Source organism: Streptomyces sp. NPDC021012 (assembly GCF_044333355.1).
In the GTDB taxonomy this organism is placed as follows: domain Bacteria; phylum Actinomycetota; class Actinomycetes; order Streptomycetales; family Streptomycetaceae; genus Streptomyces.
On record NZ_JBIRQU010000016.1, the window covers coordinates 35,903 to 148,221 of the forward strand.

Consider the following 112,319-nt stretch of genomic DNA (forward strand, 5'->3'; position numbering starts at 1 on the left):
GCCTCTGGGGGCCCCCGGGCCGGCCCCCCCCCCCCCCCCCCCCGCGGGGCCCCCCCCGCGGGGGGGGGGGGGGCCGCCCCCCCCCCCGCCCCCCCCCCCCCCACCGAAGAGATCGGCTCAGCCGAAGACGGCCAGGCTCTTCGCCTTGCCCCGCTGGTCCTCGACCAGCGCGAGCAGCGTGCCTCCCGGTCCGTAGACCGCGACGGGCCCCTTCGGGTACTCCGGCATCTCCAGGCGGACGCCGTTGAGCAGCAGCTTGGCCCGCTTCTCGTCGACGTCCCAGCGCGGGAACGCCGCCGCGGCCGCGTCGGCGACCGGCATGACCGTGAGCTCCTCCTGGAGCTGGTCCAGGGTCCTGGCCGAGTCCAGCTTGTACGGGCCGACCCGGGTGCGGCGCAGCGCGGTCAGGTGACCGCCCACGCCGAGTCCGGCGCCGAGGTCCCGGGCGAGCGCCCGGATGTACGTACCGGAGGAGCAGACCACCGAGACGACCAGGTCGACGACGGGCGTGCCGTCCTCGGCGGTCTCCTCGCGGACGTCGTACACCCGGAAGGAGGAGACGGTGACCGGGCGGGCCGGGATCTCGAACTCCTCGCCGCCGCGCACGCGCGCGTACGACCGCTTGCCGTCGATCTTGATCGCGGAGACCTTCGACGGGACCTGCATGATGGCGCCGGTCAGCTCGGCGACACCGGCGTCGATCTGCTCGCGGGTGACCTTCGAAGCGTCGACCGACGCCGTGATCTCGCCCTCGGCGTCGTCGGTGATCGTCGTCTGGCCCAGGCGGATGGTGCCCAGGTACTCCTTCTCGGTCAGCGCGAGGTGACCGAGGAGCTTGGTGGCCCGCTCCACGCCGAGGACGAGGACGCCCGTGGCCATGGGGTCGAGCGTGCCGGCGTGGCCGACGCGGCGGGTCTTGGCGATCCCGCGCATCTTGGCCACGACGTCGTGCGAAGTGAAGCCCGACGGCTTGTCGACGATGACAAGCCCGTCGGGCGTCTTTCCCGAGGTGCTCATTCGGCGGCTTCGTCCTCGCCCTGCTTCTTGTAGGGGTCGGCGTCGCCCGCGAAGGTGGCGCCCGAGGAGGCCTGGCGCACCTGGGCGTCGGAGGCGCGCGCCTTGTCGAGGAGGTCCTCGATGGTGCGCGCGTTCTCCGGGAGGGCGTCGGCCACGAAGGTCAGGGTCGGGGTGAACTTGGTCCCCGCCGCCCGGCCCACGGCCGAACGGAGGATGCCCTTGGCGCTCTCCAGGCCGGCCGCGGCGCTCGCGCGCTCCTCGTCGTCGCCGTAGACCGTGTAGAAGACCGTGGCCTCCCGCAGGTCACCGGTGACGCGGGTGTCCGTGATGGTCACGTGCGTGCCCAGGCGGGGGTCCTTGATGCCGCGCTGCAGCTTCTCGGCGACCACCTCCCGGATGAGGTCTGCCAGCTTCTTCGCCCGCGCGTTGTCGGCCACTGGTCCTTCTCCTTCTTTGCCTTGCTCAGATCAGTCTTCATCAGTGTGGAGCCTTCGGCGCACCGAAAGGAGTTCCACCTCGGGACGTGCGGCGACGAGCCGCTCGCAGCGGTCGAGCACGTCCGATACGAACCGTGAGTCCCCGGACACCAGCGCGACGCCCAGCCGGGCCCTGCGATGGAGGTCCTGGTCGCCCACTTCCGCCGCGCTCACGGAGAACTTGCGCTGGAGCTCGGCGACGATGGGCCGGACGACGGAGCGTTTCTCCTTCAACGAGTGGACGTCGCCGAGGAGCAGGTCGAAGGACAGAGTCCCCACGTACATGTGGTGCCGGATGTCCCGCCGGTTCGGGTTCGGTGGCCTGCCACGCCGTCGCTTGGCAGGGACACCAGAACCGTACACGCAACGGCCGGGGCCGATCGACGGAAATACTTCCCGCCGACCGGCCCCGGACGCAGCCCTGCGCGTTACGCGCGCGGCTTCTCGCGCATCTCGTACGTCGCGATGACGTCGTCGATCTTGATGTCGTTGTAGTTTCCGAGGTTGATACCGCCCTCGAAGCCTTCACGAATCTCGGTGACGTCGTCCTTGAAGCGGCGCAGACCGTGGATGGTGAGGTCCTCGGCGATGACCTTGCCGTCGCGGAGGAGGCGCGCCTTGGTGTTGCGCTTGACCTCGCCGGAGCGGATGAGGACACCGGCGATGTTGCCCAGCTTGGACGAGCGGAAGACCTCGCGGATCTCCGCCGTACCGAGCTCGACCTCTTCGTACTCCGGCTTGAGGAGACCCTTCAGGGCCGCCTCGATCTCCTCGATGGCCTGGTAGATCACCGAGTAGTACCGGACGTCGACGCCCTCGCGCTCCGCCATCTGCGCGGCACGGCCGGCCGCACGGACGTTGTAGCCGATGACGATGGCGTCGGAGCCCATCGCCAGGTCGATGTCGGACTCGGTGACCGCACCCACACCGCGGTGCAGGACCCGGATGTCGACCTCTTCGCCGACGTCGAGCTGGAGCAGCGAGGCTTCGAGGGCCTCGACCGCACCGGACGCGTCGCCCTTGATGATGAGGTTGAGTTCCTGGACCAGACCGGCCTTGAGCACCTTGTCGAGGTCCTCGAGGGACACCCGGCGGACGCGCTTGGCGAAGGCGGCGTTGCGCTCACGCGCGGCGCGCTTCTCGGCGATCTGACGGGCCGTGCGGTCCTCGTCGACAACGATGAGGTTGTCGCCGGCACCCGGCACGTTGGTGAGACCGAGCACCAGGACGGGAGTCGACGGGGTCGCCTCCTCGACGTTGTTGCCCTTGTCGTCGAGCATCGCCCGGACGCGGCCGTACGCGTCGCCGACCACCACGGTGTCGCCGATGCGCAGCGTTCCGCGCTGGACCAGGACGGTCGAGACGGCACCGCGACCGCGGTCGAGGTGGGACTCGATCGCAATACCCTGCGCGTCCTGGTTCGGGTTGGCCCGAAGGTCGAGCGAGGCGTCGGCGGTGAGGACGACGGCCTCCAGCAGGGAGTCGATGTGCAGACCCTGCTTGGCGGAGATGTCGACGAACATCGTGTCGCCGCCGTACTCCTCGGCCACCAGACCGAACTCGGTCAGCTGACCGCGGACCTTGACCGGGTCCGCGCCCTCGACGTCGATCTTGTTGACCGCGACGACGATCGGGACGCCGGCGGCCTTGGCGTGGTTGAGCGCCTCGATCGTCTGCGGCATGACGCCGTCGTTGGCCGCGACCACGAGGATCGCGATGTCGGTCGACTTCGCACCACGGGCACGCATGGCGGTGAACGCCTCGTGACCCGGGGTGTCGATGAAGGTGATCTTGCGGTCCTCGCCGTTGACCTCGGTGCCCACCTGGTAGGCGCCGATGCCCTGCGTGATGCCACCGGCCTCGCCCGCGACGACGTTCGTCTTGCGGATCGCGTCGAGCAGTCGGGTCTTACCGTGGTCGACGTGACCCATGACGGTGACGACCGGCGGACGGGAGACCAGGGCCTCTTCGCCGCCCTCGTCCTCGCCGAACTCGATGTCGAAGGACTCGAGGAGCTCGCGGTCCTCCTCCTCCGGCGAGACGATCTGAACGACGTAGTTCATCTCTTCGCCGAGCATGGTCAGCGTGTCGTCGGAGACCGACTGCGTGGCCGTGACCATCTCGCCGAGGTTCATCATCACCGCGACGAGCGACGCCGGGTTGGCGCCGATCTTCTCGGCGAAGTCGGTGAGGGAGGCACCGCGCGACAGGCGAATGGTGTCGCCGTTGCCGCGAGGCAGCATCACGCCGCCCACGGACGGGGCCTGCATGGCCTCGTACTCCTGGCGCCTCTGACGCTTCGACTTGCGACCACGACGCGCGGGACCGCCGGGACGACCGAAGGCGCCCTGCGTGCCACCACGGCCACCCGGGCCGCCGGGACGACCGCCGAAGCCACCGGGACGACCGCCGAAGCCGCCGCCACCGCCGCCGGGACCACCCGGACGACCGCCGCCGCCACCGGGACCACCGGGACGGCCGGCGAAGCCGCCGCCGCCACCGCCGGGACCGGCCGGACGACCGGCGAAGCCGGGACGACCGCCGCCGCCACCGGGACCACCGGGACGACCGCCGGGGCCACCGGGACCACGACCGCCGGGGCCGGGACGCGGGCCGGCAGCGGGACGCTGCGGCATCATGCCCGGGTTCGGACGGTTACCGCCGGGCGCGCCGCCCGGACGGGGAGCCTGCGGACGGGGCATGCCACCGGGGGTCGGACGCGGAGCGCCGCCCTGGGGACGCGGGGCGCCACCGGGGCCACCCTGCGGACGCGGGGCGCCCGGAACGGCACCGGGGCCGCCGGGACGGGGAGCGCCGCCACCCGGACGGGGCGCCTGCGGGCGCGCCATGCCGGTGGAGCCACCCGAGGTGAAGGGGTTGTTGCCCGGACGGGGACCGGCCGGACGGGCACCGCCCGGACGGGGGGCCTGCTGGCCGCCGGGGCGCGGAGCACCCTGGCCCTGCGGGCGGGGGGCACCCTGACCCGGGCGGGCGGGACGCTCGCCGGTGGGACGGGGACCCGGGGTGGCGCCACCGGGACGCGGACCGGCGGCGGGAGCCGACGGGGGCGCGGTGAACTCGGGGGCGGCCGGAGCCGGCGTGACCGGCTTGGGGGCGGGCTTCGGGCCCGGGCGGGGGCCCGGAGCGGCCGGAGCCGGAGAGGGGGTGCTGCTCGCGGGCGCGGCCGGAGTGACCGGCGCCGGCGCCGCGGGCGCGGCGGGGGCCGGCTTGGGGGCCGGGGCGCCGGGCTTCGGGGCAGCGGGACGTGCAGCGGCCGCCGGAGACGGCGCTGCGGGGGTGGGCGCCGCCTTGCGGGGCGCGCCGGGCTTGGCAGCGGTCTTGCCGGCGTTGCCACCGGGACCCTGCAAAGCGTCAGTCAACTTGCGCACGACCGGCGCCTCGATCGTCGAGGACGCCGAACGGACGAATTCACCGAGTTCTTGGAGCTTGGCCATGACGACCTTGCTCTCCACACCGAACTCCTTGGCGAGTTCGTATACCCGGACCTTAGCCACTTCGCTCCTTTATAGGTCCGGTTACCGCCGGACCGTCGCTACTTCATGGGCGTACTCATCGCGTACTCATCGAGTGCTCATCGCAATCTCGACCTACTTCCAACTCGCGAGGTACCTGACCGCACGGTGTTCCGTGCCGTACTTCTTGTTCACTGCGGTGCCGTCCGCTCGACGTGGTGGCGGAGCGCCTCCGTGTCGAGCGGTCCCTGGACCTTGAAGGCCCTGGGGAAGGCCCGGCGGCGGACCGCCAGGTCGAGACAGACCACGGCGGGGTGCAGGTACGCACCCCGGCCGGGCAGCGTACCGCGATGATCGGGAACGCACTCGTCCTTATTCATCACGATCCGCAGCAGATCGCTCTTGGCCGCTCGCTCCCGGCATCCCACACAGGTTCGCTCAGGGCACACGCGGGCATGCGTCCGGCCAGACACGATTAAGTCTACCTCCCCGTACCGACCTCACCTGTTTGGGGCAAGAATCGAACAGTTGTTGGCCAAAAACGGGCTCAGCCCTGCGGCTCCGCCGGCTCGGTGTCCGGACGGATGTCGATGCGCCAGCCGGTGAGACGCGCGGCGAGACGGGCGTTCTGCCCCTCCTTGCCGATCGCCAGGGACAGCTGGTAGTCCGGCACCGTCACCCGGGCGGAGCGGGCGGCGAGGTCCACGATCTCGACCTTGGAGACCCGCGCCGGCGAGAGCGCGTTCGCCACCATCTCGGCCGGGTCGTCCGACCAGTCGACGATGTCGATCTTCTCGCCGTGCAGCTCCGCCATCACGTTGCGGACGCGGCTGCCCATCGGGCCGATGCAGGCGCCCTTGGGGTTCAGGCCCGAACGGGTGGAGCGGACGGCGATCTTGGTGCGGTGACCGGCCTCGCGGGCGATGGCCGCGATCTCGACCGAGCCGTCGGCGATCTCCGGCACCTCCAGGGCGAAGAGCTTCTTCACCAGGTTGGGGTGCGTGCGCGAAAGGGTGACGGACGGACCGCGCACGCCCTTCGCCACCCGGACGACGTACGTGCGCAGCCGCAGGCCGTGCGTGTACTCCTCGCCCGGCACCTGCTCCTGCACCGGAAGGATGGCCTCCAGCTTGTCGTCCAGCTTGACCAGGACGTTCTTCGGGTCCTTGCCCTGCTGCACCACACCGGCGACGACATCGCCCTCGCGGCGCGCGTACTCGCCGAAGGTCACGTCGTTCTCGGCGTCCCGCAGCCGCTGCTGGATGACCTGACGGGCGGTGCTCGCCGCGATCCGGCCGAAGTCCGACGGGGTGTCGTCGAAGTCCTTGGGCTCCTGGCCCTCCTCCAGGTCGGAGGGGTCCTCCTTCGCCCACACCGTCACGTGGCCGGTGGCCCGGTTCAGCTCCACGCGCGCGTGGCGGCGGGCGTCGGGGGTGCGGTGGTACGCGATGAGGAGGGCCGACTCGATCGCCTCGACCAGCATCTCGAAGGAGATTTCCTTCTCCTGTGCCAAGCCCTTCAGGAGCTTCACGTCGATGTCCACGGCTACGCCTCCTCTTCCTTCTTGTCCTTGCGGTTGAACTCGATCTCGACACGCGCCTTGGCGATCTCGGCGAACTCGACCCGGCGGGCGGTGGGCTTGCGCCCCTTCACGCCCGGCACCTCCATGTCGAGGCCGTCCTCGTCCACGGCGAGGATGCGCGCGACCAGGTCCCCGCCCTCGGCCAGCTGGAGCCTGGCCAGGCGGCCGGTGGCGCGCACGTAGTGGCGGTGCTCGGTGAGGGGGCGCTCGGCGCCGGGGGAGCTGACTTCGAGGACGTACTCGCCCTCGCCCATCGCGTCGGTCTCGTCGAGCTTCTCGGAGATCTCGCGGCTCAGCTCGGCGCAGACGTCGAGCTCCACGCCCTCTTCCGAGTCGACGACGATCCGCAGCAGTCCGCGGCGGCCGGCCCGGGACACCTCGATCTCTTCCAGATCCAGGTCCTTCGCGGCGACGAGCGGCTCCACGAGTCCGCGCAGCCTGTCGCTCTGGGTGGTGCTCATCCGGGTGACTCCTCGGCCGCGTGTGCTGTTGTGGGTTCGTCGCGTGTCAGCACAAAGGGTATCCGGTCCGGGAGGGTGTTGCCGTCCATCGCCCCGGGGCCCGCGGGTACGCTCGCCTGCGGTGATCTCGACGATCTACGACCACGGACGGCGGACGGGGAGAGCAGGCGTGACGACGACGGGCAGACGCGCACTCCTCCTGGCTGGTGCGGCGGCGGGGGCGACGGCCCTCACGGCCTGCAGCTCCTCCGACGGGCAGGCCCGCCGGCCGAGCGCCGCCGAGCTGGAGGCCGAACGGGTGGCGCGGGCCGAGGCGGCCCTGCGGCTGCGGTCGGTGACCGCGGCCCACGGCCTGCTGGAACGTTACGACGCGGCGCTCGCCGCGCACCCCGCCCTGGCCCCCCGGCTGACCCCGCTGCGGCATGCGGTGGCGGCGCACGCGAAGGCGCTCGGCGAGGGCGGCCCGGCCCCGAGGCCGACGACGCCCGCCTCTTCCTCCGCCTCCCCGAAACCCACGGCCTCCCCCTCGGCCGTACGGGTGGCGGCGGACCCCCGGACCGCCCTCAAGGAGCTCGCCGCCGCCGAGCGCACGGCCTCCGACGGGCACGCGGCCGCCCTGCTCACCGCCCCGCCCGAGTACGCCCGGCTGCTCGCCTCCGTGGCGGCCTCCGGCGCCGCCCACGCCTACCTGCTGACCGAAGGAGCCCGGGCATGAGCGCCCTCGACGCGACCCAGGCCGCGCTGGCCGCCGAGCATGCCGCGGTGTACGGGTACGGGGTCGTCGGCGCCCGGATCGGCACCGGGCGGCGGGCCGAGGCCGCCGCCGCGTACGAGGCGCACCGGGCGCGGCGGGACGCGCTGCGCCGGACCGTCCGGGACCTCGGCGGGACGCCGGTGGCGGCGGAGGCCGCGTACGCACTGCCGTTCCCGGTCGCGGACCCGGCCGGGGCGGTACGGCTGGCGGCCGTCCTGGAGGACCGGGTGGCCGGGGTGTACTCCGACCTCGTACGGGCCGCCGAGGGCCGCGCACGGGGCGAGGCGGCCGCCGCGCTCCGGGAGGCGGCCGTACGCGCCGTCCGCTGGCGCGGCAGCGACGTAACCTTTCCTGGGCTCGCCGAGCGGGTGTAGTCCCGCCCCGACCGAGTCCCCGACCGAAGGAACAACGTACGCATGGGTTTCGAACCGCCGCAGCGACTGGCCAGGACGCTCGGTGAGACGTACGGGGACGCCGCGGCGGCCGAGTGGCTCGGCAAGCTGCCCGGGCTCACCGAGCAGGCGCTCGCCCACGCCTCCCTGGACGCCGAACGGGTGATGGCCCCCGGCGGACGCAGCAGCCTGGTCGTGCTCGTCCGGCGCTCCGACGGCTCCCCCGCCGCGCTCAAGATCGCACCCCCGTTCACCCGGCCCGACCTGGAACGCGACGCGCTGGCGCACTGGAACGGCTGGGGCGCGGTCCAGCTCCTCGACGGGGCCGGGGAGGGCGCGCTCGTCCTCGAACGGCTCCACCCCGAGGTCTCGCTGCGCTCCCTGCCGGAGGCGAAGTCGCTCCTGGAGGCCGCGGGCACCGTACGGAAGCTGTGGGTCGAGCCCCCGGCGACGCACGGTTTCGAGACGGCGGCGGAGCGGACGGCCCGGCAGGCCTCGGCCATGGAGTACCACCGGGCGGACGCGGCGGCCGGGGAACTGACGGCGGCGGCGCTCGCGGCCCGCGAGGAGCTCGTGGCCTCCTCCGCCGAGTCCTTCCTGCTGCACGGGAACTTCCGGCAGGGCAAGGTGCTCGCCGGCGACCGGACGCCCTGGCTGGCCGTCGGCCCCGAGCCGCTGGTCGGCGAGCGGGCCTACGACCTCGCCCGGCTCGTACGGGACCGGGTCGAGGACCTCGTGGCCGCGTCCTCCGGCGCCTCGGCTGCCCGGCGGCGGGTCAACAAACTGGCGGACTCCCTGGACCTGGACCGGGAGCGGCTGCGCGGCTGGACCCTGTTCCGCGCGGTCGAATCGGGGACGCGGGCGCTGGCGGCGGGGCGGCGGCAGGATGCCGAGCTGCTCCTGGAGTTCGCGGGCTGGCTGTAAGGGAATACCCTTTTTGTAACTTTCGGCTCGATCGCAGGGGGCCGTGATGATCCAAGAGCTGCTGACGGTGGCGGCCGGTGCGGCCGCGGCGATCGCGGTGTACGCGGGCGCGGCGGCACGGGTCGTGAAGCAGTACGAGCGGGGCGTCGTCTTCCGCTTCGGCCGGCTGCGCGGCGACGTGCGGGCGCCGGGCTTCACGATGATCGTTCCGGTCGTCGACCGCATGCACAAGGTGAACATGCAGATCGTCACGATGCCCGTGCCCGCGCAGGAGGGCATCACCCGGGACAACGTGACGGTGCGGGTGGACGCGGTCGTGTACTTCAAGGTCGTCGACCCCGCGGACGCGGTGGTGCGGGTCGAGGACTACAAGTTCGCGGTCTCGCAGATGGCGCAGACCTCGCTGCGGTCGATCATCGGCAAGAGCGACCTCGACGACCTGCTCTCCAACCGCGAGAAGCTCAACCAGGGACTGGAGCTGATGCTCGACAGTCCCGCGATGGGCTGGGGCGTCGCCATCGACCGGGTCGAGATCAAGGACGTCTCCCTGCCCGAGACGATGAAGCGCTCCATGGCCCGGCAGGCGGAGGCGGACCGCGAGCGGCGGGCCCGCGTCATCAACGCGGACGCCGAGCTCCAGGCCTCGAAGAAGCTGGCGGAGGCGGCCGGGGTGATGGCCGCGGAGCCGGCCGCCCTCCAGCTCCGTCTGCTGCAGACCGTGATGGCGGTGTCCGCCGAGAAGAACTCGACGCTGGTGCTGCCGATCCCGGTGGAACTGCTCCGCTTCCTGGAACGGGCGACCCCGACGTCCGAGCCTTCGGCCTCGGAGTCGGCGCCGCCGCCCTCACCGCCGCAGCCGTATCCGTCCGGCGAGGCGTACCTGATGGGCCGGGTGGCGGCCCAGGAGGCCATCGAGGACCTGACCGGCCCCTCGGTCGAACCGACCCCTCACGAGAAGAGGTCCTGAGGGTCCCCAGGAGACGGGGGCGGAACCCGCACGCGGGTTCCGCCCCCTCTCTCGTGCCTTACGCCGTCAGACGGGCGAGGGCCTCGTCGACGGTGAGCTCTTCGCGCTCGCCCGTGCGGCGGTCCTTGAGCTCCACAACGCCCTCACCGGCGCGGCGGCCCGCGACGAGGATCTTCGGGACGCCCATGAGCTCGGCGTCGGTGAACTTGACGCCCGGGGAGACGCCCGCGCGGTCGTCGACCAGGACGCGGAGGCCGGCGGCGGAGAGCTTCTCGGAGACCTCGAGGGCCAGCTCGATCTGGAGGGCCTTGCCGGCGGCGACGACGTGGACGTCGGCCGGGGCGACCTCGGCCGGCCAGCACAGGCCCTTCTCGTCGGCGGTCTGCTCGGCGAGGGCCGCGACCGCGCGGGAGACGCCGATGCCGTAGGAGCCCATGGTCACGCGGACCGGCTTGCCGTTCTGGCCGAGGACGTCGAGCTTGAGGGCGTCGGCGTACTTGCGGCCCAGCTGGAAGATGTGGCCGATCTCGATGGCGCGGTCCAGCTTCAGGCCGGTGCCGCACTTGGGGCACGGGTCGCCCTCCTGGACCACGACGACGTCGACGTACTCGGAGACCTCGAAGTCACGGCCCGCGACGACGTTCTTCGCGTGCATGCCGTCCTTGTTGGCGCCCGTGATCCACGCGGTGCCGGGGGCGACGCGCGGGTCGGCGATGTAGGTGACCTTCTCCAGGCCCTGGGGGCCGACGTAGCCGCGGACGAGGTCGGTGCGGACCGCGAAGTCCTCCTCCGTCACCAGCTCGACCGTGGCGGTCGGACCGAAGTGGTCCTCGACCTTGTCCATGTCGACCTCGCGGTCGCCGGGGACGCCGATGGCGACGATCTCGCCGTCGACCTTCACGAGGAGGTTCTTGAGGGTCGCGGAGGCCGGCACGCCGAGGGAGGCCGCGAGGGTCTCGATCGTCGGGGTGTCGGGGGTGGGGATCTCCTCGGCGGCGGGGACGGCCGAGCCGTCGACCGGCTTCACCGTCTGGTACACCGCCTCGGTGTTCGCGGCGAAGTCGCAGTTCGGGCAGTCGGCGAAGGTGTCCTCGCCGGCCCCGGCCGGGGCGAGGAACTCCTCGGACTTCGAGCCGCCCATGGCGCCGGCGGTGGCGGCGACGATGCGGTAGTCGAGGCCGAGGCGCTCGAAGACGCGCTGGTAGGCCTGGCGGTGCAGGGCGTAGGACTGGGCGAGGCCCTCGTCCTCCGTGTCGAAGGAGTACGAGTCCTTCATGAGGAACTCGCGGCCGCGCAGGATGCCGGCGCGGGGGCGGGCCTCGTCGCGGAACTTGTTCTGGATCTGGTAGAGGATCACCGGCAGGTCCTTGTAGGACGAGCACTGGTCCTTGACCAGGAGGGTGAAGATCTCCTCGTGGGTGGGGCCGAGGAGGTAGTCGCCGCCCTTGCGGTCCTGGAGGCGGAAGAGCTCGGCGCCGTACTCGTCCCAGCGGCCGGTGGCCTCGTAGGGCTCGCGGGGCAGCAGGGCGGGGAGGGTGACCTCCTGCGCGCCGATGGCGTCCATCTCCTCGCGGACGATCCGCTCGACGTTGGAGAGGACCTTCTTGCCCAGCGGCAGCCAGCTCCAGATGCCGGCGGCGGTGCGGCGGACGTAGCCGGCGCGGACGAGGAGCTTGTGGCTGAGGACCTCGGCGTCCGCCGGGTCGTCGCGCAGCGTCTTCGCCATCAACTGGGACATGCGCTGGACCGGTGCGTTGGCCATGGTTCTCGTACTCCTGCCGGGACTGATAGTGATGGCCCCGAGGTTAGCCGGGCCGCCCCTGGCAGGAGAAATCAGTTCCGGCGCTTGAGCGGCAGCGGGGCGCCCATCACGGCGTACGGGCGGGGGGCGCTCGGGAAGTGCACCTGGCGGGCGAGGTCGACGTAGCCGAGGGAGCGGTAGAGGCCGCGGGCGGGGCTGTCCGTGTCGATCGCGGAGAGGATGGAGCGCTTCTCGTCGGCCGTGTCGGTGATGGTGGTGATCAGCTCGCGGCCGACGCCCCGGCCCTGGAAGTCGGGGTGGACGTGGAGTTCGGTGATGACGAAGGAGTCGTCGAGCCAGTCGGCGGTGCCGGTGGCCCGCAGGTACGTCTCGACGACGGTGGACCACCAGTGGGTGCGGTCGTTGGGCATCCCGTACACGAAGCCGACGAGCCGCCCGTCGGGGGTGGTGGCCCCGTAGGCGCGGGCGCCGGGGCTGAGGAGGTGACGGAGCACGATGTGGCGGCGTACGGCGACCTCGCCCGCGTCCAGGCCGAAGGCGACCGCCTGCACGGCGAGGGCCTCGTCCACCCGGGCGGCGAGATTGACCGGACCGATCACGACCTCTGCGTCATCCATGCGGCGCACCCTACAAGCGCCCGCCCGCGCGGGACAGCACGTTCAGAACAGCACGCTCATGAAAGCGCCGGTCTCGCGGAAGCCGACGCGGCGGTACGCGGCCCTCGCCGGGGTGTTGAAGTCGTTGACGTACAGGCTGACGACGGGGGCGACGTCGGCCAGGGCGTACCGGAGGACGGCGGCCATGCCCGTCTCGGAGAGGCCCTTGCCGCGGTGCTCGGGGGCGACCCAGACGCCCTGGATCTGGCAGGCCTGGCGGGTGGCTGCGCCGATCTCGGCCTTGAAGACGACCTTGCCGTCCTCGATGCGGGCGAAGGAGCGGCCGGAGCCGACGAGCTCGGCGACGCGGGCCTGGTAGAGCAGTCCGCCGTCGTTGGCGAGCGGGGAGACGCCGACCTCCTCGGTGAACATGGCCACGCAGGCGGGCATGATCACCTCCATCTCGTCCTTGCGGACGCGGCGCACCAGCGGATCGGGCACGACGGTGGCGGAGGGCTCCTCGGCGACCATCAGCGGCTGGTGGGCGCGGACGTCCCTCGCCGGGCCCCAGCTGGGCTCCAGGAGCCTCCACAGCTCGCCGGTGGCCTCGGCGGGGCCGACGATCGAGGAGCAGCGGCGACCGATCCTGCGGGCCCGGTCGGCGAAGGCGCGGACGGCCTCGGGGGTGGCGCAGATGGGGACGAGGTTGGCTCCGGAGTAGCAGAGGGAGCGCAGTCTGCCCTCGATGTACCAGCCCCACATCTCGCCGCCGAGGCGCCAGGGATCGAGCCCGGCGATCTGGACGCGGGCGGTCACGAAGGCGTTCTCGACGGGGGCGCTCTCCAGGACGGCGAGTGCGGCGCCGAGGTCGGCGGGTTCGAGGACCCGAGTGGTGGTCTCTGTCAGCACGAGGGGGCCTCACGGTACGGATCTGCTGGTCCCCGCACTGTACCTCCGTGCCCTGCGGCGGGGCCCGTCATGCGGGAGAAGCCCCTCCGCCGGGTGGGCGGAGGGGCTCCTTCTCGTACGGGAGTGTCAGCCCGCGACGGCGACGGTCGGCTCGCCGCTGGCGATGCCGTCCTTCTCCATCTGCTCGGCGATCTTGAGCGCCTCTTCGATGAGGGTCTCGACGATCTTCGACTCGGGGACGGTCTTGATGACCTCGCCCTTGACGAAGATCTGGCCCTTGCCGTTGCCGGAGGCGACGCCGAGGTCGGCCTCGCGGGCCTCGCCGGGGCCGTTGACGACGCAGCCCATGACGGCGACGCGCAGCGGGACGGTCATGCCGTCGAGGCCGGCGGTGACCTCCTCGGCGAGCTTGTAGACGTCGACCTGGGCGCGGCCGCAGGACGGGCAGGAGACGATCTCCAGGCGGCGCTGGCGCAGGTTCAGCGACTCCAGGATCTGCATGCCGACCTTGATCTCCTCGGCCGGCGGCGCGGAGAGGGAGACGCGGATGGTGTCGCCGATGCCCTGGGAGAGCAGGGCGCCGAAGGCGACGGCCGACTTGATGGTGCCCTGGAAGGCCGGGCCCGCCTCGGTGACGCCGAGGTGCAGCGGGTAGTCGCACTGGGCGGCGAGCTGGCGGTAGGCCTCGACCATGACGACCGGGTCGTTGTGCTTGACCGAGATCTTGATGTCGCGGAAGCCGTGCTCCTCGAAGAGGGAGGCCTCCCAGAGGGCGGACTCGACGAGCGCCTCGGGGGTGGCCCTGCCGTACTTCTTGAGGAGGCGGGCGTCGAGCGAGCCGGCGTTGACGCCGATCCGGATCGGGGTGCCGGCGTCGGAGGCCGCCTTGGCGATCTCCTTGACCTTGTCGTCGAACTGCTTGATGTTGCCCGGGTTGACGCGGACGGCCGCGCAGCCGGCGTCGATCGCGGCGAAGACGTACTTCGGCTGGAAGTGGATGTCGGCGATGACCGGGATGGAGGACTTCCGGGCGATCGTGGCGAGCGCGTCTGCGTCGTCCTGGGTGGGGCAGGCCACGCGGACGATCTGGCAGCCGGAGGCGGTGAGCTCGGCGATCTGCTGGAGCGTGGCGCCGATGTCGGAGGTGCGGGTGGTCGTCATCGACTGGACGGAGACGGGCGCGTCACCGCCGACGGCCACGCTGCCGACCTGGATCTGGCGGCTCTTGCGCCGCTCGGCGAGCCGGGTCGGAACGGTCGGGATACCGAGAGAAATCGCGGTCATCTGAAGTGCAACCTCAAGGTTGTGCGTCGGCGGGCTCAGGTCTCCGAGGTTACCGCCCCGGGGGCGGGGGGCCGGACACCACCGGGTCCGTCCCCCCTGAGGGCTACGTGATCTTCACCGGGTTGACGATGTCGGCGGCGAGGACGAGCAGCGTGAAACAGACGAACACGCCGGCCACCACGTAGGCGGCGGGCATCAGCTTGGCCACGTCGAACGGGCCGGGGTCGGGGCGCTTGAAGATCCGGGCGACGTGACGGCGCACGGACTCCCACAGGGCGCCCGCGATGTGGCCGCCGTCGAGCGGCAGCAGCGGGAGCATGTTGAACAGGAACAGCGAGACGTTGAAGTACACCAGCAGGTTCATGAACATGACGAGGATCGTCGTCGGCGGGGCCTCGACGGTCATCAGTTCGCCGGTGATGCGGGCGGCGCCGACGACGCCGACCGGGGAGTCCTCGGCACGCTTGCCGTCGCCGAAGGTGGCGTCCCACAGGCCGGGGATCTTGCCAGGGAGGGCGATGACCGAGTGGACGCCGTTCTCCATGAGCTCGGTCATGCGGTCGGTGGTCTCGCCGAAGGTGAGCGGCGCGACCTCGGTCTTGGACGCGAAGCCGAGGTAGCCGGCCTTGACGTAGTCCACCGGCTGGACGACCTTGCCGTCCTTGTCCTTCTTCGGCACCTCGTTGGGGACGAGGACGGGGTGCAGGTCGAGGCGCTGCCCGGCCCGCTCGACGGTGACCGTCGCGGGGCCGATGGTGTCGCGGATGTGGTCGGAGAGGGTGTCCCAGTCGGACACCGGCGTGCCGTTGAAGGCGACGATCCTGTCGCCCTCCTTCAGGCCGGCCCTGTACGCCGGGGAGACGGGGTCGCCCGCCTTGCAGGCGTCGCGCTTCTCGCTCTGCTTGATGACGCACTTCTGGACGCCGGCGACCTGGGTCGTCTGACCCGCCGTGCCGATCGTCATCATCGAGCCGAAGAACAGGAACGCGGCCAGGACCAGGTTCATGAACGGTCCGGCGAACATCACGATCACGCGCTTCCACGGCTTGCGCGTGTAGAACAGCCGCGTCTCGTCGCCGGGCTCCAGTTCCTCGTACGAGGCCTCGCGGGCGTCCTCGATCATGGAGCGCCAGGGCGAGGTGGAGCGAGCCTCGATCTTGCCGTCCTCGCCGGGCGGGAACATGCCGATCATGCGGATGTAGCCGCCGGCGGGGATGGCCTTGATGCCGTACTCGGTGTCGCCGCGCTTCCTCGACCAGATGGTGGGGCCGAAGCCGACCATGTACTGCGGCACGCGGATGCCGAAGAGCTTGGCCGTGGAGAGGTGGCCGAGCTCGTGCCACGCGATGGAGACGAGGAGGCCGAGGGCGAACAGCACGATGCCCAGGGCGTACAGGAGCATTTCGGTCATGCGCGGGCCTCCGCTGTTGCCTTCGCTGCGAGCTCTCGGGCCCGGGCGCGCGCCCAGGTCTCCGCTTCGAGGACGTCCGACACCGTGAGCGAGGTTCCCCCGCTGGGCTTTCCGTGCTCGGTGACGACAGCGGTGACCGTATCCATGATTCCGTTGAACGGCAGCCGTCCGGCGAGGAACGCCTCGACGCACTCCTCGTTCGCCGCGTTGAAGACGGCCGGGGCGGTGCCGCCGAGGCCGCCCACGTGCCGGGCCAGGCCGACGGACGGGAAGGCCTCGGTGTCGAGCGGGAAGAACTCCCAGGTGGAGGCCTTGGTCCAGTCGAAGGCGGGGGCCGCGTCCGGGACGCGCTCGGGCCAGCCGATGCCGATGGCGATCGGGCCGCGCATGTCCGGCGGGGTGGCCTGGGCGAGCGTGGAGCCGTCCGTGAACTCGACCATCGAGTGGACGTACGACTGGGGGTGGACGACGACCTCGATGCGGTCGAAGGGGATGTCGTAGAGCAGGTGGGCCTCGATGACCTCCAGGCCCTTGTTCACCAGGGTCGCGCTGTTGACCGTGATCACCGGGCCCATCGCCCAGGTCGGGTGGGCGAGCGCGTCCTCCCGGGTGACATGGGCCAGCTCCTCGCGCGTACGGCCGCGGAAGGGGCCGCCGGAGGCCGTGACGACCAGCTTGCGGACGTCGGCGCGGGTGCCGGCGGCGAGCGCCTGGAAGAGGGCCGCGTGCTCGGAGTCGACCGGGATGATCTGGCCCGGCTTGGCGAGCGCCTTGACCAGGGGGCCGCCGACGATCAGCGACTCCTTGTTGGCCAGGGCGAGGGTGCGGCCCGCTTCGAGGGCGGCGAGGGTGGGCGCGAGGCCGATGGAGCCGGTGATGCCGTTGAGGACGGTGTGGCACGGGGAGGCGGCCAGCTGGGTCGCGGCGTCCGGCCCCGCCAGGAGCTCGGGCAGGGGCTCGGAGCCGTACAGCGCCTTCAGTGCCTCGCGCAGCTCGGGCAGCACCTCCTCCCGGGCCACGGCGACCGCGGCGACCTTCAGCCGGTGCGCCTGCTCGGCGAGCAGCCCGACCCGGCCGCCGGAGGCGGCCAGGGCGGTGACCCGGAAGCGGTCGGGGTTGCGCAGCACGAGGTCGATGGCCTGGGTGCCGATGGACCCGGTCGAGCCGAGGACGACGATGTCCCGGCGTCCTTCGGACACGTCGAAGGCGATGTGCGGATCGGCGAGAGGAGAGGGGCGGTCGCTCATGCCCCCCATTCTTGCCGCAAAGCCCGTGCGGTCTTCACGCGGTCCGGGCGTACCTGTGGAAAACCTGGTGGAAGTCGGGGAAGGTCTTCTTCACGCAGCCGGGGTCGTCGAAGGTGATCCCCGGGGTGCGCAGCGCCGTGACCGCGAAGGACATGACGATCCGGTGGTCGCCGTGGGTGGCGATCTCGACGGGGCCGACCGGGGTGCCGGGGTGGATCTCGATCCAGTCGGGTCCGGTCTCGACGGTGACGCCGAGGCGGCGGAGGTTCTCGGCGCAGGCGTCGAGCCGGTCGCACTCCTTGACCCGGGTGTTGGCGACGTCCTCGATGCGGACGGGCCCGTCGGCGAACGGCGCGATGGCGGCGAGGGTCGGCATGGTGTCGGAGATGTCCCGCATGTTGACGGTGAGTCCGCGCAGGGTGCCGGTGGAGCGGACGGTCGTGCCGGTCTCCGTGGTCTCCACCTCGGCGCCCATGCGGCGCAGCACGTCGACGAAGGCCAGGTCGCCCTGGAGGGCGCCGGTCCCGAGGCCGGGGACGGTGACGGAACGGCCCGGTTCGAGGGCCGCGGCGGCGAAGAAGTAGCTGGCGGTGGAGGCGTCGGGCTCGATGCCGTACGTCCGCGCCCGGTAGCCGGTCGGCGCGACCCGGTACGTGCGGCCCTCCTGGGTGACCTCGGCCCCGAAGGCCCGCATCATCGCGAGCGTGATCTCCACGTACGGCTCCGAGACCAGGTCCGTGACGGTGATGTCGAGGCCCTCGGTGGTGAGCGGCCCCAGCATCAGCAGGGCCGTCAGGTACTGGGAGGACTGCCCGGCGTCGAGGGTGAGCGCGCCGCCCTTCACCCCGGCGGCGTGGACGCTGAGCGGGTGGTGGCCCTCCTTCTCCCCGTGCCGCAGGTCGACCCCGAGGTCGCGCAGGGCGGTGCTGAGCGGGCCGAGGGGCCTGCGGCGCATCTGCGCGGAGGCGTCGAAGCGGTACGTCCCGCGGCCCGCGGCCGCCAGGGTCGGCAGGAAGCGGGCGGTGGTGGCGCCGTCCCTGCAGTACACCTCGGCGTCGGCCGCCCCCGGCCCGGCCGGACGGCCCTCGATGTGCCAGGCCCCGGGCTCCCGGCGCACTCCGTACCCCAGGGCGGTGAGGCCCTCGGCGAAGCCCTCGGTGTCGTCGGAGACGAGCGGGCGCAGGAGGGTGGTGGTGCCCTCCGCGGCGGCGGCGAGGAAGAGCGCGCGGGCGGTGACGGACTTGGAGCCGGGGATGTCGATGAGGGTCACGGGGCCATTGTGGCGGGCCCGGCCGCCCGTGCGGGGGGCCGTTCCGCATGGCGGAACGCGCCAGGGCCTGCCCGGACCCGGAGCGCACCGCCGGACGGGCCCTAGGGGATCTTGCGGTGGACGTTCTCCTCCGTGGAGGGGCCCGGGGTCGCGTCCGCGATCCAGGGGCCTTCGCCGCTCGGGTCCACGATGCCCGCCTCCAGCCAGGTGTAGCGGCCGGCGAGGACGCCCTCGACGATGCGGCGGTCCAGGTCGTCCGTGTTGGACCAGAGGCGGGTGAAGAGTTCCTCGACGCGCAGTCGGGCCTGGTGGCAGAAGGCGTCCGCGAGTTGTACGGCCTCACGGCCGTGGTCCGTCGTCGTGCGGAGGAGTTCGGCCCGTACGCAGGCCGCGCTCATCGCGAAGAGCTCCGCGCCGATGTCCACGATCCGCCCGAGGAAGGCCTGTTTGAGCTCCATGCGGCCCTGCCAGCGGGACATCGCATAGAAGGTCGAGCGGGCGAGCTTGCGGGACGTCCGCTCGACGTAGCGGAGATGGGTCGCGAGGGCGCCGAACTCGCCGTACGAGCCGGGGAGTTGCCCGGCGCCGGCGACCAGGCCCGGGAACCAGCGGGCGTAGAAGCCGCCCGCCCGGGCGCCGGCCTTCGCCTTGTCGGCGAGGGACTTCTCGGGGTCGATCAGGTCCCCGGCGACGGAGAGGTGGGCGTCGACGGCCTCGCGGGCGATCAGCAGGTGCATGATCTCGGTCGAGCCCTCGAAGATGCGGTTGATGCGGAGGTCGCGGAGCAACTGCTCGGCGGGGACGGCCCGTTCGCCGCGGGCGGCGAGCGAGTCGGCGGTCTCGTAGCCGCGTCCGCCGCGGATCTGGACGAGTTCGTCGGCGATCAGCCAGGCCTTCTCGGAGCCGTACAGCTTGGCGAGGGCGGCCTCGATGCGGATGTCGTTGCGGTCCTCGTCGGCCAGCTGGGAGGCGAGGTCGACGACGGCCTCCAGGGCGAAGGCGGTGGCCGCGATGAAGGAGATCTTGGTCGAGACCGCCTCGTGGCGGGCGATCGGCCTGCCCCACTGCTCGCGCTCCCCCGACCACTCGCGGGCGATCTTCAGGCACCACTTGGCGGCGCCCGCGCAGGCGGCGGGGAGGGAGAGGCGGCCGGTGTTGAGGGTGGTGAGGGCGATCTTCAGGCCGGCGCCCTCGGGGCCGATGCGGTGCGCGGCGGGGACCCGTACGCCGTGGAAGCGGGTGACGCCGTTCTCTAGGCCGCGCAGGCCCATGAAGGCGTTGCGGTGCTCGACGGTGACGCCGGGCGCGTCGGCCTCGACGACGAAGGCGGTGATGCCGCCGGGGTGCCCCTCGGAGGCGGGGACGCGGGCCATGACGACGAGCAGGTCGGCGACGACCCCGTTGGTGGTCCACAGCTTCACGCCGTCGAGGACGTACGCGTCCCCGTCCGGTACGGCGGCGGTGGCCAGGCGCGCCGGGTCCGAGCCGACGTCCGGCTCGGTGAGCAGGAAGGCGGAGAGGTCGGTGCGGGCCAGCCGGGGCAGGAAGGCGTCCTTCTGCTCCTGGGTGCCGAAGAGTTTCAGCGGCTGCGGTACGCCGATCGACTGATGCGCGGAGAGCAGGGCGCCGACGGCGGGGCTGGCGGAGCCGACGAGCGCGAGGGCGCGGTTGTAGTACAGCTGGGTGAGGCCGAGCCCGCCGTACTTCGGGTCGATCTTCATCCCGAGGGCGCCGATCTCCTTCAGTCCGGCGATCGTCTCGTCGGGGATGCGGGCCTCGCGTTCGATGCGGGCGCCGTCGATCCGGGTCTCGCAGAACCCGCGCAGGACGGCGAGGAAGGCCTCGCCGCGGCGGACGTCCTCGGCGGCGGGGAGCGGGTGCGGGTGGACGAGGTCGAGGCGGAAGCGGCCGAGGAACAGCTCCTTCGCGAAGCTGGGCTTGCGCCAGTCCCGCTCGCGGGCGGCCTCGGCGACCTGCCGTGCCTCGCGCTCGGTGACCTTGGGCCGCTGGGCGGGTGCGGACATCTCCACCTCCTGGGGCTTCCTGTCCGTCGTACCCGATTCCGCCCCGTCCGGAAAGAGGAGGCGATCCCTCCGGGTATGTCCTCCTGCTGAGACGCCCCGACCGCCCGGGAGGGGCCGCGCGTAGGGTCCGCGGCATGTCTCAGCAGCCGATCAAGCTCATCGTCCTCGTCAGCACGCTGCCCGGCCGGGGTGCGGAACAGGTCGCCGCCTTCGATGCGCTCGCGCCGCTCGTACGGGCGGAGGAGGGGTGCCTGCGGTACGACCTGCACCGGGTGGCCGACGATCCCGACCGCTTCGTCCTGATCGAGCGCTGGGCCTCGGCCGAGGCCCTCGCCGCGCACGACGCCGCCCCGCACATGGTCGCCGCCGACGCCGCGAACAAGGCCTTCCGCGCGGGGCCGGCGGAGGTCCTCCGGCTCGACGACTCCCCCGTGGCATGACGAAAAGGCGGCCCGAGCCCCCGCACAGTGGGCTCGGACCGCCTGGTCTCGTGAGGCGTACGCCTTAGAGGGCGAGGCCCGTCAGGACGAGCACGCGCTCGTAGGTGTAGTCATCCATGGCGTACTTGACGCCCTCTCGACCCACACCGGAGCGCTTGGCGCCGCCGTACGGCATCTGGTCGGCGCGGTACGAGGGGACGTCGCCGACGATCACGCCGCCGACCTCGAGCGCGCGGTGGGCGCGGAAGGCGGTCTGCAGGTCACGGGTGAAGACGCCCGCCTGGAGGCCGAAGTCCGAGTCGTTGACCGCGGCGAAGGCCTCGGCCTCGCCGTCGACCTTGGCGATCGTCAGGACCGGGCCGAAGACCTCGGCGCGGGCCAGGGTGACGTCGGCCGGGAGGTCGGTGAGGACGGTCGGGGCGTAGGTCGCGCCCTCGCGCTTGCCGCCGGCGAGGAGCTTGGCGCCGGCCGCGACGGCCTCGTCGACCCAGGACTCGACGCGCTTGGCGGCGGCCTCGTCGACGAGCGGGCCGACGTCGGTGGCGTCGTCCGCCGGGTCACCGGTGACCTGCGCCTCGACGGCGGCGACGATCTTCGGCACCAGGCGGTCGTAGACCGAGGCGTCGGCGATCACGCGCTGCACGGAGATGCAGGACTGGCCGCCCTGGTAGTTGGAGAAGGTCGCGATGCGGGTCGCGGCCCAGTCCAGGTCGGCCTCGGAGGACCAGTCGGGCAGGACGACGGCCGCGGCGTTGCCGCCGAGCTCCAGGGTGCAGTGCTTGTGCGGCACCGACTGCTGGATGGCGTAGCCGACCTTGTCGGAGCCGGTGAAGGAGATGACCGGGAGGCGCTCGTCCTGGACGAGGGCGGGCATGCGGTCGTTCGGCACGGTCAGGATCGACCAGGAGCCGGCCGGCAGGTCGGTCTCGGCCAGGATCTCGCCCAGGATCAGGGAGGAGATCGGGGTGGCCGGGGCCGGCTTGAGGATGATCGGGGCGCCGACGGCGATGGCCGGGGCGACCTTGTGGGCGCTGAGGTTCAGCGGGAAGTTGAACGGCGCGATGCCGAGGACGACGCCCTTGGGGATGCGGCGGGTGAGGGCGAGGCGGCCCGCGCCGCCGGCCTCGGTGTCCAGGCGCTGGGCCTCGCCGGCGTTCCAGCGGCGGGCCTCCTCGGCGGCGAAACGGAAGACGGAGACGGCACGGCCGACCTCGCCGCGGGCCCACTTGATGGGCTTGCCGTTCTCGGCGGAGATCAGGAGGGCGATCTCCTCGGTGCGCTCGGCGAGCCGCTTCGACACGTGGTCGAGGGCGGCGGCGCGGACGTGCGCCGGGGTCGCGGCGAACTCGTCGACGACGGCGTGCGCGGCGGCGACGGCCTCCTCGACCTGGGCCTCGGTGGGCACGCTGACCTTGCCGACCAGACGTCCGTCGTACGAGTTCGTGACGTCGAAGGTGGCGTCGCCGGTGGCCTCGCGGCCGGCGAGCCAGAAGGCGTGGGTGGTCGTCATTGCGTCCCGGCCCTTTCCGTTTCGGGGTGCGAGCGGTTGCTCTGGTGACACGTTAGGGCCGAGCGGGCGAACGCGGGTTTGTCCGGTGTGGAGTAGTGGTGAGGCCGAGGCTGTCCGCTTTGGCCGAAGCGGACGGCACGACGGACGGTCACCCGCGTCGCTCGGTCGAGACGATCAGGCAGACACCGCCGACGACGATCGCGCCGCCGATGAGGATCGGCCAGGTCAGGGCCTCGTCCAGGACGAGGGCGCCGAGGAGGACGGCGACGACCGGGTTGACGTAGGCGTAGGTGGCGGCGAGGGAGACCGGGGCGGACTGGAGGAGCCAGGCGTACGCGGTGAAGGCGACGAGCGAGCCGAAGACGACGAGGTACGCGAGGGCGGCCCAGGAGCGGCCGGAGACGGCGCCGAGGTCGAGGCCGTGGTGTTCGCCGCGCGCGAGACCGAGGGTGAGCGCGGCGACGCCGCCGGCCAGCATCTCGTAGACGCTCGCCGTGAACGGGTTGGCGGGCATGGGCAGCCGGGCGGAGGAGACGGAGCCGACGGACCACAGCAGGGCCGCGGCCAGGACGAGCAGGACGCCCCCGATCCCCACCTCGCCGCTCAGGCCCGGGACGGTGAGGACGCCGAGGCCCGCGAAGCCGAGCAGGACGCCGCCGAAGGCGCCGAGGCCGGGGCGGTCGCCGAAGGCCGTACGGAGCAGGACGACCCAGACGGGGACGGCGGCGACGAGGAGCGCGGCGAGGCCGGAGGGTACGGAGGTCTCGGCGAGGACGACGAGGCCGTTGCCGCCGAGGAGGAGGAGCAGGCCGACGAGGGCGGCGGAGCCGAACTCCCGGCGGGTGACCCTGAGGGCGGCGGGGCCCTGCCGCCAGGCGACGATCGCGGCGAGGAGCAGGCCGGCGGTGATGAAGCGGGCGCCGCCGGAGAGGAACGGCGGAAGGGTCTCGACGACGATCCGGATCCCGAGGTACGTGGACCCCCAGACGACGTACACGATGCCGAGCGCGGCCCAGACGGCGCCGGTGATCCGGCGGGCGGGGACGGCGGCGGTGGCGGTACGGGGCTCCGTACAGGCTTCGGGGGTGGCCGGGGGCGTCTCGGGGGCCGGGTCGACGGCGGGGCTTGTCATGAGCAGGAGAGTATGGAGTTTGCGTCCTGACGGCCATGAAATTGCCCGATTCCGGGCAGGGATAGCGGAATTCGGACGCCCCAGGGGCATCCGGGGGCTTGCGGAGGGGTGGGAGGATGACCGGGACCACCGCACGACCCCAGGGGGAAAGCATGATCCTTTACGTACTGGTCGGAGTCCTGGTCCTCGCCGCAGCCGGCTGCGGCTGCGTGGTGTGGGCGGCCCGCGGCGGCCCCCGCTGGGTGCGCGCGGTGGCCACCGTGACCCTGCTGGGCGGCGAGGTGGTCCGCTCCGGACGGCGGCGGGGCTCGCGCGGATCCGGCGGCGGGATCGAGCTCGGCGGCGACGGCGGCGGCTCGGACTGAGCCCGCCGGGCCGCTCGGGCGCCCCTCCGTCTCCTACTCCACCCCTTCGCCGGTCGCCTTCAGCGCCAGCCACAGCTCCATCCGCACGTCCGGATCGTCCAGGGACCGGCCGAGGATCTCCTCCACCCGGCGCATCCGGTAGCGCAGCGTGTGCCGGTGGACGCCCAGGTCCGCCGCCGCCGCGTCCCACTGGCCGTGCCGGGAGAGCCAGGCCCGCAGCGAGGCCACCAGATCGCCGCGACCGGTCGCGTCGTGCTCCCGCAACGCGCGGAGCATCCCGTCGGCGAAGGCCCGGACGGCGTCGTCGGCGAGCAGCGGAAGCACCGAGCCCGCCGCCAGGTCCTCGTGCTCGACGAGCGCCCTGCCCCGCCGCCGGGCGACCGAGAGGGCCTGCTCGGCCTGCTTGTACGCGGCTGCCGCGGCGCTCGGGCCCGCCGGGGCCGAGAGGCCCACGACGACCCCGGCCTCCTCCGCCTCCCGCTCCGCGTACCCCTCGCAGGCGGCGACGACCGCGCCCCCGTCACCGGCGAGGACGACGAGCCGCCGCCCGCTCTCGGCGACGGTGAGCACCGCCTCGCCCGCGCGGGCGGCGGCGGCCTCCAGGGCCTCGGCCAGCACCGGCAGCGGCGGCTCCCCGGCCGGCTCTCCCCCGGCGGGCTCGGCGACGAGCAGCCGGTAGGGGCCGTCGAGCAGCCCGCCGTACACGTCCCCCGCCACCGCGCGCGCGTGCTCCGCCTGCCCCGCGAGCATCATCCGCAGCACCGCCGCGCCGAGCCGCTGCTCCGCCGCCTGGAGCGAACGGGAGCGTTCCGTCGTGAGGGTGAGCAGGGCGATCGCCGAATGCACCGCGTACCGCTCGGCCGTGCCGAGGGGCGCGCCCGTACCGACCGCGAGGGCGCCGCGCACCCTGCGCCCGGTGCCGAGGGACTGGAGTTCGACGCGGTCCTCCGTACCGCCCACGACCGCGCTGGCGGGCGCGGGCCGCTCGCGCAGCCGCTCCACGTCGGGGGTCAGCCGGGCGGCCCGGCGCGCCGCCCATTCGGGCGAGACGGCCACGACGGAGCCGGAGGCGTCGTACAGCGCGGCCCAGCCGTCGACATGCGCCGCCAGCCGGGCGACGACGGCCTCGGGCCCCTCCGCGAGCGCCGCCCGCGTCAGCTCGCGCTGCGCCTCGAAACCGGCCGTGACCGCCCGGTACTGGTCGGCGGAGATCGCCGCCGACACGGCCTTGCTGATGGCCAGGAACGGCGTCCGGCGCGGCACTTCGAGCAGCGGCAGATGCTCCTCGCGCGCCGCGGCGAGCAGGGCCGGCGGGATCTCCTCGTAGTTCACCCCCACCGCGAACCCCAGCCCCACCACCCCGGCACCGAGCAGCCGCCGCACATAGCGGCGCATCGCCTCCAGGTCCTCCGCGTCCAGCGTGAGCGCGGTGGTCAGCAGCAGCTCCCCGCCCTCCATGTACGGAACGGGGTCGGCGAGCTCACTGACGTGCGCCCAGCGGACGGGGGTGTCGAGGCGGTCCTCACCCGCACGGACGATGAGCTTGAGGGCGGAGTGCTGCACGAGCGAGGCGAGGGTGGGCGGCATTGGGGACCGTCGGACCTTTGAGCGAGGACCGCGCGCGGGGAGAGCCGTGCACGGCGGCGGGGAGGCGCCGCTCAGCTGAGCGGCGCCCCCGATTGTGCCAGGGCCTCGGAAAGCCCGCTCGGGCACCGCGAGGGGTGAGACGGGGCGGCCTCGCGGGTCGGCGCGGCGGGTGGGGAGGTCAGCCTCGCAGGTCGACCAGCATGGGCGGCACGTGCTCGCCGCGCACATGGCTCAGCGAGAGGACGGCGTGGCCGGGAGGCACGGCGTGCGCGAGGTCCGAGGCGGACCAGCGCTCCCGCTCCACCTCCCGCACGGTGACGGCCTCGGTCGTCACCGCCTTGCCGGTCACCAGCTTGCGCAGGGCGTGGATGGCCCGGGTCATCGGCTGGTCGGCGAAGACCGTGTGGTGGGCGACCTCGGTCGTCTCCACGCGTTCGGTGCCCCACGCCTCGGCGAAGGCCCTGCCGTCCCAGGTGGGGAGCCCCGCGAAGGCCATCCGGCAGCCGACGATCGCGAGGAGCGGGCCGTGCAGCGCCTCGGGCACCTCGGCGAGGGTACGCAGGGCGAGCACGACGCCCGCGTTCTGCGTACGCAGCCGCTGGAGCCCCCGCACGGTCCCCGCCGTGAGCGCGCCCGCCGCGTCGTCGAGCACGAGACAGGCGAAGTTCCCCCGTCCCGCGCCGGCCCGGGTGACGTGCTGGAACTGGGCGAGCAGCAGCCGGTTGAGCAGGCGCGCGGCTTCCTCGTGTCCACCGTCCGGCAGGCTGATCCGCACCCGGATCGGATGCTGGGCGACGGCCCGCAGCGAGAAGGGGCGCACCTCCGTGCCCTCGGCGCCGAAGAACGCGGCGAACACGGGCCGGTCGAGGGCCGCGAGGCGGTCGGCGAGCACGGGGCCCACGTCCGTGGCGCTGCCGACCTGGCGGATCCGGGAGTCCAGCTCGCGGCGCATGGCCTGGGCCGCCCCGTCCTCCGGCAGCAGGTCGAGGAGCGCCCGCAGGGTCTCGGGGCGGGCTTCGAGCAGCTCCCTCAGCACCGGGACGGTCGGGAAGCGCCCGTACACCGTCCGGTACGGCCCGATGAGTTGCGCGAGCGCGGTGGCGGCGCGCCGGGGCTCCACGCTCTCCATGTCGCCGACGAGTCCCTCGGCGAGGAAGGCGGCGGCCTCGTCGGGGTCGGTGACCCCCGCGTACGGGTCCAGGTCGTAGGGGGAGGTCGGGTCGCCGAGCCGGACCACGACGTCGTACGCCTCGTCGGGGCCGAGTGGCGCCCCTGCCGCGCCGACGGCGACGACGGCGCATGCCCCGGTGAGTGCCTGGAGGGCGAGCGACTCGACGACGGGCGCGACGAGGGAGCGGGTCTTGCCGGTGCCGGACGGGCCGACGGCGAGGAGCGAGGTGCCGAGCAGTCCGGGATCGAGCGCCAGGCCGGCGCCGTGATACGCCTCCGGGGTGTGCTCGGCGGCCGCGTACCGCCCGAGCCGGACCTGGCCGACGAGCAGGTCGTGGGTGGCCGAGCGGTGCGACAGGTCGCGGTCGCCGGACGGGTGCGCCCGGGAGGCGGCGCCCTCCTTCAGGACGGTGTCGACGAGGGCGGCGCGGCGGACGGCGTCCCGGTCGGTGTCCTGCCAGGCGCGGCGGACCCGGGCGATGTCGACGTCGTTCATGCGCCCGGCGGCCAGTTCGCCGACGAGGACGTCGGCCGCGCGGTGCTCGCCCGCCTCCCTGAGCTCGGGCCACAGGGAGCGGGGGGTGCCGGTGGCGGCGGGCACGGGGGTGGGCGCGGGCGCGGAGCCGGCGCGCCACTTCCTGAAGAGGGCCGCCCACTCACCGATGCGGGCGAACGGCCAGATGACGAGGGCCGTGATCGCCGCGTAGACGGGATAGACGACGAACGGCGAGGCGAGGATGTCGTAGCCGCCCGCGATCAGGACGATCAGCTGGAAGACGGGAATGGCGACGGGAAGCTTGTCCCAGCCGAGCCCGAACGCCTCGGGCCAGACGAACGCCAGGGCGATCAGGGCTCCGGCGCCCGCGAGCGCGGCACGGGCCGGCGGCTGGAAGCGGCCGAGGTAGTGCCGGGCGATCCGGCCCCACGAGCCGAGGACACCGACCGCGCAGACGATCCCGACGAACAGCACGCCACTGAGGACGTCACGGGCCGCCCAGCCCTCCCAGCCGCTCGGCTTGGCGCTGCCGCCGGCCCACCAGTCACCGGGCGTGAAGGTCTGGAGCACCAGCCACATGTACGGGAGGGTCCCGCGCCGGTAGGCCGACCAGACGAGCAGGCCGACGGCCACCGGGATCAACATGCCGAGGACGGTGACGGGCGCGAGGCGCGCGGGTGCGGTGGCCGCCCGCGGCACGTGCCGGAACCGCCAGATGCCGAGGCCGGCCTCGGGGCGGGGGGCGTCCAGCCAGTCCGCGGCGGCCGAGCGGCCGGCGGGGGGTGCCGCGGGCGGCGGCGGGACCGCTGCGGCCGGGGGGGCCGGCGGCACGAGCGGCGCGGACGGAGGCATCTGCGGCGGCGGGCCCGCCGGACGCGGGACGGGCGCGATCGGCGGAAGCGACGGGGAGGACGGCGCCTGCGCGACCGGCCGGGTCTGCGGCGGCTGCGGAACCGACGGCGGGACCGCCTTCGCGGGAGGCGGCGGCGCACCCCCGGCCGTGTCGCGTGACTCGTACGTACCGTCGGTCTCCATGAACCCCTGCCCCCTGACCAGCCAGGTCGCCGTCTCTGTGCCATCGTCAATCTAGTGGGCCGGAAGCTCCCCGGAGGGGTTTCACCCACCCGTGCGGTCGGTCGTCCGGCGGACGGGTGGAAGCGGAGCTGCCATGTCCATCTCGGACAACGACACACCTGTCATCACTCCCGATCGGCGCATGCCCGACCCCCTCCTCCGCGCCTAGCCTGCGGAGGAAACCCGCAAGTGCGTCCAGAACCACCCCCAGGAGCCCCGCATGAACGCTGTCCCGCAGGAGCGGCGCGTCGTCACCGCCATCCCCGGTCCGAAGTCGCAGGAGCTTCAGGCCCGCCGTCTCGACACGGTCGCCGGTGGCGTCGGCTCGACGCTGCCCGTCTTCACGAAGCGGGCCGGCGGCGGCATCATCGAGGACGTCGACGGGAACCTGCTGATCGACTTCGGTTCCGGCATCGCCGTGACCTCGGTCGGCGCCTCCGCCGAGGCCGTCGTGCGCCGCGCCTCCGCGCAGCTCCAGGACTTCACCCACACCTGTTTCATGGTGACGCCGTACGAGGGTTACGTGGAGGTCTGCGAGGCGCTGGCCGAGCTGACCCCGGGCGACCACGCCAAGAAGTCCGCGCTGTTCAACTCGGGCGCCGAGGCCGTCGAGAACGCGGTGAAGATCGCCCGTTCGTACACCAAGCGCCAGGCCGTCGTCGTCTTCGACCACGGCTACCACGGCCGCACCAACCTCACCATGGGCATGACGGCGAAGAACATGCCGTACAAGCAGGGCTTCGGTCCGTTCGCCCCCGAGGTCTACCGCGTGCCGGTCGCCTACGGCTACCGCTGGCCCACCGGTGCCGAGAACTGCGGCCCCGAGGCCGCCGCCCAGGCGATCGACAACATCACCAAGCAGATCGGCGCCGAGAACGTCGCCGCGATCGTCATCGAGCCGGTCCTCGGCGAGGGCGGCTTCATCGAGCCGGCCAAGGGCTTCCTGCCGGCGATCGTGAAGTTCGCCAACGACAACGGCATCGTCTTCGTCGCGGACGAGATCCAGGCCGGCTTCTGCCGTACCGGCCAGTGGTTCGCCTGCGAGGACGAGGGCATCGTCCCGGACCTCATCACCACCGCCAAGGGCATCGCGGGCGGTCTGCCGCTCGCCGCCGTCACCGGCCGCGCCGAGATCATGGACTCCGTCCACGGCGGCGGTCTGGGCGGCACCTACGGCGGCAACCCGGTGGCCTGCGCCGGTGCGCTCGGCGCCATCGAGACGATGAAGGAGCTCGACCTCAACGGCAAGGCCAAGCGCATCGAGGAGGTCATGAAGGGCCGCCTCACCGCCATGCAGGAGAAGTTCCCGGTCATCGGTGACATCCGTGGCCGCGGCGCCATGATCGCCATCGAGCTGGTGAAGGACCCGGCGACGAAGGAGCCGTTCGCCGAGGCCGCCGCCGCGCTCGCCAAGTACTGCCACAACGAGGGCGTGCTCGTCCTGACCTGCGGCACCTACGGCAACGTGCTGCGCTTCCTGCCGCCGCTGGTCATCGGCGAGGACCTGCTGAACGAGGGCCTGGACGTCATCGAGGCCGCGCTCGCGCAGATCTGAGTGCCGGTCCGGGTACGGACCTGAGCACGGATCCGACGCTCCGTGTGAAGACTCTGTGGGGGGCCGATGGTGGGATACGTTTCCCGCTGTCGGCCCCCCTTTTCGTGACGTACGGTTTCTGCAGATGAGAGAAACACCCCGGGCGGAGCCTCCCCAGCCCCGTCCGTACCGTGCCTTCGCGCACGCCTCCGGGGCCTCGTGCTCCGGGACTCCTCACCGATCGGACGGCCGCCCGCCCCATACCCCCCGGGGCGCGCGGCAGCCCGATCCCCTCGGCCGCCCTGGAACCACCCCCCCTGTTCCAGGGCGGCCGGCTCTCTTCTCGGCGCTCGTCGCCCTCGCCGTCGTGACCTGGCAGGTGCTCGTCCACGGCCCCTTGGCCAGGCTCGACGAGCGGGTGTCCCGGGCCGTGGTGGACTCCGTCCCCCGGCGCCTGACCGAACTCGCCTCCGACCTCGGCAACATGACGGTCGCCCTCCCGGTCCTCGCCTGCGCGATGGCGTACGCGGTGTGGCGGGGCCGACGGACCGCCGCCCTCCACGCGGGCCTCGCCATGGCCGCCGTACCGCTGCTCGTGGTTCCGCTGAAGGAGTGGACGGCCCGGCCGGGGCCGCTGGAGCCCTGGGCACAGGGCTACTTCCCCTCGGGCCACACGGCCACGGCCGCCGTCGCCTACTTCGGCGCGGCCTTCCTCGTCTCGAACCACCTGGTCCCCGTCGCCGCCCTGCTGACGGCGGTGACGGGGACCGGGCTGGTCCTGCGGGGCTTCCACTGGCCGCTGGACGTGTTCGCCAGCCTGTGCCTGTCGTTGCTGGTGCTGGGGGTCAGCTCCAGTTGTACGCGTCGAAGTTACGGCTGAACTCGCCCTGGTTGTAGCGGTCCCAGTTGATCGACCAGGTCATCAGGCCGCGCAGGGCCGGCCAGCTGCCGTGGGTCTGGTAGCTGCCGCAGTTCGTCTTCCTCGTGAGGCAGTCCAGGGCCTTGTCCACCTCGGCCGGGGTGGTGTGGCCGTTGCCCGCCTGGGTGGAGGCGGGGAGGCCGATGGCGACCTGGTCGGGGCGGAGGGGCGGGAAGAAGCGGTCCGCGTTGCCCGCCACCGGGAAGCCGGTGAGGAGCATGTCGGTCATGGCGATGTGGAAGTCGGCGCCGCCCATCGAGTGGTACTGGTTGTCGAGGCCCATGATGGAGCCCGAGTTGTAGTCCTGGACGTGGAGCAGGGTCAGGTCGTCGCGCAGGGCGTGGATGACCGGCAGGTAGGCGCCGGCGCGCGGGTCCTGGCCGCCCCAGGGGCCGGAGCCGTAGTACTGGTAGCCGAGCTGGACGAAGAAGGTCTCCGGGGCCATCGTCAGGACGAACTTCGCGCCGTACTTGGCCTTGAGGGTCTTCACGGCGGAGATCAGGTTGACGATGACCGGGGTGGTGGGGTTGCGGAAGTCCGTGTCACCGGTCTGGAGCGACAGGGAGTGGCCCTCGAAGTCGATGTCCAGGCCGTCGAGTCCGTACTCGTCGATGATCTTCGAGACGGAGGAGACGAAGGTGTCGCGGGCCGCGGTGGTGGCGAGCTGGACCTGTCCGTTCTGGCCGCCGATGGAGATGAGGACCTTCTTGCCGGCGGCCTGCTTGGCCTTGATCGCCGCCTTGAAGTCGGCGGGGGATTCGACGCCGGGGCATTCGCTCACCGGGCAGAGGTTGAAGCGGATGTCTCCCGAGGTCACCGAGGTCGGTTCACCGAAGGCGAGGTCGATGACGTCCCAGGAGTCCGGGACGTCGGCCATGCGGGTGTAGCCGGAGCCGTTGGCGAAGCTCGCGTGGAGGTAGCCGACGAGGGCGTGCGCGGGCAGGCCTCCCCCGCCGCCCCCGCCGCCGGAGGTGGTGGTCGCGGTGACCGCGGCGGACTTCGGGGACTCGCCCGCGCCGTTCACGGCGCTGACCTGGAAGGTGTACGGGGTGGAGGCCGTGAGGCCGGTCGCGGTGGCCGTCGTGCCGGTGACCGTCTGGATCCTCGTGGCGCCCTGGTAGACGTTGTACGAGGTGGCGCCGGGGACCGCCGACCAGGTCAGCGGCACGGTGGTGGCGGTCGGGGAGCCCGCCGTGAGGCCGGTGGGGGCGGTCGGGAGCTGGACGGGGTCGCCGCCGGGGCCGTACAGGGAGAGGTCGTCGGCCTGGTAGGCGGGGGTGCCGTACCAGCCGTGGGTGTAGATCGTGACCGCGGTGGTCGAGGCGCCCGTGGTGAAGGTGGTGCCGAGCTTCTGCCAGTCGGGGGCGGAGGCCGTCCAGGTGGAGACGTCGGTGGTGCCGGTGCCGGAGGCGCCGAGGTAGACGTAGCTGCCGCGCACCCAACCGCTCAGGGTGTAGGTGGAGTTGGGCTTCACCGCCACGGACTGGGAGCACGTGGCGTTGTCGCTGCCGACCGGGGTCGCCTGGAGCGCCTTCGTCCCGCCGTGCACGGGCGACGGGACGACGGTCCCGCTGCCCGCCGTGCAGGTCCAGCCGTCGAGGCCGGCCTCGAATCCGCCGTTGCGGGCGAGTTCGGTGTCGGCGGCCTGGGCCGCGGGGGTGAGCGCGAGGAGACCGCCGGCGGCCAGGGAGGCCGCCAGCAGCAGGGGGAGGGGTCTGGTGCGGTCCACAACTGCCTCCGGGAGTGGGGGGAATCGAGGTGGAGCGCGCCACAGCATGGTCCAGACCAATCGAGTGGTCAAGACCTCTGCACGGGCACCCGGGACCTCCGCACGGCCGACCGGGACCTCCGCACGGCCCGGGGCTCTAGTCGGATCCCCCTTCCCCCCTGGCCAGTTGGCCCGCCGCCTCGTGCATCGCCAGTTCCAGGAGCGAGGCGTCGGTGAGGGTGCCCAGGCCGTCCGGGGCCACCAGCCAGCGGGCCGCGCCGCTCACCCGGCCCGGGTACGGGACGACGATCCAGGTGCCGGAGCCCGCGCCGCGCACCCCGGTGCCGAGCCAGCGGGTGGCGGTCCCCGGCGGGACGAAGAAGCCGATCCGGGCCTCGCCGAAGTCGGCCAGGACCGGGCCGGGCCGGTCCACGAGCCGGGTCAGCACGTCGAGCGTGGGATAGCCGAGCTCACCCGGCAGGATCAGCACGTCCCAGCGTTTGCCGGCGGGCAGCAGCGCGACCCCGTGGGGGTTGCGCTCCCACTCCCACCGGCAGGCCTCGGGATCCGGCGCGACCGAGACCAGCCATTCCACCGCGGCCTTGGCGCCAGAAGCCCCCGTACCAGTCATCGCGACGTTCTCCTCTCTGCAGGGACTCGGTGTCCATGCAGAGAGAGCGGGTACGGGGGCTTCTCTTACGCGGCTTCAGCCGTCAGGCGATTGTGACCTGCGCCACATCGAGTGGGTCAGCTGTCGAAGCCCAGGCCCAGTCGGTCCATGGTCTTCAGCCACAGGTTGCGCCGGCCGCCGTTCTCGTCGGCGCGGGCGAGCGACCACTTGGTGATGCCGATGCCGGCCCAGGCGACCGGCTCGGGCGGGAAGGGCAGCGGCTTGGAGCGGACCATCTCCAGGTCGGTGCGCTCGGTGCGCTCCCCCGCGAGCAGGTCGAGCATGACGTCCCCGCCGAAGCGGGTGGCGCCGACGCCGAGGCCGGTGAACCCGGCCGCGTACGCCACCTTCCCCTGGTACGCCGTGCCGAAGAAGGCCGAGAAGCGCGAGCAGGTGTCGATCGCGCCGCCCCAGGCGTGGCTGAAGCGGAGCCCCTCCAGCTGCGGGAAGCAGCGGAAGAAGTGCTCGGCGAGCTTGAGGTAGGTCTCCGGGCGGTGGTCCATCTCCGCCTGCACCTTGCCGCCGTAGCGGTAGATCGCGTCGTAGCCGCCCCACAGGATGCGGTGGTCGGCGGTGATCCGGAAGTAGTGGAACTGGTTGGCGGAGTCGCCGAGTCCCTGCCGGTTCTTCCAGCCGATCGAGGCGAGCTGCTCCGGGCTGAGCGGCTCGGTCACGAGGGCGTAGTCGTAGACCGGGACGGTGTACGGGCGGACGCGCTTGACCAGCGACGGGAAGACGTTGGTGCCGAGCGCGACCCGGCCGGCGAGCACCTTGCCGTACGGGGTGTGGACGCCCATCCCGGCGCCCACCGAGACCATCCGGAGGCCGGGGGTGTTCTCGTAGATCCGTACGCCCAGGCCGAGGCAGGCCTGCTTGAGGCCCCAGGCCAGCTTGGCCGGGTGGAGCATGGCGACGCCGCGCTTGTCCCACATGCCGCCGAGGAAGGTCGGCGAGTCGACCTCGGCCCGTACGGCGTCCCGGTCGAGGAGTTCGACGCCGTCCGCGAGTCCGAGCCGGTCGAGCTCCTCGTATACCTCGGTCAGCTCCTCGACCTGGTACGGCTCGGTGGCGACGTCGATCTCGCCGGTGCGCTCGAACTCGCAGTCGAAGCCGTAGCGGGCGACGGTCTCCTCGATGCCGTCGAGGTTGCGCTCGCCCAGCTCCTCCAGCTTCGGCAGCTCGCCCGGCCAGCGGGCGAGCCCGTTGCCGAAGCCGTGGGTGAGGGAGGCCGCGCAGAAGCCTCCGTTGCGGCCCGAGGCGGCCCAGCCCACCTCGCGGCCTTCGATCAGTACGACATCCCGGGAGGGGTCGCGCTCCTTGGCGAGGAGCGCGGTCCACAGTCCGCTGTATCCGCCGCCGACCACGAGGAGATCGCACTTCTCGGTGCCGGTGAGGGCGGGCAGGGCTCCGGGCTTGCCGGGGTCTTCCAGCCAGAAGGGGACGGGCTGGGCGTCGGAGAGAGATTGTGCAGCGAGACGCATGGCGACTGGGGCCATGGTTTCCAACTCCTTCGGTGCCTGAGACGTCTTTCGCTCAGGCCGTTGCTGTTTTCTTGCGCCGGTTCGTGATGATCTGCCCGGCTGCGACCATCAGTACCGCGAGGACGAACATCGCGGTGCCGATGACGTTGATCTGAACGGGGGTTCCGCGCTGCGCCGAGCCCCAGACGAACATGGGGAAGGTGACGGTGGAGCCCGCGTTGAAGTTGGTGATGATGAAGTCGTCGAACGAGAGCGCGAAGGCGAGCAGCGCGCCGGCGGCGATGCCGGGCGCGGCGATCGGCAGGGTCACGCGCAGGAAGGTCTGCGCCGGTCCCGCGTAGAGGTCGCGCGCGGCCTCCTCCAGGCGCGGGTCCATGGACATGACCCGGGCCTTGACCGCCGTCACGACGAACGACAGACAGAACATGATGTGGGCGATCAGGACCGTCCAGAAGCCCAGCTCGATCCCCATGTTGAGGAAGAGCGTGAGCAGCGAGGCGGCCATGACGACCTCGGGCATCGCCATCGGCAGGAAGATCAGCGAGTTGATCGCGCCGCGCGCCCGGAAGCGGTAGCGGACCAGCGCGAAGGCGATCATCGTGCCGAGCAGGACGGCGCCGAGCGTCGCCCAGGCGGCGAGCTGGAGCGAGAGCGAGAGCGACTCGCACATGTCGGCGACGCCGCAGGGGTCCTTCCAGGCGTCGAGCGAGAACTCCTGCCAGGAGTAGTTGAAGCGTCCCTTCGGCTTGTTGAAGGAGAACGCCATCACCACGAGGTTCGGCAGGATCATGTACGCGAGCGTCAGCAGGCCCGCGATGACGACCAGGTTCTTGCGGATCCAGCGCATCAGACCAGGTCCTCCGTTCCGGCACGGCGGATGTACACGGTGACCATGCCGAGCACGATCGCCATGAGGATGAAGGAGAGCGCGGCCGCCGTCGGGTAGTCGAGCACCCGGAGGAACTGCGACTGGATGACGTTGCCGACCATCTTGGTGTCGGTCGAGCCGAGCAGTTCGGCGTTGACGTAGTCGCCGCTCGCCGGGATGAAGGTGAGCAGGGTGCCGGAGACGACGCCGGGCATCGACAGCGGGAAGGTCACCTTGCGGAAGGTGGTCGCCGGGGAGGCGTACAGGTCCTGCGCGGCCTCGTGCAGCCGGCCGTCGATCCGCTCCAGGGAGGTGTAGAGGGGCAGGATCATGAAGGGCAGGAAGTTGTACGTGAGGCCGCAGACCACGGCCATCGGGGTGGCGAGGACGCGGTTGCCCTCGGTCCAGCCGAGCCAGTTGGTGACGTCCAGGAAGTGCAGGGCGTTGAGGGCCTCCACCACGACGCTGTCGTCGGCCAGGATCGTCTTCCACGCGAGCGTGCGGATGAGGAAGCTGGTGAAGAAGGGCGCGATGACGAGGACGAGGAGCAGATTGCGCCAGCGGCCGGCCTTGAAGGCGATCAGGTACGCCAGCGGGTAGCCGAGCAGCAGGCAGAGCAGGGTCGCGGTCCCGGCGTACAGCAGGGAGCGGACGAACTGCGGCCAGTACTCCTGGAAGGCGTCCCAGTAGGTCTGGAAGTGCCAGGTGACCTCGAAGCCCTTCTCCAGGGAGCCGGTCTGCACCGAGGTCGAGGCCTGGTAGACCATCGGCAGCGCGAAGAAGACGAGCAGCCAGATGATGCCGGGCAGCAGCAGCCAGTACGGGACGAGCCGCTTGCGGGTGGAGGGCTTGCGCAGAACCGGTTCCTCCGTCGGAGGAGCGGCTTTCTCCAGGGTCGTCGTCACGAGGCGTCCTCCACCGTCTCCACGCCCGCGTCGATGTCCTGGGCCGCGTCGAGACCGAAGGTGTGGGCCGGGTTCCAGTGCAGGACGACCTCGGCGCCGGGGCGCAGCCGCGCGTCCCGCTCGATGTTCTGCTCGTACACCTGGAGCTCGGCGCCCGCCGGCGAGTTCACCACGTACTGGGTGGAGACGCCGATGAAGGAGGAGTCGACGATCCGGCCGGTCACCCGGTTGCGGCCGTCGGCGATCGAGCCCGCGTCGTCGGCGTGCGCGAGCGAGATCTTCTCGGGGCGGACGCCGACGAGCACCTTGCCGCCCACGCGGACGGCGTCCGTACAGCGGTCGCCGGGCACACGGAGCTTGCTGCCGCCGGCCGTGGCCAGAACGTCGCCGCCGGTCTCCAGGACCTCGGCCTCGATCAGGTTGGAGGTGCCGAGGAAGTTGGCGACGAAGGTGGTCTGCGGGTTCTCGTACAGGTCGGCGGGGGCGCCGAGCTGCTCGACCCGGCCGCCGTTCATCACCGCGACCTGGTCGGCCATCGTCATGGCCTCCTCCTGGTCGTGGGTGACGTGCACGAAGGTGATGCCGACCTCGGTCTGGATCCGCTTGAGCTCCAGCTGCATCTGGCGGCGCAGCTTGAGGTCGAGGGCGCCGAGCGGCTCGTCGAGGAGGAGCACCTGCGGGTGGTTGATGAGCGCGCGGGCCACGGCGACGCGCTGCTGCTGGCCGCCGGAGAGCTGGTGCGGCTTCTTGTGGGCGTGCTCGCCGAGCTGGACCAGGTCGATCATCTCGTCGACCTGCTTCTTCACCGACTTGATGCCGCGGCGGCGCAGGCCGAAGGCGATGTTCTCGGAGATGTCCATGTGCGGGAAGAGCGCGTAGGACTGGAAGACGGTGTTCACCGGCCGCTTGTACGGCGGGAGGTCGGTGACGTCCCGGTCGCCGAGGAAGACGGTGCCGGTGGTCGGGTCCTCCAGGCCGGCGATCATGCGCAGCGTGGTGGTCTTGCCGCAGCCGGAGGCGCCGAGCAGGGCGAAGAAGGAGCCCTGCGGGACGGTGAGGTCGAGCGGGTGGACGGCGTGGAACGAGCCGTACGACTTGCTGATCCCGGTGAGACGGACGTCGCCGCCGGTGGTGTTGTCAGTCATGGGTTGTGGTCCCAGGGAGTGAGAGAGGTGGACGAGGCCGGACTCAGGCGCCGATGAGCTTGGCGAACTTCTCCTCGTACGCCGTCTCCTCCGCGCTGGTGAGCGAGCGGAAGGCGTGCGACTTCTTGGCCATGGCCTTGTCCGGGAGGATCAGCACGTTGTTCGCGAGCTCGGGGTCGATCTTGGTGAGCTCGTCCTTGACCCCGTCGACGGGGCAGACGTAGTTGATGTAGGCGGCGAGCTGGGCGGCGACGGGGAGCTCGTAGTAGTAGTCGATGAGCTTCTCGGCGTTGGTCTTGTGCCGGGCCTGCGCGGGGACGAGCAGGTTGTCGCTGGAGGTGAGGTAACCGGCGGACGGGATGGCGTACTTGATGTCGGGGTTGTCCGCCTGGAGCTGGATGATGTCGCCGGCCCAGGCGAGGCAGGCCGCGATGTCGCCCTTGTCCAGGTCGGAGGTGTAGTCGTTGCCGGTGAAGCGGCGTATCTGCTTCTTGTCGACGCCCTTCTGGAGGCGCCCGATCGCCGCGTCGTAGTCGGCGTCCGTGAACTTCCCCGGGTCCTTGCCCAGGTCGAGCAGGGTCATGCCTATGGAGTCGCGCATCTCCGTGAGGAAGCCGACGCGGCCCTTGAGCGACGGGTCGTCGAGGAGCTGGCTGACCGAGTCGACCTTCTTGCCGCCGGTCGCCTTGGAGTTGTACGCGATGACGGTGGAGATGCCCGTCCAGGGGTACGAGTACGAGCGGCCCGGGTCCCAGTCGGGGCGGCGGAACTGGGCGGACAGGTTCGCGTACGCGTTGGGCAGGTTCGACGGGTCGAGCTTCTGCGCCCAGCCGAGCCGGATGATGCGGGCGGCGAGCCAGTCGGTGACGCAGATCAGGTCGCGGCCGGTGTCCTGGCCGGCCGCGAGCTGCGGCTTGATCTTGCCGAAGAACTCGACGTTGTCGTTGATGTCCTCGGTGTACTTGACCTTGATCCCGGTGCGTTTGGCGAACGCCTCCAGGGTCGGGCGGTGCTTCTCGTCCTCGCTGACGTCCATGTACTCGGTCCAGTTGGAGAAGGCGACGCTCTTCTCCTTGGCCGAGAAGTCGGTGGAGGCGGGGCCGTTGCCCTCCCGCTTGGCCGGCGGGATGCCACAGGCGCTCAGGCCGGCGAGACCGCCGACCGTGAGCGCGCCGACGCCGCCCGCGCGCAGCATCGAACGGCGGCTGAGAGCGCCCCGGCCACTCGTCATGCTGCGTCGTATCGCCGCCAGCTGCGCGGCGGACAGGCTGTCGGGCTCGTACTGCTCCATGCGCTGTGCCCTTTCGGGATGGGTGGCCGCTGGTCGGGCGGCGAGCTGCTATCGGTCCCCGAAGATCGTGCGGTGCCAGTCCTTCGCCGCAACCGCAGTGTTGTCGAACATTACGTGCTTGACCTGCGTGTACTCCTCGAAGGAGTAAGCCGACATGTCCTTTCCGTAACCGGAGGCCTTGGTACCGCCGTGGGGCATCTCGCTGATGATCGGGATGTGGTCGTTGACCCACACACATCCCGCCTTGATCTCCCGCGTGGCACGGTTGGCCCGGTAGACGTCACGGCTCCACGCGGAGGCCGCGAGGCCGTAGGGGGTGTCGTTGGCGAGCCGGATGCCCTCGTCGTCGCCGTCGAAGGGCAGGGCCACCAGGACCGGACCGAAGATCTCCGACTGCACGACCTCGCTGTCCTGTGCGGCGCCGGTGATCAGGGTGGGACGGTAGTATGCGCCGTTCTTGAGCTCTCCACCAGGGGCTTCGCCTCCGGTGACGACGGTCGCGTAGGAGCGGGCGCGCTCGACGAAGCCCGCGACGCTGTCGCGGTGGCGGTGGCTGACGAGCGGACCGAGGTCGGTGTCCGGCGCGAAGGGGTCGCCGACGCGGACGGTCTCCATCAGCTCGGCGACCCGGGCGACGAAGGCGTCGAAGAGCGGGCGCTGGACGTACGCGCGCGTGGCGGCGGTGCAGTCCTGGCCGCTGTTGATGAGGGAGGCGGCGACGGCGCCGTGGGCGGCGGCCTCCAGGTCGGCGTCGTCGAAGACGAGGAACGGGGCCTTGCCGCCGAGCTCCAGGTGGAGCCGCTTCACGGTGGCGGTGGCGACCTCGGCGACCCGCTTGCCGACCGGGGTGGAGCCGGTGAAGGAGGTCATGACGACGTCGGGGTGGCCGACGAGGTGCTCGCCGACGACCCGCCCGGAGCCGCTGACGATGTTGATCACACCGTCGGGGATCCCGGCCTCCTTCGCCGCCATCGCGAACATCAGCGAGGTCAGCGGGGTGATCTCGGCGGGCTTGAGGACGATGGTGTTGCCGGCGGCGATCGCCGGGAGGATCTTCCAGGCGGCCATCTGGAGCGGGTAGTTCCAGGGGGCGATGGAGCCGACGACGCCGATCGCCTCGCGCCGGATGTACGAGGTGTGGTCGCCGGTGTACTCGGCGGCCGACTGGCCCTGGAGGTGGCGGGCGGCCCCCGCGAAGAAGGCCGTGTTGTCGATCGTGCCGGGCACGTCGAACTCGGTGGTGAGCTTGAGCGGCTTGCCGCACTGGAGCGACTCCACCTTGGCGATGTCCTCGGCCCAGTCGGAGAGGACGCCGGCGAGGCGGTGCAGCGCGTCGGAGCGCTCGCCCGGGGTGGCTCCCGCCCAGCCCGGGAAGGCGGCCTTGGCGGCGGCGACGGCCTCGTCCACGTCGGCGGTGGAGGCGAGCGCGTACGTGTAGACGCTCTCGCCGGTCGCCGGGTCGATCACGCTGTGTTCCCGATCCGAGGTTCCGGCGCGGAGCCTTCCGCCGATGTACTGCGCGCCGTCCGCGAAGCGGTCCGTCACCTGGAAGCGGTTGGTCATGACGCTCTCCGTTGTCCCAGCTCGATTTGAGTGCCGATCCTGACATGGGGGCAGTAGTGCAACAAGTGATTCCGTTGTTGCCTTTTGGTTACGCGACGGAATCGGTCGACCATGTGTCGAGGCGGCCGGAAAATCTCCGTACGGAGTGTCCGTGGCGGATGCCAGACTCGCGTGTATGACCAAGATCGAAGAGCTGACGCAGCAGGTCACACGTGGTGACCGAGTGAAATGGCTGCACTTCTGGGGGCACCGTCCGCACCCCGACGGACGGCTCTCGGCGAGCTGCCTCAGCCAGTGGTGGCCGTCGCCCTTCACCGTCGACGGCGTGGCCTACGCGACCGCCGAGCACTGGATGATGGCCGCCAAGGCCCGCCTCTTCGAGGACGCGGAGGCGGAGCGGGCCGCGCTGGGCGCCCGTACCCCCGCGGAGGCCAAGAACGCAGGCCGGCTGGTGCGGGGCTTCGACGAGGCGGTCTGGGAGCGCGAGCGCTTCGGGATCGTCGTCGAGGGCAGCGTCCACAAGTTCTCCTCGGACGAGGCCCTGCGGGCGTACCTGGTGGGCACGGGCCAGCGCGTCCTCGTGGAGGCCAGCCCGCTGGACCGCGTCTGGGGCATCGGGCTCGCCGCCGACGACCCCCGCGCGAGCGACCCCGCCCGCTGGCGCGGCCTCAACCTCCTGGGCTTCGCCCTGATGGAGGCCCGGGAGCGGCTGCGGGCCGCGTGACACGCGAAGGGCCCCGCACCTCCTCGGGGAGGTGCGGGGCCCTTCGCATGCGTACCGGCGTCAGCTGGCGCCCCGCTCGATCTGGAGGACCGAGGCGAACGGGTCGCCGGAGCCCTCCTCGAAGGACGACGCGTCCTGGGTGGCGGCCCAGATGATGAGCCCCAGGACGACGCTGCCGACGACGATGCCGACCGCGCCGAGGATCACGCCCGCGAGCGCCATGCCCCGGTTGGTCGCCTCGCCCCGGCCGGCCTTCTTCATGCCGATGACGCCGAAGACCAGCGCCAGGATGCCGAGGATGATGTTGAGGCCGTACAGGCAGAAGCCGACCGCCGCGATGATGCCGAGCACCAACGAGGCGATGCCCATGCCGTTGGACGGCTGCTGCGGCGGCTGCCAGCCGGGCGGCTGGCCGTATCCCGGGCCGTACGACGAGGGGTACGCCCCGTACCCCGGCGCGCCCGGTGGTGTCGGCGACGCCGGCGGGTAGCCGTACCCGGGCGCGGCCGTCGGATAGCCGTATCCGGCGGTGGCCGCCGGTCCGCCGGGCACCACCGGCGGCGGCGGGACGGCCTCGGGCGCACCCGGTGCGCTCGGGAAGGACGTCATCGTCGGCTGGTCGTGCACCGGCGAGGGCGACGGCGTCGCCGGCTTGCTCAGTTCCACCCCGTCGCGGTTCGGCGGAGCCCACGGGTCCGTCGGGTCGTACCCGCCCGGCTGCTGGTCTCGATTGTCAGACATGGGCCTCCCCCATCATGGTCACGCCATGCTAAGGCCTCGCCCCGCGGGAGAACCGCCCGGCCTACGATGATTCGATGACCGACCTTCATGCCTTCATCGCGGGACTCCCCAAGGCGGAGCTGCACGTCCACCACGTGGGCTCCGCCTCGCCCCGGATCGTCGCCGAGCTCGCGGCCCGGCACCCGGACTCCAAGGTCCCCACGGATCCGGAGGCGTTGACCGACTACTTCACCTTCACGGACTTCGCGCACTTCATCGACGTCTACCTGTCGGTGGTCGACCTGGTCCGCACCCCCGAGGACGTCCGTCTCCTCACCTTCGAGGTCGCCCGGGACATGGCCCGGCAGAACATCCGTTACGCCGAGCTGACCATCACCCCGTACTCCTCCACCCGCCGCGGCATCGACGAGCGGGCCTTCATGGCGGCGATCGAGGACGCCCGCAAGGCGGCCGAGGCCGAGTTCGGCACGATCCTGCGCTGGTGCTTCGACATCCCCGGCGAGGCCGGCCTCGTCTCCGCCGAGGAGACCGCGCGGCTCGCCACCACGGACGGGCTGCGCCCGGAGGGCCTGGTCTCCTTCGGCCTCGGCGGTCCGGAGATCGGGGTGCCGCGCCCGCAGTTCAAGCCGTACTTCGACCTGGCCCGCGCCGCCGGTCTGCACTCGGTCCCGCACGCGGGCGAGACGACCGGCCCGCAGACGGTCTGGGACGCGATCCGCGAGCTGGGCGCCGAGCGCATCGGCCACGGCACCAGCTCCGCCCAGGACCCCGAGCTCCTGGCGTACCTCGCCGAGCACCGGATCGCCCTGGAGGTCTGCCCGACCTCGAACATCGCGACCCGGGCCGTCGCCACCCTGGAGGAGCACCCGATCCGGCAGTTCGTCGACGCCGGGGTCCTCGTCACGATCAACAGCGACGACCCGCCGATGTTCGGCTCGGACCTCAACAACGAGTACGCCGTCGCCGCCCGTCTCCTCGGCCTCGACGAGCGCGGTGTCGCCGCCCTCGCCAAGAACGCGGTGGAGGCCTCCTTCCTCGACGCGGCCGGCAAGGCCGGGATCGCCGCCGAGATCGACACGTACACGAACGACTGGCTGGCGCGCTGACCCCGCCGGAAAGCCGGCGCCGACGAGAATGGGGCCATGCGCCCTGTGACTGTCGTAGCCCATCGCGGCGACCCGTACCGCGTCCGTGAGAACACGCTCCCCTCGATCGCCTCGGCGATCGAGCGGGGGGCGGACGTGGTCGAGGTCGACGTCCGGCTGACGAAGGACGGGGTGCCCGTCCTCCTCCACGACGACACCCTCAAGCGCCTGTGGGGCCACGACCTGGCGCTCTCCGGCCTCCCGCACGAGCTGCTGCGCGAGCTCACCGACGGCGGGGTGCCGACCCTCCGGGACGCGCTGCTCGCCGCCGGGGACCACCGGCTGATGCTGGACCTGCCGGGCGGGAACGAGGACTCGGTCCGCTCGATCGTGCGCACGGTCCGCGAGTGCGGGGCCGGGGAGCGCGTCTCCTACTGCGCGGGCGCCGTCGCCATGCTCCAGGTGCGGGCCGCCGACCCGGCCGCCGAGATCGCCCTGACGTGGACCTCGCTCGCCCCGCCCCGCCGCGTCCTCCTCGACGCCGTGCGGCCGCGGTGGCTCAACTACCGTTTCGGGCTGGTGAGCCGGGAGCTGTCCGAGCGGGTCCACCGGGAGGGGCTGCTCGTCTCGGCCTGGACGGCGGACACGAAGCACACCATGCGTAAGCTGATCAAGAACGGGGTCGACTCGGTCACCACGAACCGTGTCGACGCACTCGCCGCCGTGCTGCGAAAGGCTCGCGAATGAACGACCGGATCCGGACCGACATCGCCCACAACGCCCGGGTGTGGAACTACTGGCTGGGCGGCAAGGACAACTACCCGGTGGACCGCGCGGTCGGCGACCAGGTCACCGGCTTCTATCCGAGCATCGGCGAAGTGGCGCGCGCGGACCGGGCGTTCCTCGGGCGGGCGGTGACACACCTGGCCGCCGAGGCGGGCGTCCGCCAGTTCCTGGACATCGGTACGGGCCTGCCGACGGCCGACAACACCCACGAGGTGGCGCAGCGGATCGCCCCCGATGCCCGGATCGTCTACGTCGACAACGATCCGATCGTCCTCACGCACGCCCGGGCACTCCTGACGAGCGCCCCGGAGGGCGTCACGGAGTACGTCGACGCCGACGCCCACGACCCGGAGCGGATCGTCGCGGCCGCCGTCGGCACGCTCGACCTGTCCCGCCCGGTCGCGGTGCTGATGCTCGGCATCCTCAACTTCGTCCTGGACACCGACGAGGCCGGGGCGATCGTGCGGACCCTGATGGCCGCCATGCCCTCGGGCAGCCACCTGGTGCTGACCCACCCGACCCTGGAGCCGGAGCTCGGCGGCGAGGGCAACAAGGCCGCGATGGACTTCTGGAACGAGAACGCGACCCCGCCGATCACCGCACGCACCCGGGAGGAGTTCGCCTCCTTCCTGGACGGCCTCGACCTCCTGGAGCCGGGCATCGTGTCCTGCTCGCGGTGGCGCTCCGAGGAGGGGCCCGTGGTGGCGCAGTTCGGCGCGGTGGGCCGCAAGCCGTAATGGGCATACGGGGGATGCGGGAACTGCGGGAGCTGCGGACCTGGGGGGCCGCCCATCCGTGGGCGGTGGACATCGGCCTCGCGCTGGTCGTGCAGGCGGCGATGACGATGCCGTTCGTGGTGCCGCGCGGGCCCGAGCTCGAACCGGCGACCTGGTCCGCGTACGGCCTGACGACGCTCACCGTGGTGCCGCTGGTGTGGCGGCGGCGGGCGCCGATGGCGGTGCTGCTCGCGATCCTGGCGACGAGCGCGCTGTACAAGCTGGCCGTCGAGGGGCCGGGGCAGCCGCTGCCGTACACGGGTCTGGTGAGCGTCTACACGATCGCGGTGCTCGCGCCTCCGTGGCAGCGGCTCGTGACGGCGGGGCTCATGGTGGTCGCGGTGCCGGTCTCGGTGTGGCTCAACACCCAGTCGGTGCGCGAACTCACCTTCTCCCTCTTCGTGTTCGGCGCGGCCTATGTCTTCGGGCGGCTCACCGACGCCCGGCAGCGGGCCCAGCGGGTGGAGGCCGAGCGGGCCGCCGCGCGCGAACGGGCCCGGATCGCCCGGGAGATGCACGACGTCCTGTCGCATGCGGTGAGCCTGATGGTCGTGCAGGCGGAGGCGGGCCCGGTCGCGGTGCGGGCGGCCCCGGAGCGCGCGGAGGCCGCGTTCGAGGCGATCTCGGAGACGGGCCGGGAGGCGATGGTCCAGCTGCGGCAGATGCTGGGGCTCCTGCGCGAGGGCGGCGAGACGGCGGCCCCCCGGGAGCCGCAGCCGGACCTCGCGGACCTCCCCGCGCTCCTGGAGCGGGTGCGGGCCGGCGGTCTGGCCGTCGGGTACGCGACGGAGGGCGGGGTGCGGGCGCTGCCCCCGGCGACCGGCGCGAGCGTCTACCGGATCGTGCAGGAGGCGCTGACGAACGTGGTGAAGCATGCGCGGGCCCGTACGGTCGACGTGCGGCTCGCCCACGCGGGCGGGGTCCTGCGGGTCACGGTGACCGACGACGGGCGCGGTCCGCAGGGCGGTCCGGGCGGGCACGGCCTGGTGGGCATCCGGGAGCGGGCCGCCGCGCACGGCGGGACGGCGGAGACGGGACCGGGCCCGGACGGCCGGGGGTTCGAGGTGCGGGTCCTGCTGCCCGTGGGGGAGGGGAAGGGATGACGATCCGGGTGGTGGTCGCGGACGACCAGGAGCTGGTCCGGAGCGGCTTCGCGATGATCCTGGACGCGCAGCCGGACATCGAGGTGGTGGCGGAGGCCGGGGACGGCACGGAGGCCGTCGAGGCGGTGCGCCGGCTCGCGCCGGACGTGGCGCTGCTCGACATCCGGATGCCCCGGACGGACGGCATCGAGGCCTGCCGGACGATCAGCGCGGAGTCCGGCTGCCGGACGGTGATGCTGACGACCTTCGACACCGACGCGTACGTGTACGAGGCGCTGCACGCGGGCGCGAGCGGTTTCCTCCTCAAGGACGTGCGGCGGGACGACCTGGTGCACGCGGTACGGGTGGTGGCGGCGGGCGACTCGCTCCTCGCGCCGTCCGTGGCGCGGCGCCTCGTGGAGCAGTACACGGCGGGCGGCCCGCGCAGGACGGCCGACTCCCGTCTCGACGTCCTGACCGGCCGGGAGCGCGAGACCCTTCTCCTCCTCGCCCGGGGCCTGTCGAACGCGGAGATCGCGGCGGAGCTGGTGGTCAGCGACCACACGGTGAAGACGCACGTGGGGAACGTCCTCGCCAAGCTGGGGCTGCGGGACCGGATCCAGGCGGTGATCTGCGCGTACGAGACGGGCCTGGTCGCGGCGGGCTCTCCCCCGCCCGGGGGAGGCGCGGGACCGGGCCCCTCCCCCGCACCGGGGAGGAACTGACCCGCGGAAGACCGCCGGTGCGGGCGATCCGTGGACCGTCGCAGGTCAGCAGGATGGAGTCATCGAGAACGACGGCTCACACCACCGGAGTTGACCATGAGGAAGACCACCGCCCGCACCCTGATCGCCGCCGCCCTGGTCCTGGGCGTGGCCGCCGGCCCGGCGCTCACCCCCGCCTTCGCCGACGCTCCCCCGGCGGCGGCCCAGCCGGTGCCCCAGGCGTCGGGCCCCGACCTGAGCGCGGTGATCGCGGGGCTCCCCCGGGCGGACGCGACGGCCGCGCTCGTCCGGGTCGGCGGCAGCGGGGGTTCCTGGCAGGGCAGCGCGGGCGTGCACGACCTGGAGACGAACGCCCCGGCGGACCCGGCCGCCCGCTTCCGGGCCGGTTCGGTGACGAAGGTGTTCACGGCGGCGACCGTCCTCCAGCTCGCCGCCGAGGGCCGGATCGACCTGGACCGGACGGTCCGCTCGTACCTCCCTGAGCTGATCCCCGGCCGGTACGCCGCGGTGACCGTGCGCCAGCTCCTGAACCACACCCACGGCATCCCGGCCGCGAACCTCCCCGGCGAGACGGTCGAGGAGTGGTACGCCCGCCGCTTCGACGTCCACACCCCGGAGGAGCTGGTCCGCGCGGCGACGGCGCAGCCGCGCGAGTTCGCGCCGGGCACGAGGCAGCACTACCTGAACATCGGGTACACGATCGCCGGCCTGATCGTGGAGCGGGTCACGGGCGACTCGTACGAGCACCAGGTGGAGCGGCGGATCCTGAAGCCGCTCCACCTGCGGAACACGTACTTCCCGCGCGGGGCCGCCGGGATCACCGGACCGTACAACCACGGCTACCAGACGATGAGGCTCGACGACGGCACGACGGGCCTGCGTGACGTCTCGGAGTGGGGGACCTCGGACACCTGGGCCGCCGGGGACCTCGTCTCCACCACCGCCGACCTGGAGCACTTCACGCGGGCCCTGTTCAAGGGCCGCGTGGTGCGCGGTCCGCTCCTGGAGGAGATGTTCACCCTCCCGAAGGTCCCCGACCTCGGCTCCGGCGACCCGGCCGCGTACTCCGTCGGCCTGTCGATGAAGAAGCTCGGCGGCCGCGAGGTCTGGGGCAAGACCGGCGGCCGCTGGGGCTACAACACCGCCATCGCCTCGACCCGCGACGGCTCCCGCACCCTCGTCTACAGCGTCAACGCCACCGACGCGAAGGGCCAGGACATGAACAGGACGGCCCTGCGCCTGATGGTGGCGGCCTACGGCCTGCCGGAGTGAGCGGCTTCCAGTCGCTTGATCAGACGGCGTACGTGGAGCAGCGGCAGGATGCCGATGACGCCGAAGGACATGTCGATGACGGACCACCAGAAGGGGATGTCCCGGATCGGTCCGCAGATCAGGGCCAGTGGGATGATGCCGACGCAGGCGATCATGCCGAACTCGACGACCCAGACGTTGCGGACGGGGTCGCGGTAGGGGCCGTAGAAGGCGACCGCGATGACGAGGTGGGCGAAGGCCAGCCAGTCGGTGCCGTAGAGCAGGTACGGGGCCTGCTCGTCGGCGGCGCGGACGCCGCCCTCCACGCGGTCGATCCACTCCGCGAGGCCGGGGAGGAGGTCGGCGACGGGGGACGCCCAGCCGTCCAAGGAGGCGTCGAGGAGCCGGAGTTCGGTCACGAGCGGGAACGCGGTGGCCCCGCTCAGGACCAGGCAGACGACGAAGGCGATCAGCCAGACGCGGATGCGCTTGAGAAGGGCTCTCGGCCCGTTCGAGTCGCTCATGGGAACAACGTACACCCCACTTGAACGTGTTCAGAAAAGTGGGGTGGTTGTTTTTGAGCGCGTTCAGAAACGGGCGGCGAACCTCCGCCCCACCGCATGCGAGACCACCGTCGCCCCCGCCGCCACCGCGAGCCCCGCCACCACTCCCCCGGGGGTGGTCGGCCGCAGCACCCCGGCCCGCCGCAGCCGGCCCCGGGCCCACAGGGAGAAGGGGATGACGACGAGCGGCGAGGTGGGCGCGCCGGGGGTCGCGTCCCGCACGACGGCGGCCTGGGCGAGGTGGACGAGGCCGTGCAGCCCGAAACCGGTCACCGCGCCCTGGTAGAAGGCGGACCGGCCGCCGGAGCGGGCCCCCGCCACGGCCGCCGTGCCGACGATCACCGCCATCACGCCGACGGCGGCGGCGAATTCGCGCTCGTCGACGGACTCCATCGCCTTCCACACCCGCTCCGGAACTCCGGGGAAGCGTTCGCGGAGGCCCGGCAGGTTCTCCCGGATCCAGCGCGGCCCGCGCGCGAGCTCCTCGGCGTCGTGCACGGCCCAGGCGAGGAACAGGCCATAGGTGACAAGGGGGTTGAGGCGTGTGTCAGTCATGATCATGCAACTCACAGGCCGACGATCGAGTTCCACCTCTTCGTGAATCCCTGGCGCTCCTCGGAGGTGATGTCCCGGGCGATGGCCAGTCGGCCGCGCATGTCGGCGTCCGGGAAGATCAGCGGGTCCTCGGCGAGCGCGACGAGTTCCTCGTCGCCGGAGTCCGCCAGGACGTTCTGGGCGGCGGGGACCGGGCAGACGTAGTTGACCCAGGCGGCGAGTTCGGCGGCGACCTCGGGCTCGTAGTAGTAGTCCACGAGCTTCTCGGCGTTGGACTTGTGCTGGGCGAGGTTGGGGATCATGAGGGACTCGGCCCAGAGCTCGGCGCCCTCCTCGGGGACGACGAACTCGATGTCCGGGTTGTCGGCCTGGAGCTGGATGACGTCGCCGGAGTACGCCTGGCAGGCGAGGACGTCGCCGGTGGACAGGTCCTTGATGTAGTCGTTGCCGGTGAAGCGCCGGATGTGCTTCGTCCGGACGAGTCCCTCGATCTGCTCGCACAGCTCGTGGAAGTCGTCGGCGGTCCACTTGGCCACGTCGACGCCGTTGCCGAGGAGGAGGAGCGCCATGGACTCGTCGAGGCCGGAGAGCAGGGTGACCTTGCCGCGCAGGTCGTCGGCCCAGAGTTGCTTGGTGGAGCGCAGTTCCCGGCCGAGCTTCTTGCGGTTGTACGCGATGCCGGTGATCCCGGACTGCCAGGGCACGCTGTGCAGCCGGCCGGGGTCGAAGGCGGGCTCGCGCAGCTGGGGGCTGAGGTTCTTCGCGACGTGCGGCTGGGCGGCGCGGTCCATCTCCTGGACCCAGCCGAGGCGGACGAAGCGGGCGGCCATCCAGTCGCTGACGACGATCAGGTCACGGCCGGTCTCCTGGCGGTTCATCAGGGACGGGCTGATCTTGCCGAAGAACTCGTCGTTGTCGTTGATCTCCTCGGTGTACCGGACGGAGATCCCGGTCCGCTTCCGGAAGGCGTCCAGGGTGGGCCGCTTCGACTTGTCGGCGTCGTCGGTGTCGATGTACAGCGGCCAGTTGGCGAATTCGAGCCTCCGGTCGCGCGCCGAGAGGTCGCGGCCGGCCCGGGCGCCCTCCTCGACGTAGGCGGCGGGGACTCCGCACCCGGCGAGCAGGGTCGCGGCCCCCGCACCGCCGATGCCGCGCAGCAGGGACCGGCGGGACATGTGTTTCCTGGCTGTCGCTCTCACCCGAGCAGCATCCCGGCCCGCCGCGACCTGCGGCAATGGACGGTCCGTCGAGCGACGGGGCGCGGCCCCGACACCCTGTCGATCAGGGTGTCGGGGCCGCTGTCACGTCCGGGGCGGGGATCAGCCCAGGGAGGTCATGACGTGCTTGATGCGCGTGTAGTCCTCGAAGCCGTAGGCGGAGAGGTCCTTGCCGTAGCCGGACTTCTTGTAGCCGCCGTGGGGCATCTCGGCGACGAGCGGGATGTGGGTGTTGATCCACACGCAGCCGAAGTCGAGGGCCTTGGACATGCGCATCGCGCGCGCGTGGTCCTTGGTCCAGACGGAGGAGGCGAGGGCGTACTCGACGCCGTTCGCGAACTCCAGGGCCTGGGCCTCGTCCGTGAAGGACTGGACGGTGATGACCGGGCCGAAGACCTCGTTCTGGACGATCTCGTCGTCCTGCTTGAGGCCGGAGACGACGGTCGGGGCGTAGAAGTAGCCCTTGTCGCCGACGCGGTGACCGCCGGCCTCGACCTTGGCGTGGGCCGGGAGGCGCTCGATGAAGCCCGCGACCTGCTTCAGCTGGTTGGCGTTGTTGAGCGGGCCGTACAGCACGTCCTCGTCGTCCGGCTGGCCGGTCTTCGTCTCGGCGGCGGCCTTGGCGAGGGCGGCGACGAACTCGTCGTGGATGGACTCGTGCACGAGGACGCGGGTCGCGGCCGTGCAGTCCTGGCCGGCGTTGAAGAAGCCCGCGACCGAGATGTCGCCGACGGCGGCCTCGATGTCGGTGTCCTCGAAGACGACGACCGGGGCCTTGCCGCCCAGCTCCAGGTGGACGCGCTTGACGTCCTTGGCCGCCGACTCGGCGACCTGCATGCCGGCGCGGACCGAGCCGGTGATGGAGGCCATCGCCGGGGTCGGGTGCTCGACCATGGCCTTGCCGGTCTCACGGTCGCCGCAGACGACGTTGAAGACGCCCTTGGGGACGATCTGACCGATGATCTCGGCCATCAGGACGGTCGACGCGGGGGTCGTGTCCGAGGGCTTGAGGACGACGGTGTTGCCCGCGGCGAGCGCCGGGGCGAACTTCCACACGGCCATCATCATCGGGTAGTTCCACGGCGCGACCTGCGCGCAGACGCCGACCGGCTCGCGGCGGATGATGGAGGTCATGCCCTCCATGTACTCGCCGGCGGACTTGCCCTCGAGCATCCGGGCGGCACCCGCGAAGAAGCGGATCTGGTCCACCATCGGCGGGATCTCCTCGCTCGCGGTGAGGGCGACCGGCTTGCCGGTGTTCTCGACCTCGGCGGCGACGAGCTCCTCGGCGCGCTCCTCGAACGCGTCGGCGATCTTGAGGAGCACCTTCTGGCGCTCGGACGGCGTGCTGTCACGCCAGGCGGGGAAGGCGGCCGCGGCGGCCTCCATGGCGGCGTCGACGTCGGCCTGCCCGGAGAGCGGGGAGGTGGCGTACACCTCGCCGGTGGCCGGGTTGACCACCTCGATGGTGCGGCCGTCGGCCGCGTCGCGGAACTCCCCGTTGATGTAGTTACGCAGCCGGCGCAGCTCGGTGGTCACTTGGCCACCCCTCCTGTCACGTTCTGTCGTCGCACGTCCCTGTGCGGTGTCCCGATGGGCGAGACACCTTCAGCCTAATCGCTCGACAGACGCTTTCCATAGCCCCGACCCCCCGCAACTTCGGATTCAGTGAGATCCAGAGCCTTACGCAACGAATTTCATCGCTCCCGGCTTGCGCGACTGACAATCTCGGTGCACAGTGAAGTCGTGGCCAGTCGAAGCACAGACTCCAGAACCGGAACCGGTTCGTCCCCGACGATCGACGCCGTCTCCCTGGCGATCATCGAACAGCTCCAGCAGGACGGACGCCGTCCCTACGCGGCGATCGGAAAGGCCGTCGGCCTCTCCGAAGCCGCCGTGAGGCAGCGCGTCCAGAAGCTGCTCGACCAGGGCGTCATGCAGATCGTCGCCGTCACCGACCCGCTCACCGTGGGATTCCGGCGGCAGGCGATGGTCGGCATCAACGTCGAGGGTGACCTGGATCCGGTCGCGGAAGCGCTGACGGCCATGGCCGAATGCGAGTACGTGGTGATGACCGCGGGCTCCTTCGACCTGATGGTGGAGATCGTCTGTGAGGACGACGATCACCTGCTGGATGTGATCAACAAGCGCATCCGCACCCTTCCCGGCGTGCGCTCCACCGAGAGCTTCGTCTACCTCAAGCTCAAGAAGCAGACCTACATGTGGGGAACTCGATAGCCGTGACCCAGGACCTCTCCAAGACCGCGTACGACCACCTGTGGATGCACTTCACCCGCATGTCGTCCTACGAGAACAACCCCGTCCCCACCATCGTGCGTGGTGAGGGCACCTACATCTTCGACGACAAGGGCAAGCGCTACCTCGACGGTCTCGCGGGTCTCTTCGTGGTCAACGCCGGACACGGCCGCAAGGAGCTGGCCGAGGTCGCGTACAAGCAGGCCCAGGAGCTCGCGTTCTTCCCCGTGTGGTCGTACGCGCACCCCAAGGCCGTGGAGCTCGCCGAGCGCCTCGCCGACTACGCCCCGGGCGACCTCAACAAGGTCTTCTTCACCACCGGTGGCGGCGAGGCCGTCGAGACCGCCTGGAAGCTCGCCAAGCAGTACTTCAAGCTCCAGGGCAAGCACACCAAGTACAAGGTCATCTCGCGTGCGGTCGCCTACCACGGCACCCCGCAGGGCGCCCTGTCCATCACCGGCCTGCCGGCCCTGAAGGCCCCCTTCGAGCCGCTGGTCCCCGGCGCGCACAAGGTGCCGAACACCAACATCTACCGCGCCCCGATCCACGGCGACGACCCCGAGGCCTTCGGCCGCTGGGCCGCCGACCAGATCGAGCAGCAGATCCTCTTCGAGGGCCCCGACACCGTCGCGGCCGTCTTCCTGGAGCCGGTGCAGAACGCCGGTGGCTGCTTCCCGCCGCCGCCCGGCTACTTCCAGCGCGTCCGCGAGATCTGCGACCAGTACGACGTGCTGCTCGTCTCCGACGAGACGATCTGCGCCTTCGGCCGCCTCGGCACGATGTTCGCCTGTGACAAGTTCGGCTACGTGCCCGACATGATCACCTGCGCCAAGGGCATGACCTCGGGCTACTCCCCGATCGGTGCCTGCATCGTCTCGGACCGCATCGCCGAGCCGTTCTACAAGGGCGACAACACCTTCCTGCACGGCTACACCTTCGGTGGCCACCCGGTCTCCTCGGCGGTCGCGCTCGCCAACCTCGACATCTTCGACAAGGAAGGCCTCAACCAGCACGTGCTGGACAACGAGGGCGCCTTCTTCTCGACGCTGTCGAAGCTGCACGACCTCCCGATCGTCGGCGACGTCCGCGGCAACGGCTTCTTCTACGGCATCGAGCTCGTCAAGGACAAGGCCACCAAGGAGTCCTTCAACGACGAGGAGGTGGAGCGCGTCCTGTACGGCTTCCTCTCCAAGGCGCTGTACGACGCCGGCCTGTACTGCCGCGCCGACGACCGTGGCGACCCGGTCATCCAGCTGGCCCCGCCGCTGATCGCCGACCAGGGCACCTTCGACGAGATCGAGGGAATCCTGCGCAACGTGCTCACCGAGGCGTGGACCAAGCTGTAAGCACGAGGTTGTGAGGACCGAACCACGGCGGTCCCCCCAGCATCACGCCGCCCTCACGGCGTGACCCCCGGCCCGGGCATGCCGCCATCCGAGTGGATGGCGACTGCCCGGGCCGTGTGCTGTCCGTACAAGCGGATCTGAATCCTTACGGTGCCGAGTGACCGACAGGCCCGTCCCTTCGTTCCCCCGGACGGGGGAAGGCGAGTATCGGATCCGACATCGAGGTGTACGCGATGGCCCCACCGGACAACGACGTGCTCTGGGCGCGTTCCCTGCACTGCGCCCTGGGCGGTACGGACGCCCTCAGCGGCGTCTCCCTCGGCGTCCGCGAAGGCGAGATCCTCGCCGTCGTCGGCCCGCGCGGCAGCGGCAAGACCACCCTCATGCGCTGCCTCTCCGGCCAGCTCGTCGCCCAGGAGGGCGAGGTCTGGTTCAACAGCGGCCCCGTCCACACCCTGGGCCCCGCCCAGCGCGAACGGCTCCGCCGCGAGCGCTTCGGCTGGATCGACCCCGAACCCGGCCTCGTCCCCGAACTCACCGGCTGGGAGAACACCGCGCTGCCGCTGCTGCTCCACGGCGCCTCCCACCGGGCCGCCAAGACCGCCGCCCTGGAGTGGCTGGAGCGGCTCGACATCGGCGGCTGCGCCCGCAAGCGGCCGCACGCCCTCACCCAGTCCCAGCGCCAGCGGATCGCGATCGCCCGCGCCCTGATCACCACCCCCTCGGTCCTCTTCGCCGACGAACCCACCGCCACCCTGCACCGGGCCGACGGCGCACAGGTCCTGCGCACCCTGACGGCCGCGGCCCGCTCGCACGGCATCACCGTGCTCCTCGCCACCCACGACGCCGAGGTCGCGGCGCTCGCCGACCGCACGGTCACCCTGCTCGACGGACGCCGGGTCGGCGCCGTACCCCCGGCGTCAGGGGCGGAGGGCGTCGCCGCGTGCTCGCTCTCCGTCTAGCCCGCGGGACCCACCCGCTCGTCCTGACGCGCCGGCTCCTCGTCGCCGCCGCGGCCGCGGGGGTGGGTTTCCTGCTGCTCTGCACCCTCGGATACGCCGTCGGGCACCCGGACAGGTCCTCGGCCTCGGTCCTGCGGCTGCTCTGGTGCGTCCTGCCGCTCGCCGCGACCGTCCAGTTCGCCGTCGCGGTGGCCCGCACCGACCCCAGCACCCGGCCGCGCCCCGGGCTCTCCGCCGTCGGCCTCGGCCCCGCCCGGCTCACCGCGATCGCCGCCGCCTCGACGGCCGTCGCCTGCACGCTCGGCTCCACGGTCGCGCTCCTGTTCTACCTGCACCTGCGCGGCGACATCACGGGCCTGCCCTTCGACGGGGCGGCCGCCGGACTCCTCGCCGCCGACCGGCCGGTCCCGCTCGCGGCCGCCCTCACCCTGCTCGCCGTCCCGCCGGTCGTCGCCGCCACGGCGGCCGGCCTGGCCCTGCGCCCCCGCACCGCGCCCGCACCGCCGGAGGGCGCCGAGCGGACGATGCCGTCCGGGCTGCCCTGGGGCGTCGCCCTCGTCGCGGTCGGCCTCGCGATCGAGACGTACGCGGGCCGGAGCGGCACCGGAGACGGCCTCCCCCTCCCCGGCCGCTTCGACGGCAGCCCCACGGGCGTCCTCGTCGGCTGGATCCTCACCGCCGCGGGCCTCGCCCTGGCCGGCCCGGGCCTCGCCCACGGCTGCGGCCGGCTCCTCCAGTCCGTCCGGCCGGGCGCCACCCGGCTCCTCGCGGGCCGCGTCCTGATGGACGAGTCCCGCCGCATCGGCCGCCCGCTCGGCGTCGTCAGCGCGGTGGTCTCCGGCACCCTCGCGGCGGCCGCCCTGTACGACGCCGACACGGGCACCGGCGCCTTCGGCCCCCTCACCGGCCTCGGCGCGGCCCTCGTCCTCGCCTGCACCACCGCCACCCTCCTGACCGCCGCCCTGGAATCCCGCCAGGGCCGCACCCACACCACAGAAGCCCTCCTCCGCATCGGCGCCCCACCCACCGTCCTCCGCACGGCAGCCCTCCTCCGCGCGGGCGCGCTCTTCGCCGTCTTCGCCCCACTGACCTGGGCGGTGGCGGAACTGGCGGCCCTGCCGCTGACGGGCTGAGCGACCCGCACGAAGGGGCGGACCGCCGAACAGGCCGGATCATGAAGCGGTGCCGGACACCGCGAAACCGGCCCGATCGGCCGGACTTCCCGAGGGGCCGCCCGTCACGGCGGCCCCTATCGTGGGCCCATGGCGACGCTTCCCCCGGCACAGCGCCCGCCCGGACCACGCGGGCACGGACGCGAGGTCCACACCCTCGCCGAGTTCGACGCGGTGCTCGCCCGTCCGGGATCGCTCGCCGGACACCGGGTCCAGTCGATCGACCTCACCGGCCGGACCTTCGCCCTGCTCGCCGCCGTCACCAAGGACGCCGTCTTCCTCGGCTGCCCCATGGAGCCGGAGGCCGCCGCCAAGGTCCGCGCCGACGGGGCGCTCGTCTTCCCGCCCGTCCCCGAGCTGCCTTTCGACCCCTACCGGGCGCGGCTCTACACCCCCGGGGAGCTGTACGAGGGGATCGCCGAGACCGGGTACGAGTCGACGCCCGACTTCCTCGCGTACGCGTGGTTCGGCCGGACCAGGGCCGACGGCGACATCCTCTCCTCGATGCTCCGCTCCCTCCACGACGACGCCGTCTCCGACGCCCTCGACGAACACCTCGACGGGGCCCCGGTCGTCGGCGTCATGGGCGGGCACGCGATGGGCCGGGGCACCGAGGCGTACGCGGGCGCCGCCCGGCTCGGCAGGTCCCTGGCCCGCGCCGGGCTCACCGTGGCGACCGGCGGCGGACCGGGCGCGATGGAGGCCGCGAACCTCGGCGCGTACCTGGCGCGTTTCGACGACGCCGCCCTGGCGGGGGCGCTCGACCTCCTCTCCAAGGCCCCGTCGTTCACCCCCTCGGTGACGGACTGGGCCCGGGCGGCCTTCGCGGTACGGGCGATGTGGCCGGACGGCGGGGACTCGGTCGGCATCCCCACCTGGTTCTACGGCCACGAGCCGCCGAACCCCTTCGCCGAGCACATCGCCAAGTACTTCGCCAACGCCACCCGCGAGGACGGCCTCCTCGCCCGCTCGACGGCGGGCACCGTCTTCCTGCCGGGCGCGGCGGGCACGGTCCAGGAGATCTTCGACAACGCGACCCCGAACTACTACGGCTCCCGGGGCGTCCCGACCCCGATGGTCCTGGTGAACCGCGCCCACTGGACCGCCCACCTCCCGGCCTGGCCCCTCCTTGAGACCCTCGCCGCCGACCGCCCGATGGCGGCCCGGATCGCCCTGGTGGACTCGATCGACGAGGCCCCCGAGGCGCTGGAGCGACTCGGGGGGTAGGCCGCCTCCGCCGCGTGACGGAGGCGACCCCACCCACGGGCCGACGCCCGCCGAGACGCTCCGGCGGGAGGCTCGGTCCATGACACCGAAGACCCTCCTGGCCACGTGGCCGTCCTGGGCCGGGCGCACCGCGTTCGTCTGGTCGCTGCTGTACGCCACGGGCGCGGCCCTCGCCGCCCTCACCAGCCCCTCCTTCGGGTACGCACTCCTGGCCAAGGGCACCGGCACGGGAGCGGAGGCGGGCGCGGCGGTGCTGTACGGGGCCGCCGCCGTCCTCGCGTACGCACTGCTCCGCCGTCCCGGCGTCCGGTGGCTGTCGTCGGCGGCCTGGGCGGTCGTCGCGCTCTGCCTGACCTCGGGCTTTCCGGCCCTCCTCAGCCCCGTCCACTTGCTGTTCTTCCTGTCCCGCAACCAGGAGCCGGTCGACTGGACGGCCCTGGCCAACCAGTTCCTCGCCGTGCTCGGCGCGGTGCTGTGGGGCTGCGCGGCCCTCGCCCACCGGCGCCGGAGGCTGGGCACCTGCCCGTACTGCGGCGGGCGCGGCCACCGCGCCGGAGACACGGACGCCCGGCCCGCCACCCGCGCCGGCCTCCTCGCCGTCGCCGCCCTCGTCCCGTACACCGTCCTGAAGACGCTGTGGGTGCTGGGCGTCACCCCCGGCTACACGGGCACCGGCCGCCCCGGCGCCGACCCGGAGTACACCAGCGACCTCGGCATCCGGCTGTACGACCACGGGGTCGACGTCACCGCCGTCCTTGCCCTGCTCGGCATGGCCCTCGCGCTCGCGCTGACCCGCCCCTGGGGACGACGGCTGCCCCGCCTGCCGCTGCTCGCGCTCGGCTGGACCGGGGCGGGCGCGCTCGCTCCGTTCGGTGCCTTCCTCGCCGTGTTCGGGGTGCTGACCTGGTGGGGCGTGATCAGCGTCGGCCTGACGGACCACGCCCCCTGGGTGGTCGCTGTCGCCTACGGAGGCTTCTGCGGCTACGGTCTCGCCCTGGCCCGGGCCACCCGCGTCTATCAGCGGGCGACCCGGAGGACGTGCGGTCACTGCTAGCCGGACGTCACTTCCGCCAGAACAGGTGGTGCGTCACCTTGCCGCCCGGGCTCGGCACGACGTCGCAGTGGAAGCGGTCGAAGAGCTCCTCCGGCGACTCCCACAGCCGTGACCCGGAGCCGAGCTTCACCGGCGACACCGCGACGTGCAGGGTGTCGACGAGGTCGGCGTCCAGGAACTCCCGGATCGTGGCGGCGCCGCCGCCCAGGCGGACGTCCTTGTCCCCCGCCGCCTCCTTCGCCATCGCGAGGACCGTGGCGGGGTCCGCGTCGACGAAGTGGAAGGTCGTGTCGGAGAGCGTGAACGAGGGGCGCGGGTGGTGGGTCAGGACGAACACCGGCGTGCGGAACGGCGGCTCGTCGCCCCACCAGCCGCGCCAGTCCTCGTTCTCCCAGGGCCCGCGCAGGGGGGAGAACTTGTTGCGGCCCATGATCTCGGCGCCGATGTTCCGCGCGTAGTCCCGCGTCAGGTAGTCGTCGAGGCCGCGGCTGCCGCCGGGATCGGTCCGCATCGGCCAGCTCGCGGTGGCCCCGGCCCAGGAGAACATCTCCCCGGGCTCGGCGTGGCCGAACGGCCGCTCCAGGCTCTGGCCCTCACCGGCGCCGAATCCGTCGGACGAGACGTTGAAGTTCTGGACTCTCAACAGCTGCTGGCCCATGGGGGCTTCCTCCTGGTGGTCGGCAGGGAAAACGACGAACAACCAGGAGACTCCCGCGACCGGGAAAACTCATCGCACCCGCCACCCCGCTACGAGATGTCGTCCCCCAGCACCACCACGTCCTCCGCCCGGAACTCCACTCCCACCCCGGCCCCCTCCTCCGGCGCCTCCCGCAGCGGGAGCTCCGCCTCCAGCGCCGGGCCCTCGGCGGGACGGAGCCGTACGAGGACCTGGCTGCCGCGGAAGGTCCGGGACTCCACCGTCCAGACGGGCCGCGACTCCACGAGCCGCACCCCGCCCGGGCGGACGAGGAGCCGCCGCTCGCCCTCGGGCGAGCCGTCCGGGACCGGGACCTTGCCCCAGACGGTCTGCGCGACCGCGCCGGTCACCCGCGCCGTCACCACGTTGTCGAAGCCCAGGAACCGCGCCACGAACTCCGAGGCGGGCCGCCGCCACACGTCGACGGGCGCACCCGACTGGGCGATCCGCCCGTCCCGCATGACCACGAGCCGGTCGGCGAGCGCGAAGGCCTCGCCCTGGTCGTGGGTGACCGCGAGGACCGTCGTGCCGAGCCGCCCGAAGAGCTGCCGCAGCTCCACGACGAGCCGCTCCCGCAGCCCCCGGTCGAGCTGGCCGAGCGGCTCGTCGAGCATCAGGAGCCGGGGCCGGGGGGCCAGGGCGCGGGCGAGCGCCACGCGCTGCTGCTCGCCGCCGGAGAGCGCGGCGACGGACCGCCGCTCGGCGCCCGGGAGGCCGACGAGGTCGAGCAGCTCCCGTACGCGCTCGGCCTGCTCGGCCTTCCCGGCGCCCCGCATCCGCAGCCCGAAGGCGACGTTCCCGCCGACGTCCCGCTGCGGGAACAGCTGGTGGTCCTGGAACATCAGGCCGACGCCCCGCTTGTGCACTGGCACCCCGGCCTGGTCGGCGCCGCCGAGCAGGACCCGGCCGCCGTCGAGGGCCTGGAGCCCGGCGACGGCCCGCAGCATCGTGGACTTGCCGCTGCCGCTGGGGCCGAGCACGCACACGATCTCGTGCTCGGCGACCTCCAGGTCCACGGCGTCGAGCGCGGCCCGCTCCCCGAACCGTACGGTCGCGCCCTTGATCGAAAGCATCAGAACTCCCCGGAGGTCCGGTCGGTGCGGAGCCGTTCGAGCAGCAGCAGGGACACCGCGCACACCACCATCAGAATCGTCGAGAGGGCCATCGCCTGGCCGTAGTTGAGCGCGCCGGGCCGGCCGAGCAGCCGGGCCACCGCCACCGGGAGCGTCGGGCTCTCGGGCCGGGCGATGAAGACGGTCGCCCCGAACTCGCCGAGCGACACGGCGAACGCGAACCCGGCCGCGATGAGCAGCGCCCGCCGCACCATCGGCAGGTCCACCTCCCGCCAGGCCCGCCACGGCGAGGCGCCGAGCACGGCCGCCGCCTCCCGCAGCCGCTCGTCCACCGCCCGCAGGACCGGCAGCATCGTCCGTACGACGAAGGGGACGCCGACCAGGGCCTGTGCGAGCGGTACGAGGATCCAGCTGGCCCGCAGGTCGAGCGGCGGCTCGTCGAGGGTGATGAGGAAGCCGAAGCCGACGGTGACGGCGGAGACCCCGAGCGGCAGCATGAGGAGCGCGTCGAAGCCCCGTACGAGCCGGCCGGCCCGCCTCGTGAGCGCCGCCGCCGCGAGCCCGCCGATCACCACGGCGATGGCGGTGGCGGCCACCGCGTACCGCAGCGAGTTCCCGATCGCCTCCAGGGGCGGGACGAGGAAGGTCCCGGCCTCGTCGAGCGAGCCGAGCGCCCGGTAGTAGCCGAGCCCGTACCCGCCCGGCTCCGCGAAGGAGCGCTCCACGAGCACGCCGAGCGGCAGCAGGATCAGCAGCGCCACCGAGACGAGGACGCCCGCGAGCAGCGCCAGCTGTCCGGCGCCGCGCGGCCGGCGCGCGGTCGTCTCCGGCGGTACGAGCCGCAGCGAGGTCTCCCGCCGCCGTACCGTCCAGGCGTGCACGCCGAGGATCGCGCCGACGGCCGCGAACTGGACGAGGGTCAGGACCGCCGCCGTCGGCAGGTCGAGCAGCCGGGCGGTCTGCCGGTAGATCTCGGCCTCCAGCGTCGTGTACGCGTTCCCGCCGAGGATCTGCACGACGCCGAAGGAGGTGAAGGTGAAGAGGAAGACCATCAGGGCGGCCGCCGCCACCGCCGGCACGAGCGCGGGCAGCGTCACCGTCCGCCAGGCCGTCCAGCGGGAGGCGCCGAGGACCCGGGCGGCCTCCTCCTGGCGCGGGTCGAGCTGCGACCAGAGGCCGCCGACGGTCCGGACGACGACCGCGTAGTTGAAGAACACGTGGGCGAGGAGGATCGCCCAGACGCTGGTGTCGAGCCGCAGCCCCCACAGTTCGTCGGTGAGCCCGCCCCGGCCGACGAGCGCCAGGAACGCCGTGCCCACGAGGACCGTCGGCAGCACGAACGGCACCGTGACGACGGCCCGCAGCACGCTCTTGCCGGGGAAGTCGAAGCGGGCGAAGACGTACGCCCCGGGCAGCGCGAGCAGCAGGGTGAGACCGGTGGAGGCGAGCGCCTGCCACAGGGTGAAGCCGAGCACGTCGAGGATGTCCGGCCGGGTCAGCGTCCCGCCGATCCGGCCGAGGTCCCACGTGCCCGCGGGCCTGAGCCCCCGGTCCACGATGGACACGACGGGCCAGGCGAAGAAGACCCCGAAGAACGCGACGGGCAGGGCCATCAGGCCCAGCCGCGTCGCGCTCCCCTTGAGGTCGCGGGTCACTTCAGGACGAGCGACGACCACTGCTGGATCCACGCGTCACGCTTCTCGGCGATCTTCCCGGGCGCCATGGTCTCCGGCTTCTCGATCACCACGCCGTGCTTGGTGAACAGCTCCGGCAGGGCCGCGTCCTTCGCCACCGGGTTGACGAACATCTGGAGCGGCATGTCCTCCTGGAACTTCCTGGAGATCAGGAAGTCGACGAGCGCCTTGCCGCCCTCGGGGTTCTTCGCGCCGTTCAGCAGGCCCGCGAACTCGATCTGGCGGAAGCAGGTGCCGGTGGAGACCCCGGTGGGCGCCACCTTCGGCTGCGGCTCGCCGTACAGCACCTCGGCCGGCGGGCTGGAGGCGTACGACACGACCAGCGGGCGGTCGCCCTTGGCCTGCTTGCCGCCGGCCGAGCCGGAGAACTCCTGGTTGTAGGCGAGCTCCCAGCTGTCGACGGTCTTCACGCCGTTGGCCTTGAGCTTCTTCCAGTAGTCCTGCCAGCCCTCGTCGCCGTACTTGGCGGCCGTGCCGAGGAGGAAGCCGAGGCCCGGGGAGGACCGCTCGGGGTTCTCCACCACGAGGAGGTCCTTGTACGCGGGCTTCGCCAGGTCGTCGAAGGTCACCGGCGGCGCCAGCTTCTTGTCCGCGAAGTACTTCTTGTCGTAGTTGACGCAGATGTCGCCGGAGTCGATCGGGGTGACCCGGTGCTCCTTGTCGAGCTGGAACGCGGCGGGGACCCGGTCCAGGCCCTTCGCCTCGTACGGGACGAAGATCCCGTTGTCGAGGGCGCGGGACAGCAGCGTGTTGTCGACGCCGAAGAAGACGTCGCCCTGCGGGGAGCCCTTGGTCAGGATCTCCTTGTTGACGGCCTCGCCGGCGTCGCCGCTCTTCAGCACCTTGACCGTGAACCCGGTCTGCTTGGTGAAGTCGGCGAGCACCTCCTTGGAGGCGTTGAAGGAGTCGTGGCTCACCAGCGTGACGGTCTTCGGCGCGGGCTGGTCGGTCTTGCCGGCCTCGCTCCCGCCCTTGTCGGTGCCGCATGCGGCGAGGCCGGTGACGCCGAGCGCCGCGACGAGCGCGACGGCGGCGGCCTTCTTGATGCTCACTGGATTTCCTCCTGGGTATGACCAGGAAGAGACGCGGCCCTGCCCACGGCCGGCGGACCGGACGCGGGCAGGGCGCAACAGCTTGAGTTACGACCGAACTTCCTACCCAGAATGACCTGGGCGAGGTTCAGAGGGTCTGCGGTCTACGGTTACCGCACTCTCAGCGCTGTGGCGCTCCCCTGTCGGAATATGGAGATGTGTTCGAGCTCAGACTACAAGGTCAGCGCTCGGAGGCCGCGAGCTGTCCACAGGCACCGTCGATCTCCTGGCCGCGGGTGTCCCGGACGGTCACCGGCACGCCGTGGCGGGCGATCGCCTCGACGAAGGCCTTCTCGTCCTCGGGACGGGACGCCGTCCACTTCGACCCGGGCGTCGGGTTCAGCGGGATCAGGTTGACGTGCACCCGCTTGCCCTTGAGGAGGCGGCCGAGGAGGTCGCCGCGCCAGGCCTGGTCGTTGATGTCCCGGATGAGGGCGTACTCGATGGAGATCCGGCGCCCGGACTTCTCCGCGTACTCCCAGGCCGCGTCGAGGACCTCGCGGACCTTCCAGCGCGTGTTGACGGGCACCAGGGTGTCGCGGAGCTCGTCGTCGGGCGCGTGCAGCGAGACGGCGAGGCGGCACTTGAAGCCCTCGTCGGCGAAGCGCAGCATCGCGGGGACGAGGCCGACGGTGGAGACGGTGATGCCGCGCTGCGAGAGCCCGAGGCCGTCCGGCTCGGGGTCCGTCAGCCGGCGGATCGCGCCGACGACGCGCTTGTAGTTGGCGAGCGGCTCGCCCATGCCCATGAACACGATGTTGGAGAGCCGCGCCGGTCCCCCGGGCACCTCCCCGTCGCGCAGCGCCCGCATGCCGTCCACGATCTGGTGCACGATCTCGGCGGTCGACAGGTTCCGGTCGAGGCCCGCCTGCCCGGTCGCGCAGAACGGACAGTTCATGCCGCAGCCGGCCTGCGAGGAGATGCACATGGTCACCCGGTCGGGGTAGCGCATGAGCACCGACTCCACGAGCGTGCCGTCGTGCAGCTTCCACAGGGTCTTGCGGGTGGTGTCGTCGTCGCACGAGATGTGCCGCACCACGGACATCAGGTCGGGCAGCAGCTCCCCGGCCAGCTTCTCCCGCGAGGCGGCCGGGATGTCGGTCCACTCGGCGGGGTCGTGCGCGTACCGCGCGAAGTAGTGCGTGGACAGCTGCTTGGCGCGGAACGGCTTCTCGCCGATCGCGGCGACGGCCTCCTTCCGCTCCGCGGGCGTGAGGTCGGCCAGGTGCCGCGGCGGCTTCTTGGCTCCGCGGGGGGCGACGAAAGTGAGTTCTCCGGGCACTGGACGGGCCACGATCGGGTGTCTCCTCAGACGGCACGAGGTCTGGTACCCCCGCGACGGCGGGGAGGGCGGCATCACGATGCCGAAGCCAGGAGACCTCACTGGACCGTCCCCGCTGCGGCGAGGACGACGGAAGGGCCCGCGGCGCACGCGCCACGAGCCCTTCCAGAGTACCCGCTGTCCGTCAAGCCGTTCCGACGAAGAGCGCCATCAGCAGCCACACCACCGGCGCCGTCGGCAGCAGGGAGTCCAGGCGGTCCATGATGCCGCCGTGGCCGGGCAGCAGCGTGCCCATGTCCTTGATGCCGAGGTCGCGCTTGATCATGGACTCGCCGAGGTCGCCGAGCGTCGCGCTCGCGGCCACCGCGAGGCCGAGGATCAGGCCCTGCCACCAGGCGCCGTCGTCGATCATGAACTGCATGCACAGCGCGCCCGCCGCCATCGCGAACGTCACCGCGCCGACCAGGCCCTCCCGGGTCTTGCCGGGGCTGATCCGCGGGGCCAGCTTGTGCTTGCCGAAGCGCCAGCCGATCGCGTACGCCCCGGTGTCGCTGACCACGGTCAGGATCAGGAAGGTCAGCACCCGCTGCGGCCCGTCGTCCGCGGTCAGCAGCAGCGCCACGAACGTCGCCAGGAACGGCACGTAGAACGCGGCGAAGACCCCCGCCGTGACGTCCTTGAGGTAGCCCTCGGGAGGCTCCGTCATCCGCCAGACGAGCACCGCGAGCGCCGTGAGGGCCATCGCCACCCAGGCGCCCTCGGCGCCCCGGACGTAGCCGGCGACGACCATCGCCGCGCCGCCGACCGCGAGCGGGACCAGCGGAGCCTTGATCTCCTTGCGCTCCTGGAGGCGGGAGGTGAGCTCCCACAGGCCGACGACCACGGCGACCGCTATCACCCCGACGAACGCCGGCTTCCAGATGAACAGCGACGCGATGATGACGGCGCCGAGACCGACCCCGACGCCTATGGCCGCGCCCAGGTCGCGGCCCGCGCTCTTCTTCTGCCGTGGCGCCGGGGGCGCGGGCGGCGGAGGCGGGGTGGGGCTGGACATGGGCTCCTGCGGGTGCTCGTGCGGCGGCTCGTCACGGAACAGGGGACCGCTCGGGTGAGCGGCCCCCCGGTCGTGACCGTCCTGGAATCCGCCGGCGGGAACGTCGGGCACGATGGGCATGGGCCGAGTCTGCGCCGCCTGCTGCCGATCGTATGCGGGACCCGCCGGGGCAGGCCCCTGGTCGGGTCCCCCGCGGCCGGAACCGGCCGGGGCCCCCCAGGAAGAGTCGTTCATCAGACCTCGAGCAGCTCGGCTTCCTTGTGCTTGAGCAGCTCGTCCACCTGCGCGACGTACTTCGCGGTGGTGTCGTCGAGCTCCTTCTCGGCGCGGCGGCCCTCGTCCTCGCCGACCTCGCCGTCCTTGACGAGCTTGTCGATGGTCTCCTTGGCCTTGCGGCGGACCGAGCGGATCGAGATCTTCGAGTCCTCGGCCTTGCCCTTGGCGACCTTGATGTACTCCCGGCGGCGCTCCTCGGTCAGCTCGGGGAACACCACGCGGATGATGTTGCCGTCGTTGCTCGGGTTGACGCCGAGGTCCGAGTCCCGGATCGCCTGCTCGATGTTGCGCAGCGCGCTCTTGTCGAACGGCGTCACCACGGCCATGCGCGGCTCCGGGACGGAGAAGGACGCCAGCTGGTTGATGGGGGTGATGGCACCGTAGTAGTCGGCCACGATCTTGTTGAACATCGCCGGGTGCGCACGGCCGGTGCGGATCGCGGCGAAGTCCTCCTTGGCGACCACGACGGCCTTCTCCATCTTCTCCTCGGCCTCGAGGAGGGTCTCTTCGATCACCACTTGCTCCTGCGTGTCGTCGCGTTGTGTCCTGCACGGTGTACGACCGGCAGGGCTCTGTCCATCCCCTTGCGGGGCGGTTCCCCGGTTCGGGTCAGGCCCGGGTGCCCTGGTCGCTCACGAGCGTGCCGATCTTCTCACCCTTCACCGCGCGAGCGATATTGCCCTCGGCGAGCAGTTCGAAGACGAGGATCGGGAGGTTGTTGTCCCGGCACAGGGTGATGGCGGTGGCGTCGGCGACCTTGAGGTCGCGGGAGAGCACCTCGCCGTACTCGAGGGCGTCGAACTTGACCGCGTCGGGGTTCTTCTTCGGGTCGGAGTCGTAGACGCCGTCCACGCCGTTCTTGCCCATGAGCAGGGCCTCGGCGTCGATCTCCAGGGCGCGCTGGGCGGCGGTGGTGTCCGTGGAGAAGTACGGCATGCCCATGCCCGCACCGAAGATGACCACGCGGCCCTTCTCCAGGTGGCGCACGGCGCGCAGCGGGATGTAGGGCTCGGCGACCTGGCCCATGGTGATGGCGGTCTGGACGCGGGAGTCGATGCCCTCCTTCTCCAGGAAGTCCTGGAGGGCGAGGCAGTTCATCACGGTGCCGAGCATGCCCATGTAGTCGGAGCGGGCCCGGTCCATGCCGCGCTGCTGGAGCTCGGCGCCGCGGAAGAAGTTGCCGCCGCCGATCACGATCGCGATCTCCGCGCCGTCCCGGACGACGGCGGCGATCTCACGCGCGATGGCGTGCACGACGTCCGGGTCGACCCCGAGACCGGTGCCGCCGGAGAAGGCCTCTCCGGACAGCTTCAGCATGTAGCGGCCGGCCTTTTTGCCGTTGGTGTCGTCGCCCTGTACGGCGCCCTGATTCATGGAGATCTCCTCGTGCACATACGAAGGAGGCCATTGCCCTGGGTCCTCGCGGTATCCCGTACGGCAATGGCCTCCTCGTCAGATCTGCGGTCGTCCTGCGCGGGCGCGGACGACTGCCTCAGACCCTACCGGGGTCCGGTGTCCGTCGCGTTCGCGTACGGACTCAGATGCCGACCTTGATGCGCGTGAAGCGCTTCAGGGTGACACCGGCCTCGTCCAGGACCTTCTGGACGGACTTCTTGTTGTCAAGGGCGTACGGCTGGCCGAGCAGCGTGGCGTCCTTGAAGAAGCCGTTGACGCGACCCTCGACGATCTTGGCGATCGCGGCCTCGGGCTTGCCCTCGGCGCGGGTGGTCTCCTCGGCGATGCGACGCTCGGACTCGACGACCTCGGCCGGAACGTCTTCCTTGGTGAGGTACTTCGGCGCGAAGGCGGCGATGTGCTGGGCGATGCCCTTGGCGACGTCGGCGTCGGCCTTGTCGAACTCGACGAGGACACCGATCTGCGGCGGCAGGTCGGGCATCGTGCGGTGCATGTACGCGTAGACGAAGCCGTCGGCGTACTGCGCGAAGCGGTCGAGGACGATCTTCTCGCCGAGGTTGGCGTTGGCCTCGTCGACGAACGCCTGGACCGTCTTGCCGGGCTCGATCTCGGAGGCGAGCAGGGCCTCGATGTCGGCCGGGGAGGTGGCGGCGACGTGCTCGGCCAGCTGGGCGGCGACGGCCTGGAACTTGTCACCCTTGGCGACGAAGTCCGTCTCGCACTTCAGCTCGACGAGGACGCCGGAGGTGTTGTCGTCGGCGATGAGGGAGACAACGGCGCCGTTCTCGGCAGAGCGGCCCTCGCGCTTGGCGACGCCCTTCTGGCCCTTGATGCGGAGCGCCTCGACGGCCTTGTCGACGTTGCCGTCGGCCTCGTCCAGGGCCTTCTTGCAGTCCATCATGCCGGCGCCGGTGAGCTCGCGGAGCTTCTTGACGTCAGCGGCGGTGTAGTTCGCCATGAGTCTGTTTCTCTCTCGAAGTCTGAAAGATCGGGCGGGTCCACGGGTGGACGGCGGGGGCTTCGTGGGCCCCCGCCGTCGTCACCCGAAGGTCCTGGAGGGTCAGGCCTGCTCGGCGTCCGCGGCCGGAGCCTCGGCGGCGGCCTCGGCCGGGGCGGCCTCGGCGGCGGGGGCCTCGACGGCCTCGTCAGCCTTCTTCTCACCCTCGAGCAGGTCGCGCTCCCACTCGGCGAGCGGCTCGCCGGCGGCCTTCTCGCCCGGCTTCGAGTCGCCGGTCGCGGCGCCGGAGCGGGCGATGAGGCCCTCGGCGACGGCGTCGGCGATCACGCGGGTGAGCAGGGTGACGGAGCGGATCGCGTCGTCGTTGCCCGGGATCTTGTAGTCGACCTCGTCGGGGTCGCAGTTGGTGTCGAGGATCGCGACGACCGGGATGTGGAGCTTGCGCGCCTCACCGACGGCGATGTGCTCCTTCTTGGTGTCGACGATCCAGACGGCGCTCGGCACCTTCTGCATCTCGCGGATACCACCGAGGGTCTTCTCCAGCTTGGCCTTCTCGCGGGAGAGGACCAGGAGCTCCTTCTTGGTGAGACCCGAGGAGGCGACGTCCTCGAAGTCGATCTGCTCGAGCTCCTTGAGGCGCTGCAGCCGCTTGTAGACGGTGGAGAAGTTGGTGAGCATGCCACCGAGCCAACGCTGGTTGACGTACGGCATGCCGACACGCGTCGCCTGCTCGGCGATGGCCTCCTGGGCCTGCTTCTTCGTACCGACGAACATGATGGAGCCGCCGTGCGCGACGGTCTCCTTGACGAACTCGTAGGCGCGGTCGATGTACGACAGCGACTGGAGCAGGTCGATGATGTAGATGCCGTTGCGCTCGGTGAAGATGAAGCGCTTCATCTTCGGGTTCCAGCGACGGGTCTGGTGACCGAAGTGGACGCCGCTCTCCAGCAGCTCCCGCATCGTGACGACGGCCATGGCCGTATCTCCTTGAGTTTCTCGGTTGTTTTCCTGACGCCCCGGCGCGCCGTGCCGCGAAGGACCGAAAGGCGCTGCCACCCGCCTCAGAGACAAGTGGCGGGGCGTGCGAAGTCGACCCGGTGACCCGAGTCGCCATAGGAAGTGTACGGGACCCCGGGAGCGCCGGGTGACGGCGCTGTCCACAACCGGCCAGTAGTCCACAGATACCGTCCGTGACCGTCATGAACCGGACGCCCGGGAAAGCCTTCTCCCATGCACCTGGCGACGATCCTGTTCACGGCCCTGACCCTCCTCTGGCCGGTGGGCCCGCCCCCGCCGGAGATCCTCCGCGGCTGGCAGCCCCCGCCCGGCCCGTACGCCGCGGGTCACCGCGGCGTGGACCTCGCCGCGCCTCCGGGCACCCCGGTCCTCGCCCCGGTGGCGGGCACGGTCACCTTCGCGGGGCCGGTGGGCGGCCGCGGCGCGCTCACCCTCACCCTCCCGGGTACGGGCGTTCCCCCGCTCCGCACGACCTTCACCCCGGTGACCCCCCTGGTCCCCCGGGGCGCCCAGGTCTCACCGGGCACCCCGATCGCCGAGGTCACGGAGAACTCCCACTGCCCGAGGTCCTGCCTGCACTGGGGCCTCCTCAGGGGCGAGGAGTACCTGAACCCCCTCCTCCTGACGAGAAGGGCCCCCTCGCGCCTGCTTCCGCTCGCCGGCGGCCAGGGCCTCAGGCCTGGGGGCCGGCCACGCCGTGGAGGGCCATGGTGACGGCGGCTTCGGCGATGGTGGCGGGGTCTTCGGCCGCGCCGAGTTCGATGCGGCGGACGGCGGCGTCGACGACGCCCTGGAGGAGCATGGCGCCCAGGCGGGGCTGGGGCTGGCCCAGGGCGGCGAGGGCTTCGACGATCATGGCGACGAGGCCGCCGTGGGCGGCGCGGATCCTCTCGCGGGCGCCGTCCTCCAGCTCGCTCGCCGAGATGGCGACGACCGCCCGGTGGCGCCGGTCCCCGACGAGGTCCAGCTGTGTGCGGACGTACGCCTCGACCTTGCCGCGCGGCGTCCCGGCGCCGGCCATGGCGGCCTCGACCTCGGCGGCCCAGACGGGGAAGTCGACGGCGCACAGCTCCTCGACGACGGCGGCGCGCGACCGGAAGTACTCGTAGACCGACGAGCGGGCCAGGCCCGTGCGCTCGGCGAGGGCGGGGAAGGTCAGCGCCTCCGTACCCCCCTCGGACAGCAGGGAACGCGCGGCGTCCAGGAGGGCGGCGCGCTGCATGGTCCGGTGCTCGGCCACCGAGGCCGCTCGAATCCTGGGCACGGCTCCACTGTACGACCGGCCCGCAAGGGTCAGCGTCCGACGTCGGCCAGCTTGGCGCGGAGCTGGAGGACGGATTTGGTGTGGATCTGGCTGACCCGGCTCTCGGTGACGCCGAGGACGTGGCCGATCTCCGCGAGGGTCAGGCCCTCGTAGTAGTAGAGCGTGACGACGGTCTTCTCGCGCTCGGGGAGCGTGTTGATGGCGCGGGCGAGCAGCCGGCGCAGCTCGCGGTCCTCGGCGACCTCGACGGGGTTGTCGGCGGCGGTGTCCTCGAGGGTGTCCATGAGGGAGAGCCGGTCGCCGCCCTCGCCGCCGACGTGCAGCAGCTCCTCCAGGGCCACCACGTTCGCCAGGGACAACTGGCTGAAAACCGCGTGCAGTTCCTCCAGCGTGATCTCCATCTCCGCGGCGACCTCGCTCTCGGAGGGGGTCCTGCGGAGCTGGGCTTCGAGGGTGGCGTAGGCCCGCTCGACGTTGCGGGCCTTCTGACGGACGGAGCGCGGGATCCAGTCGAGGGCGCGGAGTTCGTCGATCATGGCGCCGCGGATGCGGGTGATCGCGTACGTCTCGAACTTGATCGCCCGTTCGACGTCGAACTTCTCGATGGCGTCGATGAGGCCGAAGACCCCGGAGGAGACGAAGTCGGCCTGTTCCACATTGGACGGCAGCCCCACGCTGACCCGTCCGGCGACGTACTTGACGAGCGGCGAGTAGTGCAGGATCAGCTGCTCCCGCAGCCGCTCGTCGCCGGTGTCCTTGTACGAGCGCCACAGCTCGTCGAGTGAGGTCGGTGCGGGTGGTCGCACGGTGCCCCGGGCTGCTGGGGGCACCGCAGCGCGGTCAGACCCGGAGGTGTGCTGGGGCATGCGTTGCCTTGAGCCGTTCTGCTGTCGGGTGTGTCGGTGTGGGTGTCCTGTGGGGAATCCTGGTGAGCGTAGCGTGAGTGCGCTGTCGCGGTGAGCGAACATCGGCGGATCGCGCCGCTCCGGGTGGACGCCGTCGGTCGCATCTTCGAACCCGGGCCGTGGCGCGTGTCGACCCCTCGGGTGCGGCCGAGAGAACTCGCTTGTTCATCGCCATCACCTTTTCACCCGAATGACCCAGGTCAAGTACCGCCTCGCCGCATGTTCGACGCTTCTGTCGCGGTGTTCGTCAACCGCCAGCCCGTCCCGTGCCGTTCGACGAAGCCGAGCGAGTGGAGTTCGTACAGCTTGGCGAGGGTGTCGTCGGGGGTGGTTCCGGCCCGGTGGGCGATGGCGGTGGTGGGCGTGGGGCCGCGGGCGGGGACGGCTTCGAGGACGTGCGCGGTGGCGGGGGCGAGGAGGTCGCGGGGCAGGACGGGTCCCCTGCGTGCGGGGGCGAGCTGTCCGATGTCCCCGACGAGTTCGACGATCTCGTCGGCGTCGGTGACGAGGGTGGCGTCGCCGCGCAGCAGTTCGTGGACGCCGGCCGAGAGCCCGCTGGTCACGGGCCCGGGGACGCCCATGACATGGCGCCCGAGCCGCCCCGCGGCGCGGGCGGTGACGAGGGAGCCGCTGCGGTGCTGGGCCTCGATGACGACGGTTCCCCGGGTCAGGGCGGCGATGACGCGGTTGCGGAGGATGAAGCGGCTGGGGGTGGGATGGCTGTCGGGCGGCAGCTCCCCGACGACGAGCCCTTGTTCCGCGACGCGCCGGATCAGCCGGTCGTGGCCGCGGGGGTACGGGGTGTCGACGCCGCACGCGAGGACGGCGACGGTCGCGCCCCCTGCCGCGAGCGCTCCCCGATGGGCGGCTCCGTCGATCCCGTAGGCGGCTCCGGAGACGACGACCCAGCCCTGTCGGCTGAGGCCTGCGGCGAGGTCGGCGGCGGTGTGCGCGCCGTACGGCGTGCAGGCGCGCGCCCCGACGAGCGCGACGGAGCGCAGGGCCCAGACCCGCAGGTCCGCGGGCCCCCGGACCCACAGCCCGAGGGGGCGGGCGTCGCCCAGGTCGTCGAGTTGGCTCGGCCATTCCGCGTCCCCGGGGACGAGAAAGCGACCACCGAGGGCCTGGACGGCGTCGAGGTCCTGCCCCGGGCGGGCCGCTGCGGCCCGCCGCCGCCATGAGGCGACCCGTTTCGCTCCCGTGCCGGGGAAGACCGAAGTGTCCTCCCCCGCCTGAAGCAGCCGGTCGAGGAACCCTCCGGCCCCGTACCGGCGGATCCACCGACCGGCGTGTTCGTCACCGGGCTCGACGGCACGACTGAGAACCGCACGGGCCAGGTGCTCACCACTGGGCGCGGACCCGGCGGTGGGCTCAGGCGCGGGCGGGACGCCGGGCTCGGGCTCGGCGTTGGGCTCGGGCGCGGTGCCCGGCATGGGTGGGGTGGTCATGCGGGCTCCCCCGCTCCGACAGGGACGCCGCGGGCGACGCCGGTGCGTAGTTCGAGGGCGAGGGCGATGTCCTCGCCGCCGGGACGGTCGTGGCCGGTGAGGTCGGCGATGGTCCAGGCGACGCGGAGGACGCGGTCGAGGCCGCGGGCGGTGAGCAGGCCGCGTTCGATGTCGCGTTCGGCGGTGGCGAGGGCGCCGGGGGCGGCGAGGTAGCGGGTGCGGAGCTCGTGTCCGGGGATCTCGCTGTTCACCTTCCAGGGGGTGTCGGAGAGCCGTGCGGCGGCGCGGGCCCGGGCTTCGCGGACGCGGGCGGCGACGGTGGCGGTGGTCTCGCCCCGGCCGCCCTGTCCGAGGAGGTCGGAGCGGGTGACGGGTTCGACCTCGACGCGGAGGTCGACGCGGTCGAGCAGGGGTCCGGAGAGTCGTGCCTGGTAGCGGCGGATGACGGAGGCGGGGCATTCGCAGCCGGCGCCGTAGAGGGTGTGCCGGCCGCAGGGGCAGGGGTTGGCGGCGAGGGCGAGGAGGAAGCGGGCGGGGAGGCGGACGACCCCGGCGGCGCGGGCGATGACGACGTGCCCGGATTCGAGGGGCTGGCGGAGGGCGTCGAGGGCCTTGCCGGAGAACTCGGGGGCCTCGTCCAGAAAGAGGACCCCTCGGTGGGCGAGGGAGACGGCGCCGGGCCTGGGGAGGCCGTTCCCGCCGCCGACGAGGGACTGCATGGTGGCGGAGTGGTGGGGCGCGCAGTAGGGGGCGCGGCGGACGAGGGGTTCGCCGGGCGGGAGGATGCCGCCGACGGAGTGGACGGCGGTGACTTCGAGGGATTCCTGCCGGGTGAGGGGCGGGAGGATGCCGGGGAGGCGCTCGGCGAGCATGGTCTTGCCGGCGCCGGGCGGGCCGGAGAGCAGCAGGTGGTGGCTGCCGGCGGCGGCGACCTCCAGGGCGAGGCGGGCCCGGTGCTGGCCGGCGACGTCGGCGAGGTCGGGGCCTTCGGCGGGGTCGGCGGCGAGTCCGGTGCCGATGCCGGCGCCGGGGACGAGGAGTCCGGCGAGCATGGCGTCGGGCCGGCCTTCTTCGATGGCCTCCTCGTCGGGGACGGGTTCGTCGCCGAGGACGGCGATCAGCTGGCGGAGGCTGCGGACGCCGAGGACGGAGACCCCGGGGACGAGGGAGGCCTCGCCTGCGGTCTGTTCGGGGACGACGACCTGGTCGTATCCGGCTTCGGCGGCGGCGAGGACGGCGGGCAGGACGCCGCGGACGGGCCGGACGCGGCCGTCGAGGCCGAGTTCGCCGATGAGGACGAGGTCGGCGATGGCGCGCGGGTCGATCCGCTCGGCGGCGCCGAGCACGGCCGCGGCGACGGCGAGGTCGAAGCCGGAGCCGCCCTTCGGGACGGATGCCGGGCTGAGGCCGACGGTCAGTTTCTTCTGGGGCCATTCGGCGCCGGAGTTGACGACGGCGGCGCGGACCCGGTCGCGGCTCTCGCTGAGGCTCTTGTCGGGGAGGCCGACGAGGGTGAAGGCGGCGACGCCGGGTTCGAGGTCGGCCTGGACCTCGACGACGACGCCTTCGACGCCGACGAGGGCGACGGAGCAGGTGCGGGCGAATCCCATCAGGCCACCCCCTGGGCGTGGGTGAGGACGGGGGCGCCCCTGCGCGGCAGGACGACGCCGACGAGGTCGACGCGGACGCCTCCGGCGGGCGCCGGGGTGTCGCTGCGGTCGAGCCAGCAGGCGGCGAGGCGCCGGAGCCGCTCGGCCTTGCGGGGTGTGACGGCGGCCATCGGGTGTTCGTAGCCGCCGTCGCGCCGGGTCTTGACCTCGCAGATGACGAGGGTGTCGCCGTCGAGGGCGACGATGTCGATCTCGCCGGTCCGGCCGCAGCGCCAGTTGCGGGCGAGGATGTGCATGCCGGTCGCGGTGAGCCGGCGGGTCGCCAGCTGCTCCCCGTACCGTCCGAGGGCTTGGGTCCTGTTCATGTGGTACCACCTCCGTCACCGACTGTGACGGAGTGCGGCGGACCGCGTGCGGCGCTGTGGACGCCTACGGGGCTGTGGAGAACCTCATCACCCCTGGGGGTGGTTTCAGCTGCCGGGCAGTTCGAGGTCGCTCTTGTTGAGCTCCTCGATGTTCACGTCCTTGAAGGTCAGCACCCGGACCTGCTTGACGAACCTGGCGGGCCTGTACATGTCCCAGACCCAGGCGTCGGCCATGCTGACCTCGAAGAAGACCTCACCCTGCACCGAGTGCACCTGCATCTCGTAGTCGTTGGTGAGGTAGAAGCGCCGCTCGGTCTCGATCACGTATTTGAACAGCCCGACGACGTCGCGGTACTCCCGGTAGAGCTTCAGCTCCATCTCGGTCTCGTACTTCTCGAGGTCCTCGGCGCTCATGGCATGTTCCCCTTCAGCCGTGCGTCCCCCTATTGTGCGCCAGCCGTACGCGCCCCTAAACGATTTCCGGGGCGAGAACCACCGGTGCACTCGGAGGTCCCTCGTCGAGCAGAGCCTGGAGCAGCTCGGCGAGCCTGGTCGGGTACACCGTCTCATGGGCCGCCGACAGTTCGGCGGAGGTCCACCATCTCAGGCCCGCGAGGCTGCGGGTCTCCAGTTCCGTGAGGGCCCGCGGCCGGGGCGCGGCCTCGGTCTTGCGGGTGCGGGCCAGGTAGTACCACTCGTCCTGGTCCCAGCGGCGCCCGTCGAAGGGGAAGGAGCAGTACCGCTTCCAGAGCACGGGGCCGAGGTCGACCTCGGTGATGCCGGTCTCCTCCGCGAGTTCGCGCAGCGCCGCCTCCGCCCGGGTCTCGTCGCCCTCCAGGCCGCCGCCCGGGGTGAACCACCAGCTCTCGGCCGGGTCGTCGGGCTCGTAGCCGTGCAGGAGCAGGATGCGGTCGTCGGGGTCGAGCAGGACGACCCGCGCCACCTGCCGCGCGACGGGCCCCGCTCCCGCAGCCGTGTCCGTCATGCCCCCACCTTCTCCCGTACGCCCGGCCGGGGCCCCTCGGGCCGGCGGCGGGTCAGGCGGCGCGCCACCGGGCCGTACGCGGAGCCCACGAGGATCAGCGCGGTGCCGGCCGCGATCGCCGTGAGGAGCGCCTTGAACGGTCCCGGTCGCGAGGTGCCGCCCGGGAGGCCGGCGAAGCCCTCGGCGGGCTCCAGGAGGCCCTTGGCGGGCCAGACGACGGCGTCGACCCTGCCGACGACCGTGGAGCGGGGCACGGAGCCCTGTCCGGCGTCCTCCAGGTGCGTACGGGAGTCGAGCGAGACGGTCCGGTCGTCGCCGAGGAGGAAGAGGTTGCCCGCGGGGACGGTCACCGAGAAGTCCTGGCCCGAGGCGACCGTCCGGCCGCCGGTCCCGGGCCGCAGGTAGGACTCGTCGACGGGCTTGCCGTCGACGGTGAGCTTCCCGTCCCGGTCGCAGCAGGCGACGGTGTCGCCGCCGACGGCCACGACCCGCTTGACCATGGGCGAGGCGCCCCAGAGCGGGTCGCTGAAGACGACGACGTCACCGCGCCGCACCTCGTCGCCGTCGATCCGCTCGGCGAGGATCTTGGACCCGACGTCGATGGTCGGGGTCATGGAGTCGGTGGGGACGGTGAACGGCTGGTAGAGCACCGCTCCCCAGGCGAATCCGCCGAGGAAGAGCACACAGCCGACGGCCACGGCCAGCCCCGACAGCACGCTGCCGAGGCGGCCGTGGCCGTCCTTGGTCCGTATGGTTCCGCTCATGTGCGCACCCCGTAGGTCTGTCGGCGGACCGCAGGCCTGTCGACGGTCCGGGACGGCACCCTACCCGCGGGTCGCTACTCGGCGGTATGCCCTGCGGCCCGCCTCTTCCGGCGCCACAGCACCAGCGGGAGCGCTCCGGCGAGACCGGCCGCGCCGAGGGGCGCGGCGCCCAGGGCCTTGTTGAGGGCCGGCTGGTCGAAGACGTCGGGCACGGGGAGCGTGGCCCAGCGGGTGACCGGCCAGGCGATCACGACGGCGCGGCCCACGACCTCGTCGTTGGAGACGGTGCCGCCGCCGGGGAGCTGCTGGTGGAAGCGGGAGTCCAGGGAGTTCTGGCGGTTGTCGCCCATGACCCAGATCCGGTCCTTGGGGACCTTGATCGGACCGAAGGAGTCCTGGCAGGGCACCGCGCCGGGGGCGAGGTACGCGCTCTCGTCGAGCGCCACGCCGTTGAGGACGACCTTGCCGCCCTCCTTGCAGGAGACGGTGTCGCCGCCGACCGCGATGACGCGCTTGATGAGGTCCTTCTCCTCGGCGGAGGGCATGAGGCCGATGAAGCTGAGGAACTTCTGCACGACGTTCGGCTTGGGCGTCTCCTGGCCCTCCAGCCAGCCGCCCGGGTCGTGGAAGACGACGACCTCGCCGCGCTCGGGCTCGGAGCCGAACCAGGGGGTCAGCTTGTCGACGAGGACCCGGTCGCCCTTCTGGAGGGTGTTCATCATCGATTCCGAGGGGATCGAGAACGCCTGCACCAGGAAGGTCTTGATCAGCAGCGCGAGCACCAGCGCGATGCCGACGAGGAGGGGCAGTTCCTTCCAGAAGGAACGCTGCTTCTTCGGGCCCCTGTCGGACCCGCCCGCCGCTTCGTCGCCGTCGTCGCCCGGCACACCGCCGCCCGGCGGCCGCGCCTGCTCGTCACCCGTCACGTCGCCACCCGTCGTGTCATCGCCGAAGGCCCCGTCGGCCCTCTTCTCCGGCTCATCGTGTCCGGATCGTGCGCCGACGGCCAAATCCCCCACATCCACTCCTCAGTCCGTGCGAACGCCTGCCCCGGGTCAGGGACAGGCCCACCACTCCCATAACGAGCAGAAGTTCCGCAGGGGTCGGGAGCCCGGGCAATCCGTTCAGATTCCGCTGGGACACACTATGCGACAGATCGGATGCGGTCCCGGAACTCGCACGTGCGTCCGGTACGGAGGAGAAGGTCTCCCGCTGCTCCAGGGTGCGCCAGTGTCCGAAAGGCCAGGCGATCACCACGGCACGCCCGACGACCTGCTCCTCGGAGACGGTGCCGTGGCCCTCCTCGTCGAGGTGGAACCGGGAGTCGGCCGAGTCGGAGCGGTGGTCGCCCATGACGAAGATGCGGCCCTCGGGGACCTTCACCTCGAAGGGGATCTTGGACGGCGGGTTCCCGGGGTGCAGGTACGGCTCGTCCAGCGGCACGCCGTTGACGGTGATCCGCCCGTCCTCGCCGCAGCAGCGGACGGTGTCCCCGCCGACGGCGATCACCCGCTTGATGAGGTCCCGGTCGTCGGCCGAGGGCAGCAGCCCGATGAAGGTCAGGGCCTGCTTGGCCTGCTTGATCCCGATCGGGTCCTCGGCGGGCGGGGTGGCCTCCTGCTGGAGCCAGCCGCCGGGGTCCTTGAAGACGACGACGTCGCCGCGCTGCGGGCGGGAGCCGAACCAGGGCGTGAGCTTGTCGACGAGGACCCGGTCGGAGATCCGGATCGTCTGCTCCATCGAGCCGGAGGGGATGACGAACGCCTGGACCAGGAAGGTCTTCAGGACGAGCGCGATGAACACGGCCACGATGACCAGGATCGGGATCTCCCGGACCGCGGAGCGCTGCCGGCGCCGCTTGACCTTGCGGGCCAGCCTGCGGCGCTCCGCGCGCCCCGGGAGGGCGGCGGAGCCGTCGGCGGCCCCGGCGGAGGATCTGCCGCGGCCCCTGCTACCCATGGGCTCCCGCCCCGTGCCCGCCGGCCGGCGGGGCCGGCACGGCGTCGAAGGCCTCGGTGTCGGGCACGGTGGACCAGCGGCCGAAGGGCCAGGCGATCCAGTCGGCGCGGCCGACGACCCTGTCGACGGGGACCATGCCGCCGCCGGGCTCGCCGAGGTGGTCGCGGGAGTCGCTGGACTGGCTGCGGTGGTCTCCCATGACCCAGAGCCTGTCCTGCGGGACGACGATGTCGAAGGGCACGCTGGAGGGCCGGTCGCCGAGCATCACGTACCGCTCCTCGACGGGAACGCCGTTGACGGTGAGCCGGCCGTTCCTGTCGCAGCAGACGACCCGGTCGCCGCCGACGCCGACGACCCGCTTCACGAAGTCGGTCTCGTCGGGCTCGGCGAGCCCGAGGGCGGCCGCCCCGTCGTGCAGGAGCCCGGTGACCGGATTGCCCCGGGGCTGCTCCCGTACGAAGGAGCCGGTGCCGTCGAAGACGACGACGTCGCCCCGGGCCGGCTCGCCGCCGAAACGGTACGCCAGCTTGTTCACGAGGATCCGGTCGCCGACCTGGAGCGTGGGCTCCATGGAACGGCTGGGGATCAGGAACGGCTGGATCACGAAGTGGCTCAGGAGCAGCAGGAAGACCACGCAGGCGCCGCCCACGAGGGCGGTGCGCCGCCAGGACGGGCCGCGGCCGGAATCGTCCGCCACGCGCGCGGAGTCGTCGGAAACGCGCGCGGAGCGCGACCCTTCCTCCGTACCGGACGAATCCGTGTCGGAAGAGGGGTCGCGCTCCGTGGGCTGTGCTTCGGTGTCCATCGCCGGGAAAGCCTATCCGGCCTTCCTGTGCGGGGAATCCGAAGCGGTGAGCGTGCCGGGAGCCGAGGCTCAGCGGTCGCGCTTCTCCTTGATCTTGGCAGCCTTGCCGCGCAGCTCACGCAGGTAGTAGAGCTTGGCGCGACGGACGTCACCGCGGGTCACGAGCTCGATCTTCTCGAAGATCGGGGAGTTCACCGGGAAGGTGCGCTCGACGCCGACGGAGAACGAGACCTTGCGGACCGTGAAGGTCTCGGAGACGCCCGAGCCCTGACGGCGGATGACGACACCCTTGAACTGCTGGATGCGGGAGCGGTTGCCCTCGATGACGCGGACGTGCACGTTGACGGTGTCGCCCGGACGGAAGGCGGGGAGGTCGGAGCGGAGCGAACCCGCGTTGACCTGGTCGAGCAGGGAGGCCATGGAGGTCTCTTTCCTCGCTGATGCCACAGGTCATCAGCGGTACGTTCGAATGATGGGGACGTCGTCCGTTTCCGGTGGCGTCGTTCCCCCTGTGGCAGGGGCGCGCGCCGGACGGACGACAGCGGCCTATTCTTCCACGCCCTCGACCCTGCGCCAAAATCGGCCGCCGGGCTCGGGCGCCCACCCCAGCATGGAGAGGATCTCGCGGTCCTTCTTGTCGAAGGCGGCCGGGTCGCAGCGCTCGATGAGGTCGGGCCGGTTGGCGACCGTACGGCGGAAGGCCTCGTCGCGCCGCCAGCGGGCGATCTTGCCGTGGTGCCCGCTGAGGAGCACCTCGGGGATGCCCCGGCCGCGCCACTCGGGGGGCTTGGTGTAGACGGGGCCCTCCAGGAGGTTGGCCATGGCGCCGGGGGCGAAGGAGTCGTCCCGGTGCGACTCGGCGTTGCCGAGGACGCCGGGCAGCAGCCGGGCGACGGCCTCGGTGATCACCAGGACGGCGGCCTCGCCGCCGGCCAGGACGTAGTCGCCGATGGAGACCTCGTAGACCGGCATCCGGGTGGCGTACTCGTCCATGACGCGGCGGTCGATGCCCTCGTAGCGGGCCGGCGTGAAGATCAGCCAGGGCCGCTCGGAGAGCTCGACGGCGAGCTCCTGGGTGAAGGGGCGGCCGCTGGGGGTCGGGACGACGAGGACCGGTCCGTGCGCGCCCGCCTCGTAGCCGTCGGCGAGCGCCTGGTCGAGCGCGTCGCCCCAGGGCTCGGTCTTCATGACCATGCCGGGGCCGCCGCCGTAGGGGGTGTCGTCGACCGTGTTGTGCCGGTCGTACGTCCAGTCGCGCAGGTGGTGCACGTGGACGTCCAGCTGTCCGCGCGCACGTGCCTTGCCGACCAGGGAGACGTTCAGCGGTTCGAGGTACTCGGGGAAGATCGTGACGACGTCGAGCCTCATGCCGTCGTCTCCTCGCCGGACTCCGCGGGGCCGTCGTCCCGGGCGGAGACGATCTCGGCGCGGTCGTCGATCAGGCCGGGCGGCGGGTCGATCACGGCCCGCTGCTCCTCCAGGTCGATCTCGGTGACGATCTCCCCGACGAAGGGGATCATCAGCTCGGTGCCGTCGGGGCGCTCGACGATGAAGAGGTCCTGCGAGGGCAGGTGGGAGATCTCGGTGATCACGCCGATCTCGGTGCCGTCGGCGAGGACGACGTCGAGGTCGATCAGCTGGTGGTCGTAGTACTCGTCCTCCTCCTCGGGCATCTCCGTGGGGTCGACCTCGGCGATGAGGAGGACGTTGCGCAGGGCCTCGGCGGCGGTGCGGTCGCGGACGCCCTCGAAGCGCAGCAACAGCCTGCCGCTGTGGACGCGGCCGGTCTCGATGGTCAGCGGCCCGGCGGAGGCCGGGTCGGTGAGCAGTACGGCACCGGGGCCGAGCCTGAGCTCGGGCTCGTCCGTCCGCACCTCGACGGTGACCTCGCCCTTGATGCCGTGGGCGCGGCCGACCCGCGCGACTACCAACTGCACTGCTCCACACTCTCCTGTCACACAGCTCGTACGTACGACAACGGGCCGGGGTGGACTTTTCAGCCCTCCCCGGCCCGTGCCGGCACAACTAAGGTGATGCTGCCGACCTGCTCAGCGGACCTGGTCCACGTCGACGAGGTCGACGCGGATCCCCCGGCCGCCGATGGCACCCACGACGGTGCGCAAGGCACGCGCGGTGCGGCCGTTGCGGCCGATCACCTTGCCGAGGTCGTCGGGGTGGACCCGGACCTCCAGCACGCGGCCCCGGCGCAGGTTGCGCGAGGCGACCTGCACCTCGTCGGGGTTGTCGACGATGCCCTTCACGAGGTGCTCGAGAGCCTCCTCGAGCATGATCAGGCCTCGGTCGACTCGGTGGACGCGGCCTCGGCCTCGTCCGCCTTCTTGTCGGCCTTCTTGGCCTTCGGGGTGATGGCCTCACCCTTGTCGTCGCCGCCCTCGAGGGCCTTCGCGAACTCGTCGAACGAGGCGCGCTTGGCTTCCTTGGTGGCGGGGACGAGCAGAGCCTTCTCGGGGGCCGGCAGACCCTTGTGCTTCTGCCAGTCACCGGTGAGCTTCAGGATGGCGAGAACCGGCTCGGTCGGCTGGGCGCCGACGGACAGCCAGTACTGCGCACGCTCGGAGTCGACCTCGATACGCGACGGGTTGTACGTCGGGTGGTAGAGGCCGATCTCCTCGATCGCGCGACCGTCACGACGGGTGCGCGAGTCGGCGACGACGATGCGGTAGTGCGGCTGGCGGATCTTGCCGAGGCGCTTGAGCTTGATCTTGACTGCCACTGGAGTGGTGTCTCCTGGTCTTGACGTGGTTGGGCACTTGAGATGCCACGTGGGGTTGCGGTACTCGGATGCCCGATGGACGCGTCAGCCGGAGGAGAGAGGGGTCCTATGCGACTGTCGAGTACAGCTAGCCATTGTGCCACACGCCGCCGGGTCAGTTGGCGGCGCCCACCGTCTCGGGGATGCGGAAGGGCTTGCCGCAGCCGCCGCAGACGATCGGGGCCTGGGCGAGCACCGAGGGCACCACGCGCACGTTCCGCCCGCAGTCGCAGACGGCCTTGACGCGGACGCCGCCGCCCGAGGAGCCGTGCCGGGCGGCCGGTCCGCGGAAGGAGCGCTTGGTGTCGGCGGCCGTGGCGACCGTGTGCGCCTTGAGGGCGCGCTGGAGCCGCTCGATGGTGGGCCGGTAGCGGCGCCTGGCCTCGGGGTTGAGCGTGACCAGGGAGAAGCCGCTGCTGGCGTGCGGCTCCTCGGGATGGTCGAGGCCCATCTCCTCGGCGATCGCGAGGAATCTGCGGTTGTGGTAGCGGCCGGCGCGGGAGGTGTCGCGGACACCTCGGGCGGCGGCGATGCCGTGGACTGCCTCGTGGAGCAGTCGCTCGAAGGAGAGCTCGGCGCCGCAGGCGGACGAGGACTCTCCGATCAGGGACTCGGGCGCGGCAAGATCGGGCAGCTCGGGGTGGTGCCGCTGAATGTCGGCCCACGCCTGTGCCAGCTCTGCGGCGAGAACAGGGGGTGTCGTGCTCACGTCGCGTACAACGAGCCGAAGTGCCCCCGGGTTCCATTCCGGGGCATCCCAAATAATTTGCACGTACCCGTCAGTTGCCCTTGATGTGTCCCGACGCGGGCCAGAGCCCGCGATCTGCGGAGAAGTCACGCAGGGGACGTCAAGCCGGTGTGTAGTGGCGCATACGCCCCGGCGCGTGGCCGCGGTGCGCGCGCCCCCGAGGGGGCCGAGCGGCCCGGGGGACTGTTGCGAGGACATTACCGGGTCCGCGCGCAAGGCGGCGCACCGACCCTCCCCCGGGTGAACCCGGGTGAACCAGTCCGGCGCGAGCACTGGACGCGGCCCGGGATGCGCAGTTCCCTGACTACGGGGGGCCGTCGTCCGAGCAAGGATTGGGGCGCTTTTCCATGACACCTACGCTCGTCCCGCACCACCCCGCGCGTGACTGGGCCGAGATCCAGGAACGCATGCTGGTCCCGCTGTACGAGGCGGTGTACGACCGCCTGGGCGTGGGCGCGGGTTCCCGGCTGCTGGGCCTGGGCTGCGGCTCGGGCCTGGCCCTCCTGATGGCGGCGGCACGGGGCGCGCGGGTGGCCGGCGCGGACCGGGACCACGCGCGCGTGGAGCTGGCCAGGGAGCGGCTGCCGGAGGGCGTCACGGTCACCGAGGAGCCGCCGGAGTCCGTCAGGTACGACGTGATCACGGCCTTCCACGCGACGGACGGGATCCTCCCCGAGCTCCGGGCGCTCACCCGTACGGCCCAGCCGGGCGCGGCGGTCGTGCTCGCCGGGTGGGGGCCGCCGGAGCGGTGCGCCACGGAGCCGGTGCTGCGGGTCGCGGCCCGGCTCGCGGACCGCGGCCCGGCGCCGGGGCCCGACCTGGACGCGCTCGTGGCCGGGGCGGGGCTGCGGCCGGCCGGTTCGGGCCGGGTGGCCTGCCCCTTCGGGTACGCGGACGAGGCCAGCGCGGTGCGCGGGCTGCTGTCGACGGGCGTCTTCGACGAGGCCGTCCGGGCGACGGACCCCTCCCAGGTGGAGAAGGAGATCGAGGAGGCCCTCGCCCCGTACGTCCGCCCGGACGGGACGGTGTGGATGCCGAACGTCTTCCGCTACGTCGTCGCCCGGGTGAGGTGACGCTCCCTCAGTCCTCGGGCTCCTTCTTCAGGCGCGGGATGCCGGCCGCGCGGTAGGCCGCGTCCTCCTCCAGGGTCTCGTTGGCGAGGAGGGCCTCGGCCAGGGCGTCCAGCTTGTCGCGGTGCTCGCGGAGCTGCCGTACCGCGCTCTCGTAGCACTCGTCGACGATGCGGCGCATCTCCTCGTCGACGGTGTCGAGGGTCGCGGGGGCGGCCGAGAGCCCGTACGCCTGCTGGGCGTCGCTCGGGATGGCGGTGAGGCGGCCGACGCGCTCGCTCATGCCCCAGCGGCCCGCCATGCCCCGGGCGATGTTGGTGACCTGCTCCAGGTCGCTCTCGGCGCCGGTGGTGATGACGCCGAAGACGACCTGTTCGGCCGCCATCCCGCCGAGGGCGCCGATGATCCGGCCGCGCAGGTAGTCCTCGGTGTAGGCGTACTTGTCGGCGTCGGGGGTCGAGAGGGTGACGCCGAGGGCCCGGCCGCGCGGCACGATGGTGATCTTGCGGACCGGGTCGGCGCCGGGCTGGAGCATCCCGAGCAGGGCGTGCCCGCTCTCGTGGTACGCGGTGCGGCGCCGCTCCTCGAAGGGCATGACCAGGGGCCGTTCGGCGCCGAGCTGGACCTTCTCCAGGGCGTCGGACAGATCGGACTGGGTGACGGCCTTCTGGTCGCGCTTGACCGCGAGGAGGGCGGCCTCGTTGGCGAGGTTGGCGAGTTCGGCGCCGGTCATGCCGGGGGTCGTCCGGGCCACGTGCTCCAGGTCGACGTCCTGGGCGAGCGGGATCTCCCGGGTGTGGATCTTGAGGATGGCCTCGCGGCCGCCCCGGTCGGGCGGGTTGACGTGGACGATCCGGTCGAAGCGGCCCGGCCGGGTGAGGGCCGGGTCGAGGACGTCGGCGCGGTTGGTGGCGGCGAGGACGATGACGCCCTCGGAGCCGGTGAAGCCGTCCATCTCGGTGAGGATCTGGTTGAGGGTCTGCTCGCGCTCGTCGTGCCCGCCCATCCCGGAGCCGCCGCCCCGGGCCCGGCCGATGGTGTCGATCTCGTCGATGAAGATGATCGCGGGGGCGACCTTGCGGGCCTCGGCGAACAGCTCGCGGACCCGGGAGGCGCCGACGCCCACGATCATCTCGATGAACTCGGAGGCGGAGGCCGAGAAGAACGGCACCCCCGCCTCCCCCGCGACGGCCCGGGCCAGCAGGGTCTTGCCGGTGCCGGGAGGGCCCGCGAGGAGCACGCCGCGGGGCATCTTGGCACCCATCTCCCGGTAGGCCTGCGGGTTCTTCAGGAAGTCGACGACGTCGTTCAGCTCGCCCTCGACCTCGTCGATGCCGGCGACGTCCTCGAAGGTGGTGCGCTTGCCGCCCTCCAGCTCGACCGGTTTCGGCGGCTGCTTGCGGCCGAGCATCCCGCCCGCGCCGCCCAGGCCCGCGCTCATCCGGCGGGCGATGAACAGCCACAGCACGACGAGCAGCAGCATCGGCGCCAGCGAGATCAGGAGGTTGGCGAGGAAGCTGCGCTCCTGGACGACGGGCTGGGCGGTGACGGTGACGTTCTGCTTGGTCAGCTGCGCCCACAGCTCGTCGTCGGCGAAGGCGGGCCGCTGGGTCCGGAACTTGGTGTAGTCGCCCTTGCCGTCGGGGACGGGCTGCTTGTTCTTCAGCTGCCCCTGGATCGCGTCGCCCTTTGAGTAGATCTTGGTGACGTTCCCTGCGGCGACCTGCTTGTCGAACTCGGTGTACGAGATCGTCGGCCCCTCGCCCTCGTTGAAGAACGACAGCACGATGTTGGCGATCAGGTACACGACGAGCGCGGTGAGGATGAGGCTGCCCCAGCCTCCCGGCATCCTCCTCTTGGGCGACGGGGGCGGCGGTGCCCCTTCCGAGCGCCAGGGCTGGTCGGTCCGCTCGCGCGGGGGTACGGGGTTGGCCACGTGGCTCTCCTCGGGGCGGCAATGGCCCCAGTATCGAAGAGCGGGATCGGTCCGGCATTACGGGCGGCCCGGAGGTGTGAAAAGGGGCCCGGGGCGGTTCCGCACCGCCCCGGGCCCCTCCTCGTACGCGTACGGGCTACGCGTGTCAGCCCATGAACTTCTTGAACTCGTCCGGGAGCTCGAAGTCCTTCGGGGTCTGCCCCGCCGCCGGCAGACCGAAGGCGCCGCCCGCCTGCGCCTGCTCGCGGCGCTCGGCCGCGGCCTGCTCCTCGGCCTTCCGCTTCATCGGGTTGCCGCTCTTGCGCTTGCCCTTGGCCTGCTTGATCTGCTTCTTCTGCCGGCCGGGGCCGCCGCCCATGCCCGGCATGCCCGGCATCCCCGGCAGGCCGCCGCCCTGGGCCATGCGGGACATCATCTTGCGGGCCTCGAAGAACCGCTCGACCAGGCCCTTGACCGCGCTGACCTCGACGCCGGAACCCTTGGCGATACGGGCGCGGCGGGAGCCGTTGATGATGGTCGGGTCCTGGCGCTCGGCCGGGGTCATCGACTTGATGATCGCGGCCGTGCGGTCGACGTCCCGCTCGTCGATGTTGGCGATCTGCTCCTTCATCTGGCCCATGCCGGGGAGCATCCCGAGCAGCTTGGAGATGGAGCCCATCTTGCGGACCTGCTCCATCTGGGCCAGGAAGTCGTCGAGCGTGAAGCCCTCGCCCTTCTTCGAGGCGAGCTTCGAGGCCATCTTGGCGGCCTCTTCCTCGTCGAAGGTCTGCTGCGCCTTCTCGATGAGGGAGAGCATGTCGCCCATGCCGAGGATGCGGGACGCCATGCGGTCCGGGTGGAACGCGTCGAAGTCGTCCAGCTTCTCGCCGTTGGAGGCGAACATGATCTGCTTGCCGGTGACGTGCGCGATGGAGAGCGCGGCACCACCGCGGGCGTCGCCGTCGAGCTTGGAGAGCACGACGCCGTCGAAGCCGACGCCGTCGCGGAAGGCCTCGGCGGTGTTGACCGCGTCCTGACCGATCATGGCGTCGACGACGAAGAGGACCTCGTCGGGGCTGACGGCGTCGCGGATGTCCGCGGCCTGCTGCATCAGCTCCTGGTCGATGCCGAGGCGGCCGGCGGTGTCGACGATGACGACGTCGTACAGCTTGGTCCGCGCGTACTCGATCGAGTCCTTGGCGACCTGGACCGGGTCGCCGACGCCGTTGCCCGGCTGCGGGCCGTAGAAGGCGACGCCCGCGCGGTCGGCGACGACGGAGAGCTGGTTGACGGCGTTGGGGCGCTGGAGGTCGCAGGCGACGAGCAGCGGGGAGTGGCCCTGGGCCTTCAGCCAGACGCCCAGCTTTCCGGCGAGGGTGGTCTTACCGGCACCCTGGAGACCGGCGAGCATGATCACGGTCGGCACAGTCTTGGCGAACCGCAGCCGGCGGGTCTCGCCGCCGAGGATGGCGATCAGCTCGTCATTGACGATCTTGATGACCTGCTGCGAGGGGTTCAGGGCCTTGGAGACCTCGGCGCCGAGCGCCCTCTCCTTGACGTTCTTGATGAACGCGCGGACGACCGGCAGGGCGACATCGGCCTCGAGGAGGGCGATACGGATTTCCCGGGCCGCACTGTCGATGTCCTGCTCGGAGAGGCGGCCTTTGCCCCGGAGGGACTTGAAAGTCGCGCTGAGGCGGTCGGAAAGCGTATCGAACACGGTGGTCGCGATCCTCGGGTCGGGGCGGATGGTCGCCACCCAGGGTATCCGGCTCCGGGACACGCCCGCCCTTGCCGGTCGAATTGGACCGGCGGGGCTCACCTCAGCGCCTCCTCCAGCGCCCGGGCCAGGTCGATCGCCTCCTCGTCGGGGAGGAGGGAGCCGTCCGGACGGGTCACGTACAGGGTGTCGACCGCGTTGGCGCCCAGCGTGGAGACGTGGGCGCTGCGGACCCGTACCGCCGCGCCCTCCAGGGCGCGGCCGATCCGGTGCAGCAGGCCCGGGGCGTCCTGGGCGCGGACCTCGATGACGGTGGCGAGGCGGGAGTCGGCGGCGGCGACGGTGACGCGGGGCGGCGGGGCGGCCAGACCCCGGCGGCGCGGGTAGGCCGCCTCGCGCTCGGCGAGGCGGGCGGGGATGTCGAGGGAGCCGTCCAGGGCGCGGACGAGGTCGGCGCGGAGCCGGGCGGCCTCGGGCAGGGAGCCGTACTCGGCGGCGACGCGCCAGTCGAGGACGAGCACGGAGTCGGAGCCCAGGCCGCTGGGGAGTGCGACGGCGCGGAGGTCGGCGGCGCGGACGGTGAGCCGGTGGAGGGCGAGGACGCCGGCGACGGCGGGGAGGACGCCGGGCTGCTCGGGCAGGGCGATGAGGAGCTCGACGCCGACGGGCTCGGGTTCCTCGGGCTCGGCGGCGACCGGTTCGGTGCGCAGGGCCAGGACGGGTTCGCCGGTGCGCAGGGCCTCGATCGCGAGCCGTTCCTGTTCGGCGCTGGGCGCGGCGGCCTCGGGATCGGGCAGGGGGGCGCCCGCGAGGACGCCGGCGACCCGTTTGACCAGGTCGGCGACGAGTGAGGCGCGCCAGGAGGACCAGGCGGCGGGGCCGGTGGCGAGGGCGTCGGCCTCGGTGAGGGCGTGCAGGAGCTCCAGGGTGCCGAGGGTGCCGACGGCGGTGGCGACGGACTGGACGGTGGCGGGGTCGTCGAGGTCGCGCCGGGTGGCGGTCTCGACGAGGAGCAGGTGGTGGCGGACGACGGTGGCGATGACGGCGGTGTCGGTGCGGTCGAAGCCGATGCGGGCGGCGAGGTCGCGGGCGATGGTCTCGCCGACGACGGAGTGGTCGCCGGGCCAGCCCTTGCCGATGTCGTGGAGGAGGGCGGCGACGAGGAGGAGGTCGGGGCGGCCGACGCGGCGGGTGAGCGAGGAGGCCCGTACGGCGGTCTCGACGAGGTGCCGGTCGACGGTCCAGGTGTGGACGGGGTTGCGCTGGGGCCGGCAGCGGACGCGCTCCCAGTCGGGGAGGAGGAGCGTGATGAGCCCTTCGGCCTCCAGGGCCTCCCAGACGGGGACGGTTGCCTCGCCCGCGCCGAGGAGGGTGACGAGTTCCTCGCGGGCCTCGGCGGGCCAGGGCGCCGGCAGGGGCTTGGCGGCGGCCGCGAGGCGGCGTACGGCGTGCGGGGAGATCGGCAGGGCGGACTGGGCGGCCGCGGCGGCGGCCCGCAGGGGCAGGACGGGGTCGCGTTCGGGCCGGGCGCTGAGGGCGAGGACGGCCTCGCCGTCCATCTCGACGACGCCCTCGGCGAGCGGGGTCCGTTCGACGGGGGGTTTCGCGCCGCCGTTGCGGCTCAGGAGACCGCGGAGCCGGGCCGGGCGGGCGGAGCGGGCCTTGAGGACGCGGTTGACCTCGCGCCAGGTGACGTCGGTGGCGTACGAGATGGTCCGGGCGGCCTCGTACACCTCGCGGAGCAGGGTGTCGGCGTCGAGGAGGCCGAGTTCGGCGGCGACGGCGTCCTGTTCCTGGAGGGCGAGCCGGTCGGTGGCGCGGCCGGTGGCGAGGTGGAGGGCGTCGCGGGCGTCGAGGAGGCGGCGGCGGGCGGTGTCGAGGCCCTCGCGGGGGGCGTCGGCGAGCCAGGAGGCGGCGACGGCGCGCAGCACCTGGGCGTCGCGGAGGCCGCCCCTGGCCTCCTTGAGGTCGGGTTCGAGGAGGTACTGCAGCTCCCCCGCGCGTTCGGCGCGTTCCCGGCAGAGCGCGTCGAGTTCGGGGAGCCGCCGGGGGGCCTGGTTGCGCCAGTCGGCGAGGACGGTGGTGCGCAGGGCGGCGACGAGTCCGGCGTCTCCGGCGAGCGGCCGTGCGTCGAGGAGGCCGAGGTGGGCCTTGAGGTCGTCGGCGGCGGTGGCGCGGGCCTCGGCGGGGGTGCGGACGGAGTGGTCGAGGGCGAGGCCGAGGTCCCAGACGGGGTACCAGATCCGGTCGGCGAGGGCGGCGACGGCGGCCTTGTCGGCGGTGCCGTCGTGCAGCAGGAGGAGGTCGAGGTCGCTGCGCGGGGAGAGTTCGGCGCGCCCGTAGCCGCCGACGGCGACGAGGGCGGTCCCGCGGGGCGGTGCGGCGGCGGCGAAGAGGCCGGCCAGCCAGTCGTCGGTGAGCCGGGCGAGGGCGGCACGGCGCGGCGGCCCGGGCCGCTCCTTCCCCTGGAGGAGGAGCAGCCGGGCCGCCGCGTAACCGCCGGGTCCCGGTCCTTCGGTCTCTTCGCTGACTTCGATGCTCGTCACCCGGCGGCTCCCATCCGTGCTTACAGTGCGTCCGGTCCGCGCTCGCCGGTGCGGACCCGTACGGCGGTCTCGACCGGCACGCTCCACACCTTGCCGTCTCCGATCTTGCCGGTCCGGGCGGCCTTCACGACGACGTCGATGAGCTGTTCGGCGTCCTCGTCCTCGACGAGGACCTCGATGCGGATCTTGGGGACCAGGTCGACGGTGTACTCGGCGCCCCGGTAGACCTCGGTGTGGCCGCGCTGGCGTCCGTACCCGCTGGCCTCGGTGACGGTGAGGCCGTGGACCCCGAAGGCCTGCAGGGCCTCCTTGATCTCGTCGAGCCGGTGCGGCTTCACGACCGCGGTGATGAGCTTCATGCGTCCACCTTCTTGTTCTCGCTCGGGACGGGCGTGGCGACGGAGGTGCTGCGCCCCGTGACGCCGCCGCCGGCTCCGCTGAAGTCGTACGCGGTCTCGGCGTGCTCGACCTGGTCGATGCCGGAGATCTCGTCGTCCTCGCCGACCCGCATCCCCATCGTCTTGTCGATGATCAGGGCGAGGAGGGCGGAGACGAGCAGGGAGTAGGCGAGGACGGAGAAGACGCCGACGGCCTGCTTGCCGAGCTGCTCCAGGCCGCCGCCGTAGAAGAGGCCCTTGGCCTCGGACTGGACGCCGCCGGTGGCGAAGAGGCCGACGAGGAGGGAGCCGACGACACCGCCGACGAGGTGGACGCCGACGACGTCGAGGGAGTCGTCGTAGCCGAACTTGTACTTGAGGCCGACGGCCATGGCGCACAGCAGACCGGCGATGGCGCCGATGGCGATCGCGCCGAGCGGGGAGCAGGAGCCGCCGGAGGGGGTGATGGCGACGAGGCCGGCGACCGCGCCGGAGGCGGCGCCGAGGGTGGTGAAGGAGCCGTGGCGGAGCTTCTCGTACGCGAGCCAGGCGAGCATGGCGGCGGCGGTGGCGACCTGGGTGTTGACGAACATCACGGCGCCGACGCCGTCGTCGTTGCCGAGCCAGGAGCCGGCGTTGAAGCCGAACCAGCCGAACCAGAGGAGACCGGCGCCGAGCATGACCAGCGGGAGGCTGTGCGGGCGCATCGGGTCCTTCTTGAAGCCGACGCGCTTGCCGATGACGAGGATGACGCCGAGGGCCGCCGCACCGGCGTTGATGTGGACGGCGGTGCCGCCCGCGAAGTCGATGACGCCCATGTCGAAGAGCCAGCCGCCGGTGCCCCAGACCCAGTGGGCGACGGGGAAGTAGACGATCGTGACCCAGAGGGTGATGAAGAGGGCCCAGGCGGTGAACTTGACGCGGTCGGCGAGGGCGCCGCTGATGAGCGCGGGCGTGATGATCGCGAACATCAGCTGGAAGACGGCGAAGACGTACACCGGGATGGTGTAGCCGTCCCAGAGTTCGGTGATGCCGATGCCGCTGAGGCCGAGGTAGTCGGAGGACCAGCCGACGATCGAGCCGATGTCGGTGCCGAAGGCCATGCTGAACCCGAAGAGCACCCACAGGACCGTGACGATGCCCAGGCTGATGAAGCTCATCATCAGCATGTTGAGGGTGGACTTGACGCGGACCATGCCTCCGTAGAAGAAGGCGAGCGCCGGGGTCATCAGCATGACCAGGGCGGAGCAGATGAGCATGAACCCGGTGTTGGCGGCGGACAGCGCGGGGGCGTCTGCGGCCAGGGTCGTGATGGCTGGTGCCATCGGCGTCTCCTCGTCGTCGAATGCGGCCTGTGCGGGGCGGGGCCGGGGAGCGTCCGGCCGCGAGAGGGAGTGGCCGGTTATGGGCCAGAGATTCGCGCAGCGCGGTTTCCGCCGATGCCGCTCGATGTTTCGCAGCGGTGACGAAGGGGTGGGGCGTGTTACGCGACCGTGAACGGCCGTGTCGGTACGGGGAGACGCCCGGGGTCTCCGGGGAGACGTGAACCGGCCGCGCAGGGCGTCCGTGTGACCTTGCGGCGGGGGAGCCGAGTCGGGCTTTACGGGACGTCCGGCGCGGCCGGGGTCGGTGCGGGCCCCGCGGCGGGGCCCGGAGGGGTCAGACGGCTTCGGCCGACTCGGGCAGGAGCTGGGTGAGCCGGTCGGTGAGCTGGACGACCTCGGCGACGTCGCTGTAGTTGCGGGCGGCGTGGTCGACGGTCTTGCGGAGCCGGGTGTTGACCCGTTCGGAGCGGATGCTGCGGGCGACCCCGAGGGCCTTCTCGGCGAGGACGACGGACTGCTCGGGCTCGCGCTTGAGGAGGTGGACGGTGGCCATGCCGATGAGGTTGAGCGCGTACGACCGCTGGTGGTCGGGGTCCTTCTCGAAGAGCTGGACGGCCCGCTCCATGACGGGCTCGGCGAGCGAGGCGTAGGTCGGGGAGCGGCCGGCGACGTAGGCGAGGTCGCGGTAGGAGTGGGAGTTCTCGCCGTTGAGCTCGGCCTCGGAGAAGAAGCCGATCCAGTCGGGCTCGGGCTCGCCGTCGAGGCCGGCGTCGGCGAAGGTGTCCTCGGCCATCCGGACGGCCCGCTTGCACTTGGAGGGCTGCCCCATGTTGGCGTAGGCGCGGGCCTCCATCGCATACAGCATGGCCTGGGTGCGGGCGGTGGCGCAGTCCCGACTGCCGTACTGGGCGAGGTGGATGAGTTCGAGGGCGTCGTCGGGCCGGCCGAGGTGGATCATCTGGCGGCTCATCGAGGAGAGGATGTACGAGCCGAGGGGCTTGTCCCCGGCCTCCTTCGCGGCGTGCAGGGCGAGCACGAAGTACTTCTGGGCGGTGGGCTGGAGGCCCACGTCGTAGCTCATCCAGCCGGCGAGTTCGGCGAGTTCGGCGGCGCAGGTGAAGAGGCGCTTGGCGGTGGCGGCGGGCTGGGACTCCTGGAGGAGGTCGGTGACCTCGTGGAGCTGGCCGACGACGGCCTTGCGGCGCAGTCCGCCGCCGCACTGGGCGTCCCACTTGCGGAACATGGCGGTGGTGGACTCCAGGAGGTCGAGCTCGATCTCGGAGAGCCGGTTGGGGCGGCGGGACTCGACGAGGGACTCGGGGCGCTCGATGTCGGCGGCCGGGGTGGGGACGAGCCAGCGCTGCATCGGTTCGATGAGCGCGGGCCCCGCGGCGAGCTGGAGGGAGGAGCCGAGGAAGCCCCGGCGGGCCAGCATGAGGTCGCTGCGGGAGAACTCGCTGAGCAGGGCGACGGTCTGCGGTCCGGCCCAGGGCAGGTCCACGCCGGAGACGGAGGGCGACTGGTGGGCGGTGCGCAGTCCGAGGTCCTCGATGGCGACGACCGAGCCGAAGCGCTCGGAGAACAGCTCGGAGAGGATCCGCGGGATGGGCTCGCGGGGCTGCTCGCCGTCGAGCCAGCGGCGCACCCGCGAGGTGTCGGTGGAGATGTGGTGCGCGCCCATCTGGCGTGCCCGGCGGTTCACCTGCCGTGCCAGTTCGCCCTTCGACCAGCCGCTGCGCACGAACCACGAGCCCAGCTGCTCGTTCGGGCGCTTGCCGGCAGTCGTACCGTCTGCGCCGTTGCCGCTCACTGGAACGCCCCCATCCACCTGATTACCTGTCGTCCGAACCCCTATCAGAATGCCGCCTCTCGCGGCACCCGTCCGACGTTCGTACTCCTTCGAACTGGAAACCGGGTTGCCTCCGGCATACCCACGCGCGCAAGAGGCCCTCGGGGTTCGAGTACCGAAAGTAATCCTACGATCACCCCTCCACGAGGGGGATTCAAGAAACGCCACCATTCGCCACCCCTTCGAATGAACTCGCCACGCACGGAACGCGATTCACTTGACATGCGACGAACCGGAGTCGGCGGACGGAAGCACGGAGAGGCGCGTGTCGAGGTCCGCACCACCCCTGGCGCGACGGTGCGCCACCATCGACGGCCAGGGCGTCACGAACGGTGACGACGGTGTTCCGGGTCGTAACCACCGGCGCGCTCGACCCGTTGGAGGGGGCATGGGTTTCACGATCGGCGGCATTCGTGAGATGCGGGTCGGCGCACGCCGCCGCGTACGCACCACGGAGTGCACAGCGGTGGCCGAGTACACGGGACTTTGGGGCTGGGACGTCGTCCCCGGCGCGCGGGCCGTCTCCGGCCAGTGCTCCTGCGGGGATCCGGCCTGCGCGGCCCCCGGCGCGCATCCCCTCTCCTTCGCGGAACCGGTCCCGGCGGGCGCCGGACTCGACGAGGCCGTGAAGGCCTGGTCCGAGTACCCGGGCGCGGCCCTGCTGCTGCCGGTCGGCCGGGCCTTCGACGTGATCGAGGTCGCCGAGGCGGCGGGCCGGCGGGCGCTCGTGCGCCTGGAGCGCATGGGGCTGCCGCTCGGCCCGGTGTGCGCGACGCCGACCGGCCGGGCGCGGTTCTTCGTGGCTCCGGGCGCGGCGGCCGAGCTGCCGCAGCTGCTGTACCGGATGGGCTGGGACGACGCCGATCTGGACCTGCACTGTCTGGGCCCCGGTTCCCATGTCACCGCTCCCCCGTCGGACCTGGGCGGGCTCGGGCCGGTGCGCTGGCTGCGGCCCCCGACCCTGGACACGGCGGGCGCGCCGCCGCAGGCCCGGCTGCTGCTCGGCACGCTGGCGTACATCTGCCACCGGACGCACTTCTAGCCCGGCATGCGGAAGGGCCCTCGCCGCAGGTGGCGAGGGCCCTTCCGTGTGCCGTACGAGGCGTCAGTCGCCGATCAGGGCGTCGACGAAGGCGCCCGGCTCGAAGGGCGCCAGGTCGTCCGGGCCCTCGCCGAGGCCGACCAGCTTGACCGGGACGCCCAGCTCGCGCTGGACGGCGACGACGATGCCGCCCTTGGCGGTGCCGTCGAGCTTGGTCAGCACGATGCCGGTGATGTCGACCACCTCGGCGAAGACGCGGGCCTGGATGAGGCCGTTCTGTCCGGTGGTGGCGTCGAGGACGAGGAGGATCTCGTCGAGCGGGCCGTGCTTCTCGACGACGCGCTTGACCTTGCCGAGCTCGTCCATGAGGCCGGTCTTGGTGTGGAGCCGGCCGGCGGTGTCGATGAGGACGACGTCGGCCTTCTCGGCGATGCCCTCCTTGACCGCGTCGAAGGCGATCGAGGCCGGGTCGCCGCCCTCGGGGCCGCGCACGGTGCGGGCGCCGACGCGCTCGCCCCAGGTCTGGAGCTGGTCGGCGGCGGCGGCACGGAAGGTGTCGGCGGCGCCGAGGACGACGGACTTGCCGTCGGCGACGAGGACGCGGGCCAGCTTGCCGGTGGTGGTGGTCTTGCCGGTGCCGTTGACGCCCACGACCATGACCACGCCCGGGGTGTCCTCGGGGCTCTCGGTCTTCACCGAGCGGTCGAAGTCGCCGAGGAGGGCGACGAGCTCCTCGCGGAGCAGCCCGCGCAGCTCGTCGGGGGTGCGGGTGCCGAGCACCTTGACGCGCTCGCGCAGCCGGTCGACGAGCTCCTGGGTGGGGGCGACGCCGACGTCGGCCGTGAGGAGGGTCTCCTCGATCTCCTCCCAGGTGTCCTCGTCGAGGTGCTCGCGGGACAGGAGCGTGAGCAGCCCCTTGCCCAGCGAGTTCTGGGAGCGGGCGAGCCGGGCCCGGAGCCGTACGAGACGGCCGGCGGTGGGCTCGGGGACCTCGATCTCGGGAGCGGCGGGAGCCTCGGGCTCCTCGACGACGGGCTCCTCGGCCGTGACCGGGGCCCCGGGGGCCGCCTCGGTGGGGAGCTCGACCTCCTCGACCGTGCGGCGCGGTTCTTCCCGCAGCGTCTCCGCCTCGTCGCCGACGTGCGGCTCGGCGGGCGGAGCGGTGATGGTCGGCGTGGTGGACGGCGGCTCGGCCGGCGGCAGCTGCTTCTTCTTGCGACCGCTGATCACGAGCCCGCTCGTCACGGCGACCGCGACGACCAGAGCGATGACTACAGCAAGGATGAGTTCCATAACCCCACCAGTATGGCGCGACCGCCCGCCCGTCCCGGTAGGGAGACGGCGTGTGCGAGACCGTTTTCATCTGATGGCACGTCAGATAATCTCCCCCTTCCGTGCACCCGCGAAGGGGGACCTTCCCATGCCGTTCAGCGTCGTACGGTTCAACCTCGTCGATCCCCGCGCGACCCCGGAGTCCCTCTCGGAGCGCTACCGGGCCGCGCTCGCCATGGCCGCGTACGCCGACGGGCACGGGGTCGACACCGTGCAGACCGAGGAGCACCACGGCGTCGGGAACAACTGGCTGCCCTCCCCCTTCACCTTCGCGGGCGCGGTCTTCGGGGCGACGAAGCGGATCGCCGTGACCGTCTCGGCGATCATCGGGCCGCTGCACGATCCGCTGCGGCTCGCGGAGGACATCGCGGTCCTGGACCTGCTGAGCGGGGGCCGGCTCGTGACGGTGGCCGGGATCGGCTACCGGCCGGAGGAGTACGAGGAGCGCGGTGTCGACTGGGGGCGGCGCGGCAAGCTCCAGGACCTGCTCCTGGAGACCCTGCTCACGGCCTGGACCGGGGAGCCGTTCACGTATCGGGGCCGTACGGTACGGGTCACCCCGCGGCCGTTCACCCGGCCGCATCCGCTGCTCCTGGTCGGGGGTTCCTCGCGGGCGGCGGCGCGGCGGGCGGCCCGGCTCGGGCTGCCGTTCTTCCCGAGCGCGCACCTGCCGGAGCTCGACGCGTACTACCGGGAGAAGTGCGCCGAGTACGGCACGGAGGGCTGGACGATGATGCCGGCCGAGGAGACCCCGCTGCTGCACCTGTCGGAGGACCCGGACCGGACCTGGGCGGAGCACGGGGAGCACTTCCTGCACGAGGCGCGGACGTACGCCTCCTGGCAGTCGAAGGACATCCGCTCGGCGGTGCGGTCGGCGGCGACGACGGTGGCGGAGCTGCGGGCGGAGGGGGTGTACCGGGTCGTGACGCCGCAGGAGTGCCTGGCGCTCGGTCTGGAGAGCCTCGTCCTGCATCCGCTGTGCGGCGGGATGCCGGTCGAGGAGGGGTGGCGGAGTCTGCGGCTGTACTGCGAGAACGTGCTGCCCCGGCTCAAGGCGTAGCGCCTCGGGCCGGGGCAGTCCGTGGGTGAGGAGAGGGGCAGCGGGGGTTTAGCCCATCTCCTCCAACGCCTTGCCCTTCGTCTCCTTGACGTACCTGAGCACGAAGGGGATCGAGAGCACGGCGAAGACCGTGTAGATGATGTAGGTGCCGGAGAGGTTCCAGTCCGCGAGGGACGGGAAGCTGGCGGTGATGGCCCAGTTGGCGATCCACTGGGCGGAGGCGGCGACGCCGAGGGCGGCGGCGCGGATCCGGTTGGGGAACATCTCGCCGAGGAAGACCCAGACCACGACGCCCCAGGAGAGGGCGAAGAAGAGCACGAAGACGTGGGCGGCGACGAGGGCCACGACGCCCTGGGTGTTGGGCAGCTTGCCGTCGACGAGGTCGGCGGAGAAGGCCCAGGCCTCGAAGGCGAGGGCGACCGCCATGCCGGCGGAGCCGACGAGGGCGAGCGGCCTGCGGCCGACGCGGTCGACCAGGACCATCGCGATGACGGTGCCGATGATGTTGATGATCGACGTGGTGAACGAGTAGAAGAACGAGCTGGACGGGTCGATGCCGACGGACTGCCAGAGCGTCGCGGAGTAGTAGAAGGCGACGTTGATGCCGACGAGCTGCTGGAAGACCGAGAGTCCGATGCCGACCCAGACGATGGGCAGGAGCTTGAACCTGCTGCCGACCACGAGCAGGTCCCTGAAGGTGGACTTGTGCTCGCTGCGCATGGCCTGGTCGATCTCGGCGACGCGGTGGTCGAGGTCGACCCCGTGGCCCTCGACCTCGGCGAGGACCTCCTTGGCCCGCTCGGTCTTCCCGACGGAGATGAGGAAGCGGGGGGACTCGGGGATCGCGAAGGACAGCATCCCGTAGAGGAGCGCGGGGACGACCATCACGCCGAGCATCCACTGCCAGGCCTCGATGCCGCCGATCTCGCCGCGCTGGTCGCCGTCGGCGAGCTGGAGGATGCCGTAGTTGACCAGCTGGGAGATGGCGATGCCGATGACGATCGCGGCCTGCTGGAAGGAGCCGAGGCGGCCGCGGTAGGCGGCGGGGGCGACCTCGGCGATGTACGCGGGGCCGATGACGGAGGCCATGCCGATGGCGAAGCCGCCGATGATCCGCCAGAGGGCGAGGTCCCAGAGGGCGAAGGGCAGCGCGGAGCCGACGGCGCTGACGGCGAAGAGCACCGCGGAGATCTGCATGCAGCGGATGCGGCCGATGCGGTCGGCGATCCGGCCCGCGGTGGCGGCGCCGATGGCGCAGCCGATCAGGGCGATGGCGATGACCTGCGCCAGGGTGCCGGAGCCGATGTCGTAGCGGTCGCGGATCGCCTCGACGGCGCCGTTGATGACGGAGCTGTCGTAGCCGAAGAGGAAACCGCCCATCGCGGCGGAGGCCGTGATGAAGATGACGTGGCCGAGGTGGTCCGGGTGGGCGGCTCGGCCTTCGGAAGGCGGCGGCGTCGGCGCCTGCGCGGTGCTGGTCACATGGGACTCCTCGGTGGGGGGCGAGCCCTTCCAGTGGCGCACAACTTCACGCCGCCCACCACGTGAAGGTTAAAGCAACGTTGCAGAGACTATGCCTTCAAGTTTCGAAGTCAATAGTCGATGTCGTGTGACTTTTCAGGCGCTTAAAGAACTCATGCGTTCAGAACTTGAACGATCGATGATCAGCGCAACCGCTGGCTGATCACCTTCGAGACGCCGTCGCCCTGCATGGACACGCCGTACAGCGCGTCCGCGACCTCCATCGTCCGCTTCTGGTGCGTGATCACGATCAGCTGCGAGGACTCCTGGAGCTCCCGCATGATCCCGATCAGCCGCTGGAGGTTGGTGTCGTCGAGGGCCGCCTCCACCTCGTCCATCACGTAGAACGGGCTGGGCCTGGCCTTGAAGATCGAGACGAGCAGCGCCACGGCGGTGAGCGAGCGCTCGCCGCCGGAGAGCAGCGAGAGGCGCTTGACCTTCTTGCCCGGCGGGCGGGCCTCCACCTCGACGCCGGTGGTGAGCATGTTGTCCGGGTCGGTGAGGACCAGCCGGCCCTCGCCGCCCGGGAAGAGCCGCGAGAAGACGCCCTCGAACTCGCGGGCGGTGTCCCGGTAGGCCTCGCTGAAGACCTGCTCGACGCGCAGGTCGACCTCCTTCACCACCTGAAGCAGATCGGTACGGGTCTTCTTCAGGTCCTCCAGCTGCTCCGAGAGGAACTTGTGCCGCTCCTCCAGGGCGGCGAACTCCTCCAGGGCCAGCGGATTGACCTTGCCGAGCTGGTGGTACGCACGTTCGGCGGACTTCAGCCGCTTCTCCTGCTCCGAACGGACGAACGGCCTGCCTTCCCCGTCCTCGGGGAGCGGCTCGCCGTCGGCGGCCGGCGACGGGGGCACGGGCTGTTCCGGGCCGTACTCGGCGACCAGGGCGGCCGTCTCCACGCCGAACTCCTCCAGCGCCTTCGCCTCCAGCTGCTCGATCCGCAGCCGCTTCTCGGCGCCGAGCACCTCGCCCCGGTGCACGGAGTCGGTCAGCTTGTCGAGCTCGGCCTTGAGGTCCCGGCCCCGGGCCCGCGCGGCCGTCAGGCCCTGCTCCCGGTCGGTCCTCGCCGCCTCGGCCACCACCCGCTCCCGCTCGGCGCGGCCGAGGGAGACCTCGACGTGGGCCAGGAGGGTACGGGCACCCGCGGCGACCGCGCCGGCGACGCGCTCCTCGTGGCGCAGCCGGGCCCGGCGCTGCTCGGCACGCGCGCGTGCCTCCCGTTCCGCGCGGGCGGCCCGGTCGAGCGAGTCGGCCCGCCCGGCGAGGCCCTTGACCCGCTCCTCGTGGGTACGGACCTGGAGCCGCGCCTCCATCTCGCTCTGGCGCGCCCGGGCGCCGTCGACCGCGAGCCGGTCGCGGACGGAGGTGTCGGGCTCGTCCTCGGCCGGCGTCTCCTCGGCCACCAGGAGCCGTTCGGCCAGCTCCTCGGCTTCGGCCGTGGCCTTCTCCAGGGCCTCCTGGGCGCGGGCGGCGGCCGCCGCGGTCCGCTCGGCCTCCCCCGCCGCTCCCCTGGCCTGCCCGGCGAGCCGCCCGAGCCGCTGCGCGACGGAGGACTTCTCCCGGTCCGTCTCCCGGCGCCGCGCGTCGAGCTCCTCCACGAGCGCGGCGGCGTGGCGCCGCCGCTCGGCGGCCTCCTGCTGCGCCGCGGCCGACTCCTCGCAGCGGACGGCCAGTTCGTCGAGCTCGGCGGCGGCCTCGGCGACCGAGGCCTGGACTTCGAGGAGACTGGGCGCGCCGGCGGACCCTCCTTGCGCGAAGTGCGCCCCGAGCAGGTCCCCTTCGGCCGTGACGGCGGTCATCTCGGGCCGGGCCCTGACCAGTTCGGTGGCCTCGTCGAGATCACCGACAACCACGATCCCGGCGAGCAACCGGCGCACGGCGCCCAGGAGTTCGACGGGCCCACGAACCAGGTCGGCGGCACACGGGTGGCCGCCGGCCGGGATCGGGGGGCTCGACTCGGGGTCGGCCCCAGGGCCAACGGCCGGGATCGGCCGGGAGGTTCCGGTCGGGGCCGCCCCGGAGGCGGTGGCCGTCGGCGTTCGCCCGGGGGGGCCGGTCAGGATCAGGGAGGCGCGGCCCGCGTCCTGTTTGCGGAGGAGGCGCAGGGCTTCGGCGGCGGCGGAGGGGCCGTCGGCGGCGAGGGCGTCGGCGGCCGCGCCGAGGGCGGCGGCGACGGGGACCTCGTATCCCGGGGTGACGGTGAGGAGTTCGGCCGCCGGGCCGAGGAGTCCGCTGAGCCCGGCGGAGAGCAGGGCGCCCGTGCCGTCCTTGCGGCGCAGTCCGAGGGCGAGGGCGTCGTGCCGGGCCCGGGTGGCGGCGCGGCGGCGTTCGACGGTGGCGGCCGTCTCGCGGGCGGCGCCCAGCGCGGCCTCCGCGTCGGCGAGTTCGCGGCGGGCGGCCTCGTACCGCTCGCTCCGCTCGGTGTCCTCCGCGTCGAGGCCGTCGACCTCGGCCTTGAGCTGCTCGTACTCCTCCTGGGCGGCGGCCGCGCGCTCCGCGGCCTCGTCGCGGGCGGCGGCGAGCCGGTCGATCTCGGCCTGGGCGGAGGCGGCGCGCGAGCGGGCGGCGTCGGCCCGGCCGTGGAGCCGGGCGAGGCCCTCGCGCCGGTCGGCGATGGCCCGGGCCAGGTCCCTGAGGCGGCGCTCCTCGTCGGCGAGGGTCCGCTCCAGCTCGGCGCGGTGGGCGACGGTGTCCTCCAGGGCGTGCTCGGCGGCCTCCAGGGCGGCTTCGAGCTCGGCCTCCTGTTCACGGACGCGGGCGGCCTCCCGCTCCAGGTCCTCCGGGTCGCGGCCGCGCCGTTCCTCGGCGGGTGCGGTGGTGGCGCTCTTCACGCGCGCGTCGGCCAGGGAGACGGTGCCGCGTACGCGTTCGGCGAGCTGGGAGAGGTCGTACCAGTTCTGCTGGGCGCGCTCCAGGCGGGGCACGAGGGCGCGGGCCTCCGCCTCCAGCTCGGCCTCCTCCGCGAGGGCGGCGCGCAGCCGGGCCTCGGTCGCCTCCTTGCGGGCGAGCAGGGCCGCCTCGTCGGCGACCTCGGCCGTCAGCGCCTCCTGGAGGCGGACGAGGTCGTCGGCGAGGAGGCGGAGTCGGGCGTCGCGCAGGTCGGCCTGGATGACGACGGCGCGGCGGGCGACGGCGGCCTGCCGGCCCAGCGGCTTGAGCTGGCGGCGGAGTTCGTCGGCGAGGTCCTGCACGCGCGCGAGGTTGGCCTGCATCGCGTCCAGCTTCCGCAGCGCCTTCTCCTTGCGCTTGCGGTGCTTGAGGACGCCGGCGGCCTCCTCGATGAAGGCGCGGCGGCCCATCGGGTCGGCGTGCAGCACGGAGTCGAGCTGCCCCTGTCCGACGATGACGTGCATCTCGCGTCCGATGCCGGAGTCGGAGAGCAGGTCCTGGAAGTCGAGCAGCCGGCAGGTGTCGCCGTTGATCTGGTACTCGCTGCTGCCGCCGCGGAACATGATCCGGGTGAGGGTGACCTCGGCGTAGTCGATGGGCAGGGCGCCGTCGGAGTTGTCGATGGTCAGCGAGACCTCGGCGCGGCCGAGCGGGGGGCGCCCGGTCGTGCCGGCGAAGATGACGTCCTCCATCTTGCCGCCGCGCAGCGACTTGGCGCCCTGCTCGCCCATGACCCAGGACAGGGCGTCCACGACATTGGACTTGCCCGATCCGTTGGGGCCCACGACACAGGTGATTCCGGGTTCGAACCGCAACGTGGTGGCTGAGGCGAACGACTTGAATCCACGGAGCGTCAGGGCCTTGAGGTGCACTCCGGGGACTCTACCGGGGTCCGTGCGTTTCACCCGCGATGACGTGGGGCAGATCCTCGGATGAGGAGGGGTGGTACGCGGGGGAAACGACGGGTGAAAGAGAGAAGGGACGCCGAGGCGCCCCTTGCATGTCCAGCTGTCGTGCACGTGCGTCGTTCCGCACGATCAGCTGGGGGTGGGTGTCCGGCTGCGCCGACGAGATTTCTTTCCACCTGGCCCCGGGGGGCTGGGTTGTCAGGTGAGCGCAGGCTCTGCCTGGGGTACGTCGAGGTCGATGCTGTTCAGCAGCGACTCTCCCTGGTGCTGAGCGGCGGCAGCGGCGAGCGTGTCGTTCTCGGACTGGATCCGTACCAGCTCGGATTCGAGGTCCTGGACACGCTGCTGAAGCCGTCGCATCTCGGCGAGGAGTCGCGGGTCGGAGCCGCCGACGTAACCGAGAAGCGCCTTTGCCATGATGGATGGTCCTCCACAATGAGTGACCGACCGAAGCGGTGTGGGTCGTGAGGGATTCGCACCCGCGGTGCTCGGCAGTACTGCTTGTCGTGCCGGTTCCACTGCCAAACAGCTAAGGTGCGCGGGGCTTCCAGAGTCTCACCAAAAAGTTTGACGGTCAACACGATCACGCCCCGTTTGAAGGGCTGCCGAGGAGTCCACGGCCGCTCAGCGGGCGGCGGGGCCTTCGAACTCGGAGCCTCGGGGGCGTCGCGATCATCCTTACCGGGCAGCCTCGCACGCTCGGCGCCACTTGGCAACCATCAGGCGCTTCGCTGGTCACACCCCTGTTACCGCGCGTCCGCCCGGAGCCGCTCTCGGTCACCGGGCGGGGTTTCGGAGCGTGATCGTCAACGGATGGCGAAACCGTCGTAGCCGCCGCGCGGGGTGTCCCAGATCTCAGTGACGCCGTCCACACGTCCGGGTGTGTCGGCGGACCGGAGCCAGTCGAGCAGACGGTGGCAATTCTCACGCGGCCCCTCGGCCACCACCTGCACCCGGCCGTCGTCGAGGTTCAGGGCGAAGCCCACCAGGCCGCCGATCTCCAAGGCGTTTGCCCTGGTGAACCAGCGGAAGCCCACTCCCTGTACCCGTCCGCGCACCCAGGCGGTCATCCGTACGTCGTCACTCATGGCTGCACGCTAACGGGCGGATTGCCAGATGAGCACATCGCCCCTGCTTCTCATGGCGTAAGGTCCCGACCGAACACGCCTCACCCGTTCGGGCGCGCGCTGTTCGACCGTCGATCCCGGAACGGCACCGACAGCAAAGATCAGCAAAGGCCTGCAAAGAACCAGCAGAGGAAGGCAGGGCAGATGGGACGCCACCGTCGCTCCGGCGCCGCACCCGCCGCAGAAGACTACGCGGCCGGCGCGGGCAGCCCGCACCGGGGTGCCCGCCGCCGGCGGCCCGTGCGCACCGGTCTGCTCGGCGCCTCCGCGGCGGTCGCGGTCGGCGCCGTCGCCGTCGCCTCGGGCCTGCTCCCCGGCGGGGACACCTTCACGGTCGGCAGCACCGCCGCCACGAGCGAGCGCCAGGTCCAGACCCGCCAGACCCCGGAGCTGACGACGCAGGGCGGCGTCACGCAGACCCCGGCCGGCACGGCGACGGGCACGGGCGCGGGCGCGGGCAGGGCCGGCTCATCCCCCGCCCCCTCGACGACCCCGTCCGCGAAGCCGAGCCCGAAGGCCACCCCGAAGCCGAAGCCCACCCCGACGAGGACCGCCACGGCCACGGCGAAGCCCGTACCGACCAGGACCACGGCCGCGCCCACGACGAAGGCACCCGCGCCGAAGCCGGACCCGACCACGGCGGCGCCGACCGCGCAGGCCCCGGTCACCTCCACCGCCGACCGCGGCGGGGCCGCCGAGGCCGAGGTCCTCCGCCTGGTCAACCTCGAACGCGCCAAGGTCGGCTGCGTCCCGGTCCGCCCGAGCGCGCCGCTCGCCTCCCTGGCCGGCGCGTTCAGCGCGGACATGGCCGCCCGCGGTTTCTTCGACCACACGGACCCGGACGGCGACACCCCGTGGGTCCGGGCCCAGCAGGCGGGCATCACCGGCATGGGCGGCGAGAACATCGCGCGCGGCCAGGTCGACGCGGCGGCGGTGATGACCTCCTGGATGAACAGCGACGGCCACCGCGCCAACATCCTGAACTGCGACTTCACGACGATGGGCGTCGGCGTGGTCTTCGGCGACGGCGGCCCCTGGTGGACCCAGGACTTCGGCTACTGAGACCCCGTGGGATGGGATTCCGCGGGGTCCCGTCGGCGGTTACTTTCCCATCCACAGCGCAACCCCGCGGGAAGCGTACGCGCGGTACCGTGGAGGCATGACTGACGACCTCGCCTATGACGTGTTCGCGCGTGCCTGCCCCTCGCGGGGCACGCTGGAGCACGTGACGGGACGTTGGGGCAGCCTGACGCTGGGTGCCCTGCACGAAGGGACGTTCCGCTTCAACGAGCTGCGGCGTCGGGTCGACGGCGTGAGCGAGAAGATGCTGTCGCAGACCCTGCACGCCCTGGAGCGCGACGGTCTCGTCCACCGCGAGGCGCAGCCCACGAACCCGCCGCGGGTCGACTACCGGCTCACCCCGCTCGGCCGCGAGGTCGCGGAGCGGCTGATCGGTCTGATCGAGCTGGTGGAGGGGCGGATGCCGCAGGTGGAGGCGGCGCGCGAGAAGTACGACGCGGAGCGCGCGGCCCCCGTCACCGCCTGAGCGCTCAGGCGGTCGCGCGCGGCGGGCGCTGGCAGCGCGGGCAGAAGTAGCTGGACCGGTTCATCCACGCCCGTCGCCGCATCGGCGTGCCGCAGCGGTGGCAGGGCTCGTCCTCGCGGCCGTACGCGTCGAGCGAGCGGTCGAAGTAGCCGGATTCGCCGTTGACGTTCACGTACAGGCTGTCGAAGCTGGTGCCGCCGGCGGCGAGCGCCGCGTTCATCACGTCCCGGACGTGGCCGAGCAGTTCGGCCGAGCGCGGGCGGGTCAGGGTGGCCGTCGGGCGGTCGTAGTGCAGCTTCGACCGCCAGAGCGCCTCGTCCGCGTAGATGTTCCCGACGCCGCTGATCAGCGACTGGTCGAGCAGCGCCCGCTTGACCGTCGTGCGGCGCAGCCGCAGCGCGGCCTGGAAGGCGGCGTCGTCGAACTCCGGGTCCAGCGGGTCGCGGGCGATGTGCGCGATGACGTCCGGGAGTCCGTCGGGGGTCTGGTCGTGGAGCGAGAGGCCGCCGAAAGTGCGCTGGTCGACGAAGCGGAGCTCGGTGCCGGCGGAGTCGTCGAAGCGGACCCGGATGCGCAGGTGCTTCTCGTCCGGGGCGTCCTCCGGCTGGACGAGCAGCTGCCCGCTCATGCCGAGGTGGCCCAGGACGGAGGTCCCGGTCTCCGCGAGCGGCAGCCACAGGTACTTCCCGCGCCGCCGCGCGACCTCGAAGCGCTGCCCCTTCAGCCGGGCCGCGAAGTCCTCGCCGCCCGCCGGGTGGCGCCGTACCGCCCTCGGGTGCAGCACCTCGACCTCGGTCACGGTCCGTCCGGCGACCCAGCGCTCCAGACCGCGCCGTACGACCTCGACCTCGGGCAGCTCGGGCACGGGACTCCTCCGGAGGGGCTGAAAGGGTGGTTCGGCCAGCCTACCGCCCGGGGCTGCCCCGGAAACGGCTCCGCCCGCCCCTGGCGGGGGCGGGCGGGAAGGTTCCGCTCGAAGGAGGGGGCGGGAGCGCGGTCAGGCGGTGGCCGGGGTGGCCCCGTCCTTCCGGGCCGGCTCGCCGGCGTCGGCCGCGGCCTTCGCCGCGGCGCGCTCGTCCGCGGCCGCGCGGATCGCGCGCCACGCGGACTCCGCCGCCTGCTGTTCCGCTTCCTTCTTGCTGCGGCCGGTGCCGGTGCCGTACGAGACACCACCGACGCGGGCGGCAGCAGTAAAGGTCTTCTCGTGGTCCGGACCCTCTTCGGAGACGAGGTACTCCGGGACACCCAGACCCTCGGCCGCGGTGAGCTCCTGGAGGCTGGTCTTCCAGTCCAGGCCGGCACCGAGGTTCGAGGACTTCTCGATCAGCGGGTCGAAGAGCCGGTGAACCAGCTCGGACGCCGCGTCGAGGCCCTGGTCGAGATAGACCGCGCCGATCACCGCTTCGAGGGTGTCGGCGAGGATGGACGCCTTGTCCCGGCCGCCCGTGCCCTCTTCGCCCCGGCCGAGCCGGATGAAGGAGCCGAGTTCGAGGCCGCGTCCGACCTCCGCCAGCGCACGCGAGTTGACCACCGCGGCCCGGAGTTTGGCCAGCTGGCCTTCCGGCAGGTCGGGGTGGGTGCGGTACAGCGTGTCCGTGACCACCAGGCCGAGCACGGAGTCCCCGAGGAACTCCAGACGCTCGTTGGTGGGCAGACCGCCGTTCTCGTACGCGTACGAACGGTGGGTCAGCGCACGCACCAGAAGGGCGGACTCGAGCTGATACCCGAGCCGCCCTTCCAGAAGCGTGTGGGACGAGGCTGCGCTGATGTTCTCAGACATCGTGCCTCTCACCAGCCTCAGACCGAGAGGACCTGGCGCTTGTTGTAGGTGCCGCAGCTCGGGCACGCGATGTGCTGCAGCTTCGGCTCCTGGCAACGCTCACACGAAACCAGGGTGGGGACCGCAGCCTTCCACTGCGACCGGCGGTGGCGCGTGTTGCTGCGCGACATCTTCCGCTTCGGAACAGCCACGGCTACTTCTCCTGCTTCTCGGCGGCGCTTCGGACGTCCCCGTCAGAGGCTTTGCCGCTCATGTTGTCCTTCTCATCGGTTCCCAGCGAACCGGCGAGTCCCTGCAGTGCCGCCCAACGGATGTCGACGGCGTCATGGTGGTGGTCCGGGTTCTCGTTCAGGTTGACTCCGCAGTCGGAGCACAGACCCGCACAGTCCTCCCGGCACACCGGCTGCATCGGCAGTGCGAGCACCACCGCATCACGCAGCAAGGGTTCGAGGTCGAACATGCCGTCCTCGAGGGGGATCATGTCCTCGTCGTCCTCGGCTTCGTCGTCCGCGGCCGCCTTGGAGCGGCCCCGGTCGTCGGAGTCGGGGTACGAGAACATCTCCTGGAAGTCCACGTCGAGGTCGAGCTCGACGGGCTCCAGACACCTTACGCACTCCCCCTCGGCCGATGCACGGGCGGTGCCTGTGACAAGCACCCCTTCCATGACCGACTCAAGACGGAGATCGATTTCCACCGGGGAGCCCTGGGGCACTCCGATGACTCCTTCGACGCCGAGGGCGGCGTTTCCACCGGGCGCCTCGACCGAACGCGAGAGCCGCTGGAGGGCACCAGGACGCCGCCCGAGCTCGTGCGTGTCGAACACGAGGGGGTTGCGGTGGTCGAGGCGCGTACTCAGGGCTCTTCCTGCTTTCGGATCGTTCTGCGGCGTAGAGGAGGCTGCCAGACGTGGGCAGCAAGGGTCGCGGACATGGTGCGACCGAAGAGCCAGGATACTGGACGCTTCGCTCAGGGCCCAATCCGGGCCCCGTGCCCCTTACCGCCCCTGTTCGTACCGGCGCAGCTGCTCCAGGTCGATCATGCTCGTGTCGAAGAAGCTGGTCTCGTCGAGCGCGGCGGCCTGCTGCGGCTGGGCGTGGACCTGGCCGTGGGCCTGGCCGTGGGGGTCGTACTGCTGCTCGTAGCCGTACTGCTGCCCCTGGTACGCGTAGGGGTCCTGCTGCTGGTAACCGTAGGCGTCCTGCTGCTGGTACCCGTAGGCGGGGTCCTGCTGGGGCTGCGCATCGTAGGGCGCGGCGTAAGCCGCTCCAGTGGAGCCGGTGCTCGCACCGGAGTACGGGTCGGGCTGCTGCGCGGGGATCTGCGGGGTCTGTACGGGCTCGGGGTCGGAGAGCTCCGCGAGCCCGGCCAGGTAGTCCGCGTCGCTGGTGTGCACCGCGCCGCCGAGGCCGTCCTGCGCGGCCATGTGCTCGCCGAGCGCGTCCGTGGCGATCCGGCCGTGCAGCTTCTGCCGGCCCCGCCCGACGGCCTCCAGGGTCTTGCTGAGGACGGCCTCGAAGGCGCCCAGCTTGGCGTCCACGTACTCGTCGGCCCGCTGGATCAGGGTCTGCGGGTCGGCGCTGTACTCGGGGGCGTCCGCGTCGGCGTAGCCGTCCTGGTCGAGGCCCGGGCCGCGGCCGAGGAGCTTCTCGCGCCCGCGGTCGACGGAGCCGATGGTCTTGTTGAGGACGACCTCGAAGTTGGCGAGCTTGGAGTCGACGTAGTCGTCGGCCTCGGCCTTGACCTCCTCGGCCTCTCGGCGGGCCTCGGAGAGGATCCGGTCGGCCTCCTCCTGCGACTCGCGGGCGACCTGGGTGTCGGAGACGATCGAGCCGCGCTCGGCGTGGGCGGCCTCGATGATCCGCTCGGCCTCCTGGCGGGCCTGCTCGACCATCTGCTCGCGGCCGCCGATCAGTTCCCGGGCCTGGGCGAGGGAGTCGGGCAGGGCCTGACGTACCTCTTCGAGCAGGGAGAGCAGCTCGGCGCGGTTGACCACGCAGGATGCCGACATCGGCATGGAGCGGGCGCCCTGCACGGTCGCGACGATCTCGTCGAGCTTCTTCTGCACGTCCACCTGGTGCTCGCCACTCTCTACAGCTGGATGGAGACGGACGGGACGACTGTAAGGGCAGTCGGCGCCCGTCCGACACCAGGTGACGGAGCGTCAGCGGTGGTGGCCGCGTGTCACTTCGCGCCCGCTCCCGCGGCTACTTCCGCGCGAGCCGTTCGGTCAGCCGGGGAAGGACCGTCGGCGGGACCAGGTGCGAGACGTCGCCGCCCCAGGCCGCGACCTCCTTGACCAGGGAGGAGGAGAGGAAGCTGTAGGTCGGGTTGGTGGGTACGAAGAGGGTCTCCACGCCCGAGAGGCCGATGTTCATCTGGGCCATCTGCAGCTCGTAGTCGAAGTCGCTGACCGCGCGCAGGCCCTTGACGATCGCGGGGATGTCGCGCTGCTTGCAGAAGTCGACGAGCAGTCCGTGGAAGGACTCCACCTCGACGTTGCCGAAGTCGGCGGTGACCTCGCGGATCAGCTCGATCCGCTCGTCGACCGTGAAGAGGCCCTTCTTCGACTGATTGATCATCACCGCGACGTGTACGACGTCGTACAGCTTGGAGGCGCGGGCGATGATGTCGAGGTGTCCGTTGGTGATGGGGTCGAATGACCCCGGACAGACGGCGCGGCGCAACTTGGGTCCCTCGCTCTCCGGTCCGGTCATCGTGCGTCTTCGCACGTAGAGGCGGCGCGACCGTACCAAAACGTTCCCTCGCCGTAGCGACGGGACCTCAGGGGTTCGAAGCCCTCGGGCCAGCCGAACTCCCCGCCTCGGGTGCTGCGCTCCACCGTGACGAGGGCATCCTCGCTCAGCCAGCCCCCCGAGCGCAGTGTGAGGAGAATCTCGCGGAGATCGGCGTCCGTGACCGCGTACGGCGGGTCGAGGAAGACCAGGTCGTAAGGGTCGGCCGGGGCCGGTCCCGTCACGATCTGCTCGGCCTTGCCGGTGCGGAGTTCGGCGCCGGGCAGCCCGATCGACCGGATGTTGTCCCGGATCGTCTTCGCGGCGCGGGGCTCGGCCTCGACGAGGAGGGCGTGGTCGGCGCCCCGGGAGAGCGCTTCGAGGCCGACGGCGCCGGAGCCCGCGTACAGGTCGGCGACGCGGGCTCCCTCCAGGCCGTGGAACGACTCCCAGGTGGAGAAGAGGCCTTCCCGTGCCCGGTCGGAGGTGGGGCGGGTGCCGTTGCCGGGGGGCACGGCCAGGCGCCGTCCGCCGGCGGTACCGGCGATCACGCGGGTCATCGGTGTCCTCGTCCTGCGTCGTCCAATGCGTACGTCCCAGGATATGGCCGATGCGGGGAGCCCCTCCCTTCTCAGCCCTTGTCGAGGTACTCCTCCCGCTCCTCGCTGAGGAGGGCGTCGAGCGCGGTGCGCAGGCCCGGGTGGGCTTCGAGCCCGGGGTCGGCGAGGACGAGGGCGGTGGCCTCCTCGCGGGCGGCGGCGATGACCTCCTCGTCGTCGATGACGGCGAGCACCCGCAGGGAGGAGCGGACGCCGGACTGGGCCTGGCCGAGGACGTCGCCCTCGCGCCGCTGTTCGAGGTCGATGCGGGAGAGCTCGAAGCCGTCGAGGGTGGTGGCGACGGCGTTGAGCCGCTGCCTGGCGGGGCTGGCCTCGGGCATCTCGCTGACGAGGAGGCAGAGGCCGGGGGCGGAGCCCCGGCCGACGCGGCCGCGGAGCTGGTGGAGCTGGGAGACGCCGAAGCGGTCGGCGTCCATGATCACCATGGCGGTGGCGTTGGGCACGTTGACGCCGACCTCGATGACGGTGGTGGCGACGAGGACGTCGAGCTCGCCGGCGGCGAAGCGGCGCATGACGTCGTCCTTGTCGTCGGGGTGCATGCGGCCGTGCAGGACGGCGATCCGCAGGCCCGCGAGGGGGCCGGCGCCGAGCTTCTCGGCGACGTCGAGGACGGCGAGCGGCGGGCGCTTCTCGGCCTCGTCCTCCGGAGAGGCCTTGGACTTCTTCTTCTGGTCCTCCTCGTCGCCGATGCGGGGGCAGACGACGTACGCCTGGTGGCCGTTCCCCACCTCCTCGCGGACCCGCTCCCAGGCGCGCGCGAGGAAGTGCGGCTTGTCGGCGGCGGGGACGACGTGGCTGGCGATCGGGGAGCGGCCGGCGGGCAGCTGGTCGAGGACGGAGGTGTCCAGGTCGCCGAAGACGGTCATGGCGACCGTGCGCGGGATGGGGGTGGCGGTCATGACGAGGAGGTGCGGGGGCTGCTTCCCCTTGCCCCTGAGGGCGTCGCGCTGCTCGACGCCGAAGCGGTGCTGCTCGTCGACGACGACGAGGCCGAGGTCGTGGAACTGGACCTTGTCCTCGATCAGCGCGTGCGTGCCGATGACGATGCCGGCCTCGCCGGTGACCAGGTCGAGCAGGGCCTGGCGGCGGGCGGCGGTGCCCATGGAGCCGGTGAGCAGGACGACCTTGGTGGCGCGCTCGGCGGCGCCGAGCATCCCGCCCTCGGCGAGCTCGCCCATCATCTCGACGACGGAGCGGTGGTGCTGCTGGGCGAGGACCTCGGTGGGCGCGAGCATGGCGGCCTGTCCGCCGGAGTCGACGACGGCGAGCATGGCGCGCAGGGCCACCATCGTCTTGCCGCTGCCGACCTCGCCCTGGAGGAGCCGGTGCATGGGGTGTTCGGTGGCGAGGTCGTCGAAGATCTCCTTCGAGACCTTCTGCTGGCCCTCGGTGAGGGTGAAGGGCAGCTTGGCGTCGAAGGCGTCGAGGATGCCGCCGGGGGCCGGTCTCCGGGCGACGGCGGGCAGTTGGGTGTCGGCATGCCGGCGGCGGGCGAGGGCGACCTGGAGGACGAAGGCCTCGTCCCACTTGAGCCGCTCGCGGGCGGCGGCGATGTCCGCCTTGGTGCGGGGGCGGTGGATGCGGTGCAGGGCGTCGGGGAGGTCGAGGAGGCCCCGGCCCTCGCGCAGGGCGGGCGGCAGCGGGTCGACGGCGTCGACGGCGCTGGGCAGGACGGTGTCGACCGCCTTGGCGATCTTCCAGGACTCCATCTTGGTGGTGGCCGGGTAGATCGGGATGAGGGCGCCCGCCCAGCTGCCGACGGCCTCGTCGCTGTCGCCGCGGAGGAGTTCGTACGAGGGGTGGGCGAGCTGGAGGCGCCGGTTGAAGAGCGAGACCTTGCCGGCGAACATCGCGCGGGTGCCGGGCAGCAGGTCGTGGTGCGGCTTGTGGACGCCCTTGCCGAAGAAGACCAGCTGGAGGCGGCCGCTGCCGTCGGTGATGGTCACTTCGAGGCGCTGGCCGCGGCCCTTGGAGCCGTTGAAGGTGAGCACCCGGGCGTCGGCGACCTGCGCGACCACCGTGACGTGCTCGTCGAGCGGCAGGTCGGCGAGGGTGGTCAGCTCCCCGCGCTCGGCGTACCGGCGGGGGTAGTGGTGGAGCAGGTCCCCGACCGTGTGCAGGTCGAGGGCCTCGGCCAGGACCTTGGAGGTGGCGGGGCCGAGGGACTGCTTGCTGAGTGGTTCGTCGAGCGCGGGCACGCCTTCCATTGAAGACCACGGGACCGACAGCCGCGCCGAAGGCTGTGGACAACCGCCGGGACCGGCGCCTATTCCACCCCGATGAGCAGGGGCGGGGCCCCCGCGCCCGCGTGGTACGTGGTGGTGTCGACGGCCAGGTAGCCGCGCCGGACGTGGCGTTCCAGGTCGGGGGCGAGCCCGGGCGGGGTGTCGTCAGCGACGACGAGGGTGACGAGTTCGCCGCCCGCCGAGAGCATCCGGTCCAGGACGGTGCGGGCGGTCTCGGTCAGGTCCTTGCCGATGACGGCGACGTCGCCCTCGATGAGACCGAGGACGTCGCCGGCCTGGCAGACGCCGGCCGAGGTGAAGGACTGGCGTTCGGCGACGGCGAGTTCGGCGTAGCGGGTGGCTCCGGCGGCGGCGGTCATGGCGACGACGTCCTCGTCGAAGCGCCGGTCGGGTTCGTGGACGGCGAGGGCGGCGATGCCCTGGACGGCGGCCCGGGTCGGGATGAGGGCGACGCGGATGCCCTCGGCCCTGGCGCGTTCGGCGGCGGCGGCCGCGGTCTGGCGCAGCTCGGTGTCGTTGGGCAGGAGGACCACCTCGCGCGCGTGCGCCCGCCGGATCGCCTCGACGAGCTCCTCGCCGGCGGGCGGTTCGCCGGGCCTGG

Annotated in this window: 106 protein-coding genes and 1 riboswitch (1 of these 107 cut by a window edge); of the genes, 27 read left to right on the top strand and 79 right to left on the bottom strand. The window is 72.0% G+C overall.

Annotation, left to right across the window (positions count from 1 at the left end; translation table 11 throughout):
• Positions 1-117 precede the first annotated feature (117 nt).
• From truB to rimP, 7 genes are all read right to left on the bottom strand, one after another.
• The gene (gene truB, locus ACH4TP_RS34570; protein ID WP_389232473.1) at positions 118-1,017 is read right to left on the bottom strand and encodes a tRNA pseudouridine(55) synthase TruB; all 900 of its coding nucleotides are present in this window, start codon (positions 1,015-1,017) and stop codon (positions 118-120) included.
• Positions 1,014-1,454: a 30S ribosome-binding factor RbfA gene (gene rbfA / locus ACH4TP_RS34575; protein WP_041131524.1), complete on the bottom strand. Its 441-nt coding sequence runs from the start codon at positions 1,452-1,454 to the stop codon at positions 1,014-1,016. Before rbfA ends, truB begins: the two co-directional genes overlap by 4 nt.
• 30 nt (positions 1,455-1,484) lie before the next feature.
• Positions 1,485-1,778 (bottom strand): DUF503 domain-containing protein, encoded by a 294-nt coding sequence (locus ACH4TP_RS34580; RefSeq protein ID WP_123455676.1) that lies wholly within the window; start codon positions 1,776-1,778, stop codon positions 1,485-1,487.
• A 143-nt stretch (positions 1,779-1,921) separates the two neighbouring features.
• Complete coding sequence (gene infB, locus ACH4TP_RS34585) at positions 1,922-5,008, bottom strand: translation initiation factor IF-2 (protein ID WP_398189721.1); 3,087 nt, start codon at positions 5,006-5,008, stop codon at positions 1,922-1,924.
• Between the two features lie 149 nt (positions 5,009-5,157).
• A complete protein-coding gene (locus ACH4TP_RS34590; protein ID WP_389232465.1) occupies positions 5,158-5,439 on the bottom strand; it encodes a YlxR family protein in 282 nt (93 codons plus the stop codon).
• Between the two features lie 74 nt (positions 5,440-5,513).
• Positions 5,514-6,509 (bottom strand): transcription termination factor NusA, encoded by a 996-nt coding sequence (gene nusA / locus ACH4TP_RS34595; protein WP_389232462.1) that lies wholly within the window; start codon positions 6,507-6,509, stop codon positions 5,514-5,516.
• Positions 6,510-6,511: 2 nt separating this feature from the next.
• A complete protein-coding gene (gene rimP / locus ACH4TP_RS34600; RefSeq protein ID WP_389232458.1) occupies positions 6,512-7,009 on the bottom strand; it encodes a ribosome maturation factor RimP in 498 nt (165 codons plus the stop codon).
• A 169-nt stretch (positions 7,010-7,178) separates the two neighbouring features.
• Between rimP and ACH4TP_RS34605 the strand changes: the two genes are divergently transcribed.
• Genes ACH4TP_RS34605 through ACH4TP_RS34620 form a run of 4 tightly spaced genes read left to right on the top strand, consistent with a single transcriptional unit; the run spans position 7,179 to position 10,046 of the window.
• The gene (locus tag ACH4TP_RS34605; RefSeq protein WP_398440152.1) at positions 7,179-7,724 is read left to right on the top strand and encodes a hypothetical protein; all 546 of its coding nucleotides are present in this window, start codon (positions 7,179-7,181) and stop codon (positions 7,722-7,724) included.
• Positions 7,721-8,137: a DUF4439 domain-containing protein gene (locus tag ACH4TP_RS34610; protein ID WP_398189717.1), complete on the top strand. Its 417-nt coding sequence runs from the start codon at positions 7,721-7,723 to the stop codon at positions 8,135-8,137. The genes ACH4TP_RS34605 and ACH4TP_RS34610 overlap by 4 nt, the downstream gene beginning before the upstream one ends.
• 42 nt (positions 8,138-8,179) lie before the next feature.
• Positions 8,180-9,079 carry an aminoglycoside phosphotransferase family protein gene (locus ACH4TP_RS34615; protein WP_398440153.1) on the top strand — a complete coding sequence of 300 codons (900 nt, stop codon included), beginning with the start codon at positions 8,180-8,182 and terminating at the stop codon, positions 9,077-9,079.
• Positions 9,080-9,125: 46 nt separating this feature from the next.
• Positions 9,126-10,046, top strand: coding sequence for a slipin family protein (locus ACH4TP_RS34620; RefSeq protein WP_398440154.1), 921 nt, complete (start codon positions 9,126-9,128; stop codon positions 10,044-10,046).
• A 58-nt stretch (positions 10,047-10,104) separates the two neighbouring features.
• Here the strand turns inward: ACH4TP_RS34620 and ACH4TP_RS34625 are convergent, their stop codons facing one another.
• The 8 genes from ACH4TP_RS34625 to ACH4TP_RS34660 all read right to left on the bottom strand — a co-directional run bounded on the left by ACH4TP_RS34625 (position 10,105) and on the right by ACH4TP_RS34660 (position 20,549).
• Positions 10,105-11,808: a proline--tRNA ligase gene (locus ACH4TP_RS34625; RefSeq protein ID WP_389232446.1), complete on the bottom strand. Its 1,704-nt coding sequence runs from the start codon at positions 11,806-11,808 to the stop codon at positions 10,105-10,107.
• 71 nt (positions 11,809-11,879) lie between these two features.
• On the bottom strand, positions 11,880-12,425 hold the full coding sequence (locus ACH4TP_RS34630) for a GNAT family N-acetyltransferase (RefSeq protein WP_389232443.1): 546 nt from the start codon (positions 12,423-12,425) through the stop codon (positions 11,880-11,882).
• Positions 12,426-12,467: 42 nt separating this feature from the next.
• On the bottom strand, positions 12,468-13,313 hold the full coding sequence (locus tag ACH4TP_RS34635; protein WP_389232439.1) for a GNAT family N-acetyltransferase: 846 nt from the start codon (positions 13,311-13,313) through the stop codon (positions 12,468-12,470).
• 126 nt (positions 13,314-13,439) lie between these two features.
• Positions 13,440-14,597 carry a flavodoxin-dependent (E)-4-hydroxy-3-methylbut-2-enyl-diphosphate synthase gene (gene ispG, locus ACH4TP_RS34640; RefSeq protein ID WP_389232436.1) on the bottom strand — a complete coding sequence of 386 codons (1,158 nt, stop codon included), beginning with the start codon at positions 14,595-14,597 and terminating at the stop codon, positions 13,440-13,442.
• Between the two features lie 103 nt (positions 14,598-14,700).
• A complete protein-coding gene (locus ACH4TP_RS34645; protein ID WP_389232433.1) occupies positions 14,701-16,008 on the bottom strand; it encodes a M50 family metallopeptidase in 1,308 nt (435 codons plus the stop codon).
• Positions 16,005-17,255, bottom strand: a complete 1,251-nt coding sequence (gene dxr, locus ACH4TP_RS34650) for a 1-deoxy-D-xylulose-5-phosphate reductoisomerase (RefSeq protein ID WP_389232430.1) — start codon at positions 17,253-17,255, stop codon at positions 16,005-16,007. The genes ACH4TP_RS34645 and dxr overlap by 4 nt, the downstream gene beginning before the upstream one ends.
• A gap of 34 nt (positions 17,256-17,289) precedes the next feature.
• A complete protein-coding gene (gene aroA / locus ACH4TP_RS34655; RefSeq protein ID WP_398440155.1) occupies positions 17,290-18,525 on the bottom strand; it encodes a 3-phosphoshikimate 1-carboxyvinyltransferase in 1,236 nt (411 codons plus the stop codon).
• A gap of 101 nt (positions 18,526-18,626) precedes the next feature.
• Positions 18,627-20,549, bottom strand: coding sequence for an acyl-CoA dehydrogenase family protein (locus ACH4TP_RS34660; RefSeq protein WP_398189700.1), 1,923 nt, complete (start codon positions 20,547-20,549; stop codon positions 18,627-18,629).
• A 134-nt stretch (positions 20,550-20,683) separates the two neighbouring features.
• On the opposite strand from ACH4TP_RS34660, the gene ACH4TP_RS34665 reads away from it, so the two are divergent.
• Complete coding sequence (locus ACH4TP_RS34665) at positions 20,684-20,989, top strand: putative quinol monooxygenase (protein WP_398440156.1); 306 nt, start codon at positions 20,684-20,686, stop codon at positions 20,987-20,989.
• Positions 20,990-21,053: 64 nt separating this feature from the next.
• Here ACH4TP_RS34665 and ACH4TP_RS34670 read toward each other — a convergent pair whose 3' ends face one another.
• Both ACH4TP_RS34670 and ACH4TP_RS34675 read right to left on the bottom strand, forming a co-directional pair.
• A complete protein-coding gene (locus tag ACH4TP_RS34670; protein WP_389232418.1) occupies positions 21,054-22,499 on the bottom strand; it encodes an aldehyde dehydrogenase family protein in 1,446 nt (481 codons plus the stop codon).
• A gap of 148 nt (positions 22,500-22,647) precedes the next feature.
• The gene (locus ACH4TP_RS34675; RefSeq protein ID WP_398440157.1) at positions 22,648-23,631 is read right to left on the bottom strand and encodes an EamA family transporter; all 984 of its coding nucleotides are present in this window, start codon (positions 23,629-23,631) and stop codon (positions 22,648-22,650) included.
• A gap of 152 nt (positions 23,632-23,783) precedes the next feature.
• Here ACH4TP_RS34675 and ACH4TP_RS34680 point away from each other — a divergent pair, with 152 nt between their 5' ends.
• Positions 23,784-23,996 (top strand): hypothetical protein, encoded by a 213-nt coding sequence (locus ACH4TP_RS34680; RefSeq protein WP_398440158.1) that lies wholly within the window; start codon positions 23,784-23,786, stop codon positions 23,994-23,996.
• A gap of 33 nt (positions 23,997-24,029) precedes the next feature.
• On the opposite strand, the gene ACH4TP_RS34685 is transcribed toward ACH4TP_RS34680, so the two are convergent.
• Both ACH4TP_RS34685 and ACH4TP_RS34690 read right to left on the bottom strand, forming a co-directional pair.
• Positions 24,030-25,583, bottom strand: a complete 1,554-nt coding sequence (locus ACH4TP_RS34685) for a PucR family transcriptional regulator (RefSeq protein ID WP_398440159.1) — start codon at positions 25,581-25,583, stop codon at positions 24,030-24,032.
• Positions 25,584-25,761: 178 nt separating this feature from the next.
• Positions 25,762-28,284: an ATP/GTP-binding protein gene (locus ACH4TP_RS34690; protein ID WP_398440160.1), complete on the bottom strand. Its 2,523-nt coding sequence runs from the start codon at positions 28,282-28,284 to the stop codon at positions 25,762-25,764.
• Positions 28,285-28,543: 259 nt separating this feature from the next.
• Between ACH4TP_RS34690 and gabT the strand changes: the two genes are divergently transcribed.
• Positions 28,544-29,878 carry a 4-aminobutyrate--2-oxoglutarate transaminase gene (gabT, locus tag ACH4TP_RS34695; RefSeq protein ID WP_389209058.1) on the top strand — a complete coding sequence of 445 codons (1,335 nt, stop codon included), beginning with the start codon at positions 28,544-28,546 and terminating at the stop codon, positions 29,876-29,878.
• 124 nt (positions 29,879-30,002) lie between these two features.
• Positions 30,003-30,737, top strand: coding sequence for a phosphatase PAP2 family protein (locus ACH4TP_RS34700; RefSeq protein WP_398440161.1), 735 nt, complete (start codon positions 30,003-30,005; stop codon positions 30,735-30,737).
• Here the strand turns inward: ACH4TP_RS34700 and ACH4TP_RS34705 are convergent.
• The 8 genes from ACH4TP_RS34705 to ACH4TP_RS34740 form a co-directional block, all read right to left on the bottom strand.
• Complete coding sequence (locus ACH4TP_RS34705) at positions 30,703-32,505, bottom strand: chitinase (RefSeq protein WP_398440162.1); 1,803 nt, start codon at positions 32,503-32,505, stop codon at positions 30,703-30,705. The genes ACH4TP_RS34700 and ACH4TP_RS34705 overlap by 35 nt on opposite strands.
• Positions 32,506-32,641: 136 nt before the next feature.
• Entirely contained in the window at positions 32,642-33,115 is a 474-nt protein-coding gene (locus ACH4TP_RS34710; protein WP_389232397.1) for a hypothetical protein, read from the bottom strand.
• Positions 33,116-33,231: 116 nt separating this feature from the next.
• Positions 33,232-34,650: an NAD(P)/FAD-dependent oxidoreductase gene (locus ACH4TP_RS34715; protein WP_398440163.1), complete on the bottom strand. Its 1,419-nt coding sequence runs from the start codon at positions 34,648-34,650 to the stop codon at positions 33,232-33,234.
• 37 nt (positions 34,651-34,687) lie between these two features.
• Positions 34,688-35,482, bottom strand: a complete 795-nt coding sequence (locus ACH4TP_RS34720; RefSeq protein ID WP_389232391.1) for an ABC transporter permease — start codon at positions 35,480-35,482, stop codon at positions 34,688-34,690.
• Positions 35,482-36,408: an ABC transporter permease gene (locus tag ACH4TP_RS34725; protein WP_389232388.1), complete on the bottom strand. Its 927-nt coding sequence runs from the start codon at positions 36,406-36,408 to the stop codon at positions 35,482-35,484. Before ACH4TP_RS34725 ends, ACH4TP_RS34720 begins: the two co-directional genes overlap by 1 nt.
• Positions 36,405-37,553 (bottom strand): ABC transporter ATP-binding protein, encoded by a 1,149-nt coding sequence (locus ACH4TP_RS34730; protein ID WP_389232385.1) that lies wholly within the window; start codon positions 37,551-37,553, stop codon positions 36,405-36,407. Before ACH4TP_RS34730 ends, ACH4TP_RS34725 begins: the two co-directional genes overlap by 4 nt.
• A gap of 43 nt (positions 37,554-37,596) precedes the next feature.
• Positions 37,597-38,844, bottom strand: a complete 1,248-nt coding sequence (locus ACH4TP_RS34735; protein ID WP_398189674.1) for a PotD/PotF family extracellular solute-binding protein — start codon at positions 38,842-38,844, stop codon at positions 37,597-37,599.
• 48 nt (positions 38,845-38,892) lie between these two features.
• Positions 38,893-40,407: a gamma-aminobutyraldehyde dehydrogenase gene (locus ACH4TP_RS34740; RefSeq protein WP_389232379.1), complete on the bottom strand. Its 1,515-nt coding sequence runs from the start codon at positions 40,405-40,407 to the stop codon at positions 38,893-38,895.
• 175 nt (positions 40,408-40,582) lie between these two features.
• On the opposite strand from ACH4TP_RS34740, the gene ACH4TP_RS34745 reads away from it, so the two are divergent.
• A complete protein-coding gene (locus tag ACH4TP_RS34745; RefSeq protein ID WP_398440164.1) occupies positions 40,583-41,131 on the top strand; it encodes an NADAR family protein in 549 nt (182 codons plus the stop codon).
• A 60-nt stretch (positions 41,132-41,191) separates the two neighbouring features.
• On the opposite strand, the gene ACH4TP_RS34750 is transcribed toward ACH4TP_RS34745, so the two are convergent.
• Entirely contained in the window at positions 41,192-41,872 is a 681-nt protein-coding gene (locus ACH4TP_RS34750; protein WP_398440165.1) for a DUF4190 domain-containing protein, read from the bottom strand.
• Positions 41,873-41,946: 74 nt separating this feature from the next.
• Between ACH4TP_RS34750 and ACH4TP_RS34755 the strand changes: the two genes are divergently transcribed.
• The 6 genes from ACH4TP_RS34755 to ACH4TP_RS34780 all read left to right on the top strand — a co-directional run bounded on the left by ACH4TP_RS34755 (position 41,947) and on the right by ACH4TP_RS34780 (position 47,598).
• Positions 41,947-42,978 (top strand): adenosine deaminase, encoded by a 1,032-nt coding sequence (locus ACH4TP_RS34755; RefSeq protein ID WP_398189668.1) that lies wholly within the window; start codon positions 41,947-41,949, stop codon positions 42,976-42,978.
• A 36-nt stretch (positions 42,979-43,014) separates the two neighbouring features.
• Positions 43,015-43,704 (top strand): glycerophosphodiester phosphodiesterase, encoded by a 690-nt coding sequence (locus tag ACH4TP_RS34760; RefSeq protein ID WP_398440166.1) that lies wholly within the window; start codon positions 43,015-43,017, stop codon positions 43,702-43,704.
• Positions 43,701-44,480, top strand: a complete 780-nt coding sequence (locus ACH4TP_RS34765; protein WP_398440167.1) for an SAM-dependent methyltransferase — start codon at positions 43,701-43,703, stop codon at positions 44,478-44,480. Before ACH4TP_RS34760 ends, ACH4TP_RS34765 begins: the two co-directional genes overlap by 4 nt.
• A gap of 14 nt (positions 44,481-44,494) precedes the next feature.
• The gene (locus ACH4TP_RS34770) at positions 44,495-45,622 is read left to right on the top strand and encodes a sensor histidine kinase (protein WP_389232361.1); all 1,128 of its coding nucleotides are present in this window, start codon (positions 44,495-44,497) and stop codon (positions 45,620-45,622) included.
• Positions 45,619-46,326, top strand: coding sequence for a response regulator (locus ACH4TP_RS34775; protein ID WP_389232358.1), 708 nt, complete (start codon positions 45,619-45,621; stop codon positions 46,324-46,326). Before ACH4TP_RS34770 ends, ACH4TP_RS34775 begins: the two co-directional genes overlap by 4 nt.
• 96 nt (positions 46,327-46,422) lie before the next feature.
• A complete protein-coding gene (locus ACH4TP_RS34780; RefSeq protein WP_398440168.1) occupies positions 46,423-47,598 on the top strand; it encodes a serine hydrolase domain-containing protein in 1,176 nt (391 codons plus the stop codon).
• Here ACH4TP_RS34780 and ACH4TP_RS34785 read toward each other — a convergent pair.
• The 4 genes from ACH4TP_RS34785 to ACH4TP_RS34800 all read right to left on the bottom strand — a co-directional run bounded on the left by ACH4TP_RS34785 (position 47,580) and on the right by ACH4TP_RS34800 (position 51,451).
• Positions 47,580-48,101, bottom strand: a complete 522-nt coding sequence (locus tag ACH4TP_RS34785) for a hypothetical protein (RefSeq protein WP_389232352.1) — start codon at positions 48,099-48,101, stop codon at positions 47,580-47,582. The genes ACH4TP_RS34780 and ACH4TP_RS34785 overlap by 19 nt on opposite strands.
• Positions 48,102-48,164: 63 nt before the next feature.
• Positions 48,165-48,695 carry an HXXEE domain-containing protein gene (locus ACH4TP_RS34790; RefSeq protein ID WP_398189657.1) on the bottom strand — a complete coding sequence of 177 codons (531 nt, stop codon included), beginning with the start codon at positions 48,693-48,695 and terminating at the stop codon, positions 48,165-48,167.
• An 11-nt stretch (positions 48,696-48,706) separates the two neighbouring features.
• Positions 48,707-49,870 (bottom strand): PotD/PotF family extracellular solute-binding protein, encoded by a 1,164-nt coding sequence (locus ACH4TP_RS34795; RefSeq protein WP_398440169.1) that lies wholly within the window; start codon positions 49,868-49,870, stop codon positions 48,707-48,709.
• Between the two features lie 144 nt (positions 49,871-50,014).
• Positions 50,015-51,451 (bottom strand): gamma-aminobutyraldehyde dehydrogenase, encoded by a 1,437-nt coding sequence (locus ACH4TP_RS34800; RefSeq protein WP_398189651.1) that lies wholly within the window; start codon positions 51,449-51,451, stop codon positions 50,015-50,017.
• A gap of 192 nt (positions 51,452-51,643) precedes the next feature.
• Here ACH4TP_RS34800 and ACH4TP_RS34805 point away from each other — a divergent pair, with 192 nt between their 5' ends.
• From ACH4TP_RS34805 to ACH4TP_RS34830, 6 genes are all read left to right on the top strand, one after another.
• Entirely contained in the window at positions 51,644-52,150 is a 507-nt protein-coding gene (locus ACH4TP_RS34805; protein ID WP_189510954.1) for an Lrp/AsnC family transcriptional regulator, read from the top strand.
• Complete coding sequence (locus tag ACH4TP_RS34810; RefSeq protein ID WP_389232339.1) at positions 52,135-53,514, top strand: aspartate aminotransferase family protein; 1,380 nt, start codon at positions 52,135-52,137, stop codon at positions 53,512-53,514. Before ACH4TP_RS34805 ends, ACH4TP_RS34810 begins: the two co-directional genes overlap by 16 nt.
• A 233-nt stretch (positions 53,515-53,747) precedes the next feature.
• Positions 53,748-54,476, top strand: a complete 729-nt coding sequence (locus tag ACH4TP_RS34815) for an ABC transporter ATP-binding protein (protein WP_398440170.1) — start codon at positions 53,748-53,750, stop codon at positions 54,474-54,476.
• Positions 54,458-55,609 carry a hypothetical protein gene (locus ACH4TP_RS34820; RefSeq protein WP_398189647.1) on the top strand — a complete coding sequence of 384 codons (1,152 nt, stop codon included), beginning with the start codon at positions 54,458-54,460 and terminating at the stop codon, positions 55,607-55,609. The genes ACH4TP_RS34815 and ACH4TP_RS34820 overlap by 19 nt, the downstream gene beginning before the upstream one ends.
• Before the next feature lie 129 nt (positions 55,610-55,738).
• Positions 55,739-56,875: an LOG family protein gene (locus tag ACH4TP_RS34825; protein ID WP_398440171.1), complete on the top strand. Its 1,137-nt coding sequence runs from the start codon at positions 55,739-55,741 to the stop codon at positions 56,873-56,875.
• Between the two features lie 79 nt (positions 56,876-56,954).
• Positions 56,955-57,929, top strand: coding sequence for a hypothetical protein (locus ACH4TP_RS34830; RefSeq protein ID WP_398440172.1), 975 nt, complete (start codon positions 56,955-56,957; stop codon positions 57,927-57,929).
• A gap of 7 nt (positions 57,930-57,936) precedes the next feature.
• Here the strand turns inward: ACH4TP_RS34830 and ACH4TP_RS34835 are convergent, their stop codons facing one another.
• The 10 genes from ACH4TP_RS34835 to rpsB all read right to left on the bottom strand — a co-directional run bounded on the left by ACH4TP_RS34835 (position 57,937) and on the right by rpsB (position 68,445).
• Positions 57,937-58,587 (bottom strand): dihydrofolate reductase family protein, encoded by a 651-nt coding sequence (locus ACH4TP_RS34835; protein ID WP_389232325.1) that lies wholly within the window; start codon positions 58,585-58,587, stop codon positions 57,937-57,939.
• An 89-nt stretch (positions 58,588-58,676) separates the two neighbouring features.
• Positions 58,677-59,699 (bottom strand): ABC transporter ATP-binding protein, encoded by a 1,023-nt coding sequence (locus tag ACH4TP_RS34840; RefSeq protein ID WP_398440173.1) that lies wholly within the window; start codon positions 59,697-59,699, stop codon positions 58,677-58,679.
• Positions 59,699-61,312, bottom strand: coding sequence for an ABC transporter permease (locus tag ACH4TP_RS34845; RefSeq protein ID WP_398189802.1), 1,614 nt, complete (start codon positions 61,310-61,312; stop codon positions 59,699-59,701). The genes ACH4TP_RS34840 and ACH4TP_RS34845 overlap by 1 nt, the downstream gene beginning before the upstream one ends.
• A gap of 38 nt (positions 61,313-61,350) precedes the next feature.
• Positions 61,351-62,445, bottom strand: a complete 1,095-nt coding sequence (locus ACH4TP_RS34850; RefSeq protein ID WP_398189635.1) for a thiamine ABC transporter substrate binding subunit — start codon at positions 62,443-62,445, stop codon at positions 61,351-61,353.
• 81 nt (positions 62,446-62,526) lie between these two features.
• Positions 62,527-62,636, bottom strand: a riboswitch (TPP riboswitch).
• Positions 62,637-62,665: 29 nt separating this feature from the next.
• The gene (gene rlmN, locus ACH4TP_RS34855; RefSeq protein ID WP_389232316.1) at positions 62,666-63,778 is read right to left on the bottom strand and encodes a 23S rRNA (adenine(2503)-C(2))-methyltransferase RlmN; all 1,113 of its coding nucleotides are present in this window, start codon (positions 63,776-63,778) and stop codon (positions 62,666-62,668) included.
• Positions 63,779-63,950: 172 nt separating this feature from the next.
• Positions 63,951-65,054 carry a phosphatidate cytidylyltransferase gene (locus tag ACH4TP_RS34860; protein ID WP_389232313.1) on the bottom strand — a complete coding sequence of 368 codons (1,104 nt, stop codon included), beginning with the start codon at positions 65,052-65,054 and terminating at the stop codon, positions 63,951-63,953.
• Positions 65,054-65,611, bottom strand: coding sequence for a ribosome recycling factor (gene frr, locus ACH4TP_RS34865; protein WP_026057589.1), 558 nt, complete (start codon positions 65,609-65,611; stop codon positions 65,054-65,056). The genes ACH4TP_RS34860 and frr overlap by 1 nt, the downstream gene beginning before the upstream one ends.
• Positions 65,612-65,705: 94 nt before the next feature.
• On the bottom strand, positions 65,706-66,470 hold the full coding sequence (gene pyrH / locus ACH4TP_RS34870) for a UMP kinase (RefSeq protein WP_389232310.1): 765 nt from the start codon (positions 66,468-66,470) through the stop codon (positions 65,706-65,708).
• Between the two features lie 163 nt (positions 66,471-66,633).
• Positions 66,634-67,470, bottom strand: coding sequence for a translation elongation factor Ts (tsf, locus tag ACH4TP_RS34875; RefSeq protein WP_398440174.1), 837 nt, complete (start codon positions 67,468-67,470; stop codon positions 66,634-66,636).
• A gap of 102 nt (positions 67,471-67,572) precedes the next feature.
• The gene (gene rpsB, locus ACH4TP_RS34880) at positions 67,573-68,445 is read right to left on the bottom strand and encodes a 30S ribosomal protein S2 (RefSeq protein ID WP_389232303.1); all 873 of its coding nucleotides are present in this window, start codon (positions 68,443-68,445) and stop codon (positions 67,573-67,575) included.
• A gap of 255 nt (positions 68,446-68,700) precedes the next feature.
• On the opposite strand from rpsB, the gene ACH4TP_RS34885 reads away from it, so the two are divergent.
• Positions 68,701-69,201 carry a murein hydrolase activator EnvC family protein gene (locus ACH4TP_RS34885; RefSeq protein WP_398189628.1) on the top strand — a complete coding sequence of 167 codons (501 nt, stop codon included), beginning with the start codon at positions 68,701-68,703 and terminating at the stop codon, positions 69,199-69,201.
• Here ACH4TP_RS34885 and ACH4TP_RS34890 read toward each other — a convergent pair.
• The 17 genes from ACH4TP_RS34890 to ACH4TP_RS34970 all read right to left on the bottom strand — a co-directional run bounded on the left by ACH4TP_RS34890 (position 69,161) and on the right by ACH4TP_RS34970 (position 82,074).
• Positions 69,161-69,727, bottom strand: coding sequence for a TetR/AcrR family transcriptional regulator (locus ACH4TP_RS34890; protein WP_389232563.1), 567 nt, complete (start codon positions 69,725-69,727; stop codon positions 69,161-69,163). The two genes, ACH4TP_RS34885 and ACH4TP_RS34890, sit on opposite strands and share 41 nt — an antisense overlap.
• Positions 69,728-69,780: 53 nt before the next feature.
• Positions 69,781-70,617, bottom strand: coding sequence for an RNA polymerase sigma factor WhiG (whiG, locus tag ACH4TP_RS34895; protein ID WP_041131468.1), 837 nt, complete (start codon positions 70,615-70,617; stop codon positions 69,781-69,783).
• Between the two features lie 239 nt (positions 70,618-70,856).
• Positions 70,857-72,104, bottom strand: coding sequence for a DNA-processing protein DprA (dprA, locus tag ACH4TP_RS34900; RefSeq protein WP_398189625.1), 1,248 nt, complete (start codon positions 72,102-72,104; stop codon positions 70,857-70,859).
• The gene (locus ACH4TP_RS34905; protein WP_398440175.1) at positions 72,101-73,714 is read right to left on the bottom strand and encodes a YifB family Mg chelatase-like AAA ATPase; all 1,614 of its coding nucleotides are present in this window, start codon (positions 73,712-73,714) and stop codon (positions 72,101-72,103) included. Before ACH4TP_RS34905 ends, dprA begins: the two co-directional genes overlap by 4 nt.
• On the bottom strand, positions 73,714-74,079 hold the full coding sequence (locus ACH4TP_RS34910) for a YraN family protein (protein WP_398189619.1): 366 nt from the start codon (positions 74,077-74,079) through the stop codon (positions 73,714-73,716). The genes ACH4TP_RS34905 and ACH4TP_RS34910 overlap by 1 nt, the downstream gene beginning before the upstream one ends.
• Positions 74,080-74,184: 105 nt before the next feature.
• Entirely contained in the window at positions 74,185-74,493 is a 309-nt protein-coding gene (locus tag ACH4TP_RS34915) for a DUF2469 domain-containing protein (protein ID WP_005311352.1), read from the bottom strand.
• A 55-nt stretch (positions 74,494-74,548) separates the two neighbouring features.
• The gene (locus tag ACH4TP_RS34920; protein WP_389232288.1) at positions 74,549-75,064 is read right to left on the bottom strand and encodes an NUDIX hydrolase; all 516 of its coding nucleotides are present in this window, start codon (positions 75,062-75,064) and stop codon (positions 74,549-74,551) included.
• Positions 75,061-75,828: a signal peptidase I gene (gene lepB, locus ACH4TP_RS34925; RefSeq protein WP_389232285.1), complete on the bottom strand. Its 768-nt coding sequence runs from the start codon at positions 75,826-75,828 to the stop codon at positions 75,061-75,063. The genes ACH4TP_RS34920 and lepB (ACH4TP_RS34925) overlap by 4 nt, the downstream gene beginning before the upstream one ends.
• A 74-nt stretch (positions 75,829-75,902) precedes the next feature.
• Complete coding sequence (lepB, locus tag ACH4TP_RS34930; protein WP_398189799.1) at positions 75,903-76,838, bottom strand: signal peptidase I; 936 nt, start codon at positions 76,836-76,838, stop codon at positions 75,903-75,905.
• Complete coding sequence (gene lepB / locus ACH4TP_RS34935) at positions 76,807-77,787, bottom strand: signal peptidase I (RefSeq protein ID WP_389232282.1); 981 nt, start codon at positions 77,785-77,787, stop codon at positions 76,807-76,809. Before lepB (ACH4TP_RS34935) ends, lepB (ACH4TP_RS34930) begins: the two co-directional genes overlap by 32 nt.
• The gene (gene lepB, locus ACH4TP_RS34940) at positions 77,780-78,592 is read right to left on the bottom strand and encodes a signal peptidase I (protein ID WP_398440176.1); all 813 of its coding nucleotides are present in this window, start codon (positions 78,590-78,592) and stop codon (positions 77,780-77,782) included. The genes lepB (ACH4TP_RS34935) and lepB (ACH4TP_RS34940) overlap by 8 nt, the downstream gene beginning before the upstream one ends.
• Before the next feature lie 69 nt (positions 78,593-78,661).
• Positions 78,662-79,012 (bottom strand): 50S ribosomal protein L19, encoded by a 351-nt coding sequence (rplS, locus tag ACH4TP_RS34945; protein WP_015036473.1) that lies wholly within the window; start codon positions 79,010-79,012, stop codon positions 78,662-78,664.
• Positions 79,013-79,138: 126 nt separating this feature from the next.
• Positions 79,139-79,960 (bottom strand): tRNA (guanosine(37)-N1)-methyltransferase TrmD, encoded by an 822-nt coding sequence (gene trmD / locus ACH4TP_RS34950; RefSeq protein WP_389232276.1) that lies wholly within the window; start codon positions 79,958-79,960, stop codon positions 79,139-79,141.
• On the bottom strand, positions 79,957-80,529 hold the full coding sequence (gene rimM, locus ACH4TP_RS34955) for a ribosome maturation factor RimM (RefSeq protein ID WP_398440177.1): 573 nt from the start codon (positions 80,527-80,529) through the stop codon (positions 79,957-79,959). The genes trmD and rimM overlap by 4 nt, the downstream gene beginning before the upstream one ends.
• A 111-nt stretch (positions 80,530-80,640) precedes the next feature.
• The gene (locus ACH4TP_RS34960; protein ID WP_020868149.1) at positions 80,641-80,880 is read right to left on the bottom strand and encodes an RNA-binding protein; all 240 of its coding nucleotides are present in this window, start codon (positions 80,878-80,880) and stop codon (positions 80,641-80,643) included.
• A gap of 2 nt (positions 80,881-80,882) precedes the next feature.
• Complete coding sequence (rpsP, locus tag ACH4TP_RS34965) at positions 80,883-81,326, bottom strand: 30S ribosomal protein S16 (RefSeq protein WP_030325634.1); 444 nt, start codon at positions 81,324-81,326, stop codon at positions 80,883-80,885.
• A 154-nt stretch (positions 81,327-81,480) separates the two neighbouring features.
• On the bottom strand, positions 81,481-82,074 hold the full coding sequence (locus ACH4TP_RS34970; RefSeq protein ID WP_030690647.1) for a hypothetical protein: 594 nt from the start codon (positions 82,072-82,074) through the stop codon (positions 81,481-81,483).
• A gap of 386 nt (positions 82,075-82,460) precedes the next feature.
• Here ACH4TP_RS34970 and ACH4TP_RS34975 point away from each other — a divergent pair, with 386 nt between their 5' ends.
• Positions 82,461-83,186: a methyltransferase domain-containing protein gene (locus ACH4TP_RS34975; RefSeq protein ID WP_398440178.1), complete on the top strand. Its 726-nt coding sequence runs from the start codon at positions 82,461-82,463 to the stop codon at positions 83,184-83,186.
• Positions 83,187-83,193: 7 nt separating this feature from the next.
• Here ACH4TP_RS34975 and ftsH read toward each other — a convergent pair whose 3' ends face one another.
• From ftsH to ACH4TP_RS35005, 6 genes are all read right to left on the bottom strand, one after another.
• On the bottom strand, positions 83,194-85,119 hold the full coding sequence (gene ftsH, locus ACH4TP_RS34980) for an ATP-dependent zinc metalloprotease FtsH (RefSeq protein ID WP_389232267.1): 1,926 nt from the start codon (positions 85,117-85,119) through the stop codon (positions 83,194-83,196).
• A 145-nt stretch (positions 85,120-85,264) separates the two neighbouring features.
• Positions 85,265-86,818 carry a signal recognition particle protein gene (gene ffh / locus ACH4TP_RS34985; protein ID WP_398440179.1) on the bottom strand — a complete coding sequence of 518 codons (1,554 nt, stop codon included), beginning with the start codon at positions 86,816-86,818 and terminating at the stop codon, positions 85,265-85,267.
• 98 nt (positions 86,819-86,916) lie between these two features.
• A complete protein-coding gene (locus tag ACH4TP_RS34990) occupies positions 86,917-89,364 on the bottom strand; it encodes a [protein-PII] uridylyltransferase (RefSeq protein ID WP_398440180.1) in 2,448 nt (815 codons plus the stop codon).
• A 20-nt stretch (positions 89,365-89,384) separates the two neighbouring features.
• Positions 89,385-89,723, bottom strand: coding sequence for a P-II family nitrogen regulator (locus tag ACH4TP_RS34995; protein WP_015036464.1), 339 nt, complete (start codon positions 89,721-89,723; stop codon positions 89,385-89,387).
• Positions 89,720-91,066 carry an ammonium transporter gene (gene amt / locus ACH4TP_RS35000; protein WP_389232258.1) on the bottom strand — a complete coding sequence of 449 codons (1,347 nt, stop codon included), beginning with the start codon at positions 91,064-91,066 and terminating at the stop codon, positions 89,720-89,722. The genes ACH4TP_RS34995 and amt overlap by 4 nt, the downstream gene beginning before the upstream one ends.
• Before the next feature lie 334 nt (positions 91,067-91,400).
• Positions 91,401-92,876 (bottom strand): hypothetical protein, encoded by a 1,476-nt coding sequence (locus ACH4TP_RS35005; RefSeq protein WP_389232256.1) that lies wholly within the window; start codon positions 92,874-92,876, stop codon positions 91,401-91,403.
• Positions 92,877-93,303: 427 nt separating this feature from the next.
• Between ACH4TP_RS35005 and ACH4TP_RS35010 the strand changes: the two genes are divergently transcribed.
• Entirely contained in the window at positions 93,304-93,957 is a 654-nt protein-coding gene (locus ACH4TP_RS35010; protein ID WP_389232253.1) for a bifunctional DNA primase/polymerase, read from the top strand.
• A gap of 63 nt (positions 93,958-94,020) precedes the next feature.
• Here ACH4TP_RS35010 and ftsY read toward each other — a convergent pair whose 3' ends face one another.
• Complete coding sequence (gene ftsY, locus ACH4TP_RS35015) at positions 94,021-95,250, bottom strand: signal recognition particle-docking protein FtsY (protein WP_398440181.1); 1,230 nt, start codon at positions 95,248-95,250, stop codon at positions 94,021-94,023.
• 127 nt (positions 95,251-95,377) lie between these two features.
• Between ftsY and ACH4TP_RS35020 the strand changes: the two genes are divergently transcribed.
• A complete protein-coding gene (locus tag ACH4TP_RS35020; RefSeq protein ID WP_389232246.1) occupies positions 95,378-96,349 on the top strand; it encodes an LLM class flavin-dependent oxidoreductase in 972 nt (323 codons plus the stop codon).
• A 48-nt stretch (positions 96,350-96,397) separates the two neighbouring features.
• Here ACH4TP_RS35020 and ACH4TP_RS35025 read toward each other — a convergent pair whose 3' ends face one another.
• From ACH4TP_RS35025 to ACH4TP_RS35040, 4 genes are all read right to left on the bottom strand, one after another.
• Entirely contained in the window at positions 96,398-97,831 is a 1,434-nt protein-coding gene (locus ACH4TP_RS35025) for a sugar porter family MFS transporter (RefSeq protein WP_389232243.1), read from the bottom strand.
• A gap of 182 nt (positions 97,832-98,013) precedes the next feature.
• Positions 98,014-101,631 (bottom strand): chromosome segregation protein SMC, encoded by a 3,618-nt coding sequence (smc, locus tag ACH4TP_RS35030; protein ID WP_398440182.1) that lies wholly within the window; start codon positions 101,629-101,631, stop codon positions 98,014-98,016.
• Between the two features lie 234 nt (positions 101,632-101,865).
• Positions 101,866-102,084 (bottom strand): hypothetical protein, encoded by a 219-nt coding sequence (locus ACH4TP_RS35035; RefSeq protein ID WP_030690660.1) that lies wholly within the window; start codon positions 102,082-102,084, stop codon positions 101,866-101,868.
• Between the two features lie 389 nt (positions 102,085-102,473).
• A complete protein-coding gene (locus ACH4TP_RS35040) occupies positions 102,474-102,755 on the bottom strand; it encodes an acylphosphatase (RefSeq protein WP_389232236.1) in 282 nt (93 codons plus the stop codon).
• 183 nt (positions 102,756-102,938) lie between these two features.
• Here ACH4TP_RS35040 and ACH4TP_RS35045 point away from each other — a divergent pair, with 183 nt between their 5' ends.
• Both ACH4TP_RS35045 and ACH4TP_RS35050 read left to right on the top strand, forming a co-directional pair.
• A complete protein-coding gene (locus ACH4TP_RS35045) occupies positions 102,939-103,856 on the top strand; it encodes a CAP domain-containing protein (RefSeq protein WP_398440183.1) in 918 nt (305 codons plus the stop codon).
• Positions 103,857-103,953: 97 nt separating this feature from the next.
• A complete protein-coding gene (locus ACH4TP_RS35050) occupies positions 103,954-104,340 on the top strand; it encodes a winged helix-turn-helix transcriptional regulator (RefSeq protein WP_398189582.1) in 387 nt (128 codons plus the stop codon).
• A gap of 4 nt (positions 104,341-104,344) precedes the next feature.
• Here ACH4TP_RS35050 and mutM read toward each other — a convergent pair whose 3' ends face one another.
• From mutM to ACH4TP_RS35095, 9 genes are all read right to left on the bottom strand, one after another.
• Positions 104,345-105,205: a bifunctional DNA-formamidopyrimidine glycosylase/DNA-(apurinic or apyrimidinic site) lyase gene (gene mutM / locus ACH4TP_RS35055; RefSeq protein WP_389232227.1), complete on the bottom strand. Its 861-nt coding sequence runs from the start codon at positions 105,203-105,205 to the stop codon at positions 104,345-104,347.
• Positions 105,206-105,337: 132 nt separating this feature from the next.
• A complete protein-coding gene (gene rnc / locus ACH4TP_RS35060; protein ID WP_389232223.1) occupies positions 105,338-106,120 on the bottom strand; it encodes a ribonuclease III in 783 nt (260 codons plus the stop codon).
• 17 nt (positions 106,121-106,137) lie between these two features.
• Positions 106,138-106,311 carry a 50S ribosomal protein L32 gene (gene rpmF / locus ACH4TP_RS35065; protein WP_015036448.1) on the bottom strand — a complete coding sequence of 58 codons (174 nt, stop codon included), beginning with the start codon at positions 106,309-106,311 and terminating at the stop codon, positions 106,138-106,140.
• A 2-nt stretch (positions 106,312-106,313) separates the two neighbouring features.
• Positions 106,314-106,976 carry a YceD family protein gene (locus ACH4TP_RS35070; protein WP_398440186.1) on the bottom strand — a complete coding sequence of 221 codons (663 nt, stop codon included), beginning with the start codon at positions 106,974-106,976 and terminating at the stop codon, positions 106,314-106,316.
• Between the two features lie 138 nt (positions 106,977-107,114).
• Positions 107,115-108,191, bottom strand: coding sequence for an ATP synthase F0 subunit B (locus tag ACH4TP_RS35075; RefSeq protein ID WP_398189577.1), 1,077 nt, complete (start codon positions 108,189-108,191; stop codon positions 107,115-107,117).
• 133 nt (positions 108,192-108,324) lie between these two features.
• A complete protein-coding gene (gene coaD / locus ACH4TP_RS35080) occupies positions 108,325-108,804 on the bottom strand; it encodes a pantetheine-phosphate adenylyltransferase (protein ID WP_179199946.1) in 480 nt (159 codons plus the stop codon).
• 26 nt (positions 108,805-108,830) lie between these two features.
• Entirely contained in the window at positions 108,831-109,412 is a 582-nt protein-coding gene (rsmD, locus tag ACH4TP_RS35085; protein WP_398189574.1) for a 16S rRNA (guanine(966)-N(2))-methyltransferase RsmD, read from the bottom strand.
• A 71-nt stretch (positions 109,413-109,483) separates the two neighbouring features.
• Positions 109,484-111,679, bottom strand: a complete 2,196-nt coding sequence (gene recG, locus ACH4TP_RS35090) for an ATP-dependent DNA helicase RecG (protein ID WP_389232214.1) — start codon at positions 111,677-111,679, stop codon at positions 109,484-109,486.
• Positions 111,680-111,738: 59 nt separating this feature from the next.
• A protein-coding gene (locus tag ACH4TP_RS35095) for a DAK2 domain-containing protein (protein ID WP_398440184.1) crosses the window boundary here: on the bottom strand, positions 111,739-112,319 show its final stretch. 1,282 nt of this gene lie beyond the right edge of the window; only the last 581 of its 1,863 coding nucleotides appear in the window; its start codon lies off the right edge, out of view; it ends in the stop codon at positions 111,739-111,741.

Bases quoted from the DNA above. Each gene is read 5' to 3' on its own strand.
- ACH4TP_RS34835 (WP_389232325.1), bottom strand. From the start codon at position 58,587: ATGGGCCAGCAGCTGTTGAGAGTCCAGAACTTCAACGTCTCGTCCGAC.
- rnc (WP_389232223.1), bottom strand. From the start codon at position 106,120: ATGTCTGAGAACATCAGCGCAGCCTCGTCCCACACGCTTCTGGAAGGG.
- ACH4TP_RS34700 (WP_398440161.1), top strand. From the start codon at position 30,003: ATGAGAGAAACACCCCGGGCGGAGCCTCCCCAGCCCCGTCCGTACCGT.
- ACH4TP_RS34815 (WP_398440170.1), top strand. From the start codon at position 53,748: ATGGCCCCACCGGACAACGACGTGCTCTGGGCGCGTTCCCTGCACTGC.
- ACH4TP_RS34840 (WP_398440173.1), bottom strand. From the start codon at position 59,699: ATGCTTTCGATCAAGGGCGCGACCGTACGGTTCGGGGAGCGGGCCGCG.
- ACH4TP_RS34755 (WP_398189668.1), top strand. From the start codon at position 41,947: ATGACCGACCTTCATGCCTTCATCGCGGGACTCCCCAAGGCGGAGCTG.
- ACH4TP_RS34720 (WP_389232391.1), bottom strand. From the start codon at position 35,482: ATGCGCTGGATCCGCAAGAACCTGGTCGTCATCGCGGGCCTGCTGACG.
- ACH4TP_RS35050 (WP_398189582.1), top strand. From the start codon at position 103,954: ATGACTGACGACCTCGCCTATGACGTGTTCGCGCGTGCCTGCCCCTCG.
- ACH4TP_RS34740 (WP_389232379.1), bottom strand. From the start codon at position 40,407: ATGACCAACCGCTTCCAGGTGACGGACCGCTTCGCGGACGGCGCGCAG.
- whiG (WP_041131468.1), bottom strand. From the start codon at position 70,617: ATGCCCCAGCACACCTCCGGGTCTGACCGCGCTGCGGTGCCCCCAGCA.
- ACH4TP_RS34960 (WP_020868149.1), bottom strand. From the start codon at position 80,880: ATGCTCGAGGAGGCTCTCGAGCACCTCGTGAAGGGCATCGTCGACAAC.
- ACH4TP_RS35035 (WP_030690660.1), bottom strand. From the start codon at position 102,084: ATGGCAAAGGCGCTTCTCGGTTACGTCGGCGGCTCCGACCCGCGACTC.
- ACH4TP_RS34665 (WP_398440156.1), top strand. From the start codon at position 20,684: ATGTCTCAGCAGCCGATCAAGCTCATCGTCCTCGTCAGCACGCTGCCC.
- ACH4TP_RS35040 (WP_389232236.1), bottom strand. From the start codon at position 102,755: ATGAGTGACGACGTACGGATGACCGCCTGGGTGCGCGGACGGGTACAG.
- amt (WP_389232258.1), bottom strand. From the start codon at position 91,066: ATGGCACCAGCCATCACGACCCTGGCCGCAGACGCCCCCGCGCTGTCC.
- lepB (WP_398440176.1), bottom strand. From the start codon at position 78,592: ATGGACACCGAAGCACAGCCCACGGAGCGCGACCCCTCTTCCGACACG.
- ACH4TP_RS34775 (WP_389232358.1), top strand. From the start codon at position 45,619: ATGACGATCCGGGTGGTGGTCGCGGACGACCAGGAGCTGGTCCGGAGC.
- ACH4TP_RS34885 (WP_398189628.1), top strand. From the start codon at position 68,701: ATGCACCTGGCGACGATCCTGTTCACGGCCCTGACCCTCCTCTGGCCG.
- ACH4TP_RS34625 (WP_389232446.1), bottom strand. From the start codon at position 11,808: ATGGCCAACGCACCGGTCCAGCGCATGTCCCAGTTGATGGCGAAGACG.
- ftsY (WP_398440181.1), bottom strand. From the start codon at position 95,250: ATGGAACTCATCCTTGCTGTAGTCATCGCTCTGGTCGTCGCGGTCGCC.
- ACH4TP_RS34910 (WP_398189619.1), bottom strand. From the start codon at position 74,079: ATGAACAGGACCCAAGCCCTCGGACGGTACGGGGAGCAGCTGGCGACC.
- ACH4TP_RS34670 (WP_389232418.1), bottom strand. From the start codon at position 22,499: ATGACGACCACCCACGCCTTCTGGCTCGCCGGCCGCGAGGCCACCGGC.
- ACH4TP_RS34675 (WP_398440157.1), bottom strand. From the start codon at position 23,631: ATGACAAGCCCCGCCGTCGACCCGGCCCCCGAGACGCCCCCGGCCACC.
- lepB (WP_389232282.1), bottom strand. From the start codon at position 77,787: ATGGGTAGCAGGGGCCGCGGCAGATCCTCCGCCGGGGCCGCCGACGGC.
- rpsB (WP_389232303.1), bottom strand. From the start codon at position 68,445: ATGGCCGTCGTCACGATGCGGGAGCTGCTGGAGAGCGGCGTCCACTTC.
- ACH4TP_RS34645 (WP_389232433.1), bottom strand. From the start codon at position 16,008: ATGACCGAAATGCTCCTGTACGCCCTGGGCATCGTGCTGTTCGCCCTC.
- ispG (WP_389232436.1), bottom strand. From the start codon at position 14,597: ATGACCGCGATTTCTCTCGGTATCCCGACCGTTCCGACCCGGCTCGCC.
- ACH4TP_RS34920 (WP_389232288.1), bottom strand. From the start codon at position 75,064: ATGACGGACACGGCTGCGGGAGCGGGGCCCGTCGCGCGGCAGGTGGCG.
- ACH4TP_RS34690 (WP_398440160.1), bottom strand. From the start codon at position 28,284: ATGGAGACCGACGGTACGTACGAGTCACGCGACACGGCCGGGGGTGCG.
- recG (WP_389232214.1), bottom strand. From the start codon at position 111,679: ATGGAAGGCGTGCCCGCGCTCGACGAACCACTCAGCAAGCAGTCCCTC.
- ACH4TP_RS34630 (WP_389232443.1), bottom strand. From the start codon at position 12,425: ATGGATGACGCAGAGGTCGTGATCGGTCCGGTCAATCTCGCCGCCCGG.
- ACH4TP_RS35045 (WP_398440183.1), top strand. From the start codon at position 102,939: ATGGGACGCCACCGTCGCTCCGGCGCCGCACCCGCCGCAGAAGACTAC.
- ACH4TP_RS34830 (WP_398440172.1), top strand. From the start codon at position 56,955: ATGACACCGAAGACCCTCCTGGCCACGTGGCCGTCCTGGGCCGGGCGC.
- ACH4TP_RS34620 (WP_398440154.1), top strand. From the start codon at position 9,126: ATGATCCAAGAGCTGCTGACGGTGGCGGCCGGTGCGGCCGCGGCGATC.
- ACH4TP_RS34860 (WP_389232313.1), bottom strand. From the start codon at position 65,054: ATGAACGACTCTTCCTGGGGGGCCCCGGCCGGTTCCGGCCGCGGGGGA.
- ACH4TP_RS34915 (WP_005311352.1), bottom strand. From the start codon at position 74,493: ATGAGCGCCGAGGACCTCGAGAAGTACGAGACCGAGATGGAGCTGAAG.
- ACH4TP_RS34715 (WP_398440163.1), bottom strand. From the start codon at position 34,650: ATGGCCCCAGTCGCCATGCGTCTCGCTGCACAATCTCTCTCCGACGCC.
- ACH4TP_RS34770 (WP_389232361.1), top strand. From the start codon at position 44,495: ATGCGGGAACTGCGGGAGCTGCGGACCTGGGGGGCCGCCCATCCGTGG.
- ACH4TP_RS34780 (WP_398440168.1), top strand. From the start codon at position 46,423: ATGAGGAAGACCACCGCCCGCACCCTGATCGCCGCCGCCCTGGTCCTG.
- ACH4TP_RS35020 (WP_389232246.1), top strand. From the start codon at position 95,378: ATGCCGTTCAGCGTCGTACGGTTCAACCTCGTCGATCCCCGCGCGACC.
- ACH4TP_RS34845 (WP_398189802.1), bottom strand. From the start codon at position 61,312: ATGGCCCTGCCCGTCGCGTTCTTCGGGGTCTTCTTCGCCTGGCCCGTC.
- rimP (WP_389232458.1), bottom strand. From the start codon at position 7,009: ATGAGCACCACCCAGAGCGACAGGCTGCGCGGACTCGTGGAGCCGCTC.
- ACH4TP_RS34735 (WP_398189674.1), bottom strand. From the start codon at position 38,844: ATGGAGCAGTACGAGCCCGACAGCCTGTCCGCCGCGCAGCTGGCGGCG.
- ACH4TP_RS34680 (WP_398440158.1), top strand. From the start codon at position 23,784: ATGATCCTTTACGTACTGGTCGGAGTCCTGGTCCTCGCCGCAGCCGGC.
- truB (WP_389232473.1), bottom strand. From the start codon at position 1,017: ATGAGCACCTCGGGAAAGACGCCCGACGGGCTTGTCATCGTCGACAAG.
- tsf (WP_398440174.1), bottom strand. From the start codon at position 67,470: ATGGCGAACTACACCGCCGCTGACGTCAAGAAGCTCCGCGAGCTCACC.
- gabT (WP_389209058.1), top strand. From the start codon at position 28,544: ATGAACGCTGTCCCGCAGGAGCGGCGCGTCGTCACCGCCATCCCCGGT.
- ACH4TP_RS34995 (WP_015036464.1), bottom strand. From the start codon at position 89,723: ATGAAGCTCATCACCGCGGTCGTGAAGCCGCACCGGCTCGACGAGATC.
- pyrH (WP_389232310.1), bottom strand. From the start codon at position 66,470: ATGAATCAGGGCGCCGTACAGGGCGACGACACCAACGGCAAAAAGGCC.
- ACH4TP_RS34745 (WP_398440164.1), top strand. From the start codon at position 40,583: ATGACCAAGATCGAAGAGCTGACGCAGCAGGTCACACGTGGTGACCGA.
- ACH4TP_RS34905 (WP_398440175.1), bottom strand. From the start codon at position 73,714: ATGGGATTCGCCCGCACCTGCTCCGTCGCCCTCGTCGGCGTCGAAGGC.
- ACH4TP_RS34975 (WP_398440178.1), top strand. From the start codon at position 82,461: ATGACACCTACGCTCGTCCCGCACCACCCCGCGCGTGACTGGGCCGAG.
- ACH4TP_RS34660 (WP_398189700.1), bottom strand. From the start codon at position 20,549: ATGTCCGCACCCGCCCAGCGGCCCAAGGTCACCGAGCGCGAGGCACGG.
- ACH4TP_RS34685 (WP_398440159.1), bottom strand. From the start codon at position 25,583: ATGCCGCCCACCCTCGCCTCGCTCGTGCAGCACTCCGCCCTCAAGCTC.
- rsmD (WP_398189574.1), bottom strand. From the start codon at position 109,412: ATGACCCGCGTGATCGCCGGTACCGCCGGCGGACGGCGCCTGGCCGTG.
- trmD (WP_389232276.1), bottom strand. From the start codon at position 79,960: ATGAGGCTCGACGTCGTCACGATCTTCCCCGAGTACCTCGAACCGCTG.
- ACH4TP_RS34710 (WP_389232397.1), bottom strand. From the start codon at position 33,115: ATGACTGGTACGGGGGCTTCTGGCGCCAAGGCCGCGGTGGAATGGCTG.
- ACH4TP_RS34785 (WP_389232352.1), bottom strand. From the start codon at position 48,101: ATGAGCGACTCGAACGGGCCGAGAGCCCTTCTCAAGCGCATCCGCGTC.
- ACH4TP_RS34760 (WP_398440166.1), top strand. From the start codon at position 43,015: ATGCGCCCTGTGACTGTCGTAGCCCATCGCGGCGACCCGTACCGCGTC.
- rplS (WP_015036473.1), bottom strand. From the start codon at position 79,012: ATGGCCTCCCTGCTCGACCAGGTCAACGCGGGTTCGCTCCGCTCCGAC.
- ACH4TP_RS34795 (WP_398440169.1), bottom strand. From the start codon at position 49,870: ATGTCCCGCCGGTCCCTGCTGCGCGGCATCGGCGGTGCGGGGGCCGCG.
- ACH4TP_RS34790 (WP_398189657.1), bottom strand. From the start codon at position 48,695: ATGACTGACACACGCCTCAACCCCCTTGTCACCTATGGCCTGTTCCTC.
- ACH4TP_RS34580 (WP_123455676.1), bottom strand. From the start codon at position 1,778: ATGTACGTGGGGACTCTGTCCTTCGACCTGCTCCTCGGCGACGTCCAC.
- ACH4TP_RS34615 (WP_398440153.1), top strand. From the start codon at position 8,180: ATGGGTTTCGAACCGCCGCAGCGACTGGCCAGGACGCTCGGTGAGACG.
- lepB (WP_389232285.1), bottom strand. From the start codon at position 75,828: ATGAGCGGAACCATACGGACCAAGGACGGCCACGGCCGCCTCGGCAGC.
- ACH4TP_RS34765 (WP_398440167.1), top strand. From the start codon at position 43,701: ATGAACGACCGGATCCGGACCGACATCGCCCACAACGCCCGGGTGTGG.
- ACH4TP_RS34750 (WP_398440165.1), bottom strand. From the start codon at position 41,872: ATGTCTGACAATCGAGACCAGCAGCCGGGCGGGTACGACCCGACGGAC.
- dxr (WP_389232430.1), bottom strand. From the start codon at position 17,255: ATGAGCGACCGCCCCTCTCCTCTCGCCGATCCGCACATCGCCTTCGAC.
- ACH4TP_RS35010 (WP_389232253.1), top strand. From the start codon at position 93,304: ATGGGTTTCACGATCGGCGGCATTCGTGAGATGCGGGTCGGCGCACGC.
- ACH4TP_RS34730 (WP_389232385.1), bottom strand. From the start codon at position 37,553: ATGACTGACAACACCACCGGCGGCGACGTCCGTCTCACCGGGATCAGC.
- ACH4TP_RS34610 (WP_398189717.1), top strand. From the start codon at position 7,721: ATGAGCGCCCTCGACGCGACCCAGGCCGCGCTGGCCGCCGAGCATGCC.
- ACH4TP_RS34825 (WP_398440171.1), top strand. From the start codon at position 55,739: ATGGCGACGCTTCCCCCGGCACAGCGCCCGCCCGGACCACGCGGGCAC.
- dprA (WP_398189625.1), bottom strand. From the start codon at position 72,104: ATGACCACCCCACCCATGCCGGGCACCGCGCCCGAGCCCAACGCCGAG.